Genomic DNA, 100,936 nt, shown 5'->3' with positions numbered 1-100,936 from the left:
GTCAGTCTGAACGTAGGAGGAGATAGCGGCACCCGAAACGCCGCGATGAGATGCAAGGGCAGAGATGAGTGATGATGATCGAACGGGACCGCTGCTGGGATACCCCGAGGTGCCGGAAGCGCGTCACAGCTCGATAGTCTGATTGGGACCTGGCATGCGGACTTCATCAGGGCCAGCGGTCAGACGTACCGCGCAAAAAGGCCGGACACATGACCGCAACCTGCAACGATCAAAATCAGCTCAAATCAACCCTTGCAAAAACGGAGCCGTCCACAAATAGACAGCACCAGAGTATGGGTATTCGAAGCGCAAGGTTGCAACGCGGAACGGGGCAAGTGCGTCATTCAACGCGACCATCAGCGGCACATGTCTGTTCGATCCCGATCCATGTCCCAGCACAAAAAGAGTGTCGGCATCAGCAGGACGATTCAGGATTGCTGGCAAAGATTGCCCAGACGGCGTTTTAAACGAAATTTCTTCAATCACGAGATTACCAGACCTGGGTCGTCGCAGCTTAGCCAGCCTTTCGAGATTTTAACAGGCGGATTCAACATCGCCGCTTTGGGCGCGTAGCCACCGCTCGTCATCAACTTGCACCGCTGCACTGTGGCCTGTCGAACCTGCCGATCGCTACGGTTGCAAAAACTCGGCGGCGTCAGATGGATTCAATGCGCGTGCCCCCGAAAATGTCCGCTGATACGTAGTAGTTTCGGCACATGGCCTCGGGAGAAAACCTGTGGCATTTTGCTTAAATGCAAGAACTGCACCGAACGATTAGATTGCTCTACTCCGGTCAAAGCCAGCGCGCCCGGCGGTTCCGCTATGGGCTGATCATTTTCGATGCTCTGACCATCGTATATTTTGTTGCAACCGCGGCGCTACCCATGACGCCGTTTACGATAGCACTGAACACCGGACTCGGACTGCTTATATTTCTGGACCTCGCGGCACGGCTCTGGATCTCCGAAAACCTGCGACGAGAACTGACGCGCATCTACACCTTGGCGGATCTGCTCGTCGTCCTGTCCCTGCTACTGGCACCGCTTATCGCCGAGAACTTCGGATTCCTCCGTGTGCTGCGGGGCCTGCGGCTGATCCACGCCTATCACCTGCTGCGTGACCTTCGGCGCGAGAGCCTGTTCTTCCGCCGCCACGAAGACGCTATCCTCGCCGCAGTCAACCTGTTCGTCTTCATCTTCGTGACCACGTCGTTCGTCTTCGTTCTGGCCTTCAATGAAGAGGCTAGCATCGCCGGTTATGTCGACGCTTTGTATTTCACCGTGGCGACGCTCACGACGACGGGCTTTGGCGACATAACCATGACGACAACCGGCGGGAAGCTGTTGTCGGTGTTCATAATGGTCGTCGGCGTGGCGCTTTTTGTTCAATTGGCGCGCGCCATTTTCCAGCCCTCCAAGATCAAATATAAATGCCCTGAATGCGGCCTGAACCGGCACGAACCGGATGCGATCCACTGCAAGCATTGTGGCGGGTCGCTGAAGATAGAGACGGAAGGCGACACTGGGACATGAACGCGCGCGCGTTTTCCAGCCTGTTCCTGCCAGCCGACCACGGTTCAAACGCCGCGCTGCGGCTTCCCTGAACCGGACCTTTCAGGATTGATGCCGCGTCGTTACGCGACCGATACAAAATTGCAGGCCCCCTGTCGCATTGCGAAGCGGTTCGTATCAACCGACGCTGATGACAGGGGCATCCGACGTTACCCGCACCCTCAGCGCGTTCGTGTTGCCCGGCCTCGGAGGTCAGCCACGACCTTTACAGTCGCCGCGAGGACCAGCACGCAAAGTGCGGCCTTTGATATCGTTTCCATCGTTCCGTCGATCAGCAGCGCATGCACGACGCTTCCCACCACGATCATTACCGCGAGGGCCGTGTGCACAAGACGCCAAACGGGCAGAGGCAGGCGTATACGTTGGCGAAGCGCGGCCAGCAGAGCGGAGGCAAAGATGGCCCACATTGTAATGGTGCCTCAGACGGAGAACGGTATTGGTGAAGCAAAAAACAACGCATCAATCACGTCTGGAGGACTGGTGATCCAAAGGGCCGCAACATGGATCACCACCGCCACAACCAAAACGCCGCCAACCCGGCGATGCACGCGCCGCCCGCGCTTGGCGAGGAGGCCCGGCAGGTATCCACCCACCAGTAATGGCTGAACGAGCAGAAGCGCCAAAGCGACAACCCCTGCAAGCCCGGCCGCTATGTAAGTTGGGTTGCGCCATGCGAGCAACGGGCTCGCCGTAGCCGCCAACATAGGAACCGCAACGACTGTCGCGAAAGTCGCCCAGACAACAATATTAAAGACCAAAGTCGTTTTTTTAAGACCCATTTCGGTCAGACTGGTTGAAGGACGAAGTCTGCATTGAGGCTGGTGTTACTTGCACTCTGCATGACGGGACGCAGGAAGACGATTTCGAAATCATAATCGTCATAAGCGAGGTGACCATGGGGTTGGCCGAACGCGGGGACGATCTGCGGCATCTCGAGACGAAACGCACCGTCAGCGCCGGTAAGCGTAGCACCGTGGCTCTGCGGGTCGCGCTCGTGCCCTTCGGTCGTATGCGCCCAGATCTGGATGCATTGGCCAGCAAGCGGAACTCCATCGCCCGCACGCCGCACCGTGCCCGTCATCCAGAAACCACCGCTGCCGATCCGATCCACGATCGGCGCATCAGGGCGGTAATTGTTGGACCCGCCCCGCATCGATTGCGTTGCGGCAAAGCCCTGGGCTTGGGCAGGAACGAGGAGGCTAGGGACCCCGGTGGCAAAGACTGCACCGGCGCTGGCAATGAGGGCGCGGCGGGTGGTGACACCGTCGGTCATATTACTTTCTCCGATATTGCGTGTCTCTACTGAGCGGATACAACGATCCGCTCACAACTTTGGTCCACTAAAAATTGTTACACTTTGGTCCACTAAAAATTGTTACACGTTGTAGCGCATTTCCAAGAAATTTCTAAACGGCGAAGGCACAGGGTCAGATTAACCATATCTACGGCTTCGTTAAGGTACAGCCGGAGCCAGCCGGACGGTGGCGACGAGCGCTTGTTGGCCGATGCTGTAAACCGCACAAACGGCAGCTTCAGACCTTTGCCGCATTTGTCATGCAGATGCGCCCCACGATTCGTCGGCATCATCGATCAACGGGCAGGTACGTCACCGGAAGCAAGCCAATGCCTCAATGGATCGCGCAACAATCGAGGCGAAGCGCCATTATCACAATCAAAGTATATAACAATCGTTGGTATCAAGCATAGGTTCAGTCCACGTGATGCCAGAATTCAGTTGAAGAAAAGTCGAGTTTGAGCATTAATGCCGATATTGAGAGTGCTTTTCGCACGAAATAGCGAGTAGGTGTTTTTTCGCAATTTTCTCAAATTCCATTAACCAAGTGGGCAGTTATTTTATTAGTAGTAGTATGTTATGAAGCAAAATTCGGAAGTTGATGAAGCCACTCTACTGCAAAGGGTTGCGGCCCAATGTGGTTCGATCGCGTCTAATCCAAAGGAATCACCGGTAGCGACTAAAAGAACATGGTCCCTCCCCGGTTTTGGTCCTGGTGCACGTGTAACAACCGCATTTGGCGACGTGCCGGTTGAAGCATTGCGCCGCCGCGACCCTATCAAGACAAGGGACGGTCGCTTTCTAGGTGTGCAGCACCTCGACATAGTCCGGCTTGACCGGCGCTATCTTCTAACGCATCCAGACGCTCAACCTATAGAGATCCAAAAGGATGGGTTGGCTCCGAAAATTCCAATCCGAACAATCTTGATGTCCGGGGCTCAGAAAATTTCACCACTTGGACGCTTCGATCAAGTGTCGGCCGAAATAGCAGCAGATTACGTCGAACTCGGCAGGGCAGAGCGCAAACTCCATGGATACTTCACTTACTATGTATTTCACTGCGGGGAGCGGTGTACCGTTAATATCGACGGTATTTGGATTGATCTGGACCATGACAGCATCAAAAAGAACTGAAGATTGACGTTGCGACCAGATTTGTGACGTACAGGAATGAAATAACTAGGCTCAGGACAGATAGCCAGCAGATCACGATTGCGGCGAGCGCGGTGGCCGACACGAATACGATTGGAGCCCTGTCGTAACGGGTTGCAACGCGTCTCCAGTCTTTCAAGCGTCCGAACATGATATGTTTCCGGTGGCGTTACTCGCCGAATTTGACGGGTTTGCCCCGTTATCTTCGCCCCCGGGTGCAGGGCGTTATCTCCTGCCGGTAAGGGCTTCGCTGAACCAGACCGCATCACTTCCCCCGGTCCACTCCCCGGTAGGGCAACATGCAGTGATTTACCCAGGTGGGATCGAGATGGTTCTTTTGCCGAGGGCCTCGACCGCAAACGCCGCCATGATCCGCGCGCCCCCCCACGTCGCTTGACCGGTTGTCGTATGTCTTGTGCGGACCGTACTCATTGGGCGCATCACGCAAGCGCAAGCCGTGGCGGCTGATGAAGATAATTCCGCTCAGAAGCCGCCTGTCATCCTCTTGGGATATTGCCTTTGCAATGCCCTGCCAGGCAATGAGCCCGCGGCACCCCATGGCTTCTAGGTAAATACGGCTGAAGCTGCGCTATCTGAGCTTCGCTCAGCCATTACAAATCGCTCATGGTCCGCCTCCCAGGTCCGGGAGCTTGAGTCAGGCGGCCTCCGTAAAGGCAACCAAATCAATGGATCCTGAGCCTGAATCGCTCGCTTGCGTAAGTAATGTGTTGCACGCATTCAAGTCGAGAAGAATAAATACTAGCTTAGGATAGCAAATAGATTTAGCCTTACTCAAGAATATCCAACCTCTTCAGAACTAACTCACCTCGGATTGGCAAAACTGTCGAGAGAAGAAATACAATTTTCTGCTGCTTATATTATCTATAGCCTGCCGTTCAGAGAACACGCTGAATTCCGTACATCGAGATCGATACTCAAATGTCTCACGAATGGAATGACCTCCCGTTCGCCCTCAAAAACGGATGATAAGTGATCACATTCAAACTAACGACTTCCAGCTCAAAGCGGAGTTTTGAACGCAATGAAACCGGGTATCGTATGAAGGCTCATTCAAGAGCCTATCCGTGCGAGCATAACCAGAACAATTCTCTCCTAACGTCGGATGCGTTGCCGACTGACCCAGAGATCTTGATTTCTCTTAATATATTGTTTTAATGTAATATTATAATTTTTGAGTTACGCACCTCAGAAATTTCTCGACTTGAGGTGCGTACCTCAGATAGCCTCTAAGCATGCCGCGATTCGTCGTCGGATAGGGCGGCAATCAAACGGGAGGATTGAATGTCATATTCGAAACTGGCAACGGCCAGCGCCATTGCAATTGCGGTCGCAGGCGTCGCGTCGACGGCGCAAGCCGAAGACCTTACGCTCTGCTGGGCTGCGTGGGATCCTGCGAACGCCCTGGTAGAGTTATCCAAGGATTTCGAGGCCCAATCCGGCCACACTATGAACTTTGAATTTGTGCCCTGGCCCAACTTTGCGGACCGGATGCTCAACGAGTTAAACTCGGGTGGAAAGCTATGCGATCTTCTAATCGGCGACAGCCAATGGATCGGTGGCGGCGCTGAGAACGGCCATTATGTCAAACTGAACGATTTCTTCGACGCCGAAGGTATTAGCATGGACGACTTTGTTCCTGCGACCGTCTACGCGTATTCCACTTGGCCGAAGGGCACGCCAAACTACTACGCACTGCCCGCTATGGCTGACGCAAACGGCTGGTTCTATCGCAAGGACTGGTTCGAGCGTGACGACATCAAGGACGCATTCAAGGCCGAAACTGGTCGCGATCTGACCGAGCCGGCGACCCAGAAGGAACTTCTGGAAATCGCGCAGTTCTTCCAGGAACGCGAAATCGACGGCCAGACCGTCTACGGTGCCTCGATCTTTACCGAGCGTGGCTCCGAAGGCATTACGATGGGTATCACCAGCGCCTTATATCCTTGGGGCTTCAAATACGAGAACACGCCCGGGACCTACGACATGGAAGGTGCCGTGAATTCGCCCGAGGCTGTTGAGGCTCTGGAGTTCTACAAGGAGTTCTACGAGACCGCGACGCCGCCGGGGTACACCAATTCCTACATGGGTGAATCGCTCGACGCGTTTAAGTCGGGTCAGGTCGCCATGGCCATGAACTGGTTCGCCTTCTTCCCCGGCCTCGCATCCGACCCGGATGTGGGCGATAAAATCGACTTCTTCGTCAATCCGCCGCAGAATCAGGCGGGCTCGACCCTCGGCGGTCAAGGGATTTCAGTTGTTTCGTATTCCGACAAACAGGATGCAGCGCTTGAATACATCAAGTGGTTCTCCGACCCTGCGGTTCAAGCCAAATGGTCCGAGCTTGGCGGTGCCTCTGCGCACAAGTCGGTCTTCGAGGATCCCGCCTATACCGAGCGTTTGATCTTTGGAGCCGACTTTGTGGAAGCCATGGATGCGGTGCAGGACTTCTGGCAGGAGCCAGCCTATGCTGAACTCCTTCTGGCCATGCAAAAGCGGATGCATGACTATGTCGTTGCCGACCAGGGTACGGCAAAGGAAGCTCTCGACAAGCTGATCGAGGATTGGACCGAGGTCTTCGAAGACGAAGGTAAGCTCTAATCTCCCTGACCGGACCGCAGCCCCGTGCTGCGGTCCGGCGAACACCTCGCGCCGGGGTCAACAGGTTCCGGCGCAACTTTCCAAGTCACAGGCCAAACCCATGTCTGACCGGACAATAGATCGCGTTGCATCGGCAACGCCCGCCCCAGTTGCGCGCAAAATCAAGGGGCTTTCCGACAGGGCCATTGCCTGGATCTTCGTCGCCCCCACCATTTTTCTGCTCTTGGCGATCAACATCTTTCCGTTGATCTGGACGATCCGCCTGAGCTTTACGAACTACCGCGCCAACCGGCTGAACCGCGAGCCCGAGTTCATCGGTCTGCGCAACTACGAGCGGATCCTGACCGACAGCGACATCTGGTTGAACATGCAGGCCACTGCACATTTCCTGGTCTGGACGATCTTCTTTCAGGTCCTGATCGGGTTCACTCTGGCTTGGCTGATCAACAAGAAGTTCAAAGGCAACGACCTCTGGACGACGATCATCGTACTTCCGATGATGCTGTCGCCGGCAGTTGTGGGCAACTTCTGGAAGTTCCTCTATCAACCCCAGATCGGCCTCTTTAACTACATCGTCAGCTTCTTCACCGGCAAAGACCCTTCCAGTTTCGAAATGCTCGGCAGCGTCGATCTGGCCCCATGGTCCATCGTGATCGTGGATACCTGGATGTGGACGCCTTTCGTGATGCTCATCTGTCTGGCCGGGCTCCGAAGTATCCCCGACTACATCTATGAAGCCGCCGAAGTGGACCGCGCCTCCAAGCTCCGACAGTTCTTCACAATCACCGTGCCGATGGTCCTGCCCTTCCTGATGCTGGCCGTCCTTTTCCGCGGGATCGAGAACTTCAAGATGTTCGACCTCGTGGTGCAGCTGACCGGCGGCGGACCCGGGTCCGTTACCGAATTGACCTCGATCAACCTCAAGCGAGAAGCGTTCGAGAAATGGCGGACGGGCTATGCATCGGCCTATGCGATCATCCTTTTCGTGACCGTCTTCGGCTTGGCCAGCATCTACGTCAAAGCTCTGAACAAAGTGAAGGAGCGTTGATCATGCAAGCGCCCCGCATCACCGTACCGCCCGATGGGCACCATTGGGCAAGTCCGCACCGCCCCCGTGGGCGAGGCCTCGGCACTTTGCACAAGTTTCGGGAACAAGACCAATGAGCTCCTTCTCCGTCACCGAACCCTCGAACCGCATAAAATGGTTCGCCGGGATGATGGTCATACTCTATGCGCTGATCACGATGCTCCCGCTGGTCTGGATCGGCCTGACCGGCTTCAAAAGCCCGTCCGATGCCATCAGCTATCCGCCGAAATACATCATCGGCAGCGATAGCGCGGCCGGCTTCCAGCCCACGCTTGAAGGCTATGTGAACCTCTTTACGACCCGGACGCGCCAGACCGAGGAGTTCCTCGCCGCCAACCCACCCGAGAACTGGGCGGACGAGATCGTGCGCAAATACGACATGGTCATCGTCGGTCCTTCGAAATTCGGCGAGCGCTTCCTGAACTCAGTCATCATCGGGTTCGGCTCGACCTTCCTAAGCGTATTCCTCGGAACACTTGCGGCATATGCATTCAGCCGGTTCAAGATACCGTTCGCCGATGACCTTCTTTTCTTTATCCTGTCGACCCGGATGATGCCGCCCATCGCCGTCGCGATCCCGATCTTTCTCATGTACCGGAACCTGGGACTGTCGGACACGCATTTGGGTATGATCCTGCTCTACACCGGCGTGAACATCTCGCTTGCGGTCTGGCTTCTCAAAAGTTTCATCGACGGCATCCCGATGGAATACGAAGAAGCGGCGCTGATCGACGGCTACACCCGGTTTCAAGCCTTTTACAAAGTTGTGCTGCCGCAGGCGGCCACGGGCATCGCATCGACCGCGATCTTCTGCCTGATCTTTGCATGGAACGAATATGCCTTTGCAGTCCTTCTGACGACGGCCAACGCCCAGACGGCACCACCGTTCATTCCCACTATCATTGGAATCGGCGGCCTTGACTGGCCCGCCATTGCCGCAGGCGTCACGATCTTTCTCCTGCCGGTCATGATCTTCACCATCCTGCTGCGGAAACATCTGTTGCGTGGCATCACATTCGGAGCGGTTCGCAAATGAGCAACTTCATCGACGGCTTTTTCCGCTTTCGGCGCGGCCCTTGGGAAGCGCTGGCAACCGTCATCATCGCGGTTGGGGTGTTCATGCTGATGCAGCCCTTCGTGATCTGGGCCTTCACCTATTCGTTCATAACAACATTGGTCGGCACGGTGATGTTCATCATCGTCAGCCACTTTCCGGAGTAAGCATGGCGCAGATCGTCATCAAGAACCTCAAGAAGCAGTTCGGGGACTTCACCGCGGTCCGCGAGAGCTCTTTCACCATCGAAGATGGGGAATTCTTCATGCTCCTCGGCCCCTCGGGCTGCGGCAAGACCACGACGCTGCGGATGATCGCGGGGCTGGAGCTTCCGACGTCAGGTGAAATCCTTCTCGACGGAGAAGAGATATCGCAGCGCCCGCCATCCGAGCGCGACATCGCTTTCGTATTCCAGATGTTCGCGCTCTACCCGCATATGAATGTGCGGAAGAATATCAGCTACCCGCTGGTCAGCCAGGGCATGCCTCGTGCAGCGGTCAAGGCCAAGGTGGCCGAGGTGGCCAAGATACTTGGCATCGAAGATATCCTCGATCGCCCTGTCGGCGGCCTTTCCGGCGGCGACCGTCAGCGCGTGGCTCTGGGCCGGGCGATTGTCCGCGAGCCCAAGGCCTTCATGATGGACGAGCCGCTCGGCGCACTCGACGCCGAGTTCCGCGAGCATATGGCAGAAGAGCTACGCGCGCTCCATGACCGCATGGGTGCCACCACAGTCTACGTCACGCACGATCAGCTTGAGGCGATGCAGATGGGCGACAAGATCGTGGTCATGAACAACGCCGTGGTCGAGCAATTCGGCACGCCGCAGGAAATCTATGACAAGCCTGCCACCATGTTCGTCGCCGATTTCATCGGGTCGCCGTCCATGAACTTTATCAAGTTCCACGGCAAGATTGGTGCCGGTTCCAGCGATGTGGCCATGCACGAGAATACCTTTGCCGTGCCGCAAATCCGGGAACCTTTCGAAGGCGACATGGCCTTTGGTGTCCGGCCCGAACATATCGAGCTTTCCGACGATGCACCTTTCCGGGCTGAAGTCCTGGCAACCGAATATCTCGGCACGACTCAGATCATCACGCTGAACACCGCCGGCGGTGAGGTGAAGGCCCGCGTATCGGCTCAGCAGGCAGCGAAAGCCGGAGAGACGGTTGGGCTCACCTTCGACCCGGGCACGATCACGCTCTTCGATCGCCAATCGGGTCGCGCGTTGAAATCAGAACTGAATGAGGGCGTGCTCCATGGCTGAAGTTTCGCTGACCAACATCTCGAAAGCCTTCGGCAAAACGCAGGCCGTTGACGACATCACGATGACCATCGAAGACGGCGCATTCGTCGTCCTCCTCGGCCCCACCGGAGCCGGCAAAACGACCACTTTGCGACTGATCTCTGGATTGGAAAAGCTGGACTCAGGAACTGTGAAAATTGGAGGGCGCGACGTTGGGGGTGATACGCCGGCGCAGCGCGATGTGGCGATGGTGTTCCAGCAGTACTCGCTCTATCCGCACCTGACCGTGCGCGACAATCTCGCCTTCCCCCTTCGCTCGCCGATTCTGAAGACACCTGAAGATGTGATCACTGAAAAGGTGAACAAGATAGCCGAGGTTCTTCAGATTCCGCACAAGCTGGGCAACAAGGCGACCGAGCTTTCGGGCGGCGAGATGCAGCGTGTCTCGATTGGCCGCGCGCTGGTGCGTGATCCATCCATCTACCTCATGGATGAACCGCTCAGCTCGTTGGACGCCAAGCTTCGCGCCGACCTCCGGGTCGAGCTGAAACGCATCCACGCGGACCTCGGATCAACCCTATTATACGTAACGCACGACCAGATCGAGGCCATGACGATGGCCTCGCATATCGGCGTTCTCGAGGAAGGTCGGCTCGTGCAATACGGGACACCCAAGGAAATCTACGAGGACCCGCGCAGCGTCTACGTCGCTGGCCGACTTGGGCTTCCCCGGATCAACATCCTGCCCGTCTCGCTTTTCCCAGGCGATCACAAGGGCACGCAAATCGGCCTCCGACCGGAGAACATCCGCCAGGGCGACGGCATCGAAGCAACCGTTATCCGGGCAGAGCATCTTGGCGATCATACCCGGCTGCATCTCGACTTGCAGGGCCACGCGATCACGACGCTCACCGATCCGCATCAGGCCTACGCGCCTAACACAACAATAAAGATCAACCCGCAAAGCCCACTGTATTTCGACGCTTCAGGCGCGCGGGTCGTCTAAGGGAGAACCACCATGGCTCAATTCATAAATGCCAAAGAGGATCTTGTTACCGAAGCCATCGACGGGCTGCTCGCTGCTTCGGGAGGCGCGCTCTCACGGCTGGACGGGTATCCGCATATCAAGGTTGTGCTCCGCTCGAACTGGGACAAGTCCAAGGTGGCCCTGGTTTCCGGAGGCGGCTCGGGCCACGAGCCCTCCCATGCCGGGTTTGTGGGCTCCGGCATGCTGACCGCTGCCGTTTGCGGAGAGGTCTTTGCATCGCCCTCAGTCGAGGCGGTTCTGGCTGGCATTCTGGCAGTGACCGGGGATGCCGGCTGTCTGCTGATCGTGAAGAATTATACCGGCGACCGGTTGAACTTCGGGCTGGCCGCCGAAAGGGCCCGCGCCCTCGGCCGCAAGGTGGAAATGGTCGTTGTGGACGACGACATCGCGCTTCCCCATCTGCCGCAACCACGGGGCGTGGCGGGAACGCTCTTTATCCACAAGATCGCGGGGGCCATGGCCGAAGACGGGGCGGATCTGACTGCTGTCACAACCGCCGCGCAAGCGGTAATCGGCAAGGTCGCTTCGATAGGCATGAGCCTTGATACCTGCACGATCCCAGGCTCTTCGAAAGAAGACCGCATCGGCGCGGGCAAGGCCGAGCTGGGCCTTGGCATCCATGGCGAACCCGGCGTCGAGCAGGTCGATTTCTCGACCGCGATGAGCGCTATGGGCACTGTCGTCGAAAAGCTTCGCAGTCACGCCGGTGGCGACACGGTGGCCATCGTGAACAACCTCGGCTCGACGACGCCGCTTGAAATGTCGGTTCTCACTCATGCTCTGACCGCGTCCGGCTTGATCAAACAGATCATCGGACCCGCGCCCCTGATGACATCGCTCGATATGCACGGCTTCTCGGTTTCGATCATGGATGCAACAGCGGCCGAGCTTGCCGCCCTTTCGGCCCCCGTCTCGATGCCCGCATGGCCCGGCATGGTGGAGGTGGTTGACCCTCCTGTCATCGCCCTGCCCGATGGCCTGACACCGATCGAGCCGATCCCATCCGAGAACGCCAGGACCCGCGCGATCATCGAAAACGTCGCCAGTCTCCTGATCTCGGCCGAAGGACAGCTGAACGCACTCGACGCCAAATCTGGCGACGGCGATACCGGCAGCACTCTGGCCACCGCGGCGCGCTCTCTCAAATCCAGTCTCGACCGTATGCCGTTGGCTGACCTAACCCAGCTATTCCCGGCGCTTGGCAACGAGCTCAGCCAGACCATGGGCGGCTCTTCCGGCGTGATCCTCGCGATCTATTTCAATGCCGCCGGCGATGCCTGTGCCAATGGTGCTTCAGTGCAGAAGGCGCTTGTCGACGGCCTGAGCCGGGTCAGTCAGGTGGGCGGCGCAAGCGTTGGCGACCGCACGATGATCGATGCGCTGTCACCTGCGCTTGATGCGCTTCCACACGGCATCGGGGCCGCTGCCGCCGCGGCCCGAACCGGTGCCGACAGCACGGCCGCAATTCACCGGGCGAAGGCCGGTAGGGCCGCCTATGTGCCTGCGGAAAACCTCAAGGGGCATAACGATCCGGGCGCCGAAGCCGTAGCGCTTCTCTTTGAAGCGCTCGTCAATGAAATGGTGGACTAAACTGAGCAATCCGCGCCTCACCGACGTCGCCAAGCCAACGGTCAATGACATTGCCCGTGTGGCCGGAGTGAGCCTTGCGACAGTGGACCGTGTGCTGAACGATCGCCCGGGCGTCCGCTCGGTGACGATCAATAAGGTGCACGAGGCGATCGACAAGCTTGGCTATGTCCGTGACACGGCGGCGGCCAATCTGGCGCGGCAGAAAACTTATCGGTTTGTCTTCGTGCTGCCCGACTGGAAGGGGCAGTTTCTGGCCAGCCTCGAACGTGGCATTGCCGAAATCATCGTAAGCGCGCCGCAAAACCGGACCGAGGTGCGAACGATCCGGGTGCCGAACCATGATCACACGCAATTGGCCGCGACGCTGGCCGAGCTTGATCCCGCGCAGGTCGACGGACTGGCGATCATGGCCAAGGAAACGCCGCTGGTGCGCGATGCGATCGCCGATCTCCGCAAGCGTGGCATTCCGGTCGTGTCGCTCGTGTCGGACCAGCCGAATTCCGACCGCGACCATTTCGTCGGAATCGACAACGTTGCTGCGGGCCGCACGGCAGGAACTCTTCTCGGGCGCTTTGCCGGCGGACAAAAGGGAAAGGTCGTCGTCGTCATTACCAACAAGCAATCCCGCGACATGATCGAGCGCCGCCATGGCTTTGATCAGGTTGTCGGTGCCAATTATCCTCATCTCGAACCGCTGCCCAGCGTAGAAGGCCAGGAAGACCCGGCGCATACGGAAAGGGTCACGCTGCGCGCACTTCAGCAGAACCCGGACGCCATCGGTATCTATTCGGTCGGTGCCAGCGTGCAGGGGATCGCGCGCGCCATTGCGGCAGCGCGCCTTCCCAAACGGCCCATTCTGATCGACCATGAGTTGACCGAGAACTCGGCCGCTCTGTTGCGCGCCGGCGTTGTTGACGCCGTTATCACGCAAAACACAGGTCACCTCGCACGGAGCGCTCTGCGTGTGCTGCGCGCCAAATGCGATAAAACGCCTGTGATCAAGAGCCAGGAAAACATCAGGATCGACATCGTCATCCGGGAAAACCTGCCATCCATGAAATGAGCATTTAGGGAGGATGCTATGAAAGCGATCAAAGGGCCCGCGCTATTTCTGGCGCAGTTCGCAGGGGATAATGCCCCTTTCAATTCGTGGGACGCGATCACCAAGTGGGCCGCCGATTGCGGCTATGTTGGTGTTCAGGTGCCCAGCTGGGATGGTCGCCTGATCGACCTCGCCAAAGCGGCGGAAAGCAAGGACTATTGCGACGAGTTCAAAGGCGTCGCCGCGGCCAATGGCGTCGAAGTCACCGAGCTTTCGACGCACCTCCAAGGACAACTTGTTGCTGTCCATCCAGCCTATGACGAGGCGTTCGATGGCTTCGCCGCCGAAGAGGTCCGCGGCAATCCCAAGTCGCGCCAGGCATGGGCCGTCGATCAGGTAAAAAAGGCGCTTTCGGCATCCCGCAATATGGGGATGACGGCGCATGCGACCTTCTCCGGCGCGCTCGCCTGGCCGTATGTGTATCCGTGGCCCCAGCGCCCTGCCGGCCTGATCGAGACTGCCTTTGACGAATTGGCCGCGCGATGGAAGCCGATCCTCGATCACGCCGAAGACTGCGGCGTTGATGTTTGCTACGAAATCCACCCGGGCGAAGACCTGCACGACGGCGCGACCTACGAGATGTTCCTGGAGCGGACAGGCAACCATGCGCGAGCCTGCATGCTCTACGATCCATCGCACTACGTGCTGCAATGTCTCGATTATCTCGACAATATCGACATCTACGCCGACCGAATTCGGATGTTCCACGTCAAGGATGCCGAGTTCAACCCGACCGGGAGACAGGGCGTCTATTCGGGTTATCAGAGTTGGGTCGACCGGGCAGGACGGTTCCGCTCCCTTGGGGACGGGCAAGTCGATTTCGGCGCGATCTTTTCCAAACTGACAGCCGTCGGTTTCGACGGCTGGGCCGTCGTGGAATGGGAATGCGCCATCAAACATCCCGAAGACGGTGCACGGGAAGGCGCGGCCTTCGTGCGCGACCATATCATCCGGCCAACCGAAGTCGCCTTTGACGACTTTGCCGATGGAGGCACGGACGAGGCAGCTAACAAGAAAATGTTAGGGATCGACTAATGGCGGATCGTATCAGACTGGGCATGGTGGGCGGTGGCAACGACGCCTTTATCGGTGGCGTCCATCGGATTGCATCGCGCATCGACGATCATTTCGAGCTGGTGGCCGGTGCGCTGTCCTCAACCCCCGAAAAGTCACGGGCCAGCGGCGAGGCTCTGGGTTTGCCGCGCGTCTATGACGACTTTAAATCGATGGCGATCCGAGAAGCTCGTCTCAAGAACGGAATCGAAGCCGTCTCGATCGTCACGCCCAATCACGTCCACTACGCGGCCGCCCGCGAGTTTCTCAAGCGCGGCATCCATGTGATCTGTGACAAGCCTCTGACGTCGACGCTGGCCGACGCCAAGAAGCTCGTGAAAGCCACCGAGACGTCTGACGCGCTTTTTGTTCTGACCCATAACTACACCGGCTATCCGATGGTCCGCCAAGCACGCGAAATGGTCGCAGCGGGCGAGATCGGCGCAATCCGCGTCGTGCAGGCCGAGTACCCACAGGACTGGCTGACGGTTCAGCAAGACATCAAGCAAGCCGAATGGCGCACGGACCCTGCTCGCTCTGGCGCGGGTGGGTCCACGGGCGATATCGGAACGCATGCGTACAATCTGGCCTGTTTCATAACCGGTCTCGAAGCAAGGGAGCTTGCAGCCGATCTCGAAGCGTTTGTGCCGGGACGACAGGTGGACGACAACGCCCATGTCATGCTCCGCTTCGAGGGTGGCGCAAAGGGGATGCTTTGGTCCAGCCAGGTGGCCCCCGGCAATGAAAACGCGCTTCGCATCCGCATCTACGGAGAGAAAGGCGGACTAGAATGGGCGCAGGAGGAGCCGAACTATCTCTGGCACACGACATTTGGTGAACCAAAGCGGTTGATCACAAGAGCCGGTGCAGGTGCAGGTAGCGCAGCCGCGCGGGTTAGTCGTGTCCCGCCGGGGCATCCTGAAGGTTACTTGGAAGGCTTTGCAAACATTTACACCGAAGCTGCGTTGGCAATCAAAGCGCATCAAGCTGGCCAACCACGCGGACCTGACATCGTCTATCCAACGATTTCGGATGGTCTCAAGGGCGTTCAGTTTGTCGATGCTTGCGTCAGGAGCTCCCAGCGGAATGCAGCATGGGTGAAAGTGTAAATTCCATTCCGTCCACTTGCGGCTCATTGTTTGAAGGTTCGCTTTAGTTCGAAAGCAGGCGTTCGTGCTCAACGTCGGCAGGGTCTCTGAACGGCCCTGAACAGCCAGTCAGTCGCGACGCAGTAAAGGTCGGCTTACGCCCGATGCGGGCGCACATTAGATCATAAAGGCTCCAATTGTTAGTCGTCAGGACGAGGGCGACAGGCAAGTCCGGAATCGCATGTCTAGATCGTTGGTATTCGTACTCTCCGATTTTGTGCGGTGCCTACCATCAGGCTTTCGTGATTAAATTCTAGGCGGTTTGAAACAACATGTGCCATTACCTAAGATCGAAACCACCAAATAGGCGTGACATTTTAAATTCTTGAAAAAAGTCAAGCGACACCTAAAATTTGATCTTTCAGGGGTGTGTAATGAGTCGTCGTTCAGCTTTACTTCTGGTTGTGCTGTGCCTTGCAGGGCTTTCATTCGCCCTGACTCCTGACAGATTGGCTACTGTTGGCATTATGGATACAGCACTCACATCAGATAATCCGCTAATACGCCGCTCCGCTCTAAAGCTATTTCTTTTCTTCCGCATTAGTCTTTTGGTATTGTCAATTTTTCTGATCGCGCTCTCTTTGGCGGTCACGAGGATCGAAGCATCTGATTGGTTTAAACGCCGCATTCACGAAGGTTCGTCTTTCCCCAAGGCTTACGTTCGCCACCAACGCACGCTCTGGAACTGTTCATCGCTGGTAGCCCTGTGTAGCCTGACTTCAGCAATCCTTTATATCTCACTTGGCAATGGCTTTGGCCGTCAAACACTGCCTTTGATCAATGCGGAGGATGGGGTAATCGAGTGGATGTCTGCTCTCATTCTCCTCGCCACATCGTTAATTGCAATACGCGTCAGTAGCGGCATGCCCAACAAGAATTACAGAAGGATGCATATATTTCTTGCCGTCCTTTTCTTTATAATGTTCGGGGAGGAAATTAGTTGGGGGCAGAGGGTGTTTGGCTTTTCGACGCCGGAACAACTTGCGCGGATCAATGTGCAAGGTGAAACTAATCTCCACAACTCTTTTGGCTATATTTTCGATCATCTTTTCATTTTGTGTTTTTTTTTCTGGGGCTGCGTGGTGCCGTTGCTCTATTGGTTTGAGCCGATCTGGCGCTGGTATCAAAGCCGCATTGGGTTGCCCTTTCCGAGCGTCGGTTTGGGGCTCGCAATGTTAGGAGTGACCCTATTTCAAGAACAGATAACCGACACTTTGTTTGGTGTCGTCTCTGGATTGCATGTGCCTGAGATCAGAGAGTTGTTGTCGGCGCTTTGCTTCATGCTGCTCATGCTCGAGTCTAAGCGGCTGTCAGCGCGATAGGTGAAGACAGCGAAGGTTTGCCTAGCATTTCAAAATGACTGCAATGACTGCGTCGTCCGCTTGGCGGACGTCGATGCTCAGGGTAGCAGGGTCTTATACGGCGCATAGCAGACAGTTTTGCCTGACGCAGCGAACGGCTGCACTTAGCCCCATGCAAACGCTTATATCAGAACAGATACGCAGACCGGGAGAGCAAGAAGCGGCGTTCCAGAACTGCGGAGAAGATGTCTTTCTTTCAATCCAGGCGTCGATCGCTTCACCCCTGCACAAGCGCCAAGCACAGGCGTCGGCAGCCGTAGCCTTGCTTGTTCCGGCATGGAGGCAGCCAAAGGCACCTTGCGTTTCAGGAGGTTGGCAATAGTGTGCCGCCCTGAGGATCGTGAGAGCCTTCACCTGCTTGTCGTCGGAAGGAACCAGCACATGTTCGATCTTCTCGTCGTCAATACGAGCCTTCCCGATGGCCGAACGGATCAAGGCATCGGCATCCGGGGGGACCGGATCGTCGAAATCGGAACGGGGCTGCAGGGAGAGGCTGAGCGGGTCATCGACGCGGAAGGCTACCTGCTAAGTCCGCCATTCGTGGATCCGCATTTTCACATGGACGCCACCCTGTCGCTCGGTCTGCCGCGCATGAACCAGTCTGGGACATTGCTGGAAGGCATCGCGCTATGGGGCGAGCTGCGCCCGACACTGACGAAAGAGGCCGTGATCGAAAGGGCCCTGCGCTATTGCGATCTCGCTATATCGAAGGGCGTGATGGCCGTGCGCAGCCATGTAGATGTCTCCGACCCGCGGCTCGTGACCGTCGAGGCGCTCCTGGAGGTGCGGGAGATCGTAGCCCCCTATCTCGAACTGCAACTCGTAGCTTTCCCGCAGGACGGGTATTACCGCTGCCCCGAGGCCGAGGAGGCGCTTAAACGCGCACTCGATATGGGCGTCGACGTGGTGGGCGGCATCCCGCATTTCGAGCGTACGATGGATGCGGGGCGCGCCTCGGTCGAAGCGCTCTGCCGGATCGCCGCAGATCGCGGCCTGCGCGTGGACATGCATTGTGACGAGACCGACGATCCCCTCTCGCGTCACGTCGAGACCCTGGCCGAGCAGACAATCCGCTTCGGGTTGCAGGGCCGGGTTGCGGGATCGCATCTGACATCCATGCATTCGATGGACAGTTACTACGTCTCGAAGCTGTTGCCGCTGATCGCCGAGGCGAAGATGGCCGCAATTCCGAACCCGCTGATCAACATCATGATCCAAGGCCGCCACGATACGTACCCCAAGCGTCGCGGCCTCACCCGGATTCCCGAACTGATCGCGGCGGGCATCATCGTCGGGCTCGGCCAGGATTGCGTGATGGACCCGTGGTACTCGATGGGAACCGGCGACCTTCTGGATGTGGCGCATTTGGCCGTGCATGCCACGCAGATGGGGTCGCAGGTGGACAAGCGCACGCTCTATGACGCGGTGACCGTGAATTCCGCGCAGATCATGGGGCTAAAGGACTATGGGCTGAAGGTCGGCTGCTACGCGGACATGGTCCTGTTGCAGGCACGCGATCCGGCCGAAGCCATCCGCCTACGTCCCAACCGGCTGGCAGTCATCCGGCGCGGCAAGATCATCGCGGAGACCGCGCCCGAGGTAACGCGCCTGTCGATGGACGGTCGACCGAGCAGCCTCGATCCCGCAGATTACATGCCGAAAGGCACCTCTTAAGGGCGATTGAGTCCTGCCTAATTTCTCGGCAGCGCGCCTTTGTTGCCTATGTATTGCGCACTGAAGCCTTGACAGTACGGGCATCCGGGGGACGGTTGGGTCACAATGAAGCGGTCGGTGCCCGGGCCCGACGCGCGATATAACACGAGGGAGACATTCCATGATCCGCACCACGATGAACCGCCGCCGTTTGCTCGGCACCGGTGCCGCGCTGACCGCAACGACGCTTGCCGCACCGGGCCTTCTGCGCGCGCAATCCGCGCCTGTGAAGCTTGCCGGCATCCACGCTTCGCCTGTTGAGAACGCTTGGAACTCGGTCCTGCACGCTGCGATGGTGGCCGCCGACGCGGAAGGCGTAGTTGAATACACCTTCTCCGAAGGCGTCTCGGGCACCGATTACCCGCGCGCGATGCGTGAATTCGCGGAGGCCGGAAACGTGCTTATCGTCGGTGAATCTTACGCCGTAGAGCGCGAGGCGCGCGACGTGGCTGCCGATTATCCCGACACCGCCTTCCTCATGGGGTCCTCCGGTGAAGCCTCGGGCGACAATTTCGGCGTTTTCGGCACCTGGAACTGGGAAGCGGCCTATCTCGCCGGCATGCTCGCAGGCCGGATGACCCAGAGCGGCATCGTCGGCAGCGTGGGCGCGATCCCGATCCCCGAGGTCAACATGCTGATCAACGGCTTTGCCGACGGCGTGAAGCGCACGAACCCCGACGCCACCCATCTCGTCAGCTTTATCGGTACGTTCTTCGACCCGCCCAAGGCCCGCGAAGCCGGCCTGGCGCAGATCGATGCAGGTGCGGACATCCTGTTCGGCGAACGGATCGGAACCGCGGATGCCGCGCAGGAACGCGGCATTCCGGCCATCGGATCGCTCATCGATTACACGCCGCGCTATCCAAGCACGGTCTTCGCTAACGCCCTCTGGTCGTTCCGCCCGCTTGTCGAAGCCGCGCTTGCCGACGCGGTGGCGGGCAACCCGACGGGCCAGAACTACACGCCCCTCAGCCTGATGAAGGATGGCGGCAACGACATCTCCTACCAGTCGGACATGGTGCCAACTGAAGCGGTGGCGGAGATGGAAGAGGTGCGCGCCGCGATCAAGGCCGGGGAATTCGAGGTTCCGCGCAATTTCGACGAGCCCGCTTGATGCCACAGGACGCGGCCCGCCCTCCGAGGGGAGGGCGGGCGTGACGCGGGTTCTTGAGCTCGACGGTATCACCAAGCGCTTCGGCGACACGCTCGCCAATGACGACGTGTCGCTGCATGTCGACCGCGGTGAGATATTGGCACTTCTGGGCGAGAACGGCGCTGGCAAGACCACGCTGATGTCGATACTTTTCGGCCATTACACGGCCGATGCCGGCACCGTGTCCGTGGAAGGCATAGCCCTGGCTCCGGGCCGGTCGCGGGCAGCGATCCGCGCGGGCGTGGGCATGGTGCATCAGCATTTCGCGCTGGCGGCGAACCTGACCGTCCTGGAAAACATCATGACGGGGACCGAGCCACTCTGGCGCTTGCGTTCCGACCGCGCGGGCGCGCGGGCCAAGCTATCGGCGCTGGCCGATCGTTTCGGGCTGCCGGTCGATCCGGATGCCGTCATCGCCGACCTGTCGGTGGGCGAACGGCAACGCGTCGAAATCCTCAAGGCGCTCTTCAACGACGCGCGCATCCTGATCCTGGACGAACCGACCGCAGTGCTGACCGCGCCCGAAGCGGAGCGGCTTTTCGCAACCTTGCGCGACATGGCCGCGCGGGGGCTGTCGCTCATTTTCATCAGTCACAAGCTGCACGAGGTCATGTCGGCCTCGGACCGGGTGGTCGTGCTGCGCGGCGGGCGCGTCGTTGCCGAACGGGCGACCGAGGTCACATCAAAAGCCGAACTGGCCGAACTCATGGTGGGTCGCGCGGTTCAACGACCTGAAAGTCCACCCGCAACACCCGGCGACGTCCTCCTCGAAGCGCGGGACGTGCATCTGAGGCCCCCTTCGGGCATGGCCCTGAAGGGCGTCGATTTCACTCTCCGCGCGGGCGAGACGCTGGGCATCATCGGCGTATCCGGCAATGGCCAGGTGGCGCTTGCGGGGCTCGTCTCGGGCCTCTACGCGCCCGATGGGGGCAACCTTCTCGTGCACGGCAAGACGCTCGCACAGCACAACGTACCGCATGCCATCGCAGCCGGGATCGGTCGCGTGCCCGAAGACCGGCACGCCGAAGGGACCCTGGGGGACATGAGCACATGGGAGAACGCAGTTCTCGAACGGCTATGGTCGGCCGAATATTCACGACGGGGCATCCTGCGCCGGAATGCCGCCCGGGCCGCAACCGCGAAGATCATCAAGAATTACGACGTGCGCGGCGCTACCGTAGACGGGCGGGTACGACTGCTCTCCGGGGGAAACATGCAGAAGCTCATCCTCGGCCGCGTACTTGAAGCACGGCCTGACATCCTCGTCGCCGCGCAGCCGAGCCGCGGGCTCGACGAAGGTGCCATTGCGGGGGTGCATAGCCGCCTGATCGAGGCCCGCGCGCGCGGTGCCGGTGTGCTTCTGATCTCGGAGGATCTGGACGAGGTCATAACACTGGCTGACCGGATCTGCGCCATCGTCGGCGGTCGTCTCTCCCCGCCCATTCCGGCCGAGCAGGCCGACGCGCGCACCCTGGGACTGATGATGTCCGGCGACTGGTCCGTGGCCGAGGAGACCCCCCATGCGGTTTGAACGCCGCGACAGCGTGCCTGCCACGCTGACCGTGCTGGCCCCGCTTGGCGCGGTATTGGCCGCGCTCGTCATTGCGGGCGGGCTGATCGCGCTTGCAGGGCGCAACCCGCTCACCGCCTACGGATTGATCCTGCAGGGCGCGTTCGGCTCTCGCCTCGGCCTGAGCGAGACGCTGACCCGCGCGACGCCATTGATCCTGACCGGGCTTGCAGCTGCGGTCGCCTTCCGCGCGCGGCTCTGGAATATTGGTGGCGAGGGTCAGTTCTATATCGGCGCGCTGGCCGTGCCCGCCTTCGGCCTGTTCCCCTTCGTGGCGGGTGCACCCGCCACACTGGCGATCACGTTCTGCCTGATCGCAGGGGCTTTGGCGGGGATGCTCCTCCTCCTCGGCCCTGTCTTACTCAAGCTGCGGTTCGGCGTGGACGAAGTCGTGACCACGCTGCTTCTGAACTTCGTGGTGGTTCTTTTCGTGTCGATGATGATCGATGGCCCCCTTAAAGACCCCCTCGCCTTCGGCTGGCCGCAATCGGTGCCGGTTCCCTCCTCGGCGGAGTTGCCACAACTCCTCGACCGCACGCGCCTTCATGCGGGTCTTCTGATTGCGCTCACGCTGCCACTGGCTGTCTGGTGGCTGCAGTCGCGCACGGTCTTTGGGCTACAATCCCGCGCGGCAGGCCTGAACGCGCGGGCGGCCGCTTTTGCCGGCGTGCCGCTCGGACGGACGCTGACGCTGGTGGCCTGCTTGTCGGGCGGGCTTGCAGGGCTCGCGGGTGCCATCGAGGTTATGGGCGTGAAGGGCTACGTCACCACGGACCTGTCGCCGAACTACGGCTATGCGGGCATTGTTATCGCCATGCTCGCGCATCTACACCCGGTCGGTGTGATCGCCGCAGCACTGTTCTCCGCCGTCATGTTCGTGGGGGCTGACTCGATGAGCCGCGCCCTCGGCGTACCCTCCTACATCGCCGATGTGATCGTGGCGATGTCACTCCTGACGATGCTTGTGGCGATCTTCCTGACGCAATACCGGGTGCGAAGATGAGCGTGATCCTCGACATCCTGCTATCGGTCGGCATGTGGGAGGCGGTGCTGCGTATCGCGACGCCGCTGGTCTTCGGCACATTGGGCGCTCTGCTCTGCGAGCGGGTTGGCGTTCTGAACCTCGGGATCGAAGGCATCATGGCGTTCGGCGCGATGGTCGGCTGGCTGACCGTATATTCCGGAGGAGATCTTTGGGCAGGGATGGCGGCGGCCGCATTGGGCGGGGCGGTCTTCGGCCTGTTGCACGCCCTGCTGACCGTTTCGCTGGGCCTCAGCCAGCATGTGACCGGGCTTGGTATCACGCTGTTCGCGTCGAGCTTCGCCTATTACATCTTCCGGATCGCGGTTCCGACCGCCAGCTCACCGCCGACGATCGAGCCGTTTCGCCCACTACCGGTGCCCTTTCTGTCCGACCTTCCGGTCCTGGGGCCCGTCCTTTTCAATCAGACGGCACCAACCTATCTGGCACTTTTTCTGGTGGCTGCCCTAGCCTGGATTCTCTACCGCACGCCGCTAGGGCTCGCGATCCGCATGACCGGCGAGAACCCCCATGCCGTGGACGCGCAAGGCGTCGACCCCATTCTGCTGCGCATCGCAACGATCGCCGTCGGGTCCGCATTGATGGGTTTGGCAGGCGCGTTTTTGACGCTCGCAGCCTTCAACTCCTTCTTTCCCACCATGGTGCAGGGGCGCGGCTGGGTCTGCATCGCGTTGGTGGTCTTCGCACTCTGGCGGCCTGGGCGCGCGCTGCTGGGTGCCTTGCTCTTTGCGTTCTTCGATGCATTCCAGCTGCGCTTGCAGACCGCGGTCGATGGCATCCCCTACCAGCTGTTCCTAATGATGCCGTACCTGCTATCGATCCTCGCCCTCATCGTGATGGCACGACGTGCGAAGGTTCCGCAGGCACTCATGCAGCCATACCGCCGCGGTGAACGGTGAGGGGTCCGGGCCAAGGAAAAGATCATCAGCGCAATTGCAGGCCCGTCCGGCGCAATACTTGTGCCGCGTCCACCAAGGTCTGCGGAGCTTACCCGGGAGGGACTTGTTTCGGGGATCTGACTAGCGATGCGACGCCGGATCTAGGCAGTGATCGACACGCCTGACCCGCTCGACGACACGGCTCCAGATGTTGGTTGGCTCAAAGAACGTGTTGCTTTGGCTTGCCAAAGCGCAATCCAGAACGCCCGGCACCGATAAGAAAGACGTGGAGTCTCCGAAGGTCGGTCCGCGCTGCAACACGGACGTTTTACGTTGTGTTTGGGACAAATGGATTGGGGTACCGCGATGCGGGCCGGCTTGGTGCCAAGTCGTCGAAGCCAGTCCTGCATTGCCTCGGCGACAAACTCGGGTCCATTTTCTGATCGGAAGTACTCCGGTGAACCGCACCTCGGGAGGAGCGGATAGAGCGCTTCGAGGACGTCGTCGGCTCCTATCGTCGGGTTTCTGCCCGGCTGCGGGACGAAGGCTAGGCACTCTCGAAAGTGGCACTCCCCCGGCATCGGTGTCGGGTAGATGACAAACGGGTCGTAAGACTTCGTGCATCGTCGAACCGACGATAGTCAGGCTTCGGGACATTAAAATTTTCTGACCGAGTGCATCCGGAAATGACTGGCAATCCGGATAAGGGGGAAACTGAACGGCGAGGCCTGCCATCCTCTGCGAGCAGCCCGGATCGACATCGCTAGCTGCTGGAAATTCTACAATTTCAAACAATCATACAGTGCCTTTGGTTACCGCCCGCCGGCCACGGAAGTGATCGCCCCGATAAACCATGGTTCAATCAAGACCCAACGTTCAACTTGGTCCACTCAAGTAAGGCTGCTCAAGGCGCACGACTTTACCTTTGGTGGGTGGTGATCACGAAGGCGAAGCCCGAGAAGGCTGGCAAAAAATAATTTCAAACAAACTCTTCATTTCAAATCTGAATTAAGACCGGGTTGAATTTGTCTGGAAGCACCATGGCGGAGGTATCGGTTTCCGCGCCTTGATGGCGACCTTCGATACCCTGACCTAGACCCAGACGCGGCCTGCTGAAAATTCGACACGATCCATCATATGACTGGCAATTTCGTCACCGGGCGCAATTGCAAAAGGTAGAGTACTCCGCGCTCAAAAGCCCATTCGATGTCATGGGGGCCCATCCCGAACACGGCATCACATCGTGCTGCGAGGTCGTGGAGCGCCATCAGCTTTTCCGCGTCCAAGCAGGTTTGCTCGACAAGGTGAGCCGCGACCGTTTCCTTACGGGTGCCGCCCGCCTGCACGCGCTGGATCATGATATCTTTGTAGCCGGGACGGCTTTCAAGCAAGCTACCAGCGCGATCCATCCGATAGGAGTCCGGGATCACCAGGCCCTGAACAACCGCTTCGCCCAGACCCCATGCCGCTTCGATGACAAGCTCGGCCTGTCCAGTCACCGGGTTGCAGGTGAACAGCACACCGGCCGCGTCTGCGGCGACAAGCCTCTGGATGACAACACCCATGCGGATGTCCATGTCCGCCCCCATGCGCGCGCGATATCCTCTCGCAGAATCCGTATGCGCCGACTCCCAAACCGCAAGAACCGCATCCGGCACAGCCTCCGGGCAGATCACATTGAGAACGGTCGCATGTTGCCCGGCAAAGCTTGCCCCAGCCGAATCCTCGCCGATGGCCGAAGACCTGACGGCCACATGCCCTCGTATGGCAGCGCAGGCCCTTTGGAGGTCAGACCGCGCAGCGGACTCTCCTGATGCGACGGCATTCACAAATTCCGTGCCGAGCGCGAAGCCTTCCGGTACAGGCAGCCCGGCGCGGATCGCTGCGCCGAGCTGTATCGCTTTTCCCCCGAATACCTGCTCATCGCAGGCCGAAGATAACGGAACGGGTTTCATTCGGAGTTGATCTTCACTTCGCCGGTTGTGCCGTTCACGGTGACCTGCATTCCATCCTCGATAAGGGCCGTTGCTTTCCGGGTCCCCACGACGGAAGGAATGCCGTACTCGCGGCCCACGATGGCCGCGTGGGACAAGAGACCGCCCGCATTGGTAACGATGGCCCCAAGCAAGGGCAGGACGATGTTGAAGGAATCCGAAGTCGCGGCGGCGACCAGAACATCGCCGCGTTTCAAACATCTCAGGTCCTCCGTCCCATCGATCACGCGTGCGGTCCCGCTGTAGGTTCCGGGACTAGCACCCAGCCCCTTGATGATCGTGGTGTCATCTTCTACAGCCTCTGGCCCGGCGGCGAGCGATTGAATGGCAGTGCCAAGCCCCGTCATGACCCGTAGGATATCGGGTGGCAGACCATCCATCGGCGGCGGCGGGGATGGCGGATCCCCCAGAATGGCAGGAGCGGACTCGGCGCGGTGCGTCTTTCGATATGTTGCGCGCTCCTGAAGTTCGGCAGAACTTGGCCCCCCTGCCCCGCCAAGCAACGCCTGAATTTCTTCGTAAGTCGCTTCCACTAGATGCGCGGGATCGGCAATCCGGCCTTCCGCCGCCAGCCGCCCGCCGGCAGCAAGCAATGCTCGACGCATCACACCACCCGCCCAGACGTCACTATAGAAGCCCCGCTCGTCCCGCAGGCGCGACATCAAACGGACCTCGGCAAGCAGGTCATCGAACGTATCGCGGTGTTCGGATGGGATCGCTTCGCGCAGCCGCGATACTTCCTCGGCTGGTACTGTGCTGGCGGACTTCCCGGACTGATCGACTGCCAGCCTGATCCGCGCGACAAGGGCGTCCGGCACTTCGATCGCTGCCGGTTCGCCCGTATCGAGACTGTTAAGCAGCCGATTGCCAACCACCCCCAGATACGCTTTGGCCGCATCGCCCACCGTGCCAGCTTCGGCGCACAGGCGGTTGAGGATGGCCTTTCCGCCCTCATCCGACTTCAGAGTCTCGCGCGCAGACGGGCTGTTGCGGATGGCCTCGGCGAGATCATCCATCTCGGGGAATGTTCCGGCGGATTCGGGGGCAGAGCCACGCGTCAGCGCAAGAAAATCGCCCATCGGTAATGTCGTCCATCTTCCGACATGGGCCATGAAATCGCCCACGGGAAGAATGGCCGCCAGGTTGAATGTATGATGCTGCTGAACCATGCGTTTCAGGTTTTCACGGCAGCGATCAATATAGGTCACCAGTTCATCATCGGACAATTCCAGAGGATCTACGGCAAGAAGTGCCTGATGCGTCTTGATTGAGGCCGGCTTTACCTCGCGATCCCAACGTTCAAGATCATCTCTCCAAATTCTGTCACGAAAGACGCTTCCGGCCGCGGCGAAACGGTCTGGAATCTCTGTCTCGGGGGCCGGAATGACTGTGGAATAGGCAAACCCATTCACAAAGCGGTAGTCCAGTGTGTTGATAAGCAACCCATACCGGCGCGCGCAATCCAGAAACCCGTCTGTTATCCCTTGCGGATGAATTTCTGCCTGGAAGCGCGAAACAGGGCGCGGAAAATGCGCCCCATCGATCGACCACGACCCCGGTCCGGGCGGGTGAAATTCTTCTAAGGCGGACTGGACAGACTTGTTCATGTTTTCTCTACCCTGCAAAGAATTGTGTCAGACACAGCATCGGTGAATGACCTAACCTTAGCAGAGGTCACAAAACTGTCATAGTTGCTTTGATCCGCTCGAACGCCCGATGAGCCAATACTGCATTTCGGCCCTATCGGCGTGAGAGGCACGGTGAATAGGCATCGAGGCGCTGATGACCGCGTCAGTGCGAGCTCGCTCCTGCGATGCCTGCACCCGGCAATCTGCGGCTCATCAGGGCAGACAGCACAATGGCACTTGTGAATAGTTTGATCATGACAACATGCCGCGCCACACTGACGGCATCATCGCTTCCAAGGACCATGCCAAGCGCGAGTATGCTCAGGATGCCGCCAAGATAGCGCATTGTGGAGCTGACCCCGGCCGCCATGCCCGCCTGACGCGGCTCCACTGCGCCCATGGAGGCGGCCTGCGCGGGCGCATTGCACAGGCCAATTCCCAAGCCGAACATCAGGAGAGCAACGACTGCATCCGTTGGGATATCGAACGAAGCAAGGTGCCAGAGCTGAACCACGCCAGAAAGGAGTAGAAGACTCCCAAGAAAGGCTGTGCGACGCGCCCCTATCCGGTCGGTCAGCTGTCCGCCCACCGGCGCAGCAACAACCATGCCCACCATCATGACGAAAAGCATGTAGCCAATTTCGCGCGGCTCAGTCCCCCGGAAAACCGAAAAGTACTGTGGCAGCTGAAAAAGTAATCCGTACATCGCGAAGTTCTGCAACGCGATCATCATCGTCCCCGCGGTGAAGGCCGGTAGGGAAAACAGGCGCGGGTCAAAGACCGGTGCCGTCACCTTTGACTCCCAGACCACAAAGCTCACGCCAGCAATGGCAGAGGCAAGAAGAACGACGGCGAGCGCCCCGCCATTCAGCTTGCTCGCCAGGATCAGGAATGCCAGCGACAGAGCCAGCAGCCCCATCCCGGCAAAGTCCAGAGTTTTGATAAGGCCCCTGATGGAACGTTGTGCCGGGATCCGGCTCGCTGGCAGAGGGAACAAGTAGAGAAGGCAAGAAGACAACGCGAGAAACGGCAGATTAGCCAAGAACACAGCGCGCCAGCCGAACAGGCTGACGATCTCACCCCCGAGCGCGGGACCGCCCGCTGCGGCAATTCCCATGGTTGCACCGTACAGGCCAAATATGCGGCCACGCCCCTCTTGCGGGACATGCAACCGCAAGAGCGCAAGCGTTGCGGGAACCACCAGCGCACCGGCAGCCGCCATCGCGCAGCGTGACACGAACAATAGGCTAACATCCTGTGCCAACAGACCGCATACCGCGCCGATCACGTACAGCCCGATCCCCGTCCAGAGAACGCGCGAATGTCCGACAAGATCGCTGATCTTCCCCGCCGGACCTTGGCAAACAACGTTGACAACCAGATAGCCGGTTACAAGCAAGCCCGTGATCAGAACGATATCCGCGCCGATCCCAAGGCCGATGGATGGAAGCGCGACAGCAATGAGCGTGGACCCCAGCGGTGCCTGGGCCGACGCAATCAGCAAGGCTGCGGTACTGGCAGCGGACAGTCGAAGGGTGGCGTCTGTGGAATTCAAAACGCTGTCTCGTCCTTGTATTGGCGCTGTTGGACAGCAGGAGAGTGGTTTGGCGTACTCGGCACAAGACCCAATCTGGTGTTGTCAGAGCAACTTGGCTTGTGAGGAATTGGAGAGCCCCCAGCATTAAAGTTCCGCGCGGAGTTCCGCCCGTTCACAACGGCCTGACGGCAGGCACGGTGGCAATGCGAAGCTGAGCGCTCTGCCGGGCTCAATGCTCGTGCCATCCCTCGACCTCAGCCTCCAGACCCTGCTCCGGTGGATGAAGCCGCCCCAGGCAGCGGTAGCTGTCGGTTACCTTCGACGTCCAGGACGAGTCCTTTCACGCTCCAACTCGATACTCCCCCATTTATGGCAAGGTGTGCCAGGGCGATGAGCGAGACGAATGCACGCCTTTGCCCGTCGCGGGCAACACGAAACGCAAGATCAGCACGCGCCAGATCCCGATCAGGCGAAACCCTGCAACAGCTTCATCATGCCCAGGTTCGAGCCGATCGTGAATCGGGCCGAATGCCTGACCATCATCCGCGCGGTCCAAGAAGGTAGCATTGAGAATGCGCAGAAGGCCGCCGAGGATTACGGCCCCGCGACCGTGTCAAAGCAAGACCGCGACGCGCCTGCACATGCAGCTCTGTTCGGAGCGGTCTTTGTTCGGCTTTTCGCATGACAATACGATGTCGGCCTGCCCCTGTCGGCGATCATGTTGCTGTCCGCATTCGGTGAGTCTTCGGTTGTGTGGGGACGGGTCCCCACATGCCGAGAAGAGCCAAATTTGCTCGCCCCCCCTTCGCCGCGACCTCGGCGCTGTTCTTTGTGACCCATTCCGTTCTGACATGGCCACGGGTGCGGGGCCTTGGCCAATAGAGTTCTGGTGGCCTGCTTGATTGCGGTACCGGTCATCTGCAGCCCTACCCCTTGGTCTTCGATGGCCCCGCACCGGGTTCAACCCCAGCCAGCCCGCTACCGTGCGCGTATTTGGATAGGCTATTTTGGTGCTTCCCGCGCATTGGCCGGGGTTGCACCCACTTGTGAACCTCGACCTCGCCTACGTGGTCGTGTTGGGGTTTTTCTGGCCTGTTCAGTCGACTGGGCATGCGGCTACGGGACCATCGCCGGCGGCGCAAACTAGGCCAGAGCTGGCACATTCTAAACGCTGCGAACACCTGTCCAGCATTGGTTGGACGCGTCCTTGCCCGCCAGAATTCAGGCCTTGCGATCAAGATTGCGAACGAAACGCCGTCGCCCGCGATTGCACTCTTTGCACCCGCATGGGAGCAGCCTTTGGCCCGAAGGAGGAACTTACCGGGCTGCTCCCGCGCCTCCTGATCTCGGACGTCGAGATGTTGTTCGGATCAAATTTTCAGCTTTTCCGCCATCGGGGTCACAAGCAAGGCGACGGCACTGGCCCCTGACTGCGCACTTGGCCGGTCAAGGCCAATCGCGTCAGTGAAGGATCGGGGCGAACGGTCACCCCCTGCCAACAGGAAGACGCAGGCGCTGAAGGACAGTCCCGTCGCGTGCGCAAATCAACCGCACCTTCCACCGCTCATCCTGAAAAGTAACGCGAAGCCTTCCCGCATCCTCCCCCTCACCCGATTCCGAGAGCGTCGCGATTCTGCCGTCCCGCATCCGCTCCCGGAATTCTGCGTTGGTCAGATCCAGTAGCGGTGCCAGATCGTCTGCATTGATCGTGATACGGCCATCGAGCACTTTCAGTTTCATTATCGTTTTCGATCCTTCGGCGATGCCTGATCCAGCGAAATAATGATCTATACGGGGCTGAATATACAAAAAGCCTCGTTGCGAGTCAGGCGTTGGGATCAGATCCGCCCGACGCGCGGCCCTTCACCGCCGACGAGTCGTGCAGGTTCTCTCGCGGTCCGGCCCTGCTGAGGCGCGGCACGCCGGAATCACCGTCTTCCTGCGGCAGCCCCATGCTCAGGCCGCGCCCGATCCGATGGGCCAGCGCAGACCAGGCTTGTGCCAGTTCATCCGGCAACTCCCTTTCCAGAACCGCATCGAAGAGCTTCAGCCAGATCTGGAAATGCCAGGTTCTCACATTGCCGGCGGCTTTGTGAATCTGCATCGGATTCCCATCGTAGCAGCTTTGCAACAGCAGTGCATTGCGCCAGAATCGTCCGATCTTGGCTTCATGCGCGGGCCAGTCGGCGACGTGCACGGCAAAGACCGGGCCGAGGTCCGGATGGGCACGGGTATGCCTATAGAATTGTTCGACAACCCGGTCGATCTGGGCCTCGGTCACCGGGATGCGCGGCGCTCTGGTCACGCAACCGCAATCCACACGAGTATCAGGCCAATCAGCAGATAGAAGACCGTATTGAACATCCAGCGGATCAGCCCCGCGTCCGCGTCAGGGTTAAGCCCCAGGCGTTGGCACAAGCGGTGTCCAGGCCAGAGAAATACGTCAGCTAGTTTCATCGCCACCTCCGTAATACGTATTTTATATACGCATTATCTCTAGGCTTTTATTTCGGCATTCACAATGCTACTTTTATGTGATGCAACTCGACAAGTTTACCGACTATGCCTTGCGCATTCTAATGACACTTGCTGTCCGCTCGCCTGAACGTATAGCCACGTCGGAGATCGCAACGATGTTTGCGGTGTCGGAAAACCACCTCTCAAAGGTCGCGACCAAGCTCGTCCGAGAAGACTTCGCCATCTCGGAGCGTGGACGCAGCGGCGGTCTCATCCTGGCCCGCTCCGCAGATTCGATCATCATCGGAGATGTGGTACGGACCATGAGGCGTGCTGAAATCGTGGTGGAGTGTTTGGGGCCGAACAAGACCTGTCGCGTTCTTCCTGCCTGCGGCCTTCGTCCGGCCCTGGTGGAAGCCGAGGAAGCTTTCTTCGCGATACTGGATGGATACACCCTGGCTGATATCACCCGCTCACGTCAGGCCCTCGCCCAACTGATGAGCGTATGATGTCCGAGAGGATCAATCTGTAATCAACATCGGCGACGAGCTTGTGTGCCAGACGCGGCCAGAAAACAAAGGGAACCGCGGAGAGGATGGCAAATCGGGGAGCCGTAAGCCCGGTTACGCCTGCATCCGCCTCTAAGGGGGCGATCATGGTCGGCGCTCTCGATATCCGAAGCCCTATTCCAACTCCGGCTTCGTGCGGTGCCCGCCGGTGCATCACCGTTGGCCTGAATATCGGCGATGTATCGCTTCATTTCGGCTATCTCGCCGCGCTGCGCTTCGATGGTCGCATCAGCAAGTTCGCGGACGCGCGCATCGGAAATATCGACCCGTTCACTGGTCAGGATCGCGATGGAATGGCGTGGGATCACCGCCTTCATCCAAGCGATATCAGCGACCGTATCTTGCGACCGGACGAGGTAGAGACTCATCACAAAGGCAATTGTCGCACCCACCAAGATCGCAACGTTGGCTTTCCGGTTGGAGTACATCCCGAGCATGAAGGCGAGCCTTACAATCGCCATTGTCGCGCCCATGTAGAGTGCCATCTACATCCGGATCTGGGAGACTCTGACACCCGCGCGGGGGCGTCCGGCGCGACGACGTGATAGTCTTGCGCAAAGTGCACGATTAGGTTGCGAGAATTATGTGACGAACTGGAGAACCCGTACAGCAAAAGTACGGTGGGTTGCGATGAGTCGTCCCCTTTGCGGTAAGTGATGTCAATTCCGTCAATGCTGGCGGTCTTGAACGCAACATGGTCGGGCAATGACATATCACGAACCTCGCCGCTGGTTGGCAGGCCAGCCGCGAAGACCACCGATACCACGAAAGCCTTGGTCTAAATACCGATGTTAGGGGAGGGCATCATTGCAAAATAGTCCGCTCCTAATGGTTTGGGTCTTGGTTCGAAGGAACGGTTCATGACGCGTTTGCGACTAATGCGGCCAGCCGTGCGTTTTCGATTGTGAGGTCTGAGATCTGTTCTTGCATCTGCGACAGATGCGGCTCCAGTTCCGCTTGGGTCAGGCGCTGCGGTATGTGCGACGGACAATTCCAGTCGATCGCTTCGATCGTGATAACGATGACGCGTTCGGGCCGACCAGCATAGCCGGGATCATGTAACAGGGTAAGGATGTCGCCCACCGCCTCCCCCTCGACCACCTGAACACGCCCCCAAATTTTGAGGCGTCTGCGGTTGGGATAGTCCATCAGAATTATGGATATCCGGCCGTCACCCGCAAGGTTTCCCAGGCTGATATACTGGCGGTTCCCGCGGTAATCAGCATAGGCGATGGTCCGGGGATCAAGGACCCGCAGGAACCCGATCGGACCACCCCGGAATTGCAAGTAGGGCCAGCCTGTCTCGGAAACCGTCGCCTGATAGAACCCGTCGCGCGCCTCGATGAAGGCGGCCTCGTCAGGACCGAGCGCATTGCCGCCAACAGCATCGGCCGCAAGGAATTTCGCATATCCCTGTGCCGACCCCAATCGGGTCTGCTGGGCGCGGACATGTTCGGTGAAGGCGATTTCGGCAAAGGCCCTTGGCATGTCAGTCTCCTTGTCAGAGGTTCAGGTCAGTAAGCCCCGGATGGTCGTCCGGGCGGCGACCCAAGGGCCAATGAAACAGTCGTGACGCGGTCGGAATTGCCTGATCGTTGATGCTGGCGATCCTGCACCGCATGAGGCCATCGGCGGCGAATTCCCAGTTTTCGTTGCCGTAGGCGCGAAACCACTGGTGCCCCTCGTCGCGCCATTCATAGGCAAAGCGCACCGCAATCCGAAAGTCCGCCCACGCCCAAAGCTCCTTGATCAGACGGTATTCCTTTTCGCGCTCCCATTTGCGCGTCAGGAATGCCTCGATCTCGGCACGCCCTGACAGGAACTCGGACCTGTTACGCCACTGGCTGTCCTCGGTGTAAGCCTGCGCCACGGCTTGGGGCGCACGAGCATTCCACGCGTCTTCGGCGGCCCGAACTTTTTGCGCTGCTGTGATTTCGGAGAATGGCGGTACCGGTGGGCGGATCATGGCGTTTCCTTTTGATGTGGATTTGGATGCCCCGACGGCAGCGAGAATTCTTCAAGTAGCCGGGGAAAAGAGCCACGAAAAACCGGGGGGATCAGGGGGTGGCTCTTGGGGGTCAGTTGTCGGCGAGGGCGCGGATCGCGGACGCCGTGGTGTCAGTTTCCGCGACATGGCTGGCAATCATGCGAAAGTTCGTCAGCGCGGCGGCGTAGCCGTCCAGCCCCGGAAGTTGCGCCGCAGCGGTCGCATCTGTGACGACCATGACTTCAAAGCCCTGCTCCATCAATTCGCGCATATGGGATTCCGTGCACAGGTTGGCCGACATGCCCGCGATGATAATCTTCGAGATGTCGCGCTTGCGCAGCTGCAGAACCAGGTCGTTACTCTCGGGTCCAAAAGCCTTGTGCGGGCTGGTCACGATGGTCGCGCCGTCTTCGATATAAGGCTTGTACTGCTCAAGCCAGTCGGCACCCGATCCTTCAAACCCATCCACTGAAAGCGCATCACTGCGGTCGAACATACCGATTTCATGCATCAGCATCTCCAGCGCACCTTCGATTTTCCAGCCGTGGTCATGGGGGTAATAGTAGTGTGGCGACACGAACACCGGCATGTCGAACGCCTTCGCGGCGGCAAATAGATCGTCGATATGGCCGACGGTGCCGACGGCCTCGACATTGGGCCCGACGACACCCCAGGCAACGCCATCCGGGCTGAGAAAGTCGTTCTGCGGATCGGTCATCAGAAGGGCGGTTTCGCCGGCAACGATTTGAAATCCCGGATCGGGAAGTCCGCCGTCTTCGGCCAGCGCTATCGTCGCGGTCAGGGTGAACAACGACAGGGCACCGACGGCTGTGGCGATGATGCTTCGGAGAGGGTTCATGATCAACTTCCCTTCGAGATGAGGGCGTTACTAAAGATCAAGTGAGTCACCGATCTGTACACCTTTGATAAAAGGTGAACCGATCGGTAACTCATGTCAAGCTCGTCGTGCTAAAAAGATTCCCAGCCAGAACCTGAGAATTACCTTATAAAACTGTTTTTATGAGATTATTTCTCATAGAGGTCCGGACATCACGCAGTTATAAGTTGACAAATCAGTAAACAAATGGAGCCCGAATGCGACCGAACAAGCGAGATGAATTGGTTAGAAACGCGCTGGACGTGTTCTACCGAGATGGATTTCACGCCACCGGAATGGACAAGCTTGTGGCCGAGACCGGCATTTCGAAGACCTCCATGTACAAACACTTCCGCACGAAGGAGGATCTGATCCTCGCCGTGCTCAGGTTGCGGGACGAGCGGTTTCGTAACTGGTTCTGCCGCCGGGTCGAGGAGATTGCGGAGGCACCCAAAGACCGGTTGCTGGCGGTCTTCGATGCCTTGGAGGAATGGTTCAAGTCACCGGAGTTCAAAGGCTGTATGTTCATCAAGGCCGTTTCGGAATTCCAGAACCCGGAAGACCCGATTCACATTCAGTCAGCCACGCACAAGCGCATGCTGCTGGAGTTCGTCCAGGGCATTGCCGCGCAGGCCCGCGTCACGGATCCCGGCACCCTCGCGCGGCAACTGATGCTTTTGAAAGAAGGGGCAATCGTCACTGCGGTCATGCAGGGCGAAGCGAAGGTGGCCGCGGACGCCAAGGCGGCTGCTCGCATCCTGATTGCCGCTGCCGCGCGATGCTGAACGCGCTGTATTTTTGACCCCGTCATGACCAAGTGAACGACATAGCTCACGTTATTGGATATCACCAGGCACGGACGTCGGAACCCGCCGCAGCATGTCGTCCCCCTCGACCAAACTGATCGCGCAGATGCCCCGAACCAATCTCGACAGGTGGTGCTCAATGCCCTCGCGACCGAGGTCCGCTGTGCGGGAATTCATTCAGTTTGAAAGCATTCCGCGGAAGAAGGCCAGTTCAAACATAAGACACGTCCCATGATCGGAGGAGCATATATGGCAAAGTTTCACTGAAGCTGCATTTTCCAAGAGTCCCGTCAACAAACCATTTGCGAATTTGAAGATAATAATATTCGAATTCAATTACTTCCATATAAGTGATGGAAATACGCTTATGGCCGACTTGATAAAAGATTCAAGATTATCTTAAAATGAAGAATGTCCCGGAATTCTTTCTCAGCAAAAGAAGTTGGCATCTGGCGGAATTTTTACCCCATACTGCTTCACCAGAACTTCCGGTATCAGCGGTCAAATGGTTGCAGACCAAACCGGCTATTCCTGAACCTCAAAAATTAAGGTGATTTTCCGATCGCTCGTAGGTGGGAAGAGTTACTCATCTACATCAAAAAATGATTCAACCAAACATTCCAAGCGAAAAGGCAGGCCATTGATGCGCCGACTACCTTCGGCGCAATCAAAGCGCGAATAAGCATGGTCAACATAAACTGACCGGCAAACATGTACGCGAACCGACCGCACACAATACCCCGAGCTGTCACCCGACTCAGGCAATCGACACCCTATTACAGGAAAATAGCAAAGATTCAGGGAGACGGCATCCCGGCTGAAAATTCAATTGATAACCGCCTTCATTCACTCAACCTTGCGTCGCTCAATTTCAGCAAAACGCACTGCACGGGCATGTGAATCAGTGCTGCGCGGTCGCTTCTGAAGTATCTTCAATTGCGCACCTGGCTTATCAGCAAGATCAATCCGAACATATTGCTGGAACTTGGCCGCACCGCTGCGTGCGCGCGTGCGATCCACGATGTGTTTAGTCATGATTTCCTCCACTGCTGCGCGGTTCTTACCATACTTTCGGATGCAATGCAGCAACTACTCCCAAGCATGGCCAATCACGGGTGGCAGGCGCTCGACCAGGGGGGCCACAATTGCAAGCCAAATCCCACGCCACAAATGATATTTTCGGCGCAGTCGCATCTTAGCGACCTCATATCATCGCGTTCATTTCTGAATTACTGCAGTCCCACGACGCAAGGATGACGGGCGAACCTCGGCCAGCGCGTAAGACTGTGAGGATCACCGCACTTGCGGGATCTAGGGCGGGCAAACATGGAGCCGGACTGCCGTTGATGCAGCGCCGACGGGATCACCAGCCTAATGATTCAGATCCGAAGTGGAAAACTAGACTTAAGTAGTCATCGAACTCTTAGCGTTCCACCAAGCGGCGGCAGGCGAGTGCGGACGTTATCTGCACCGCGTATGCCCAAAGCGCTCCGCGACGTACCTACCAAAAGGTCAGAAGACGGCAAAAAGATACGCCGATGCTCGCACCCCCAAATAGGGCAGAAATGTGACTCTCCGGGCCTAAATTTGACCACCTATCGGCGCTAATTCCTACGTAGGCCGAGCAATGACCCCAAACGGGCGACCATATGACAACACTGAGCTTTTTTGCCCGAGGCGATGCCTCGTCTGCGAACAACGCGGCCCTGAATATTCAGAACACGTCACAGCAACCGACTGTTCTGATCACGTTCGACAGCGGACCGACCGGAGACATCATCCTGGAAGCCAATGGCGGTGCCCCCGATCCGGATACCACCGTGACGATAGACGGCCAGAACTACAGCTTCATCGTGGAGCAAACCGGCGATCTGCCCGCAGGAAACAATAAGGTCCCTGACGTTCTGGAAGGCAGCCAGATCACGGTAATCTCGGTGATTATTGACGGGACATATGAGCGGTTCTTCTTTGTAACTGACGGCAGCGGCTCGATGGCCCTGATGAACCAGTTCGGCAATGGTGCTGTCGCGCTGCAGAACACCGATACAACCCCGCCGGATGTTCTCATCTGCTTTTGCGGAGATACGGATATTCTGACACCGCAAGGTGCAAGGAAGGTTGATGCCCTAAAGACCGGCGATCTGGTCCTGACGGGCGACGGTGACGCTGTACCTATCCTCTGGATCGGGCGGACCCATGCATCTGTCGAGGACATGCGATGCGATCCGTCACTCAGACCGATTTGCATCTCGGCAAACTCCGTGCAGCCGGGTGCCCCATATGCGGACCTATACGTCTCTGCCCAACATCGGGTCGTCCTGGAGAGCGCTTGGGCCGAGTTCTACTTCGGCGAGCCAGGCGTCATGATGGCCGCCAAGCATATGGTCGGGACAGCCGCCGAAAGGATCATGCCGGAAAGGGCCGTGGCATATTTCCACATATTGTTGGATCGGCATGCCGTGCTTATTTCAAACGGCCTTCTGACTGAAAGCTTCCAGCCGTCACGTCGATCCATTGGCGGTATGTCGGCGCGGATACGCCGCTCGCTCGTCAACAACGTATCGCCGAAACAAATGCAGGCGCTTCTCATGCGTCCGGACGCGATGCGGACCTTGCGGGCGTACGAGGCCAGAACTCTGTCCGAACGGATGTTTGCCGGGACGGCGCAGCCGAAACCCACGACCGAGGGCAATTTTCTGGCGGCGTGAGGAAATTTCGACCGAACGTCCCTACACTTGTCTTGGTTCCGGTCTGCTGGCGAACCAGCGAGGGAACTGGCTACCCCCTTGAACTATAACGCTAACCAATCTCGCAAACGTGGCCTGCATGTCCAAGATCAAGGCCGTCACCTTGCCCTCCCGACACATCCAACCCCGCCCTGATTGGCGGCCGTGCGCGTTCGCTGATGTGTTTAGGGTGGCAAGATTTGGCCGGTCGGCTCACCTAAAACCTTGCATCACAAAGCCGTGACCTAGATGGATAGACATGGTATTTTCTGGTCCATCCCTCCGTGAACGATTGCGCACAGGCACACGCGCTTCGCACGACGCCCTCGAGCGCGCGCAAAATCAGTTTGATTTGACACAGTCCGGCGATCTGGCCGCGTTTCTGGCCGCCCAGCGGGACGCGCTGTCGGTGCTGCGTGATAGCGCGGTCGAGTTGGTCGATGCCTTGGACAAAGCTTGCGCGGATATTGAGGCCGATCTTTCCGAACTGGGCCGCGACAAGCAGGTCAGAACCTCACCCACGCCGCGCGTCGATGATGCGGAAGGGCGCGGTTATGTCTGGCATTCTCAGCAGCTGGGCATGCGGATGTTGGCGCGTCGGTTGTCCGACACGTCGGGGCCAGCGATGCGTTTCCTGACAACGTCACGCGATACCGAGGCTTGGCGGGCGCTTTGCGACACGTTGGAGCAGATTCCCGGCTACGGCCCAAAGGGGGAAGCCGCACTGAGCTCCGCGAATGACTGGTTGGCCCTGTTTGAGACGATTCATCTGGAACACGCCCGCGACCGGAGTTGAAGGCGGCGCACCGCGCAGCGGACTTTCCCGTTTGAAAACCTACCCTTGGCCCCACGTCACCCCGCGCGGCATGCGCCCTTCTTTCACTTCGGCGCTCGCTCTATCATGCGCGAGTTGTCGCCCCTGCAATCCCGACGGCCGCCCCCCTTATGAGCGTCGCGATCGTGGCCCGTCCCTGACCTTCATCTCAATCCGAGCCAGCCGAAAAGACGGTCAGGTCGCGCCCTTTCCTTGCCCGGCTGACGTGTCTAAGACCGATGGTAACGGTAACACGCAGGGGAATGCGGCATGTCAGAAGACGCACGGATCGGCCTGATCGGCCTTGGCACGATGGGGGCCGCGCTGGCATCCAATATCGCGGAAAAGGGCTTTGACATCGCGGTGTTCAACCGCACCACCCAGGTCACGCGTGACTTTGCAGCCCAGGCAGGCGACTTGGCCGCTAGGATCACCCCCACCGAGTCTCTGGAAGACTTGGTCGCCGCGATCGCGAAACCACGCGCAATTATCCTGATGGTACCCGCCGGTGACGCAGTGGACGCGCAGATCGATGCATTGCGCCCCCTGCTGGATGATGATGACCTGATCATCGATTGCGGCAATGCCAACTTTCAGGACACCGACCGAAGGGTGGAGGCCGCGACTGGCCCGTTCCTGGGCGTCGGGGTCTCCGGCGGTGAGGAAGGCGCGCGGCACGGCCCGTCGATCATGGGTGGTGGCAAGGCCGACCTTTGGGCACGGGTCGAGGACATCATGACCGCCATTGCCGCCAAACACGAGGGCGACCCCTGCGCGGCGCTGATGGGGCCGGGCGGGGCCGGACATTTCGTCAAGATGGTCCACAACGGCATCGAGTATGCCGACATGCAGATGATCGCCGAAGTCTACGGCATCCTGCGCGACGGACATGGGATGGACTACGATTCCATCGGCGACGTGTTCGCCGAATGGAACAAGGGACCTTTGGAATCCTACCTGATCGAGATTTCGGGGAAGGTCGCCCATGCCAAGGATTTAGCAACGGGTGCGCCGCTGCTGTCGGTGATCGTGGACGCCGCAGGCCAGAAGGGCACCGGTCGCTGGACCGTGATCGAGGCCCAACACCGCCTGGCCCCCGTTCCGGCCATCGAAGCGGCCGTCGTTGCGCGCAATCTCTCGGCCCGGCTGGAGGAACGCGCAAAGGGCCAGGAGGTGTTCGGTGCCGCGCCGCAGGCGTTTGACGGACTGGACCTTACGACACTTGAGAAAGGGCTGATGGCTGGCAAGATCCTCTGCTACGCGCAGGGGTTCGAAATGCTTTCAGCCGCGACACGCGATTTCGGCTGGGACCTACCAATGTCTAGGATCGCCCAGATCTGGCGGCAAGGATGCATCATCCGCTCAAGCATGCTGGATGACATGGCCAGCACGCTGAACGCAGAGCCGGGCGTAAACCTGATGTTCACCGACCACTTTGCCGCGATCCTGCGAGACACGCACGGGGCATTGCGGCAGGTCGTCGCGCAGGCGGCACTGAACGGTCACCCCCTGCCCGCGCTGTCATCGGGTCTGGCGTATTTCGACATGATGCGCACCACCCGTGGTACCGCCGACATGGTGCAGGGTCAGCGTGACTTCTTCGGGCTGCATGGCTTCGTGCACACCAACGGCAAGACGGGCCAACACGGGCCCTGGGCCAAAGGCTGAGGGTACGCCGGGGCTCTGAGTATTTTTAAAGCAGAGACGGGGTGCGTCCGAATGGTGGCACCCCAATTTCGTCAGATGCGCCAGTCGAAGAAGCCGTCGGGGGCGCGATCCAGCAGATCCTGCGCCAGACGCTCGCCCAGCGCTGCGCCGTCTTTGATCGGACACTCGCCGGCGACAGTCAGCACGTCCGACCCGTCGGGTCGAAGGATTTCACCCCGGAAGCGCAACATGGTGCCGTCCAGTTCTGCCAAGCCCGCGATGGGCGTCTCGCAACTGCCGTCCAGCGTCTTGAGAAACTGACGCTCACAATTCAGGCGCATCCCCGTCTCGGCGTGATGAATCGCGGCCAGCATCTGCGCCGCATTCTGGTCTGCGACGCGCCGTTCGATCCCGATGCACCCCTGTGCAACGGCGGGCAACATTTCGGCGACGTCGGTCGCATGCCGGGGCACGTCCTCCATCTTGAGCCGATTAAGCCCGGCCATGGCAAGGAAGGTCGCATCGGCGACACCGTCACCAAGTTTCTTCATGCGGGTCTGCACGTTGCCGCGAAATTCGACCACCTTAAGGTCAGGCCGGCGAAGGATAATCTGCGCCCGACGGCGCAGCGAAGAGGAGCCCACGACGGACCCGGACGGCAGATCGGCAAAGGCCGCGCCCGACAGCGTGACGAAGGCATCACGCACGTCTTCGCGCGGCAGGTAACAGTCGATGATCAACCCGTCGGGTTGCAGCGTCGGCATATCCTTCATGGAGTGCACGGCGATGTCGATGACACCCGCGGCCAGCGCCTCCTCGATCTCTCGGGTAAACAGGCCCTTGCCGCCGATCTCCTTCAATGGGCGGTCGATGATACGGTCGCCGGTGGTCTTGATGACCTCGATTTGAAAGGCCGCCTCGGGCAGATCGAAGGCGGCCATCAGCCGGGCGCGCGTCTCGTGGGCCTGCGCCAAGGCAAGCGGCGACCCCCGGGTGCCGATGCGAAGGGGGGCGTCCGGGGTCGGCAGGTCGGGCATATCGATCTTCTTTCGGCAGGATTGGTCGTGGTCGAGTTGACAGCACCGCCGTCGGCGGGACAAGTCAGGCTGCCACTACCTGCCCGTCTCGCACGGGTGCTGTCCAGCCCTCGGCAGCGAAGCCCGTAAAGGAAAGACCGTGACGAAGACCATCCTGCGCGCCCTGGCGGGCGAGACCCTGCCCACACCTCCGATCTGGATGATGCGGCAAGCCGGACGCTACCTGCCCGAGTACAAGGCCACGCGGGCCGAGGCTGGGGACTTCCTGTCGCTGTGCTACAACCCCGATCTCGCGACAGAGGTCACGTTGCAGCCGATCCGTCGCTTTGGCTTCGACGCAGCAATCCTGTTTGCCGACATCCTGCTGCTGCCGCAGGCACTGGGGGCGGATCTGTGGTTTGTGACCGGCGAAGGCCCGCGCCTGTCGACGATCACCGGCCCGGAAGGTCTGACCAAGTTGAAGGGCATCGACGATATCCACGAGACGCTGAGCCCGATCTACCAGACGGTGCGCAACCTGTCGGGGGCCTTGCCGGCCGAGACGACGCTCATCGGCTTCGCGGGCGCGCCCTGGACGGTGGCGACCTATATGATCGCGGGTCAGGGCACTCCGGACCAAGGTCCGGCACACGCGCTCAAGGCCGAGGATCGCGCAACGTTCGAGGCACTGATCGATCTGCTGACGGCTTCGACCATCGAGTACCTTTCGAAGCAGATCGAGGCTGGGGCCGAAGTCGTGAAGATTTTCGATAGCTGGGCCGGATCGCTTAAGGGCGAGGATTTCAGCAAGTATGCGCTGGAGCCCGCGCGCGAGATAACTGCGGCGCTGAAGGCCCGTCACCCCGGCATCCCCGTCATCGCCTTTCCGCGCGAAGCGGGTGAGGGGTATATCGGTTTTCACGCAGCTACCGGGGCCGATTGCGTTGCCGTGGACAACTCAGTCGACGCGGAATGGGTTGCCGAACACGTGCAGCCGGATGGCTGCGTGCAGGGGAACCTGGCGTCGCGGCACATGGTGACCGGCGGGGACGCGCTGGTGTCCGAGGTGCGGCGCATCCGGCAAGCGCTGTCCAAGGGGCCGCATATCTTCAACCTGGGCCATGGCATCACGCCGGACGCCGACCCCGACAACGTGACCTTGATGATCGAGACCCTGCGCGAGACCCAGAAATAGGAATCGCTTGGTACCAGCGCGGGTTGTAGCGTGGGAAACGTGGAGAGATTCGATCACATCGTCATAGGCGGGGGCATGATGGGTGCCCCCTGTGCGCGATACCTCGCGGAAGCGGGAGCGCGCGTCGCGCTGATCGCGCCGCCCGAGCCCGAGTTAAAATCCGCCTCCCAAGGTCCATTCGGCAGCCACTATGATGCCGCAAGGATCACCCGGCGCGTGGCCGCAGACCCGGATTGGTCGCTGCTCAGCCGTCGGTCGATCGACCGGTACCGCGACCTGGAGAATCGGTCCGGCCTTTCAATCTTTCACGAAGCGGGGGCCCTGATGTCCGGCCCCGAAGATGGCCAGATGGCCGACAGTTTCACGAACCGGTTCCTTGCGGTCGCCGAAGCCCTCCCCCGATCTCCTTTGCAGATGGGAACCGGTGACGTTTGGGAGCGTCTGGGCCTTGCCCTGCCCTCGGGGTCGATAGCCACATATGAGGAAACGCAGGGCGGCTGGATTGATCCGCGCGCGATGCGGGACGCGCAGATCAAGCTGACGCGCGCGGCAGGTGCCGTCGTGATCGCGCACGCGGCCACCGCGCTGGACCATGGCCGCGTTACCCTGGCCGATGGCACGCGGATCGAAGCGGATCAGGTCACGGTCGCCACAGGGCCGCACGCCGGATCAGACGGGTTTCTGCCTCGGTCACCCCGGATGAAGGTCTGGTCACGGACGATCGCCTTTGCCCGCCTGTCCGAGGATACGGGCGCGGCGCTGGCGCAGATGCCTTCGGTCATCTTCGTGCCGCAGGGATGGGACCACGACCTGTATGTGCTGCCGCCGGTCCGGTATCCCGACGGGCATCTCTACCTCAAGATCGGCGGGCAGCTGGACAGCCCGCGCATCCGCTCCGCTGACGACATGCGGGACTGGTATCACGGGCAGGGCGACATCACTGTGGGCGAACGCCTGTTGCAGGAATTGTCGGGATTGCTGCCCGGCATCCCATTCAAGACGACAAACACCGCGCCCTGCGCCGTGGTTTGGACCTCCACCGGCTTTCCGTACATCGAGCGGCTCGACGATACGGTGACCGCCTTGATCGGCGGCAACGGGGCCGCCGCCAAATGCGGGGATGAGCTGGGCCGTCTGGGCGCGATGGTCAGCATGGGCCAGGAGATCAGCGACGAAGGTTACGTTAACGATTTCAGGGGCGCCTGGGCGTCGGAAAAGGCGACCGCGGCCGATTAACAATGCCGCTTCAGTGCCATTTCGCTTCGGGCGGAAGGGACATCAGCACGGCGTTCGCGTCATGCCCGGATTCCAAGCCGAACTTCGTACCCCGGTCATATACAAGGTTGTATTCCGCATAGAGACCGCGATGCACCAGCTGCGCGTCCTTGTCGGTATCTGACCATTCCTGCGCGCGCCGCTTCTCGACCAGCGGCACGAAGGCGGGGAGGAAATGCTTTCCAACATCCTGTGTGAAGGCGAAATCGGTGGCCCAATCGCCCGTATTCAGATCGTCGTAGAAGATACCGCCCACACCCCGCGCACGTCCCCGGTGGGGAACATAAAAGTACTCGTCCGCCCAGGCCTTGAGCTTGGCGTAGCGATCTTCCCCGTCTAGGGGACCATGTGGATCGCAGGCCGCCTTCATCTGGTCGTGGAAATGCTGCGTATCCTCGGCGTATTCCAGGCACGGATTAAGGTCGCTGCCGCCACCGAACCACCAGGCATGCGGCGTCCAGAACATGCGCGTGTTCATGTGGACGGCCGGAACATGCGGATTGCGCATGTGCGCGACAAGGCTGATCCCGCTGGCCCAGAAGCGCGGATCCTCGGCCATTCCGGGCACGCCGCGCGCGGCCATCGCCTTTTGCGCGCGCTCACCCAACTGACCATGGACCTCGGACCAGTTGACTCCAACCTTCTCGAAAACGCGACCGCCACGCAGAACGGACATCAACCCACCCCCGGCATCCGAGCCGTCTTCGGCGGTCCGCGACGTCGGCGTCACTTCGAACCGGCCCGCCGGCAAGTCGGCGAAGGGACCAGTGGCGTTTGCATCTTCCAGCGCCTCGAAGGCGGCAACGATCTGATCGCGAAGGTCCCGAAACCATCCGGAGGCCGCGGTCTTCCGCGCGTCAGCAGTCTCTGTCATCGTTTCCCCCGATCGGTGCAAGGACGGTCTTGCGGCGGAACCACCGCATAATGCGCCACATTCGTGCCATGTTAAGTCCCCGCCATAGTAGGCGAGACCCCAAAAAACTACCAGATATCGCGTGACGCTCCGGCAAATTGGGTATTTTCGGGGCACCGCTTTGAACAGTGGATTCCTGCCGTCTTTTCAGGTTAGACTGATCCTACATTCACACAGGTCACCGGCGACAAGATCGGGGCCCAGGCAGACAGAGCAGTCTTGTGAAAATGAACATGATCCGAACAGTCCTTTTGGGGCTCGCTACCTTCTGTGCAATCTGGCTGGCCGCCATCCCGATGGCCAAAGCAGCCCCCTATGCGGAGATGGTAATCGACGCCCGCACGGGTGAGGTGATCCGCTCACGGAATGCCGACACGCGCCTGCATCCCGCATCGCTGACAAAGATGATGACGCTGTACATCGCGTTCGAAGCGGTTCGTCAGGGAGAGATCACGCTGGACACCGAAGTCCGCGTCAGCCGGAACGCCGCCAACGAGGTTCCGTCCAAGCTTGGTCTGCGGTCCGGACAGCGCATCGCGTTCCGCTATCTCATCCGCGCGGCTGCAGTGAAATCCGCGAACGATGCCGCCACAGCCATCGGCGAGGCCATCGCCGGTTCCGAGAGCGCATTTGCCGAACGGATGACCCGCACCGCGCGCGCGCTCGGCATGACGAACACGACATTTCGAAACGCCCATGGCCTGACCGCTTCGGGCCACCTGAGCACCGCGCGCGACATGACGACGTTGGGCCGGCGGCTGTTCTATGATTATCCTCAATATTACAACCTGTTCTCACGGCGCACGACAGATGCCGGCGTGACCCGCGTGCGCAACACGAACCGCCGTCTGCTGGATGCCTACCGGGGGGCAGATGGGATCAAGACCGGCTATACCAGTGCCGCCGGCTTCAACCTCGTTTCATCGGCCGAGCGGGGCGGTGTGCGCATCATCGCCACAGTCTTCGGGGGGCGTTCGACCGCGACGCGGAATGAACGCATCGCGGAGCTGCTGGACCTCGGCTTTGCAAACGCCCCGCAGCACGTGACCGAACGCCGGCCCAGCCTGCCGGTCTATGGCGGCCCAACGACCACGGGCCCAACGGCCCCTGCCGTATCGATGCGCCCGCAGATGCGCGGAACGCCATCCGGCGGAACGGTCTATGCCTCGGCCTCGGCCCCGACCGTATCCGTCGTGCAGCCCGAGCCGCGGCCGGAAGGCGAACCAGCGCGCGTCGTCGTGACCCGCGCGTCGACGGCGGGAAATGAATACGGGATCGCCTTGAGTTCTCAGGGGTCGAGATCCGCCGCAGACAAGTTGTTGCTGCGGACCGCCTTGCAAGAGCTCGACACTCTGGATCAGGCGTTGCGCCGGGTCGATCGGGTGCGCAACGGATTTGCGCCCAGTTTCGTGGGCCTTTCGCAACGCAGCGCCGAGCGCGCGTGCACTCGGCTCCGCGCACGCGACGTCGATTGCGACGTGGTCATCGGCGGCTGACGGATCTGCTGGAGGCCGAACGTCCGCCCCGGATAATCTAGAAACACCAAAGGCGGTCCGTCGGGACCGCCTTTTTGCATCAACTGGCAACCGTATCCTCGGCCTTGAGGTGGAATGCCGCGGCCATCAGCTTGCGGGTGTACGGGGCGGCGGGTGCGTCGAAAACCTGCGCCGCGTCACCCGCCTCGACCACATCGCCGCGTTTCATCACGATAACCTTGTGCGCCAGCGCGCGCACGACCCGCAGGTCATGGGAAATGAAAAGGTAGGCCAAGCCATAGCGTCTTTGCAGATCGCGCAAAAGATCGACGATCTGCACCTGTACCGTCTGGTCCAGCGCGGAGGTCGGCTCATCCAGCACGACAAGCTTGGGCCGCAGGATCATGGCGCGGGCGATCGCGATACGTTGCCGCTGCCCGCCCGAAAACTCGTGCGGGTAGCGATCCATCGACGCCGGATCAATGCCTACTTCATTCAGAATTTCGGACACCTGTTCCCGGTGGGGGCGGCTATCGCCGGTGTCATGCAGTATCAGGCCTTCGGCCACGATCTCGGCGACGGTCATTCGGGGGGAAAGACTGCCGTAAGGATCCTGGAAAACAATCTGCATCGACTGGCGCAGGGGCCGCAGTGCCTTGGATTGCAACCCGTCGATGCGGCGACCTTCCAGCGTGATCGGCCCCTCGGAGGAGATCAGCCGCATGATCGCCAGCGCCAGCGTGGTCTTGCCCGACCCGGATTCACCAACGATTCCCATTGTCTCGCCCGCACGGACCGAGAGTGTCGCCGCGTTGACCGCCTTTACGTAGCCCGCGGTTCGCTTGAGAAGGCCCTTGGTGATCGGAAACCAGATCTTCAGATGCTCGGTCGAGGCGATCTCCGATGCGTCCGCGGGAACCGGCTCCGGCACCCCCCTCGGTTCGGCGGCCAGCAGCATCTGCGTGTAGGGATGTTTCGGAGCGTCAAAGATCTCCGCCACCGGACCCGTCTCGACGATCTCGCCCCTTTGCATGACACAAACCCGGTCAGCGAAGCGGCGCACGATTCCCAAATCGTGCGTAATGAAGAGCATCGACATGCCTTCGTCCCGTTTGAGCTTGGCCAAAAGTTCGAGGATCTGAGCCTGAATGGTCACATCTAGCGCCGTTGTCGGCTCGTCGGCGATAAGCAGGTCAGGACCATTGGCGAGCGCCATGGCGATCATCACGCGTTGACGTTGTCCGCCGGATAATTCGTGGGGATAGGCCGGCAGGCGGCGCTCCGCATCGTCGATTCCGACCTTTTCAAGCAAGTCTAGAATACGCGCGCGCACGGCGCTGCCACGCAGACCCTGATGCAATTCGATGCTCTCGCGCAGCTGCTTCTCGATCGTGTGCAGCGGGTTGAGCGAGGTCATCGGCTCCTGAAAGATGAAGCTGATATCATTGCCGCGCACGCGGCGCAGCTCGGCCTCGGGCGCGCCGATCATCTGGGCACCGTCATAGGTGACGGAGCCGGAGACTTCCGCCGCATCCGGCAGAAGGGCAACGGTAGAGAGGGCAGTGATGGACTTGCCAGACCCTGACTCCCCCACGAGGGCGACCGTTTCGCCCTTCTCGACGGAAAAGCTCACGCCTTTGACCGCCAGGTTTTCAACCCCGTCCTGACGGAATGCGATCTTCAGGTCGCGGACGTCGAGCAGGCTCATGAAAAGGTCTTTCGCGGGTCGAAGGCATCACGAACACCCTCGAAGATGAACACCAGCAGCGACAGCATGATCGCAAAGGTGGTGAAGGCGGTGAAACCCAGCCACGGGGCCTGAAGGTTCTGCTTGGCCTGAAGCGTCAGTTCCCCGAGCGATGGCGACGACGACGGCAGGCCGAAGCCGAGGAAGTCGAGCGAGGCGAGACCGCCGATCGCACCGGTTACCAGGAAGGGCAGGAAGGTCAGCGTGGCAACCATGGCGTTGGGCAGGACGTGGCGGAACATTATGACGCGGTCCGACACGCCCAGCGCCTTGGCCGCTCGGACATACTCGAAATTCCGCGCCCTCAGGAACTCCGCGCGCACCACGCCGACGAGGCCGATCCAGCCGAATAGGACGGTGAGCCCGACCAAGAGCCAGAACGACACTGGAATGATCGCGACCACGATGATGATGACGTAAAGTGAAGGGGTGGAGCCCCAAATCTCGACGATGCGCTGCAATATGAGGTCAGTCCAGCCGCCGAAATACCCCTGCACGGCACCCGCCGCGATGCCGAGGAGGGACGACAGGACCGTCACGATCAGCGCGAAAGCCACCGACAGGCGGAAGCCGTAGATCACGCGGGCCAGCACGTCGCGCGCCGTGTCGTCGGTACCAAGCCAATGGTTGGCATCTGGTGCGGACGGGGCCGCGCCGTCGATGTTGTTGACTGTGTTGTAGCTGTAGGGGATGGGCGGCCAGAGGAGCCAGCCGGCCTCAACCGGCTCGCCCAAGGCCGTGCCCGACGCCTGCACCTCGGCGATGATGCCCTCGGGGTCGTCAAGGCAGGGGTCTTCGATGCCCCCCGCGATGATCAGGCATTGGACTTCGACCTCTCGGTAGGTGGCTTCCGTCTGAAAATAGCCGCCGAAATCCTGCTCGGAATAGAACGAAATGATCGGGGATCGCAGCTCGCCCTGATAACTGACCAAAAGGGGCTTGTCGTTGGCCAGCAGTTCGGCAAAAAGCGACAGCCCGAACAGGACGGCGAACAACCAAAGCGACCAGACGGCGCGGCGGTTCTTCTTGAAATTGCGCCAGCGGCGGGCGTTCAGAGGGGACAGCGTCATGTCTCTCGGCTCTCGAAATCGATACGCGGGTCGACAAAGATATAGGTCAGGTCCGTCACCAGGTTCATCAACAGGCCCAGCAGGGAAAACGCGAACAAAGTTCCGAACACGACCGGGTAGTCGCGGCTTACGACCGCCTCCAGGCCCAGACGGCCCAGACCGTCGAGCGAGAAGATCGTCTCGATGATGAGCGATGCGCCGAAGAACACGCCGACAAAGGCCGCCGGGAACCCCGCGATCACGATCAGCATCGCGTTGCGGAACACATGACCATAAAGGACGCGGCTCTCCGGCAGGCCCTTGGCCTTGGCGGTAACGACGTATTGCTTGCGGATTTCATCTAGGAAGGAGTTCTTGGTCAGCAGAGTCAGACCCGCGAAGGACGATATCGTAATTGCCAGCGTCGGCAGGGTCAGGTGCCAGAAGTAGTCGAGCACTTTTCCAACGGTCGACAATTGGTCGAAGTCCGATGACGTCAGGCCGCGCAGAGGGAATATCTTGTAATAGGAACCGCCCGCGAAAAGCACGAGTAGCAGGATCGCGAACAGGAACGCCGGGATGGCATAGGCGACGATCACGATGCCCGAGGTCCAGCTATCGAAGGCGGAGCCGTCGCGCACCGCCTTGCGAATACCCAGCGGGATGGAGATGCAATAGGCCAGAAGGGTCGACCAAAGCCCAAGAGACAGGGACACCGGCAGCTTTTCCAAAACCAGGTCAACGACGGAGATGGAACGGAAATAGCTCTCCCCGAAGTCGAAGCGCATGTAGTCCCACATCATGTTGAGAAAGCGTTCCAGCGGCGGCCTGTCGAACCCGAACTGCCGCTCCAACTCGGCGATGAACTCGGGTGGCAGACCCCGCGCGCCCTGATAGCCGCTGTCGTTGTCGAATTGCTCGGCCCCTGCCCCGTCCCCGCCACCGGCGATGTTGGCGAAGGCGTCGCCTTCACCCTGCAATTGGGCCAGAACCTGCTCCACCGGCCCGCCGGGGACGAACTGGATCAGTGAGAAATTGATGACCATGATGCCGATCAGTGTGGGAATGATCAGCAGAAGTCGTCTGAGGATGTAGGCACCCAAGGCTCAGAACGCTCCGTCGGCTTTGAGTTTGTCAAAAGCTTCTTGGTCGGCCCACCAGAAGCTGAGATTGCCCAGCGCATAGGGCGGCAGCGGGTCCGGATAGCGCAGGTAGTTGTAGTAGGCGACCGTGTGCACAGGCTTGAACCATTGGGGAATCCAGAATCGCTCGGCCCGCAGTGCCCGGTCGAGGGCAGAGATGGCGACGTGCAGCGCCTCCTCGGTTGCTGCTCCCTCGACTGCCTTGATCAGCGCGTCGATGCCCGGATCGGCCAGACCCATCAGGTTGAATGCGGAATCGTTCGCCGTCTGCGATCCGAAATACTGGCGCAAACCGGAGCCGGGCACGAAGGACATGGGCATCTGATGGGTGATGATGTCGAAGTCGTAGCTGCGCTCGCGCTCCTGCATCTGGGCGTTGTCGATACGTGTCATGCGAGCCTCGACGCCCAAGCGGGTCAGATTCTCGACAAAGGGATTGATGACGCGGTCGAATGTCTGGCTATCGTTGAGAAATTCGACCGATAGCGTGCGACCGTCCTTGCGGCGAATGCCGTCGTCGCCAACGGCCCATCCTGCCTCATCCAGCAAGCGCGACGCGTCTCTCAGGTTGCCCCGGTCCAATTGGCGGTCGCCCGATCTGGGGGGCACGACGGCCTCCTCGGTCAGGATGGACGCGTCCAACAAGCCCTGGTCGACCAGCGGACCCAGGACTTCCAATTCCGCTTCCGAGGGCAGGCCCACGGCCTTGAGTTCGGTATTTTCCCAGAAACTCTCGATCCGATCATAGATGCCGTAGAACAGTGTCGCGTCCGACCACTCGAAATTGAACATAAGGCCGATTGCTTCGCGGACACGCGGGTCGGAGAACTTGTCGCGACGCAGGTTGAAGACAAAGCTTTGAGAGGTGGCGATGGAGCCGTCGGGCAATTCCGCAGTGATCACGCTGCCATCCTGCACTGCCGGAAAGTCATAGCCGGTGGCCCATGATTTCGACGAAGCCTCGTTGCGGAAGGTATAGTTGCCCCCCTTGAAGCCCTGAAAAGCCGCGTCATAATCCGCGTAATACTCAATGCGGATGCTGTCGAAATTGTTGGATCCGATGTTGAGTGGATGATCGGCACCCCAATAGTCGTCGCGGCGACGGTATGTGACCGACCGACCGATATCCATACTTTCGAGAACATAGGGTCCGCTGCCGATGTGTGGCTCGAGCGTACTTTCTTCGAAGTCGATGCCCCTCTCCTCGAAGTCGGCCTTGGAGAAGATCGGAAGGCCGCCCACGGTGGCCGGCAGCTCGCGCGTCGGGATCCCTTCCTTGAAGATAAACCGCACGGTCAGCGGATCGATAGCTTCTGCGGTCTCGACCTGCGTCTGCAAGACGGCGCGGAAGCTGGGCAGGCCCTTGTCGCGGAACGTCTCGTAGCTGAAGACGACGTCATCGGCCGTCAGTTTTTCGCCGGACGAGAAGAACACGTCATCGCGCAGGGTGAAGGTCACTTCGCTGCGGTCCTCTGGGTAGTCCATCGAGTTGCAAATGAGGCAGTAGGATGTACCAATCTCGTCCGCCGTGCCCACCAGCAGGCTTTCATAGGGAGCGGAGGACAGCCCCGCCGCGCGACCCTTTGGCGTGTAGGGGTTCATCGAGTCGAAAGACCCAAAAGCCCAGACGCTGATCTCCCCACCTTTGGGCGCAACGGGGTTCACGTAGTCGAGGTGGGTGAAACCGGGCTGATACTTCAACTCGCCTCCGGGGAAGGTCGATATCCCGTAATCCGGCGTCGTGTCCTGCGCCAAGGCCGGCGCGGCGGCGATGACGGCAAGAAGTGCGAGACGTCGGAACATGGCGAACTCTCCCAAAAGGATATTTGATGCAGGTAACGAGGCGTGAGCAAGATATTCAAGGCCCCGCCCAACACTTGCCGGTGAGCAGGAGCGGCATGTTGCCGCAATGGTCCGTTCAATCGTGCCGACCTACGCTCCGAACATGCGAAAGGCCCGCCGAAGCGGGCCCTTGTCTGGACGTCTGCGCGCGACGCTTACTGCTCGGCGAGATAGGCAATAAGGTTGGCGCGATCGTTCACGTCATCCATCCCGCGATAGGCCATCTTGGTACCCGGCGCATACTCCTTGGGGTTCAGCAGGAAGCCCGACAGGTTCTCGGGGGTCCAGTCGCCGTCCATCGTGGCCAGTATCTCCGAATAAGCGTAACCCTCGGCGGCCCCTTTGTCGCGACCTACAATGCCGGCGAGATACGGACCCGTAGCGTTCGCACCGGATTCCAACTTGTGACAGGAGGCGCACTGCCGCCAAAGTTTCTCACCTTCTTCGGCGGAGGCGTTCACAAAGACCTCCTCGAACGGCACTTCAGGCTCGGCATCGGCCGTCTCGGTTCCGTCGCCGGAGTCGGGAACTTCGATTGCGTAACCTTGGGCGTGCTCTTCACCTTCGTGGGCGACCCCGCCAACGTGGTACAGGCTTTCTCCGGCCCAGGCACCCAGCAGAAGCACCAGAAGGGCACCGCAGAAGGCACCGCCGGCTTTGGTAATCGTCATCGTGTCCATTCGGGCACCCCTTGCTCGTTCTTCACGTCATCATATCTTTGCGCGCCATGTATGTGGTTTCCTAGGGGGCGCGCAAGGGATACAGGCTGCGACCATACGCATCAGCGCCGGATTTTGCACCGGATCAAGAGGATTGAACATGGGAAAGATCGCGTTTCAGGGGGAGCTTGGGGCCTATTCCCATGAAGCCTGCGTTCAGGCCCACCCCGATCACACGCCTCTGCCCTGCGCCACTTTCGAGGACTGTATCGCGGCCGTGCGCGACCACCGTGCGGATCTTGCAATGTTGCCGGTCGAGAACTCGACGTATGGCCGCGTGGCCGACATCCACCGCCTGCTACCGGAGTCCGGCCTGCATATCGTAGGCGAGGCGTTCATCCGAGTACGAATCGCGCTGATGGCCCTGCCGGGTGTGCCGCTGGAAGATATCCGTCACGTTCGCGCGCACCTCGTCCTGATCCCGCAGGCGCGCGGCTGGCTGGACGCCCGCGGCATCACCTCCGAGGCCGCCGCCGACAGCGCCGGGGCCGCCGCTGAGCTGGCGGAGCACGGGGAGCGATCCGAGGGCGTGCTCGCGTCGGTTCTGGCGGCGCAGACATACGGATTGCATGTGCTTGCCCGTGACATCGAAGACCATGGGCACAACACGACCCGCTTTGTCATCATGTCGCGCACGCCCGATTGGCCCCGCCCTGACAATGGCCCGGTGAAAACGACATTCGTCTTCCGCGTTCGCAACATGCCCGCTGCGCTTTACAAGGCAATGGGCGGGTTCGCCACGAATGGCGTGAACATGGTCAAACTGGAATCCTACATGATCGACGGGCAATTCACCGCGACCCAGTTCTATTCTGATATCGAAGGCCATCCCGAAGATCCGCCCGTCGCGCGAGCGCTTGAGGAACTCGCATACTTCTGCTCCGAACTGAATATCCTGGGCGTCTACCCGGCCGATCCCGACCATTTCGACGGTGGGGCCGCATAGGCGCGCGAAACCTAATTCGGGGCTCAGCCCGCCGTCTTCTCCACCCGCGACGCGAAGTCCGCGATCCGCGCCTTGTAGCGCTTGGCCATAGTCTTCCGGGCCAACTTGGCCGATTGCAACATCAGGCGCGCCGTCAGGCTGCGGGCCTTGCCCTCGCTGGTCACGGTGAGGCGGGTCAACCGCGGCCCTAACCCGACAAGCTCGACCTGGATTGTGATGTTCATCCCGTCCGTCACGGCCTCGGCCACCAACTGCGTCGGGGCCGCCAGCGTGGCCGCGGTCACCGTGATTGCGCGGGTCTTGCCCATGATCTCGGCCGTACCGGTCCATTCAGTGCCCTGTCCCGGAGGCCCCGACGGATTGCGCCGGATGCCGCCGACCCGCTGCGCCGCGCGTCTTTCGAAAGCCTCAAGATCACAAACCCTCGCCCAGACGGCGTCGATCGGGGCGGCTACATCCTCGGTGGCGACGAATTTCATTGGGGTCTCTCCTTGACTGATCTCCTCCTTATCCTCCGCACGGCTGCCGGCAAAGAGGAGGCCTTATGTCAGCGTGTCGGCCAACCAGTTCTTCAGAAGAAAATGTGCGATCGCCCCCTCGCGGGCGGGCAGGATGCGCGGATGAGTTCCGGCAAAAACCTCCGCAAGTTCTTCGCGACTGAGCCAGAGGGCTTCGGCGATTTCCTCCGGGTCGATCTCGATGGTTTCACTGATCGCCTCGCCGTGAGCACCGAACATCAGGCTGCCGGGGAATGGCCAAGGCTGACTGGCAAGGTAGTTGACCGGCCCAACGCGCACACCCGTCTCCTCCCAGACTTCGCGGCGCACGGCGGCTTCCATCGTCTCGCCCGGTTCCATGAACCCGGCAAGGCAGCTGAAAAATCCGTCGGGCCAGCCCGGCGACCGGCCCAGCAGGACGGAATTGCCCCGCGTCACAAGCATGATCACCACCGGGTCGGTGCGTGGGAAATGCGCGCGTCCGCACCCCGCACAGGCTCGCATCCAGCCGGCTTTGCCGACCTGCGTTTCGACCCCGCAATTGGCGCAGAAACCATGTGTGCGGTGCCATTCCAGTACCCCGCGCGCCGTCGCCGCAAGCTCCGCATCGAACGCCGCAAGCCGGGTCATCATCTGGCGCAACTCACAGAACGCCGTCCCCTCGGGCAGATCCGAATGCGTCTGCTCGCTGTCGTCGATGAAAGCGCCCAGCGTGTCGGCGACCCCCGTGACCTCCAGCCGCGAGATGTCGCGCGCGAAAACTGCGGCCTCTTCGACCCGTCCCAGCAGAACAGGCGTGCCAAGATTGGCGAAGGCATGGCCGTCCATCAACGCCAACCCATCGCGCGCCGCATTCATCAGCGGCTTGCCGCGCCACATCGGCAAGGTTTTCACCGGCAATGTTTCAAGGATCTCGGGATGGCGGCGCAGATCCTCTGCACGGTCCAGTCCTCCGCCCCCGAAGGTGACGGTCTCGGCGTGTTTCATCGCTCGGCTCCCAAAATTTTCCCTTTCCAAGAGTATCCGAGGGTCGGGGGCAAGGCCCCACGCGCCCCAAAACTGGGCATCTGAGCTAAGAATCGCTTGAAACGGTCGCACTCTCGCGTGCAGCCTCCCCTCGTTTGCCGCCACCTCTGGCCCTCACCGGTCGGTAAATCGAAACTCTGGCGGCCGAACTCAGGGGAGATTGCAGATGTTCATCAAATTCAGCAGCTTTGTGGCTGCTCTCACGCTCGCCGCGCCTGTCGCCGCCCAGACCGAGATGCCTTTCGCACTCGACTGGAAATTCGAGGGCCCTTCCGCAGCTTACTTCGCCGCCGTCGACAACGGCCATTTCGCCGCCGAAGACCTTTCGGTCGAGATCAGCGCCGGCCAAGGCTCGCTCGACGCGATACCGAAGGTCGCGACCGGGGCCTTCCCGGTCGGATTCGCCGACATCAATTCGCTGATGCGGTTCCTCGACCAGAATCCAGGGGCACCCGTCACGGCCGTGATGATGATCTACGACAAGCCGCCCTTCGCCATCGTGGGTCGCAAGTCGCAAGGCGTGTCGGAACCAAAGGACCTTGAAAACCACGTTCTGGGCGCGCCGCCCCCCGACGGGGCCTGGGCGCAGTTCCCGATCTTCGCCGAAACCGCCGGCATCGATGTCAGCAAGGTCACGGTGGAGCCGGTCGGGTTCCCGACCCGTGAACCCATGCTGGCCGAGGGTGAAGTCGACGCCGTGACCGGCTTCAGCTTCTCGTCCTACCTCAACCTCGTGCGCCTGGGCGTGCCGGAGGACGACATCTCGACAATCCTGATGGCCGATCACGGACTCGAGCTTTACGGCAACGCGATCATCGTCAACACCGACTTCGCCGAGGCCAACCCCGAAGCCGTCACCGGCTTCCTGCGCGCGGTCGCCAAGGGCTGGAAAGACGTCATCGCGGACCCGGCCATGGGTGCTCAGGCCGTGATCGACCGCAATCCGGCCGGCGATACCGATCTGGAGGAACGCCGATTGCAACTGTCGATCGACGCCAACGTCCTGACGCCTTACGTCATGGAAAACGGCCTTGGCGGCATCGACGCGGACAGAATGGCAAGCGCGATCGAGCAGACAAAGATGGTCTATGAGTTCCAGACCGAGCCGGACGCCGCCCTTTACTTCACCGACGCTTACCTGCCCGCTGCGTCGGACCGTATGCTGAAGTAATCGCAACCGGGGTGGCCCCCGTTTCAATGGATGGCCACCCCGACTTTGAAAGACCGCCATGTCCCTTCCGATCGCCCTCGAACACGTCACGCATGCCTATCAAACGGCGGCGGGGCCGCTTCCGGTTCTTGACGACCTCTCAATGGACATGCCCGAGGGCAGTTTTACCGCCGTCGTCGGCCCATCGGGGTGCGGGAAATCCACGCTGACGCGGTTGATTGCCGGGTTGATGAAACCCGATCAGGGCATCGTGCGCCTGGGCGGGCAGCCGGTCACCGGACCGCGCAAGACCGTGGGCATGGCTTTTCAGAACCCCGTCCTTCTGGAATGGCGCACGATCCTTCAGAACGTGATGCTGCCGCTGGAGATCGTCGGCACGTCTATGTCGAAGGTGCAGCAACAGGACCGCGCCCGCGAATTGCTGGCGCTGGTAGGGCTCGAAGGGTTCGAGGACAAGAAACCTTCGGAGCTGTCGGGGGGTATGCGCCAACGCGCCTCACTCTGCCGCTCCATCGTGCACCGCCCCGAGGTTCTGATCCTGGACGAGCCGTTCGGCGCATTGGACGCCTTCACCCGCGAGGACCTGTGGCAAACGATGCACGAGTTGCGGGCCAAGGAGAAATTCACCTGCGTGCTTATAACCCACGACCTGCGGGAATCGGTGTTCCTCTCGGACCGGACAGTGGTGTTCTCGGCCCGGCCGGCGCGGGCACAGACCGTGGTGGAAATCGACTTGCCGGGGCCGCGGGGCCTCGATGATCTCTATGCCCCTCGGGCGGTGGAGTTGCTGGCCCAATTGCGCCGGGAAATTCAGATCGCCCAAGGGCGGGAAACCGAGGCCGCCCATAAACCCCGGGCCGTGCCGGGCGTCGCCGGCACCCCGACGGAACATGTGGCCGCCACCGCGCAGGACCCGTCGACGGAGGCCCCGCGATGAACACCTTGCGCAAGATCGCCGTGCCGCTCGCCGCCATCGTCGCATTCCTGCTGGCGTGGGAGTTGCTGGTCTGGGCGAATGGCTGGCCGAATTACAAGATGGCTTCACCCAGCGACCTTGGTCCCGCTTTCGTGAAATACAAATGGCTCTTCCTCGAATACGGCTGGCAGACGCTCTGGCGGACCATCGCGGGCCTTCTTCTGGCTGTTGTCTTCGGTACCCTTCTGGGCATGGTCATGGGCTTCAGCCGCACGGCGCGCGAGGCGCTCTACCCCCTGTTGGTCGGCTTCAACGCCATCCCCAAGGCCACCGTGGTACCGGTGATCGCGCTACTGTTCATCGGGCAGCATGACCTGAACACGATCCTGATCGCCTTCATGATCTCATTCTTCCCGATCGCCGTATCAGTCAGCATCGGGTTGAGCACGCTTGAGCCGGAATATCGCGATATCCTGCGCAGCCTCGGGGCCTCCAAGTTCACCATCTTCCGCAAGATCGCCCTGCCCAAGACCCTGCCCGAGTTCTTTGGCGCGCTGAAGGTCGCGGTCACGCTGGCGTTCATCGGCACAAACCTGATGGAGATCGTCGAACCGCATGGGCGCGGGCTGGGCCACCTGTTCGATTCAGGCAAAATCAACGCGGATTACCCGCTGATGTTCGCCGTGCTGATCGCGCTGGCGGTGCTGGGCATAGCGCTGTTCTATGTCGTGGTCTTCTTGGAGCGCGTTTTCGCGGGCTGGGCCGAGAGATCTCCCGGCTGACGCCCGATTGTAGTCACGGTCGAATGCGAACTCCGTGGCAGACCTGACCCGGAGTTTCCCACGCGCGCCCTTCGCCTGACCCTCCTGATCATCCTGTTGGGGGTGCTTGCCCTTGCTGTGCCAGTGGCACTTGAGGCACGGGGCATACTCATGGCCCTGCCCTTATTGGGCAAAGCCGACCTTTAGGAGGTCTCGGAGCCGATGACGATGCGTGTCGCCACTGTTGCGCCGCGGCCCGGCCCGTTTTCGGGAGATCAGCCGAACAGACCTGACCTCTCATGCGCGCAGCACCCGCTATTCGCCGGACCCGACGCAGGGCACCCAGTACCGGATCGACAGCGGCGTCGTCTGGTGGGGTGCCGGTCCGGTTGACGGGCCGCCGCGTCCGACTTTGATCCTTCTGCACGGATCGGGCCGAAATGGGCAAAGCATGATCAACATGTGGCACGAAGTGGCTGCGGCGCAGGGCGTGGTACTGATCGCACCCGATTTCGACAGCATTCAGGGTTGGGACAAGGGCTTGCCCGATCCGCGCAGCGCGCTGGCCGTACTTGCGCCGGCTTCGGGGCTCTATCCGGTGGACACCGCGCGGATCGTCCACTTCGACCACTTACGGGGCGGAATCGCGGCGCAGGTCTGGGCTAACCGCTTCGACGGCCCCTGGCGCGCAGTCGCCGTTCACGCCGGAACTTTGTCGGAGGAACACGTCATCGCGGTCGAGACCGGCGTACCCGTCCGCCACTACCTCGGATCGGTCGATCGGGTTTTCCCCTTCGGCCCCGCCCGTGACGCGGGCCGGACAATAGCGGCGGCCGGTCATCCCTTCGAACTCGTGCGGCTGGAGGGACAGAATCACTGGTTATACGAACGCGGTGAAGATATTGCCGCCGACGCCTGGGTCCGGCTCGAAGAGTAGATCGACTGAGGTTGCATCCCCGCCTCGGGCGTCCTATTTGACCTGTGAGAGGTTGGCGCGGGCAAGCGTCTTGCCAACCTGGTCAGGTCCGGAAGGAAGCAGCCACAGCGAGTCCCGTTTGGGTCGTCGTCCAGCCTCTCACCATCCCGCTTTTTCATCTCGCGAATTTGTCGGGTTCCTTCCTCAACGACATGATGTGTGACCGGGGCTTTCGCCAAGCGTAAGCTCCCGAAGACGAAGTGCAACGATTTCGCCCAGCTCGCCTAATCGCCCAACAGTCCTAACTTCCCACCATGTCTGACCAATCCGCCAAGAACGAACTCGCCCAAGACCATACCGACTGGGCCGAGGACCGCACGGCAATGGCCAACGAGCGCACGTTCGCGGGCTGGATGCGCACCGGCATGGCCGCCATCGCGATTGCGGTGGGTCTGCGCGCCGTGTTTGGGGGCCGCCGAGCCAACCTGGGTGCCCAAATCCATATCGACCCTGTTCATCGTCGCAGCACTCCTGATTTTCTGGGCGGCGCGCAAGAATGCCTGCCCTGCGCAGAACCGGCTCGAGTCGCACGAGGCCGAAGTGCAGTCCGACACGAACTTTACCATGATGGCAGCCGTATTTTCGATCGGGGCCGCCACGGTCGGGATCGTGCTCTGGACACTCTAGCAACCGCCCGACGTTGGGCCTAGGTTGGTCCTTCGACCGGAGGGTGGCAAATGACGACGGAATACCAGGTTCTCGCGCGGAAATACCGGCCTGCGACGTTCGCCGACTTGATTGGTCAAGATGCGATGGTGCGCACCCTCAAGAACGCCTTTGCCGCCGACCGCATCGCGCAGGCCTTCGTGCTGACGGGTATCCGGGGTACGGGCAAGACGACCACGGCACGCATCGTGGCCAAGGGTCTGAACTGCGTCGGCCCCGACGGGTCCGGGAACCCCACGACCGAACCATGCGGCGTGTGTGAACCCTGCCGCGCGATCGCCGAGGGGCGGCACGTCGACGTACTGGAGATGGACGCAGCGTCGAACACCGGCGTGGGTGACATGCGCGAAGTCATCGACTCGGTGCACTACCGGGCGGCATCGGCGCGCTACAAGATCTATATCATCGACGAGGTTCACATGCTGTCGAACGCGGCGTTCAATGCGCTGCTCAAGACGCTGGAGGAGCCGCCCGCCCATGTGAAGTTTATCTTCGCTACGACCGAAATCCGGAAGGTGCCGGTGACGGTCCTGTCGCGTTGCCAGCGCTTCGACCTGCGGCGGATCGAGCCGGAGGTGATGATCGAACATCTGCGCGGCGTCGCCGCAAAGGAAGACGCCCAGATCGCCGATGACGCCCTGGCCCTGATCGCGCGGGCGGCCGAAGGGTCGGTGCGCGATGCCATGTCGTTGCTGGACCAGGCGATTTCCCACGGCGCGGGCGAGACGACCGCCGACCAGGTCCGCGCGATGCTCGGCCTTGCTGACCGGGGCCGCGTGATGGACCTGTTCGACATGATCATGAAGGGCGAGGCCGCGGCCGCGCTGGAGGAGCTCGGCGCGCAATATTCGGACGGGGCCGACCCGATGGCCGTGCTGCGCGACCTTGCGGAACTGACCCATTGGGTCAGCGTCATCCAGATCACCCCTGATGCCGCCGAGGACCCGACCGTGTCCCCGGACGAGCGCGCGCGCGGCCAGGCTTTTGCCCAAGGGTTGCAGATGCGCAGCCTGACGCGGATGTGGCAGATGTTGTTAAAGGCATTGGAAGAAGTCGGAAACGCACCCAATTCCATGATGGCCGCCGAGATGGCCGTGATCCGCCTGACTCATGTCGCCGACCTGCCCAGCCCGGACGATCTGGTGCGCAAGCTGCGCGATAACCCGTTGCCGCAAGGCAGCGCACCGGCACCGCGTCCTGCGCCCTCGGGCGGCGGCGGTCCGGTCGCCCGAGGCTCCGCCGCGCCTGCTCTAGCGCAGGTTACCGAACAGGCCCTCTCCCGGTTTCAGACTTTTCCGCAAGTGGTCGAGTTGATCCGCGCCAACCGCGACGTGAAGCTGCTGGTAGAGGTGGAGACGGGCATCCGGCTGGTCAGCTATGCCCCCGGACGAATCGAATTCGAGCCCGCCCCCGGCGCGGCTGACGATCTGGCGGGGCGGCTGGCCGGGCGATTGCAGGGCTGGACGGGCGTGCGTTGGGTCGTCTCGATCGCCTCCGACGGTCAGCCCACGGTCGCGGAAGTGCGCGACCACGCCCTGCGGCAGGCCGAGACAGACGCGATGGCGCACCCCATGACGCAGGCGATCCTGCAGGCGTTTCCGGGGGCCGAACTGGTCGAGATCCGCACCCGCGAAGTGCTGGAGCAGGAGGCCGCCGAGGAAAGCCTGGCCGAGGTCGAGGATGAATGGGATCCGTTCGACGAAGACTGACCTGCGTCGCGTGCGGAGGGTACCGTGACCGAAGATTCTCTGGCGCAAGATGAAACCGAAACCCGGTCCGAGTTGTTGTTGAGTCAAAGCATCACACAACCGGAGAGCCTATATGCCCGAGAGTTTTGTCACAGGAATCGATCAACAGACCCAGGAACAGATGTGCGAGGTTCTCAACGAACGCCTTGCCGTCGGCATTGATCTGCGCCTCGCCGTCAAACAGGCGCATTGGAACCTGCGCGGCCAAGGCTTCATTGGCGTGCACGAAATGCTGGACGAGGTTTCGGCCCGTCTTGGAGAGAGCACCGACATGATGGCCGAGCGTGTTGCCCTGATGGGCGGCTTTGCCAAAGGCACGACGCAGGTCGTGGCCGATAAGACGACGCTCGACGCCTATCCGGTCGAATTGACGGCGCTGGATGATCACGTGTCCGAGTTGGTCTCGCGTTTCAAGACGTTCGGCAAGATGATCCGCGAAGGCATGGAAGCCGCCGACGCGGCAGGTGACGAAGATACCGCCGACCTGCTGACCGAAGTCAGCCGCACGGTCGAGAAGGACACATGGTTCATCGGATCCAACGCCGCCGCCTGACACGTATTGTTCGAGAAAGAGGGGTGCCCCGATTAGTAAGTCAACGCTTACGATGCGTGTTGCTTCGACGCGAGAGCGACCCTTGCGGACCGCTTGCAACAGGCCGGCCGTCCTTGCTGGTAACCGCAAAACGTCGCCACGTATGCACGCACCAGGTCAACGGGGCAGCGACGGCGCTGACTACGTAGGGCACACGGGCAACCTCATCCCGTGACGCTTTCGGCAGCAGCGCGTAGATGACGCAAGTCGGTCCCGCAACAGCCTCCCAAGATACGCAGACCGGGGCGGGCGCGCCTCATGTCTGCCAACTGTCGCCCCAGTTCGTCCGGATCTCCGTCGTCCAGAACCTCGCAGTCGTCCAGTTCGGCGTGACTTTGACGGGACGCATTCGCAATGACGCCGGTCAGCATGGCCTCCCATTCCCCGCCATCGAAAGCGTGGGCGATGTGATCGGGGTGCGCGCAATTGACCATGATCGCTGCAGGCTCGGCGGCTTCTGCCAAATTGGCGACCGCTGATGCCAGCGATGTGCCGTCGGCAAGCTTTCCATCGGTTTCCACCGTAAACGAGATGAGCGCGGGAATCCCTGCTCGCTTCGCGGCAGTCGAGATGCCGATTGCTTCGCCGGTCGCACCCAGTGTGTAGGCGCTGACCATATCCGCGCCCGCCTCCCTCGCTGCGTCAATCTGTGGTGCGTGGTAATTTGCCGATGCTTCCGCCGCCGAGAGACCGGGTTCGTAACCGTCGCCCCGTGGACCAATCTGTACGCTTACCCTTGTCGCGACATCAGGGTTTGAATCGGACACACTGCGCGCCAAGGCGACCCCGGCATGCGTGACCCGCGGCAAATCCGCAGCCTCATAGCCGACCCCTTTTGCACGGTCGGGGTTGGCCATCCATGTGGGTGTATCAAGAATGATCCCGGTTCCGGTTTCGCGGCCAATCGCAATGAGATCTTCGTAGTAGCGCGCGAGCATGTCCCGCCCTTCTGCGCTGTCGATCATCGGGAACGCAGCGAAATTCGGCAGATCGTAACCCTTGTTGAAAATAAGATCGGTCTCCATCCCGGTCCAAGAAATCCAGACGCGATCATTCGAAAGCAGATTGCTGTTAGTCATCCCCTGCTCCTTCCACCGAATCTTTCAGACCCTACCACAACACGGTCTGTCCCGCAGCGGGGCATTCCACCGAGCGCGAAATATGCGCAATTTGAGACCTTTCAGTCTGATGACCGGCAGTGGTTCGGGCGAAAACCGACCCATGTAAGGAGATCGCAATGGCCACCCTGCGAAGAGAGACGCCGCCGGACGACGGCTCTTGCAGTGGGGGCGACCTGTCCAACCTCTGCGACACGCGGTTGCGGCGCGGGGCGTTGAGCACTACCTCGGAGTGAGCGGATCAAAGAAAGGGATGACAGATGTTCAAGGGACTCGGTGGCCTGGGCGACATGGCCGGAATGATGAAGAAAGCGCAGGAAATGCAGTCCAAGATGGGCGAGATGCAGGACAACCTGTCCGCGATCACTGTCACGGGCGAGTCCGGCGCGGGTCTGGTCAAGGCGACCTGCACTGCCAAGGGCGAGTTGGTCGGCCTGGACATCGACCCGTCTATCTTCGTCCCTTCCGAGAAGGAAATGGCTGAAGACCTGATCCTTGCCGCCATCAAGGACGCACAGGCCCGCGCAAGTGAAAAATCCCAGGAAGAGATGGGCAAGATCGCCGAAAGCATGGGTCTTCCGCCGGGCATGAAATTGCCGTTCTGATTTGAGCTCCACCCGCGACATTGAGACCCTGATCGAGCTGATGTCCCGCCTGCCGGGCCTTGGCCCCAGGTCTGCGCGACGTGCCGTTCTGCATCTGATCAAGAAACGCGATACGCAGCTTCTGCCGCTGGCGCAAATGCTGGATCAGGTCGGGCGATCTGTTCGGGCGTGCCTGAACTGCGGGAACCTGTCGACCGACGATATCTGTGCCATTTGCGAGAGCGAGAAGCGTGCAACCGGCCTGATCTGCGTCGTCGAGGACGTCGCCGATCTCTGGGCTATGGAGCGCGCACAGGTTTTTGACGGCCGCTATCACGTGCTGGGCGGAACACTGTCGCCGCTGGACGACATCGGCCCCGAGGACCTGCATATCCCCAAGCTGCGCGACCGCATTGCAGCAGAGGCCATCACGGAAGTTATCCTCGCCCTGAACGCCACGGTCGAGGGTCAGACGACGGCCCATTACGTCGCGCAGGAACTGGCCACTACCGGCGTCTCAATCTCTGGACTTGCCCAGGGTGTCCCGATCGGGGGCGAACTCGACTATCTGGACGATGGGACACTGCGCGCCGCGTTGTCCGCACGTAAGGCATTCTAGAAAGTCGTGGCACCTAACCCATGTTAGCGTTAACCAGATTGTGAACCGGGCCCGTTTACGGCCCAAAATCCGCTGGCTCGGTAGTTTATGGAAACCATAGCCTTGATATCTTTTCCCTTCGCTTTGATCCTCGGAATGGGGATCGGTTGGGTATGGCGTGGCTCACGGGGGCCTGCGGCCCCGACATCGACACCCAGCCGATCCCTCGCGACGAAGCCGGTGCCAGACTCGACGGGGTCCACGCTTGCCCTGTTCGATCTTGACGACTTGGCCGGCGTGAACCGGCAGCACGATTTCGACACCGGCGACCGGTTGCTGAATGCGGTCGCGGATGTGCTGCAACGCTCTCTTCAACCATCGGCCACATTGGAGCGATTGGAAAGTGGTCGGTTTCTGGTCCGCTCGCGCGGTACCTGTCTCGAAGACGCCGCCGTCGAAGCGGAACGGCTTCGCCAGATCGCGGCCTGCGTCCAGGTGCAAGGCACGACCGGATCCGTGACGCGCATGTTGACCGTCGGCGTGGTGGCCGTGTCGGCCAATGAAAGCCGGGCGCGCGCCATCCTGCGTGCGGATGTAGCATTGACGAACGCCAAGCGCGCCGGCGGCAACCAGACGCAGACCGTTCTCAAGCAGCCGACACCGTCGGTCGTCCCGTCACGCGCAGTGCTCGCCGAAGCTGTCAGGACGCGGGCCCTTGAATACCATGTGCAGCCGATCGTACGGCTCGCAGATCGCCAAACCGTCGGGGTTGAAAGCCTGCTGCGCTGGAACCGTCCGGATGGAACAATCGAGGGGCCTGCCGGTTTTCTGGACACGTTGAACCGCTTGCCGGAGGCGGGCGTCGATGTGCTTCCCGAGCTGGCGATCGCCGCCGCCCGGCCGTTCGTGGAAGGTCCGTCGCCAATCTACGCGACGTTCAACATCACCGGTGCGGTCCTGGACGGCCAAGGCAGCCCCGCATGTTGTTGGCTGAATAAGGTTTTGGACGCTCTGCCCCCCGAGAACCTGATCGTGGAAATCGTGGAAACCGCGATCATCGTCGCGCCGGAGCGAGCGGCCGACATGATCGAACGGATGCGCGCGCGCGGCGTGCGGATCGCTCTGGACGACTTCGGGTCGGGCCTGTCGAATCTCGAAAGGCTGCGGCGGTATCCGGTCGACATCCTCAAGATCGATCGCGCTTTCGTCAGCGGCATTGGCACCACCGGACGGGAAGAGGCGATCCTTCACGCTTTGGTTTCGCTCTCCAGGGAAATGGACATCAACCTTATCACCGAAGGGATCGAGACCGAGGAGCAGGTTCAGACGCTGATGGATATCGGGGTCCAATATGGGCAGGGATATCACCTCGGCCGCCCCGGCCCGGCGATGGATTGGGCGAATCGACTGACGCGCTAGCGGATCGGGGAAAGCAATGCCCGGCCCAGCGTGCAGTCCCGGATCACGTCCTGACCGCAATCGCGCGGTTGCAGGTCGCGGCTCAGGCAGATCCGGACCTCCTGAACCCGGTCGGCCCGGCAGGTGACCGTCACGCCATCCCCGGAGAGGTCGGGATTGGCCTCCAGGAACGCCTCTTCTATCACGGCGGCGGGCAGGGTCACCTCCCGTCCCAGGTCGCGGATGACTTGCGGGCGGGAAACACCCTCGTAGGCCAACCGCGACAGGGCGAAGTATTCCTCTGCATCCAGACCGGTACACACGCCATGCTTGCGCCATTGATGAAACGCGAGGCCGGATGACCCCATGATATCCACCATTTCGCCGGTTTGCCCGCGGGTGGCGGGGCGCTCCGACGTACGGCAGAAACTTGGCCAGCCATCGTCGTATTGCGGCCAAAGACCATGCAGGGTGAAACCATAGCCCGTGTTCCGATCGCATTGCGGTGATCCACGCCGGTCACCTTCCAGCGCGCACCACGTCGGCGTCCATGACAGCGCAAGGACGTAGTAGTCGAAGTCCCCCGCAGCCTCACCATCCGCGAATCCCGGCGTGGCGAACATCATCAGCGCGGCAATCAAGCGTTTCATCAAAGGTCTTTCGTATTACCTCGGCCCAGCCTATATAACGCCCCAAGTTCCCCGATAGCGAGAACAAGCGGCCCGCGCCGCAGCCCTGATCCGGGCGACGAGGAAGTCATGTCTTGAAGGAGGCAAACGATGAACAAACCCATCATGGCCAAGGCCACAGCCGTCTGGCTGGTCGACAATACAACACTGACCTTCAAGCAGGTCGGCGACTTCTGTGACCTCCACGAGCTTGAGGTTCAGGGCATCGCCGACGGCGACGTGGCCGTGGGCGTGAAGGGCTTTGACCCGGTCGCCAACAATCAGCTGACCGCCGAGGAAATCGAGGCTGCTGAAAAGAACCCGATGCATAAGCTGAAGCTGAAGTTCAATGCCGCCGCCCAAGGCGAGGAAAAGCGCCGAGGCCCGCGCTATACCCCCCTGTCCAAGCGCCAGGATCGTCCCGCGTCGATCCTGTGGCTGGTCAAGTTTCACCCCGAGCTGACGGACGCGCAGGTGTCCAAGCTGATCGGCACGACGAAGCCGACGATCCAGGCCATCCGCGAGCGGACGCACTGGAACATCCAGAACATTCAGCCGATCGATCCGGTCGCCCTGGGCCTGTGCAAACAGACCGAGCTGGACGCCGCCGTGCAGAAGGCCGCCGCCAAGCAGGCCAGCTCCGGTGCCGCCGCGATGACCGATGATGAGCGCCGCAAGCTGGTATCGACCGAACAGTCGCTGGGCATGGACCCCGACGATCAGCGGATTCCGTCGAACATCTCGGGCCTTGAGACGTTCAGCCTGTCGGGTAACGATCAGGACGAGGAGGTCGAGGACAAGCGCGATGTGCGCGACGCCGACAGCTTCTTCAACATCCCCGACGATGCGGATGACGACGAAGACGCCAACCGCTGAGATTACGGTATTTCAAGAAGAACGGGCCGCCTCGAAAGGGCGGCCCTTTGTATGTGCGGTCGGCAGACCGTCTGCGCGTCAGGCGTTCATCTTCTCTATGTACTTGCGCAATTCGCCGGCCTCCTGCCGTGCCTCGCGCAGGCCGTCCATCGCGGCGGTCAGTTCTGCCTGGCTCTGGGTCAGCTGCGTTGACAGTTCATTCTCGCGATACTGGTAATACGTGATTGCCTCGTCGCGCTGTTCTTCCGCGTCGTGCAGGGACTTGGCCATCTCTTCCAGTTCGGCGACGTCCGAAACGGTCACGCGGCTGAACCGGTAGACCAGCCAGGATGCGAACCAGCCCAGCACGAAGGCGGCAAACAGGATCACCGCGATTGCGATGACAAATTCGGTGCGATTCATTCGTCGGTCCCCTCGGTGGCCGGGCCAGTGACTTGCTGCGCGTCACTTTCGCCGGTTTCCGACGCGGCCGCAATTGCGGGCTCTGCCGACGCCTCTTCCCGATCGCTGCGACCCAGCAGTGTGAACGTGATGCGACGGTTGTCTTCCCGCCCCTCCTCGGTTTCGTTGTCCGAGATGGGTTCCGCCTCGCCATAGCCTTTGGACACCAACTGGCTGGGTGGGACACCTCGACTGATGAGCGCGGCGCGCACCGCCTCGGCGCGCCCCACGGACAAGGCCAGGTTCGACTCCTCGCGCCCCTGGCTATCGGTATGACCGCCAATCTCGAAGACCGCGCGGCGGCACTCCTTGAGCATGTCGGTCAGACGCGCCAACTGGCCATCGCCCGCCTCCTCGATCACGGATTCACCGGGGGCAAATGTCAGCTTCTGCTCTACCAGGATGCCATTCAGCCGGGTCTCGCACTCTTCGGGCGTGGGAATATTCAGGACCGGGTCCAACTCCTCGTCGTATATAACCTCGATCCGAAAATCGGCTTCCGCGCCCAGCTTTGCCGACAGCAGACCCGAGATCGTCGCCTCCGCCTGCCGGTCACCGGTCACGCCGCGCAGCACGACAAGGTCCGGCTGCACGACCACGACGCCCTCCTCCAACCGCGACAAAGCCTCCAGACCGGCCAGCACGCGCACCGGCCAACCCTGTGGCAATGTCTCGTCGGAACGGGTCGCGGCATAAGTGTTGTTCACCCCGAACAGGGCGCGCCCGACGCTGAAGACAGCGGCCTTCTGTGCATCGTCGTACAAGCGTCCGCGCAATTGCACCTGCCCCTCGGGCGACAGGGTGGCGACGAATTCGGGCGGGCCGCTGTCCGATGTGCCGGTGCCGTCGACCTGTGTCGGTTCAGGCAAGACAGCGGAGAGAAGGAAAAGCTCCGGCAGGGCCGCATCCAACTCTGACACGACCGTGTCGAACAGCGACGCGTCCGTTCCTTCCAACGCGATCAAGGAGACATCGGCGTCTGACAGGGTCAGCGCCCCGCCGCCCAGCTGCGCCAGCGCGCCGATCCCTTCGGAGGCCGCGGTCGACCAACTGGCCGAGGGAACGCCCAAACCGATCACGCAGTTTGCGTTTCCGCTGAACCCGGCTTCGGCCGCGGCGGCAAGAACGCGGGTGCGCGCCACCTCACTGTCGACAGCGCAAGCTTCGAACCGGGAACGCCCCCCCTCGACTATGACGAAGCGAAGGGTGAAGGGCGTGATAACCGGGCGGGGCGACGCGATGTCGAGGACGAGCGTCACCGTTCGGGGCTTGGAGCGGTTAAGCTCCCGTTCGAGCGCGATGCGTTCATCATCGCTGTCGGCAACGGCCGTCACGACGATACGCCCCGCCTCGACCGAGACCTTGGAGCGCGGCAGCTCGTCCAGGATCGAGATAGCAAAGCGCACCGTGGCTTCCCAGGTGTCTGGAACGGCGTGGTCCGCAGCTTCGACCATGTTTGTCACGTCCATCGGCGCGTCGCCGGTCGAAAGCCTGTCGAGCAGATCGTTCAACACATCGCGGCCCTCGCCACTCGGCACCAGTCCGATGACGGACACATCGGCGTCGTTGCGCAGGATCTCGAGCGAGAAGCGCGGCACCGTTGCCGGGCGGCTCGGCTGCACTTCCATCGCGTCGATGATGCGGCGCGGATCAACGATGGCACCCGCACGCGTGATGGCGCGGAAGCGGGCGGGCTCGTCCGGGGCGATGCCCGTCAGAACCAGCTGCAACCCGTCAGTGACCACCGACGCCCATCCGAGGCCGCCAGCATCAAGTTCCTGTGTCACCGCAACCTTCGAGGTCGCCTCGACATAGTTTGCCGCGACCCAGGCCCCCCCGATGGATGCCGCCCCGGCCACCGCAAAGGCAGCGGCCGTCGTGAGAATGCGTTTGCGTGACATGCGTGTCCTGTAGCTCCCCACATCTGACTACCCGCCTGTTTCGGCAGGGGCAATCAGACGAGCGCGGCGACGGCGAAAAACGGCAGGGGGATCAGCCCGGCCGTCCGGTTGGATTGAAAAAGTCGAAGGCAAAGATCGGCATCCCGTACGTCCAGCTGCGTGAGTTGCCACGCCAAATGCCAGCCCATTGCCCAGATGCCGACCAATGCCACTGTTGCGGGCAGGACCGGCAGGGCCATTAGGACGGCCATCGACATCAGGATAACGACCGCCGCGCCGAAGCCACGCATCCACGGCATGGGACGGTCGCCGAAGCGCCGCGCGGTGGATTTCACGCCGATCAGTGCGTCGTCCTCGATATCCTGATAGGCATAGATCGTATCGTAGAAAAGCGTCCAGGCGATGCCCCCCATGTATAGAAGCACCGCTGGCCAGCCCAACGCCCCGGTGTGCGCCGTCCAGATCAGAAGCGCCCCCCAGTTGAACGCGACCCCTAGAAAGACCTGCGGCCACCACGTGAACCGCTTGGCGAAGGGATAGATCGCCACCGGGATCAGCGCCAAAAGGCCCAGGCCGATGGTCGTCCAGTTGAAGGTGAACAGGATCAGCGCGGCGATGCCCGTCTGCACCGCCATCCAGATCAGCGCGCCCCTGACCGTGACCTGCCCGGACGGAATGGGCCGCGACCGGGTGCGCGCGACGGCACCGTCGAACTCCCGGTCCGTAATGTCATTCCAGGTGCATCCGGCACCGCGCATCAGGAATGCACCCAGCGCGACGGAAACCGCGATCCAGATGTCGAACGCCCGGAACCCGGTCGCCGCAACGGCCAGTGCCAGCCCCCACCAGCACGGCAGAAGCAGCAGCCAGGTACCATTCGGCCGGTCCGCCCGCGACAGTCGCAGATAGGGTCGTGCGATCGCCGGGGCCAGTGTGTCGACCCAATTGCCCTTGACGGCGTCGGCCACCTGTCCTTGATCGGGAGTTTCAGTCATCGGAAAGGCTCTCCATGGGCAGCAAGGTCAGATTGCACATAACCGGACCCCTCGGGGCGGGGCAATGCGTCGAGCTGTCAAAGGATCAGGGCCATTATCTGTCCGGCGTAATGCGGCTTGCGCCCGGCGATACGCTGACGGTGTTCGATGGCGCGAGCGGCGCGTTTCGCGCGACCATCGCTTCGGCCTCCAAGCGGGGAGGCACGCTGGAGATCGGCAAACAGACCGCGCCCCAACGCAACCCACCCGACATCTGGCTGTGCTTTGCCCCGATCAAGAAGGCACGCACCGATTTCATCGTGGAAAAGGCGACCGAGCTTGGCGCGGCCCGCATCTGCCCTGTCACGACACAATACACCAATTCCGAACGCATCCGTCAGGACCGATTGCAGGCCCATGCGCTGGAGGCCGCCGAGCAATGCGGCGGCACCTTCGTCCCCCCGGTCGACGATATCCTGCCCCTTCGCAAGATGCTGGCGGACTGGCCTGCGGACCGCGCACTAATTTTCTGTGACGAGACATTGTCCGAAGACCCCGACTGGGCCCAAGGCGGCCATACCAGCCCCTTCCCGCCGGCCCCCGCCGCGATCTTGATTGGACCGGAAGGCGGGTTTTCCCCCGAGGAGCGGGGGGTGCTTCGGGCACACCCGAACGCCCACCCCGTCAGCCTCGGCCCCCGGATTCTGCGCGCCGATACCGCGGCTGCGGCGGCCCTGACACTTTGGCAACAGGCGCAAGGGGACTGGTCGTGATCCGATTGAACGAAACACACCTGCCGGTCGTAACGGCCCTGCTGAACACCTGCGCCGAACGTGCGATGTTCCCGTTGGCGAACCTCGATGAACACGGACTGGGGGGCGATCATCCCCACGCGCTGCGCCTTTGGGCCGATGCCCCGGATCCCTCCAATGTGCTGGCCGTTACCAATGGCGGCATGGCCCTCCCGGTCCTGCCCGACCCCGCAGCAATCCCTCATGCGGCTACGATCCTGGGCGACAAACCCCTGATCGGCTTCGCGGGTCCCACCGACATGGTTCGCCCACTGATCGACGCGCTTGACCTGAACGATGCGCCGACAACCCTGAACACGGATGAGCCGCACTTCCTGATGGACCTGGCCGACCTGACCTGCCCGGATGGTCCTGGCCACTTGGTCCCCGTCTCCGCCGACCGGGACCGCGCCCAAGCCTGGCGGCAGGCCTACCTGGAAGAAGTCGGTCACGGCACGGCATCACTTGACGCGGTCACCGCCGAGGTCGACGGCTGGATCGCCGCCGACAGCCATCGCCTGCTGCTGATCGACGACGCGCCTGTCGCTCTGACCGGGTTCAACGCCGCCTTGCCCGACATCGTGCAGGTGGGGGGCGTCTATACGCCGCCCGACGCCCGTGGCCGGGGGGTGGCGCGGCGGGCCGTCGGATTGCACCTGGCGCAGGCACACGCCGATGGCGTTAAATCCGCGACGATGTTCGCCGCCTCAAAGGCAGCGGTCGCCGCCTACCTTGCCCTTGGCTTTCAACAGATCGGACACTTCACCTGGGTCTTCTTCGACGGAAAGGTCAGGCCATGATCCGCCCAGAGGTTGCCACGCTCCTTACCCGCTGGCGAGAGGCGCTGATTGGCGGGGCCGCCGTCCTGATCGGCCTCTGGCTCTGGCTGGCCTTCACCGGGCTGCTGGCCCTGTTCGGGGCCGTCGCCCTGGCGGTCGGCAGCGTTCTGATCCTGTCGGGTCTTCGCGCCGCGCGCTTTCGCAGCGATGGTCACTCGCCCGGCGTGGTGCAGGTTGTAGAGGGGCGGATCACCTACATGGGGCCCGTCGTGGGTGGGGTTGTCGCGCTGGATGAACTGACGGAGATCACGTTTCACCGCCCCGCGCAGGGCGATGCCTTCTGGCGACTGGCGCACACGCAGGACCAGCCCCTGATGATTCCCGAAGGGGCCGCCGGGGCCGACAAGCTGTTGGATGCGCTGGCCCCGCTGCCCGGTCTGGACACGGGCGCAATGGTTCGCGCCGTGCAGAAACGCACACCGCATACGATCACCATATGGCGACGGCACCCGCTGCGTGCCTTGACTTGACTGCGCGCCACGCTCAGTCGTGACCCTTCAACATCCAAGGCCCCGAAGGAGCGCGCATGTCCATTCCCCAGTCCGGCGGCGGTACCATCACCGATCACGCGCAACTTGCTGAATTCATGTCATCAGGCTGCAAGCCCAGGGACAAATGGCGCATCGGGACCGAGCACGAGAAGTTCGGCTTCTGCAAAGACAGCCTCTTGCCCCTGCCCTACGATGGTGAGCGATCGATCAACGCCGTTCTGTCGGGTCTGCGCGACCGCTTTGCCTGGACCCCGGTGGTCGAGGGCGGACACCTGATCGGACTTGAGAAGGACGGGGCCAACATCAGCCTGGAACCGGGCGGCCAGCTGGAGCTTTCGGGCGCGCCGCTGGAGACCATCCACCAGACCTGCGACGAAGTGAACGACCACCTGCGCGAGGTGAAATCCGTCGCCGACGATATAGGCGTGGGGTTCATCGGCCTTGGGGCTGCGCCGATCTGGACACACGATCAGATGCCGCTGATGCCCAAGGGCCGCTACAAGCTGATGGATGCATACATGGACAAGGTCGGCACCATGGGAAAAGTCATGATGCGCCGGACATGCACCGTGCAGGTCAATATCGACTTCGCCTCCGAGGCGGACATGGTGCAGAAGCTTCGCGTCGCCATGGCGCTGCAATCGGTGGGCACCGCGCTGTTCGCCAACTCACCCTTCTTCGAGGGCAAGCCCAACGGCCACAAATCCTGGCGCAGCCGCGTCTGGCGCGATCTGGATGCGTCTCGTACGGGGATTCCCGAATTCGTCTTCGAAGATGGCTTCGGGTTCGAGCGTTGGGTCGAGTATGCACTCGATACACCGATGTATTTCGTCTACCGCGACGGCAAATACATCGATGCCCTGGGCCAGTCTTTCCGCGACTTCTTGCGCGGCGAGCTGCCTGCTCTGCCGGGTGAAAAGCCCCTGTTGTCCGACTGGGCCGACCATCTGACCACGCTCTTCCCCGAGGCCCGCATCAAGAACTACATGGAAATGCGTGGCGCGGACGGTGGCCCCTGGCGGCGCCTGTGCGCCTTGCCCGCGTTCTGGGTCGGGTTGATGTATGACCAGTCGTCGCTGGACGCCGCCTGGGACATCGCCAAGGGGTGGAATCAGGAAACGCGGCTTGCCTTGCGTGTCGCCGCCTCCGAACAAGGCCTGCAAGCCGAAGTGAGCGGCATCAAGATGCAGGATCTGGCGCGCGAACTGGTGGATATAAGCCATGCCGGCCTCAAGGCCCGCGCACGCCCCGGCGGCGGTGGTCTGATCCCGGACGAAACGCATTTCCTCAACGCTCTCCGTGAAACGGTGGAAACGGGCAAGACGCCTGCAGACGAGATGCTGGACGACTACCATGGGGCCTGGAACGGTGACCTGACCCGCATCTACGCCGAGCGCAGCTACTGACGGGTTTCACCAAGATCCAGAATGGGGTCGTCACCACGGCTCCGCTTCTGTGCCCGCCGCCGCGACCACCGCAGGTGCGTTCCTGGCTGGCCCACGACAGTGAGTGCGGACTTACCCGGTGCCCCGCGCAGGCGACCATGGTCGCGGACGGTACCCGCTTGGCGCGCCGGATCCTTGACCGGCTACTATCCACCGAGCGAGGTAAAGGTGGACGCGATTTTCCACAATCGCTCCAGCCGCCACGCAGACAGTCGGTTCCACAAAGTGGAAACGGTACGGGGTTTTACTGCGCCTCAAGACGTCCCCACACAACCGCCTCATGTCCTCAACCGTGGCTTGGTGATATACGAACTCGCGTCTTGATCCTGGAGGTCGCCTCATGTCGATTGAACTCCCTGATTTCATGGAATCCGGCCAAGGGGAAACGGTTGTTCTCATCCACTCCAGTGTCGCCGGGGCCAAGCAATGGCGAAGTTTGATGGAGAGTCTGTCAAGCGACTTTCATGTCGTCGCGGTCAATCTTTTCGGCTACGGAAAAACTCGGGCTTGGGTCGAAGACCGATCGCAAACTCTCGAAGACCAGGCGAAGCTGATGAAAGCCTTTCTGCCTTCCGATGGCAGCAAGATATCAATCGTCGGACATTCTTTCGGTGGCAGCGTCGCTATGAAAGCGGCCTTGATCTTCAAGGATCAGGTGCGCCGCTTGGTTCTTGTGGAACCGAACCCATTCTACCTTCTGGAAAAGCATGGACGCACCGAAGCCTTCCAAGAAGCCGCCAGACTACAGGATGCAATCAAGACAAATGGAAGGGCGGGAACGTGGGAAACTGCCGCCGAGACGTTCGCGAATTACTGGAGAGGGTCCGGAAGCTGGGATTCAATGCCTCAAGACCGCAGGAGCAAGTTCGCGCTGGCGCTGAAACCCAACTTCCATGAGTGGGATGCCGTGATGAACGAGAGAACGAGTTTGCAGGATTGGGAAGCCGGTTTGCCCAAGGACACGACAGTCGTGTCATCCACAGATACCGTTCGATCAATTCATCAGATCGTTCAGTTGATGAGAGAGCATTTCTCAAGCTGGAACTTTGAACAGGTCGGCAATGGTGGACATATGGCCATGATAACGAAGCCTGAAAAACTCAATCCAATCGTGGCCAACGGGCTAGTCTGACGCATCCGTCCGGGGCTTCAGGCTGCCTTTCGGGGCACGGCTCGCCGCAGGTGCCAACCCGGTCCGAAGGGGCCCCGTGCGATCAACCACTGGCACATTGGCACCGAACCCGGCCCCTTCCCGACCGGCATGTCGCAGGGTTTCAACCGTGGCCGGCTCCACGCGGCGCAACTGCGGACGGTGCCACGGTTCTGCTTGGGGCAGGTGCTATTGGCTTCACCGAAAGTGCCAAGCATCATCCGCTTCGAAAACCCCGATGCGGTGCTGATCGCAAGCTACGAACGCCGGGCGCAAACGGACAGCCGCGATCAGGTCAGGGCAAACATCACCTTGGTCACTTCTGGCCGATCTTCGGCTCTGTCCCTTCACGGATACGCCGGATGTTCGCCTTGTGCCGATAAAAGATCAACGCGGCGAGACCAATGCAGAAAACGGTGCCCGATGGTTGCAGCCAAAGCGCCCAGACCGGCGCACTGATAGCCGCGACCAGTGCTGCAAGCGACGAAATGCGCGCCACCGCCGCCGTCGCGGCCCACATCAGGCAAGCGGCAAGGCCCAAGGGGAACGACAGGGCCAGCAGCGTGCCCAAGAAGGTCGCGACGCCCTTGCCCCCGTGAAAACGCAGAAAGACCGGAAAACAGTGCCCGAGGAAGGCCATCAGGCCCGCCAGCTGCGCCGCGTCCTCGCCCACCAAGGCGCGCGCCAGCAGGACCGCGGCCCCGCCTTTGCCCGCGTCGCCCAGTAAAGTCAGAAACGCCGCGGGCTTGTTGCCGGTACGCAAGACATTCGTCGCGCCGATGTTGCCCGATCCGACTTTGCGCAGGTCGCCCAGGCCGAACAATCGCGCCATCACGATGCCGAACGGGATCGAGCCCAGCAAATAGGCCAGCGCCGCCACCAGAAGCAGGGTCAGGGGGGCCGTTGCCAGATCAGGCATGTGCCGCCTCCCGGTCGTAAACCACGGTGCCACCAACCCATGTAGTCAGAACGCGCCCCTCCATCCGGGACCCGTCAAAGGGAGTGTTCTTGGATTTCGACGCCAGCGTCCAGCGGTCGAGCACGAAGGGGGCCTCCGGGTCGAAAAGAACCAGATCGGCCGGCGCGCCGGGGGCCAGCGTCCCCCCTTCCAGCCCCAGCCTGCGCGCAGGGTTCAGCGACATCGCGCGCCACAGGTGCGGCAGATCGATATGCCCCGCCGTCACAAGCCGCATCGCGGCGGGCAGCAGCGTCTCCAGCCCTACGGCACCGGGGGCCGCCTGCTCGAACGGCAGGCGCTTGGATTCCTCGTCCTGCGGCGTGTGCATGGAGCTGAGGATGTCGATTGTCCCGTCGGCCAGCGCCTCGGCAATCGCCAGGCGGTCGTCCTCCTCCCGCAATGGAGGGATCACCTTGAAGAAGGTCCGATAGTCGGCCACGTCGAGCACATTAAGCGTCAGATGATGGATCGACGTGCCTGCCGTCACGTCCACCCCCGCCGCCTTGGCACGGACCAACGCCGGCAGGGCGGCGGCAGTCGTGATCTGATCCAGATGGTACGCCACGCCCGTCGCCTCGACCAGCGCGAGGTCCCGCTCCACACCCATCCGCTCGGCCAATGGCGAAACGCCGGGCAGACCGCGCAGGGACGCGAACTTGCCGCTCGTGATGCAGGCCCCCGCCGACAGGCCCGGATCCTGCGGATGCCCGACGACCAGCGCGCCGAGCGACCGCGCGTAGGTCAGGCAGCGTGACAGCACCCTGGTGTCGGAAATGACATGCGTCCCGTCCGTGAACGCCACGGCCCCGGCATCGCGCAGGAAACCGATCTCCACCATCTCGCGCCCGCCACGTTCTCGCGTAAGCGCCGCCATGTGGTGCACCCGAACGGGCGAACGGAACGCGCGGGACCGCGCATGTTCCAGCATTTCAGGGCTGTCGATCACCGGGATCGTGTCGGGGCGGCAGACCATCGTGGTAATGCCGCCGCGCGCCGCCGCTTCGCCTGCCGTCAGGAAGCTTTCCTTGTGGCGCTCGCCCGGTTCGCCAACCTTGACGCCGACATCGACGATCCCCGGGGCCAGGCATTTGCCTTTACAGTCAATGATCCGCTCCGCCGGGCCGGTATCCGTGATCCGGCCTGCCTCGATACGCAAATCGCCAAGGGTTTCATGGCCCGAGACGGGATCGATCAGGCGGGCGTTGGTCAGAAGGGTGGCTGTCATATCTCCGGAGTTACCCAAGGTGCGGCAGCCTGTCCATCAGCGATGCGTGTAGGGCCGACAGACCAACATGGCGACACCCGTGCTGACGCGCACCCGCGACAGGGGCAGCACCTGCTCAGAGCAGGGCAAAGAGAACTGCCGCAAGCAAAAGCGCGACGACGACGATCACCGTTATCATGCGTTTGGACGGGCCGGGGGCTTCGCTGACCTCCGGGGCGACCACGCTGGGCTCCTTGACGGCGCGCGGCAGATCGCGCGGGGCATTGTCCGCCTCGGCGGGTGCATAGCTGCCGATATGGGTCAATTCGGGTCGGGGAGACAGCGCCTCTACCCCGTCCAGCGCCCGAGGGGCCAGCACCAGGACATCGCCCGACAGCCCGTCAAGCCGGGTCGCATCGGCTGCCAAGGCGTCTTCCGGAATGTCGTGCGCCTGCGCCAGGTAGGCGCGCAGGCCCATCGGCTCCACGTCGCGCACCGCGAAGACCTCGGCGTAGGTCGCGTCGATGTCCGCGCCCAATGCCTCGGCGAGCGGCGTTCCCTCTGTCTCGCTGCTCAGGCGCGACAGGTAGGTCTGATGCGCCAGCTTCACAGGTCCGTCGCTGACCGAAAATACATGAATGCGCGGATCTTTGGGCGTCAGGGCAAATGTCATCTCAACTCCTCCGAAGGCCTTCCTCCTAGATATTTAGGTCGAGACAGCGCGGATTACAGACCTCAGCCCGCCTTGGCCAGGTTCTGCGCCAGCAGGTCCATCGCGGCCATGCGCACGGCGACACCCATCTCTACCTGCTCTTGGATGACGGAACGATTGATGTCATCGGCGAGCGTTCCGTCAATTTCCACGCCTCGGTTCATCGGTCCCGGATGCATGACGATGGCGTCCGGCTTGGCATTTGCCAGCTTGGCGGCATCCAGGCCGAACCGATGGTAGTATTCGCGCTCCGACGGGATGAAACCGCCGTCCATGCGCTCTTTCTGAAGGCGCAGCATCATCACCACGTCCGCGCCCTTCAACCCCTCTTCCATGTCGTCGGTGACCTCGACCCCGAACTCGCCGATACCCGATGGCATCAGCGTCGGCGGGCCGATCAGGCGCACGCGGTTTTCCATCTTTCCCAGCAGGATCAGGTTGGATCGCGCGACGCGGCTGTGGGCGATGTCACCGCAGATCGCCACGGTCAGGCGATGCAGCCGCCCCTTGGCACGCCGGATCGTCAGCGCATCCAGCAAGGCCTGCGTCGGGTGTTCATGCCTGCCGTCGCCCGCGTTCAACACGGCGCAATTCACTTTTTCCGCCAGCAGATTCACCGCACCCGAATGCGGATGGCGCACCACGAGAAGATCGGGCCGCATCGCGTTCAGCGTCAGAGCCGTGTCGATCAGCGTCTCGCCCTTTTTCAGGCTCGACGCCTGCATCGCCATGTTCATCACGTCCGCGCCCAGCCGCTTGCCCGCAATCTCGAAGCTGGCCTGCGTGCGCGTGGAATTCTCGAAGAACATGTTGATCTGCGTCAGGCCCTCCAGCGCATCACCATGCTTCTCGCCCCGGCGCGTGGCCTCGGCATAGTGATCGGCTCGGTCCAAAAGAGCCGCAATCTCGACCGGGTGCAGGGGCTCGATGCCCAGAAGGTGGCGCTGTGTGAACATGGGGGTCTTGTGCCGGAGCGGGCGAGCACGATCAATGGGGCGCGTGGACCGCGATGCGCGGCCGGAAGCGAACCACTCGACCAGGTAAACAACCCGGCGACTATCTCCTTTCTCGGCCAACGCGAGTGCGAGCGCCTCCGGAAGCGATTCCACCTGCCACGGGCGGGCCCCTGTTTCCTAGGCCTGTTTCAGCAGGATTTGCCCCTGCACGTGGTCGCCGCCCTCGACATGACGCCCGCCCAGTTCCAGCAATCCGTTCAGAAGCCGGTGCAGATCAATTCATCCGGCCTCACCGGCCGCTTGCACGGCGTTTGACAGATATCATCTGTGCCTCTCCGAGGATCGATCCGCTATAGTCTCGCACCATCCGTTCCATCATAGCCGCCACGACCGCGTATTCGCCGTTCGCACCGCTTAAGTGCACTAGTGTCCAATTGACCAACGGGCCATTATCTTCCGAGCCTTCCGATGGCTCCAAACGCGCCAATGTCTCGCTCCAGTCGCCCGCGGCAACGGGCACGCGCGCCACAAGGAAACGCATCCCAGGGGTCAGGGCCACGTCCGGTCCATCCGACAGCGCCTCGACCACCATGACCAACTGTGCCTTATGCGCAGTTTCATCCATCCGGGTCATCACAAAACGAAGCAGCCAAAGTCGAACCGCTTCATCCCGCACCGCCTGGATCGCCACGAAGACGGTGCCGATCTCTCCCGCTTCGGCCAGCGCCTCGATCGTGAAATCAGGTTCGGGGAGACGATTGAACCAAAACGAGCTTTCCGCCTGTCCATCGCCATGGGCCGCAATCAGGTCGCGCGCCAGAGCCCCCTCGTTCTGGCGGAGGAAGGTATGCGTCGCACGGGCCGCGATCCGGGCAGTGGTGCCCGGATTTGCTGCGATCAAATCGCGGACACCCGCCATGTCGCCCATCAGAGCGAGGCATTGCGCAACGGTCCCCTCAATCGAAAGATCGTTCCCGATGATCCGCCGGTCCTCTTCCGTCACGCCGCGCGACAGGTCTTCGACCTGCCGGATCATCTCGGCTGCAAAAATGGGACCCGGCGAATAGGACCGGAAGGGGTTGCACGCCTGCGCCCGCAGGACGTCCAGCCGGATTGCGCCATAGGGCAGGCGTTCCTCCAACCGCCCCCGTAACAACGGCAGGAAGTCGGCCATCGAGACCCGTCCGGAATACCCCGCGATCCCGGCAATCAGGTTCATCACGCCCGCGATATCGATTGGGTTGCTTCGGGACCCGGCTCGCACCATCGCGCGGTCCAGCAGGCACATCTGCGTCGACATAGCCGTGGCACAGGGCGGGGCCGCGCCGCCCATCGCGACCTGCGGACCGGAGAACAGAAAAATAGTGCCGATGACATAGCGATAAATACGAACCACCTCGGACACTAGCCGTACGATTGCGACAAAATCGGGATCGATACCGTGCGAGTCTGCGACATGCCCCTTTCCGTTGCGCCCTGCCCGCGCTACCCCTCGCTCCATGCACGAAGCCGCCGACATCGACCCCTTCACCGCCGCCGCCACGCTTGAATGGCTGGTAGAGATGGGCTGTGACGAAGCCATCGCCGAACATCCTCTGAACCGCTACGCCCTGCCCGACCGGATGCCGGCAGCCGCCAAGCCGGCGCGGGCGACCGCCCATCCCGATGCCGCGCCGACGCTGACGACCGTGCAAGGCGACCCCGTGGACGAAGCGGAACGCGCCGCCGCCGCCGCGCAGACGCTGGAAGACTTGCGCACCGCACTCGACGCCTATCCGCATTGTGACATCCGGCTTGGGGCCAGGACCCTGGTCTTCGCCGACGGCAACCCCAAGGCGCGTGTGATGATCATAGGCGAGGCACCGGGCCGGGAGGAAGATCGCGCGGGCAAGCCCTTCGTCGGTCAAGCGGGGCAATTGCTGGACCGGATGCTGGCCGCTATCGGGCTTGCGCGCGACGCACCCGACCCGTCGCGCGCGGTCTACATCACCAATGTCTTGCCTTGGCGGCCGCCCTCCAACCGCGACCCGGAACCGGCGGAGGTCGCCATGATGCTGCCATTCCTGCGCCGTCACGTCGAACTAGCCGACCCGGACCTGCTGGTCCTGATGGGCAACCAGGCGTGCAATGCCGTCTTGGGCAAGCGCGGGATCACCAGGCTGCGCGGACAATGGACGACGGGGTTAGATCGGCCCGTTTTACCAATGCTGCATCCTGCCTACCTGCTCCGGCAGTCGGCTGCGAAACGCCACGCCTGGGCCGACCTGCTGGACCTTGCCGCCCGGCTTGATGGTTGAAGACGAGGCGTCGTGCGGTCCCGCACAGGCCACTCGGCACCACGCCCCCTTGGACACGGGCGTCGGTTGCCCCATCTTGAGCTGTCAATTCAAGAAACAGGAAACCCCGATGACATACAATCCTCCGAAAGTCTGGCAGAACACGGAGTCCGGCGGCCAATTCGCCAGCACCAACCGGCCTGTCGCCGGGCCGACGCATGACAAGGAACTGCCGGTCGGGGAGCATCCCTATCAACTCTATTCCCTCGGCACGCCAAACGGTGTCAAGGTTACCGTTCTCTTCGAGGAGCTGATCGAGGCAGGGCATGATTTCGACTACGACGCTTGGCTCATCAAGATCGGTGACGGCGATCAGTTCGGCTCCGGCTTCGTCGAAATAAACCCGAATTCCAAGATTCCAGCCTTGATGGACCGCAGCGGCGACAAACCCGTCCGGATCTTCGAGAGTGGCGCGATGATGCTGCACGTGGCCGAGAAATACGACGCCTTCTTGGGCGACAGCCGCACCGAAATGCTGTCTTGGCTGTTCTGGCAAATGGGCAGCGCGCCCTTCCTCGGCGGAGGATTTGGTCATTTCTATGCTTATGCGCCCGAGAAGTACGAATACCCGATCAATCGCTACGCCATGGAAACCAAGCGGCAGCTGGACGTTCTTGACCGGCATCTGGCCGACAACGACTGGATGGCCGGCAGCTACTCCATTGCCGATATGGCGATCTGGGCGTGGTACGGCCAACTGGTCCTTGGCCGCCAGTACGACGCGGCGGAATTCCTGGACGTGACCAGCTACAAGAACGTCCTCGCCTGGGCCGAAAAGATCGACGCCCGGCCCGCTGTCCGTCGCGGTCGCATGGTGAACCGCATCGCTGGCGACGACGAGAGCCTGAAGCTGCCCGAGCGTCACTCCCGCGCCGATTTCGACAAGTGAGACTTTGACCATGAGCAACGACCGCGCCTTCCTGCCATGCCGCATCGCGGTGCTGACCGTATCCGACACCCGCACGGTCGCCGACGACCGTTCGGGCGATACCTTGGTCGAAAGGTTGGAGGGCGCGGGTCACATTTTGGCGGCGCGCGATATCGCTCGCGATGACCGTGCCGCCATCGCGGCGCAGCTGCGCGACTGGTGCACCGCGCAAGACGTGGACGTCATCGTCTCGACCGGCGGCACCGGCCTGACCGGGCGGGACGTCACGGTCGAGGCGCATCGCGACGTCTACGAAAAGGAAATCGACGCCTTCGGCACGATGTTTACCATCGTCAGCATGAAAAAGATCGGGACCTCCGCCGTGCAGTCGCGCGCCTGCGCGGGCGTGGCGATGGGAACCTATCTTTTCGCCTTGCCCGGTTCCCCCTCGGCCTGCCGTGATGCCTGGGACGAGATCTTGCTGCATCAGCTTGATTACACGCACAAACCCTGCAATTTCGTTGAAATCATGCCCCGACTGGACGAACACCTGCGGCGGAAATGATCTCCTATTCAAGCAACGGAACCTTTCGCGACAAACGTGTAAGTTGGCAGCGGCCTAGAAAGGCTTATCTTTACGGCTGCACAACACGTTCGGAGTTCCAATGCGCTTTCTCGGACGAAGCCTTGTCGGCCTGTTCCTGCTCGCCCTGACGGCGGGACTGCTGGGGTGGGCGGCGCAGATCACGTATTCCGCGCTTGAAGATCGTCGCACACGCGAGACGGGTGGCCCGCCCGCGCGCGAACGCGTACTTGCCGCGAACGTCATCGCCGCGACGCCCGGCTCAATCACTCCGGTCATGACTGCCTTCGGCGAAGTTCGGGCGCGCCGCGTTCTTGAATTGCGCGCGCCATCCGCCGGTCGCATCGTGGAACTGGCCGACGGGTTCGAAGACGGTGGAACCGTCACCACGGGCCAGATTCTGCTGCGCATAGATCCGTCGGAGGCTGAGGCCGACCTCTCGGTCGCCCGCGCCGAACTGGCCGGAGCCGAGGCCGAGCTGCGCGACGCCGAACGGGCGCTGACGCTAGCCCGATCCGAACTGGTCGGCGCGCAAGCGCAGCGCGACCTGCAAGCCGCCGCCCTTCGCCGCCAGAAAGACCTGTTGCAACGCGGCGTCGGATCGACGGCGGCGGTAGAGACGGCGGAACTGTCGCTCTCGGCGGCGGAGCAGACCATCCTGTCACGCCGCGGATCCATCGCCCAGGCCGAAACCCGGATCGACACCGCCCGTCTCGCCATCGAACGGGCAAGAATCGCCCTCGACAATGCCAGCCGCGACCTGACTGATCGCACGGTCGTCGCCGACTTCGGTGGCCAGCTGAGCGAGGTTTCCGTTTTGCGCGGCAGCCTTGTGTCATCCAACGAAAAGGTCGCGACGCTGATCGATCCTGACGACCTGGAGGTCATCTTCAGCCTTTCAGCGGCGCAGCACGCGCGCCTTCTGGACGAGCGGGGCGAACTCATCGGCGCGCAGATCCGCGCGGTGCTGGATGTGCAAGGCCTGTCGCTGGCCGCAGCGGGCACCATCACCCGCGAGAGCGCGACAGTCGGCGCAAGCCAGACCGGTCGCCGGGTCTTCGCCACACTGGATCAGGCCAAGGGGTTTCGCCCCGGCGACTTCCTGCGCGTCGAAGTTCAGGAGCCCGCCATCGAACATGCGATCCGCCTGCCCGCGACGGCCCTGTCGCCGCAATCAACAGTGTTGGCCCTGACCGAAGACGACCGCCTGGAAGAAATCGCGGTCGAGTTGTTGCGCCGACAAGGCGACGACGTTCTGGTCTCCGGGCCTCTGGAGGGGCGCGACGTGGTGGCCGAACGTACACCCGCCCTTGGATCAGGCATCAAAGTCCGCCCGCTGCGCCCCGGTGCCGCACTCGCGCCTCCGGCGTTGGTCACACTTGACCCGGAACGGCGCGCGCGCCTCAAGGCGTATGTCCAGGCCAACACACGGATTCCCGAGGGACGCAAGGCCCGCCTTCTGCCACAGTTGGAGGATAAGGAAGTACCAGCGGAAATAGTCGAAAGGCTAGAATCCCGGATGGGCGGCTGACATGGGCATAATTGGCTATTTCACCCGCCATCGGACAGCAGCGAACCTGCTGCTGGTTTTGATGATCGCGGCGGGGATCATGGCGATCCCGAACATGCGGGCGCAGTTCTTTCCCGACGTAATCGTGGACGACATAGCCGTATCCGTCCGTTGGGACGGTGCAGGGGCCGAGGACGTCGACCGGGGCGTGGTACAACTGCTCGAACCCGCCCTGCTGGCGGTGGAAGGTGTGACCGAAAGTTCCGCCACATCCCGCGAGGGGTCGGCACAGATCACCTTGGAATTCGAACCGGGCCTGGACGTTGCGGCCTCTGCCGACGATGTGCAGGCCGCAATCGACGGCGTCTCTGCCCTGCCCGAGGGGATCGACGACCCCGTGGTCCGGCAGGGCCGATGGCGCGACCGTGTGACCGATGTGATCGTGACTGGCCCGGTCGGCGTGGACCAACTTGCACGCATCACCGACGAGTTCGTCCTGCAACTCTTCGCCGCGGGCGTGACGCGCACTTCGGTCCGGGGCATCGCCGCCCCCGAAGTCCTGGTCGAGGTGCCGACCGCGAACCTGATCCGCCACGATCTGACCATGGCCGATATCGCCGCCGCCATCGGATCCGAGGCGCAGGCCGATCCTGCCGGCGACGTGACGGGGGCCAACGCCCGCGTCCGCACCGGCACCGCCCGGCGCGAGACCGCAGACATCGCCGGCATCGTACTGCGCCGCAAAACCGACGGCACCGCACTCACCATCGGCGACGTGGCCCGCGTCACGTCCGGCGGCGTCGACCGGGAGCGGGCCTATTTCGTGGGCGACAACCCCGCGATCAGCGTGCGCGTCGACCGCTCGGCCGAAGGGGACGCCATCGGCCTGCAAAAGCAGGTCGAAGCCGTGGCGAGCGACGTTCTCCAAGGAGCCCCCCAGGGCACCCGGATCGAACTGATCCGCACCCGGACCGAAGCAATCACAGGGCGCATCGGCTTGCTGATCGACAATGCGTTGATGGGTTTGGGGCTGGTTGTGGCTCTGCTGTTTCTGTTCCTGAACGCACGGACGGCTTTTTGGGTCGCGGCCGGTATCCCTGTCGCGATGCTGTCGGCAATCGCACTGATGTGGGTCGCGGGAATCACGATCAACGTGGTGTCGCTTTTCGCGCTGATCATCACGCTGGGCATTGTCGTGGACGACGCGATCGTCGTGGGCGAGCACGCCGATTTTCGCCATTCGCGGTTGGGCGAAGACCCGAAGACGGCGGCCGAAAAAGCAGCCCGGCGCATGTTCACGCCTGTCTTCTCGGCCACGCTGACGACCGTCATCGCTTTTTTCGGACTTGTGGCCATCGGTGGTAGGTTCGGGGACCTAATCATCGACATCCCTTTCACCGTAATCGTTGTTCTGATCGCTTCGTTGATCGAGTGCTTCCTGATCCTGCCGCATCATATGGCCGGGGCACTGGTCTCGCGCGCGCCCCGCGGGTTCAGCGCATGGCGCGCGGCAACCGGCGCGCTGGCGGCCGCGATCCTGCTGCCGGTCCTGGCGCTGGTCCTTGCCTTCGGCTTGACCCTTGCCGCAGAACTTCTGGGCCTGATCGACGACAGTCTTGCGGTGGCGTTCTCGGTCCCGTTCGTCGTCGTCGTTCTCGGGGGTGTCTATGCTGTGCTGATATGGAGCGGATTCCTGTCCGGCCCCGACGCGACACAGCGCACGCTCGCACGGCTTTCGACCCACGGCGTCGATATCGTCTCCCACACGGTTACCCGGGGCTTCAACTGGACCCGTGATCGCGTGTTCCGCCATCTGGTCCGCTTTGCCCTCTGGGCGCGCTACCCTGTGGCGGCGGTCGCGGTCGTCCTGCTTTCGACGCAGGCTGCGCTGTTCATCCGGGGCGACGTCCAGTGGCGTTTCTTCAACGCACCGGAGCGGGGTTCGGTGACTGGAAACTTTGCCATGGTCGACGGAGCCACGCGGGCCGACACGCTGGCACAGATGCGCGAATTGCAGCGCGCAACCATGGCTCTGGGCGAAGACTATGCCGAGCGCCACGGCACCAACCCGCTGGCGTACGTTTTGGCCGAAATCGGCGGTAATTCCGGCCGCCCCCTGCCATCTGCCGATGATAAGGATCCGGAACAGCTGGGCGCGATTTCGATCGAATTGATCGACGCCGACCTGCGCCCCTATTCCAGTTTTCAGCTCGTTGAGGAATTGCAGGAAGCCGCCGTCCAACTCCCCTTGACCGAAGAGATCAGCTTTCGCGGCTGGCGGTCCGGACCCGGCGGCGATGCCCTCTCGGTAGACTTTTACGGCGCGGACTCGGCCACGTTGAAGGCTGCGGCGGATGCACTGAAGTTGGCGGTCCTGCAATTCCCCGAGGTATCGGGCGTGGAAGACAGCCTGCCCTTCGACAAGGACGAACTGATCCTGAACCTGACACCGCAGGGAGAGGCCCTGGGCTTCGATATCGACACGCTGGGCCGGACCCTGCGCAATCGGTTGAACGGCATCGAGGCGGCGACCTTCCCGGCCGGCCCCCGCACCGGTGAAATCCGCGTGGAACTGGCCGAAGGCGAAGTCCGCGCCGATTTCCTCGACACGCTGCGCCTGACCACGCCGTCCGGTGGCGACGTGGCCCTCTCAGACATCGTGACCGTCAAGGTGCAATCCGGTTTCGCAACCGTGCGGCGCGACAACGGCGTGCAGATCGTGACCGTGTCGGGCGACATCACGCAGGACGACGCCGCCCGTGCCAACGCCATCCGCGCGGCCCTGACAAATGAAATCCTGCCCGAAATCGCCTCCGTCCATCAGGTCGCCTATGAACAGGGCGGCCTTGCCGAACAGGAACGCGATTTCCTGACCGACGCGACCCTGGGCCTCGTGGCGTGCCTGTTGGGCATCTACCTTGTCCTCGCCTGGATCTTTTCCAGCTGGACGCGCCCCGGGGTAATCATGGCCGTCATTCCCTTCGGCCTGATCGGGGCGGTCTGGGGCCATTGGTGGTGGGACGTTCCGCTCTCGATGTTCTCGGTCGTGGGCCTGATCGGGATGACCGGCATCATCATCAACGACTCGATCGTTCTGGTGACGACGGTGGACGACTACGCCCGCGACCGTGCGTTGCGACCGGCCATCGTGGATGCCGTCTGCGACCGTCTGCGACCGATCCTGCTGACGACTCTCACGACTGTTCTGGGCCTTGCACCGTTGCTCTACGAATCTTCCAGCCAGGCACAGTTCCTGCGGCCCACCGTCATTACGCTGGCCTATGGGTTGGGCTTCGGGATGGTGCTGGTGGTGCTTCTGGTGCCCGCGATCCTACTGATGGGGAACGATGTCGCGCGCCTGACCACGGCGCTGCGCCGACTGCTGCGTCTGCCCTTGCGGCGGCGCGGTCGTGGGGCGGGTCTGGTCGGTCTGTCGCTGGGCACGGTGATCGCGATCTGGGGCTTTGCCACGCTGGGCTATCGGCTGATCACCAGCGAGGTCTTGCCCCCCCTGCAACCAATCCTTGCGGACCCAGGCATCCCCACGGTCTTCGCGGTCTTCATGGCGGGCACAACGGGCCTGCTGCTGTTGACCTGGCTGATCGTGGGCCTGTCCCTGCCGCGCCGTCGGTCGGCCTAGATCGTCATCCGCGGGCGCGCATCGCCAGCGCATCCTGCGTTGTCAGGGCCTTCCCGGCGTAGCCATAGCAGCCACTGCGAACCTCGTGAACCCGGACCGATGTTCCATCGCGGATCGCCTCACCGCCAACCGCGCCTAAGACATCTGTCACGCGGCGAATGATCTCTGCTTTCTCAGCGTCTGAAAACACACCCTCCAGAAGCTGAATATCGATTGAAGGCATGAGGCTCTCCGAATTTCTGACGGTACGCAATACCCGCGACCGGAGCCGCCGGTGTCCAAACTTCGAACCTGTAGTCGAAGGACCGCGCGGCGTCGGCTTTCAGCCTGGGGTGCTGGCACACTACGGAATGCGGTCGATTCGGTCCACCTGAACGGAATTGGGCTACGCTCCCCGTACCTGGCCCAGCAATGCCAGCCTCATCGCCTCAAAACGCGTCCGGCTTGGCCTCTCGCGCCATGTGGTCCAGCACGGCGTTCACGAAACCGGCTTCCTTGCCGTCGGGAAAGAAGGCACGCGCGACTTCGACGAATTCGTTAATCACGACCTTGGGCGGTGTGTCACTGTCAAGCATTTCACCGCCGGCGGCGCGGAACAGCGCGCGAAGCGTGGGGTCGATCCGGCCCAAAGGCCATTTCGCCACCAGTGCCCGATCGGTCATCTGGTCGATCTTCGCCTGAAGCTTGACCGCCGACTCCAACAGGCTGCGGAACAGGGTCGGGTTGCCCTCCTCGAAGGCTCCCTCCTCGGTCACCATGCCAAAGCGATGCGTCTCGAACTCCACCTGCACCTTGTCCAAGGTCTGCCCGATGGCTTCCATCTGGAACAGCGCCTGTACGGCATAAAGCCGGGACGCGGATTTCATCCGGCGCTTGAGCGCGCGCTTCTCGTCTGGGGTCATCTGATCCATGCGCGCGACCTAGGCCCGCCCGGCGGGGGCGTCAAGCAACGGTGGGCCCTGTCTTGCCTACGGCGTCATGTTGAAAGCTGCCGGGCTTGAATCCGATGCCGGTGTTCGACTTTTTCATCGATCGCTGAAGCGCGATCAGATGCAGCGCGGCCTGTGCCGCGGCTCCGGCCGTATTCAGCCTGTCCGCGTCCGCCCGCTCCTCGGCCTGCTCCATGTTCTCGACGGTGATGATGCCGTTCCCGATGCAAGCCCCGGCAAGGCCCAGCGTCGCAATGGCCCGCGCGCTTTCGTTTACGACCACGTCGTAATGCGAGGTCCGCCCCCGGATCACGCAGCCCAGCGCGACATAGCCGTCGAAATCCGACTGCCGGTGCGCGATTCCAATGGCGGTGGGGAGTTCAAGCGAACCGGGCATCTCGACCGTTTCATGCGCGACGCCCGCCCGCTCCAGCACGCCACGGGCCGAATCCAACTGCGCCTTGGAGATGTCGCCGTAATAAGGCGCGATCACGATCAGCACCTTGCAGGGTTCATCGAAGGCCGGCAGCGGCAGTTCGTTGTCGGAATGTCCCGCCATATCAGTTCTCCTGTTGAACCGTCTTGGGAATCGGGCGCGTACCGATGATGGTCAGGCCATAGGCTTCCAACCCGACGATGCGCGGCGCGCCCGAGTTCGTCACCAGCTCCATCTCGTGCACGTTCAGCGCGGCAAGGATCTGCGCGCCCAGTCCGTATTGACGCAACTTGCGCGGGCTCACACCGTCCGCGTCCAGCTTCATCTCCGTATCGCGCAGCAAGACCACGATGCCCCGCCCTTCGTCGGCGATGACCTGCATTGCGCCGGCCAGGTCGCTGTCACCGATGCCAAGCGCATCCTCCAACGGGTTCATCGCATGCATCCGCACCAGCAACGGCGCACCCGAGCCGATATCACCCCTGCTCAGAACGATATGTTCGGCACCTTGGGTCTCGTCCGTGAAGACGCGCATCTGCCACTCTCCGCCCACTTTGGAGGTAACGGAACGCGCCTCCCCCTCGTGCACGAGATTGTCGTTGCGGCGACGATAGGAGATCAGATCGCTGATGGTCCCGATCTTCAGCGCGTGCCGCTGCGCGAAGGCAATCAGGTCCGGCAGGCGCGCCATGGAGCCGTCGTCGTTCATGATCTCGCAAATCACGCCCGCCGGGTTCAACCCGGCAAGCCGCGCGATATCCGTTGCCGCCTCGGTGTGTCCGGCCCGGACCAGAACGCCACCATCGCGCGCCCGCAGCGGAAAGACGTGGCCCGGCGTGGCTATGTGCTGCGCGCCCATGCTGGCGTCGATCGCCACCGATACGGTCCGCGCCCGGTCGCCCGCGCTGATGCCCGTCGACACGCCTTCGCGCGCTTCGATGGAAACGGTGAACGCCGTCTCGTGGCGGCTGGAATTTTGTGACGCCATCAGCGGCAGGCCCAGCGCGTCGATCCGATCCCCGGTGAGCGTCAAGCAAATCAGGCCCCGCCCGTAGGTCGCCATGAAATTGATGGCATCGGGCGTAGCCATCTGCGCCGGGATGACCAGATCGCCCTCATTCTCGCGATCCTCGTGATCGACAAGGATGAACATCCGGCCATTGCGGGCATCATCGATGATGTCCTCGATCGGGGAAATCACGTCACGGAACTCGTTCTCGACGGGTCCGGGGGCTTCGAATGGAATGGGCTCGGCCATGGGCGCACCTCCTGTTTGGAGACGATCTAGGCCCCGAAGCCCCAAAGGGCCAGAGGAAGTGCCCGAAACGCGGCGTTCCGTCCGCTCAACTGGCCCGCAGTTTGCGCACCATTGCGGGCGTCCCACGCGGCGGAAGGTCGGACATCGCCCGGCTCATCGGGCACAACGGCAATGGCACATCATGCGGTCGTCCCGAAATACCGCTGTGCCGAAAGATAGCCGCCCGCGCGCAGGGCCGCGCACCAGCTTTCCTCGAACGCCGTGTCCCCGACCAGAAGAACCGCATCCGCCGGCAGCCCACGGTCGCGCAGCACTGCCCGCAGGCGCGCCCGCATCTGCGACCAGCTTTCAGTGAAAAGCGGAGCCTCGACGGTGAACTCCAGGTTCGGATGCGACGAAATCACGATAGGCCGGTGCAGCAACGCGCCCCGCTCCGCCGCGACCTGCGCCAGTTTCGCGGCCCGAGCGGCCTCCATCTCGGCCCGCCGGATCATGCCCAGTGCGTTGGACGAAAACAGCAGGGCCGTGATGTCCCGCCCCGTCCCCGCACGGATCGACGCATAGGTGTGGTAGTCCAGACCGATCGCCGCCGCACGACGCACGCGCATCCGCACGACCTCCACCGGGATAGTGTTCGGGATCAGCGCACGACGTGCTTTGCGCCACTGGTGCAGGCGACCGGTGTAGCCGTTGAAATCCTGGCCCGAATTGTGGCCAATGCCTGGAATATCGTCTGTCATGCCGTATTGGCGCACGAAGCGTTGCGCTGCGCAAGATGGACATGGGCAAGGAAATGAAGTCCGGTTGAAACTGCCTGATATTTCAGCCTTGGGAAGACCGCGCATGGATGTGAACCTGACACTGATCCTGCTGGCGGCGCTGGTCGCCGGGGCCAGCCCCGGCCCCGCCACGCTGGCCATCGCGGGCACGTCGATGTCGCCTGTCGGCGGACGTCGTGCGGGTCTGGCGCTGGCGGCCGGGATCACCTGCGGTTCGCTTGCGTGGTCCGTCGCCGCGGCCTTTGGTCTTGGCGCGGTGATGCTTGCGAATGGGTGGATGTTCGAGGTGATCCGCTACATCGGGTCGGGCTATCTGCTCTGGCTTGCTCTGAAATCGGCACGCGGTGCCCTCTCACCGAAGGCGTTGGAGGCACGGGCCATGGCGGGGACGATACGCGGCCTGTTCCTCAAGGGTCTCGCCCTGCATCTGACCAACCCCAAGGCGATCCTGTTCTTCGGCTCGCTCTATGCCATCGGCATCCCGCCGGGCGCGTCTCCCGCGCAACTGATGATCGTCATCGCCGCCGTTGGCCTGCAAAGCGCCCTGACGTTCCACGGTTACGCGCTGCTCTTTTCGGTCCCGGCGATGACGCGGGCCTACATCCGCCTGCGCCGCCCGTTCGAGGCGGCCTTCGCGGCGTGCTTCGGCCTCGCCGGGGTCAAGATCCTGACGGCACGCCTCGCGTAGGCCCGGATCTCTGCTTCACAAATACTCACCGGCGCGCCGGCCGCCTCAGGCGTCCGCTTCGGCCAACCGTGCGACGTAACGGGCCAGCGTGTCGATCTCCAGGTTCACAAGATCCCCGGCCTTCATTCCGCCCCAAGTTGTCACTTCCTGCGTATGCGGGATCAGGTTCACGCCAAAGGTGGCACCCTCGACCTCGTTCACAGTCAGCGACGTGCCCTGCAACGCGACCGACCCCTTGCGCGCGATAAACCGGGCCAGCAACTTGGGGGCCTCGAAGAGGTAGCGCATGGAATCGCCCTCGGGCGTGATTGAAAGGATCGTCGCGGTGCCGTCGACATGGCCCGATACAATGTGCCCGCCCAGTTCGTCACCCACCTTCAGGGATCGCTCCAAATTTACGCGCGCGCCCACCTCCCAGGCCCCCAGTGCCGTTTTCGACAGGCTTTCCGCCGACACGTCCACGTCGAACCAGCCTCCATGGCCGTCTCGGCCCCGGTCCACCACCGTCAGGCAGCATCCGTCGCAGGCGATCGAGGCCCCCAGGTCGATGCCCGCCGGATCGTAGGCTGTGCCGATCCGGGCGCGCAGGTCGCCCCGCTTCTCCAGCACGCGGATCGTTCCGATATCGGTGACAATGCCTGTGAACATGGGACCTCCGTTGGTTTTCCATCAGCTAGACCCGTGGCGCAGATGCCGCAAGTGCCCCATTCGCGACACATTCGCGCCTTTCCCGTGCCAACGGAGCGGCCGATAGATGTCGCAACAATTCTGAGGGGCGAAATGCGTCCAACGCGTCGATTTCTGTTTCTTCAGGGGCCCCACGGGCCCTTCTTCCACCGCCTGGGGGTTCTGCTCCGGGCGGCGGGTTGCGAGACATGGCGCGTCGGCTTCAACCGCGGGGACGATGCGTTCTGGTTCCACCGCAGCAGCTATATTCCGTACCACGGCGCACCCGACGACTGGGCCGCGGCCTGCGATACCCTGATGTCCGACAAGGGCATAACCGACCTTGTTGTATATGGCGACGTGCGCACACTTCACGCGCAGGCAATCGAGGTGGCCCGCGCCCGTGGGATCGAGGTGCACGTCTTCGAGGAAGGCTACCTCCGACCCTGGTGGGTCAGCTATGAACGGGGCGGGTCCAACGCTCATTCCCGCCTGATGGACAAGTCCGTCCCGGACATGCAGGCCGCGCTGGCCGAGCTGGATCTCGACCTGCCCGACGCGCCCGCCCACTGGGGCGACATGCGCCACCACGTGTTCTACGGCATGCTCTATCATTGGTTCGTGGTGTCGCGGCCGGGCAAGTACCGGGCATACCGCCCGCATCGGGACATCACGGTCTTCAAGGAATTCCGCCTGTACCTGCGCCGCCTTCTGACGATGCCCCTCACCGCGCTGCAACGGAAGATCTCGACCCGGCGCATCACCCACGGCGGCTTCCCCTATCACCTGTGCCTGATGCAACTGGAGCATGACTCCAGCTTCCGCGCGCACTCGCCCTACGCGTCGATGATCGAATTCCTGGAGGAGGTCGTCGAAGCCTTCGCCAAGGGAGCTCCGACGCATCATCACCTTGTTCTCAAGGCCCACCCCTTGGAGGACGGACGCGCGCCGGTCATGGCGACGATCCGGCAACTGGTGCGGGAATACGGGCTGGACGGTCGCGTCCATTACCTGCGCGGCGGCAAGCTGGCCGGGCTGATGAACGAAGCGCGCAGCGCCGTCACGGTCAATTCCACCGCCGCCCAGCAGGCACTTTGGCGCGGCTTGCCGGTCAAGGCGTTGGGCCGGTCGGTCTATGACAAGCCGCAGTTCGTCAGCGACCAACCCGTGGCCGAGTTCTTCGCCGACCCGCAGCGCCCCGACAGCCGGGCGTATCGCGACTACCGCCACTACCTGCTGGAGACCAGCCAGGTCGCCGGCGGTTTCTATTCTGCGCGCGGGAGACGACAACTCCTGCGCCAGGTGGTCGACATGATGTTGTCCGACCTAGACCCTTACGACCGGCTGGCGATGGGCAAACCCGCGCCCCGGCAGAATTTGAAACTCGTGTCCGGATAGGGCACACTACCCGAAGCCCAAGGACCCGGATGGGGGACAACCCCCACAAGAGGACCGAAAGGCACAGCGAAAGGCAGAGCACGTGAGCAAACAGGCAACCCGGATGGCGAGATCTCTCGCCTTGTTTCTGGCCGTGACCCTGGTGGCATCCTGCGGGACGCTGCCCCGGTCCGGTCCTAACAAACGCGAAATATTCCAGGGCAGCGTGATGAACGGCGGCGATGCCTTCATCGTCAGCGTGAACCCGCGCGTCACCGCGGCCACCGCCATCACCCCCGCCCTGGGCTTCAGCAGCGAATTTCGCCATGCGGGCGTACTGGGGGCGGACACGATTCGACCCGGCGACACGCTTGGCCTGATCATTTACGAAAACGTCGAGGACGGTCTTCTGACCAACGCGGGGGCCTCCGCCTCGCTGATCGACGAAGTGCAGGTCGACGCGTCCGGCATGATCTTCATCCCCTACGCGGGCCGTCTGCGCGCCGCCGGCCAGACGCCCGAGGCCCTGCGCCAGCTGATCACGCGCCGCCTGGACGAGCAGACGCCGGACCCACAAGTCGTCGTGCGGCGGTTGGCCGGCGACGGTGCAACCGTCAATGTCGTAGGCGGCACCAGTAGCCAAGGCGTCTTCCCGATCGAACGCCCCACCCGCACCCTGACCGGCATGATCGCCGCCGCCGGGGGCGTGGCCATCCCGCCCGACATCGCGCTGGTCAACGTCAAGCGCGGCAACCGAACCGAAACCGCCTATCTGTCTGACCTGTTCAAGAACCCAGGCATGGATATCGCCCTGCGCAATGGCGACACCATTTTCGTGGAAGAGGATACGCGCGCATTTTCCGTACTCGGGGCGACCGGTGCCCAGACCCGACTGGAGTTTCAGACCGAAATCATCACCGCGATCGAGGCACTGGCCCAGGTCGGCGGCCTGAACCCGATGCTGGCGAACCCCACGGGCGTCTTCGTCTTCCGCAACGAACCCGAGGAAATCGCGCGGACCCTGATGGGCCGTGATGACCTGATCGGAACACAGCGGGTCGTCTATGTCCTCGACCTGACCGAACCCAACGGGATGTTCGACGCCCGCGACTTCGTGATCCGGGACGGCGATACGATCTACGTCACCGAAGCGCCGATCGTGGCCTGGAACCGGTCGGTCGCCGCCGTCTTCGGCTCGCTGGGTCAGATCACATCGGCAGCCGGCACCGTCGGCGTAAACTGACATGACCCCGCCCGAGACGCCGCTGACGGCGCGCTTCGTCTCGGGCGGGTTCTTCAACCGGCGCATTCGCCGTATCGCGTGGCTGGCCGGTATCAATTTACGTCCGGGTCTGCCCCGCGCCGGCGAGTGGGTCGCCGCCTGGGGCCATGCCGGAACCAGCGCGCGGGCCGAGGCCGTCGCAACCCGCTATAATGCGCCGATCCTTCGCTTCGAAGACGGCTTCCTGCGCTCGCTCCATCCCGGTCGTGACCGGGAACCGACCATGTCTCTGACCATCGACAGACGCGCCGCATACTTCGACAGCAGGACGCCGTCCGATCTGGAAACCATACTGGCGACGCATGATTTCGACGACGGCGACCTGATCGGGCGTACGCGGCTATTGATGGAGGAATGGGCCCGGTCCGGCGTCACGAAATACGCGGCCACCCAATGCGACCTTGATGCGCCCGCACCCGGTTATGTCCTTGTCGTGGATCAGACGCGGGGCGACGCCTCGATCCGCCTGGGCGGGGCGAGCGAGAGCACCTTCCGCGAAATGCTCCTGATCGCCCGCGAGGAAAACCCCGGCGCACGCATCGTCATCAAGACCCATCCCGAAACCACCCAGGGTCATCGCGAGGGGCATTACTCCGATGCCGACGCGATCTTCGGGGCGGCACTGGAGACCCGGCCCCTGCCGCCAGCAAAACTTCTGCAAGGGGCCGTGAAGGTCTACACCGTCAGCAGCCAGATGGGGTTCGAAGCAATCCTGCACGGACACCGGCCCATAACCTTCGGACAGCCATTCTACTCCGGCTGGGGCCTGGATGACGACCGCAACCCGCTGGACCGCCGCCACCGCAAGCTGACGCGGGTTCAGCTGTTTGCGGGAACGATGGTCCTCTATCCGAAATGGTACGACCCCCATCGCGACTGCCTTTGCGACCCCGTTGATGTGGTGCGCATCCTTGAGGCGCGGGCGCGGGCCTGGCGCGAAGATCGTGACGGCTGGTCCGCACCCGACATGCGCCTGTGGAAGCGCGCGCCGCTGCGCCGGTTCCTATCGCACCGGGTGAGCTACAGCCCCGACCCGGCGCGGCACCCGCTGGTCTGGGGCGCGGCGGATGTCATCGACGACGTCGGACGTGGATCACCCGTGGATCACCCGCCCGTCACCCGTTTGGAAGACGGCTTTCTACGCTCCCGCGGGCTGGGTGCCGACCTGATCCCGCCACTGTCGCTCGTGCTGGACAGCAAGGGCATGTACTTCGACCCCACCCGCCCGTCAGACTTGGAAGACGCGATTGTCGCCGCCAGCAGATTGCCCCCCGACGCCCTGATCCGCGCGGCAAGATTGCGGGCCGCCGTGGTCGCCGAACGCCTGTCGAAATATAACTTGGACCGGGCGATGCCCGAGCTGCCTGCCGGAGATATCGTTCTTGTTCCGGGACAGGTTGCAGATGATGCGTCGATCCGACTGGGGGCCACTGAAGTAGCTGATAACAATTCACTGCTGTCCGCTGTGCGAAAGGCAAACCCCGACGCCTTCATCGTCTATAAGCCGCATCCCGACGTGGAGGCGGGCCTGCGCAACGGGCACATTTCTGCTGCGGATGCCGACCTTGTGGCATCACACGCCGACCCCATCGCCCTGATCGAAAGGGCCAGCACCATCTGGACGATGACCTCGCTGCTGGGGTTCGAAGGCCTGTTGCGAGAAACGCCCGTCATCACGCTGGGTGCACCGTTCTATGCCGGTTGGGGCCTGACCAAGGATCTTGGCCGCACACCGGCCCGGCGGCGTGCCGCGCGCCCGTCTCTGGACGCGCTGATCCACGCCGTTCTCATTGAATATCCGAGATATTTCGACCCGGTCATCGGCACCGCCGCCCCGCCAGAAGCCATTGTGCACCGTCTAGCGCACGGCCCGATGCCATCGCTAGGTCCTGGCAATCGCCTTTTGGCCAAGGCACAGGGCGTCTTCGCCTCCTATGCGCATCTTTGGCGATGATGTGATTCAGGTATCCAGCAGGGCCAGAAGTTCGTCTGTAAGCCGGCCAACTTCCTCCGCTGCGGCCTTGCCCCCCGGAAACTCGCAGACTCCCTGCCCCTGACCCAGTGACTCGGCATAAGCGACGCGCTGAGCGAGGACAGTTTTTGCCGCGCCCGCCTCCAGCCCTGACAGGGCCTCCAAAATTTTTGTGGAAAGCTTTGTCCCTGTCCGCGCCCGGTTCAGGACGACCAGTGGGCGTTTATTCTCGCGCGCGGCCAGCTCCAGCACGCCCTCCGTCGCCCACAGGTCAACCTCGGAGGCAGAGACCGGAACCAGCACCAGGTCCGCGATCCGCAGCGCGGGCTTCAGGTCGCTGTCGATCTTGGGGGGTGTGTCGATAAGGATGAAATCGTAGTCGTCCTTGTACTTGGAGCATTCAAACGTGACGCCCCAAGCCGACGATGTTGAAAACGTGATATCGCCCTTCAATCCATCCGCGCGTTCATAGCGGGTCATGAACCAACGCCCGAGAGACCCCTGCGGATCGACATCCAACAGCGCAACCCGGTGCCCCCGCGCCGCAAGTTCACAGGCGACGTGCGCGGTGAACGTCGTTTTGCCCGACCCGCCCTTCTGCTGTGCGATGGTAATAATTGTCGCCATGGAATCCTCCGGGCAATGCTGCAGCGCGGCATGAAGATGCGTCAGAAGCCATCGAACGTCAACGCGGGGTGAATCGCGCGCAGTTGCTGGGCCGTATCGCGCACCGGGATAGTTCACCCGATGTCACCCCACGCGGTCAAATGTTCGTTTTAATTCGCTTTTGCTCCGATTGTGCGAGGGGATATCTAAAAACGAAACCAACGGCTCACAGATCAGCGACCCAAAGCGCTTAAATGTCAGCCAACCGCACTTCATTTGTTCAGCTTCCACGCTCGCCTTGTCAGACTTGCGAACACCGCGATTACGAACACAAACGAAAGTTCGTAATTGACAGGTTTCAGAATATGGTATTGTCTCCGCGACGAGGGTGCTGGGAGGCGACGTTGTCATACGCTTAGCGTGATGCACTTTGTGTGCAAGTCCAGAAACGTCGGAGTTTATGGGACGTGGCGTCCGGAACGACTCATCGGGGAGAGAAGCTCAAATGTCATTGGTGTTCGAGGGCGTGTCAAAAGCGGTCGATGGTCAGGTTCATATCCATCCGACCGACCTGACGTTGCAGCCAGGGACGATGAACGTTCTGCTGGGCCCTACGCTTTCGGGCAAGACGTCCCTGATGCGCCTGATGGCGGGGCTTGATGTCCCGAACACCGGTCGCGTTATATGGAACGGTGACGACGTGACCGGTATGCGCGTGCAGGACCGTGGCGTCGCGATGGTCTATCAGCAGTTTATTAACTACCCTTCGATGACCGTCTACGACAACATTGCCAGCCCCATGCGCCTGCTGGGCCAGTCTAGGGACGAGATCGACGCGTCGGTCCGCAAGGCCGCGGAGCTGATGCAGCTTGGCGGAATGCTGGACCGCAAACCGTTGGAGTTGTCCGGTGGCCAACAGCAGCGGTGCGCCCTTGCGCGCGCGCTGGTCAAGGACGCCGGACTTGTCCTGCTGGACGAGCCGCTGGCGAACCTGGACTACAAACTGCGCGAGGAACTTCGCGCCGAGATTCCCAAGATCTTCGAGGAAGCAGGCTCCATCTTCGTCTACGCGACGACCGAACCCGAGGAGGCACTGCTGCTTGGCGGGAATGTCGCCACACTTTGGGAAGGCCGGGTGACGCAGTTCGGGCCAACGCCTTCGGTCTATCGCAAGCCGGTGGACGCCACGACTGCGCGCGTGTTTTCAGACCCACCCATGAACTTCATGAATATCCGCAAATCAGACGGCATGCTCCTCTTCAGCAACAACCAGACCGCACCGGCGACGGATGCCTTGGCGCAGGTTCCCGACGGGTCCTACATGGCCGGCTTCCGCCCCAATCACCTGGAGCTGTCGCGTCACGTTGAGACCGCGCTGGAATTCAAGACGAAACTCGCAGTCACCGAAATCACCGGGTCCGAGACCTTTGTGCACCTCGACCACGAAGGTGAACGTTGGGTCGGGCTGATTCATGGGGTACGCAACCTGACGCTGGGCAGCCAGGTGGAGGCCTACCTTGACCCGGCCCACGTCTATATCTTCGCAGAGAGCGGGGCGCTGGTCGCGCCTGCCGCTTACGCCGCAGCAGCCTGAGGGGAACGACATGGCCAAGATCACCCTCGACAACCTTGCACACTCCTACCTGCCTAATCCAAGCAGAGAGGACGATTTCGCCCTCAAGGAGTTGAACCATGACTGGCGCGATGGGGAGGCCTATGCACTTCTCGGAGCCTCCGGCTGTGGCAAGTCCACGTTGCTCAACATCATCTCCGGCCTTTTGCACCCCAGCCAGGGGCGCATCCTGTTCGACGGCAAGGACGTGACCGACGCTCCGACGGCGCAGCGCAATATCGCCCAAGTTTTCCAGTTTCCCGTCGTCTACGACACGATGACCGTGCGCGATAACCTTGCCTTCCCGCTTCGCAACCGGGGTGCGGATGCAGCATATGTGAAGGATCGCGTGAACCAGATCGCGGCGATGATCGGCATGGAGGACATGCTGAACCGCAAGGCGCGCGGCCTGACAGCGGATGCCAAGCAGAAGATCTCGCTGGGACGCGGCATGGTGCGCGAGGACGTGAACGCGCTGCTGTTCGACGAGCCGCTGACCGTGATCGACCCGCATATGAAATGGGAGTTGCGCACGCAGTTGAAATCGCTGCACCACGAGTTCGGCCACACGATGATCTACGTCACCCATGACCAGACCGAGGCACTGACCTTCGCGGACAAGGTGGTCGTGATGTACGACGGTCGCGTCGTGCAGATGGGCACGCCGCAGGAGCTGTTCGAGCGACCCGAGCATACCTTCGTTGGCTATTTTATCGGCTCGCCTGGCATGAATGTGCTCGACGCGACGCTTTCGGGGACCAGCGCCGTGATCAGCGGTACACAGGTTGATCTCGGACGGGGATTCGGAACGCCCGGCGGCAAGATCGAAGTCGGCGTTCGCCCTGAATTCACACGCCTGACCACGGGCGATGCCGGGTTGCCGGCGCGCGTGAAACGT

The 100,936-nt window shown here is 61.7% G+C and carries 97 protein-coding genes, 1 other RNA gene and 2 pseudogenes (1 of these 100 running past the window's edge); 58 read left to right on the top strand and 42 right to left on the bottom strand.

Annotated elements, in window-relative coordinates; genetic code table 11:
- Positions 1-240: 240 nt before the first annotated feature.
- Positions 241-486: a hypothetical protein gene (locus tag BLV27_RS19060; protein ID WP_139176593.1), complete on the bottom strand. Its 246-nt coding sequence runs from the start codon at positions 484-486 to the stop codon at positions 241-243.
- A 266-nt stretch (positions 487-752) separates the two neighbouring features.
- Between BLV27_RS19060 and BLV27_RS10235 the strand changes: the two genes are divergently transcribed.
- On the top strand, positions 753-1,532 hold the full coding sequence (locus BLV27_RS10235) for a potassium channel family protein (RefSeq protein WP_092645586.1): 780 nt from the start codon (positions 753-755) through the stop codon (positions 1,530-1,532).
- A 200-nt stretch (positions 1,533-1,732) separates the two neighbouring features.
- On the opposite strand, the gene BLV27_RS20115 is transcribed toward BLV27_RS10235, so the two are convergent.
- From BLV27_RS20115 to BLV27_RS10225, 3 genes are read right to left on the bottom strand one after another with little or no spacing between them, the layout of a single operon-like run.
- Entirely contained in the window at positions 1,733-1,978 is a 246-nt protein-coding gene (locus BLV27_RS20115) for a hypothetical protein (RefSeq protein ID WP_342024546.1), read from the bottom strand.
- 12 nt (positions 1,979-1,990) lie between these two features.
- Positions 1,991-2,350 (bottom strand): hypothetical protein, encoded by a 360-nt coding sequence (locus BLV27_RS20110; protein ID WP_342024544.1) that lies wholly within the window; start codon positions 2,348-2,350, stop codon positions 1,991-1,993.
- Between the two features lie 5 nt (positions 2,351-2,355).
- Positions 2,356-2,844 (bottom strand): peptidase associated/transthyretin-like domain-containing protein, encoded by a 489-nt coding sequence (locus tag BLV27_RS10225; RefSeq protein WP_092645584.1) that lies wholly within the window; start codon positions 2,842-2,844, stop codon positions 2,356-2,358.
- A 600-nt stretch (positions 2,845-3,444) separates the two neighbouring features.
- Between BLV27_RS10225 and BLV27_RS10220 the strand changes: the two genes are divergently transcribed.
- The gene (locus BLV27_RS10220) at positions 3,445-3,999 is read left to right on the top strand and encodes a Hint domain-containing protein (RefSeq protein WP_092645581.1); all 555 of its coding nucleotides are present in this window, start codon (positions 3,445-3,447) and stop codon (positions 3,997-3,999) included.
- A gap of 61 nt (positions 4,000-4,060) precedes the next feature.
- Here BLV27_RS10220 and BLV27_RS20205 read toward each other — a convergent pair.
- Positions 4,061-4,625, bottom strand: a pseudogene (locus BLV27_RS20205) (transposase family protein); the annotation flags it as partial.
- A 694-nt stretch (positions 4,626-5,319) separates the two neighbouring features.
- On the opposite strand from BLV27_RS20205, the gene BLV27_RS10210 reads away from it, so the two are divergent.
- From BLV27_RS10210 to BLV27_RS10135, 16 genes are all read left to right on the top strand, one after another.
- Complete coding sequence (locus BLV27_RS10210) at positions 5,320-6,636, top strand: ABC transporter substrate-binding protein (protein WP_092645579.1); 1,317 nt, start codon at positions 5,320-5,322, stop codon at positions 6,634-6,636.
- 100 nt (positions 6,637-6,736) lie between these two features.
- Positions 6,737-7,684: a carbohydrate ABC transporter permease gene (locus tag BLV27_RS10205; RefSeq protein ID WP_092645577.1), complete on the top strand. Its 948-nt coding sequence runs from the start codon at positions 6,737-6,739 to the stop codon at positions 7,682-7,684.
- 112 nt (positions 7,685-7,796) lie between these two features.
- On the top strand, positions 7,797-8,759 hold the full coding sequence (locus BLV27_RS10200) for a carbohydrate ABC transporter permease (protein WP_092645575.1): 963 nt from the start codon (positions 7,797-7,799) through the stop codon (positions 8,757-8,759).
- Positions 8,756-8,944, top strand: a complete 189-nt coding sequence (locus BLV27_RS10195) for a hypothetical protein (protein ID WP_092645573.1) — start codon at positions 8,756-8,758, stop codon at positions 8,942-8,944. Before BLV27_RS10200 ends, BLV27_RS10195 begins: the two co-directional genes overlap by 4 nt.
- Positions 8,945-8,946: 2 nt before the next feature.
- Positions 8,947-10,041, top strand: coding sequence for an ABC transporter ATP-binding protein (locus tag BLV27_RS10190; protein ID WP_092645571.1), 1,095 nt, complete (start codon positions 8,947-8,949; stop codon positions 10,039-10,041).
- The gene (locus tag BLV27_RS10185) at positions 10,034-11,026 is read left to right on the top strand and encodes an ABC transporter ATP-binding protein (RefSeq protein WP_092645569.1); all 993 of its coding nucleotides are present in this window, start codon (positions 10,034-10,036) and stop codon (positions 11,024-11,026) included. Before BLV27_RS10190 ends, BLV27_RS10185 begins: the two co-directional genes overlap by 8 nt.
- A gap of 12 nt (positions 11,027-11,038) precedes the next feature.
- A complete protein-coding gene (locus BLV27_RS10180; RefSeq protein WP_092645567.1) occupies positions 11,039-12,658 on the top strand; it encodes a dihydroxyacetone kinase subunit DhaK in 1,620 nt (539 codons plus the stop codon).
- The gene (locus tag BLV27_RS10175; protein WP_092645565.1) at positions 12,642-13,721 is read left to right on the top strand and encodes a LacI family DNA-binding transcriptional regulator; all 1,080 of its coding nucleotides are present in this window, start codon (positions 12,642-12,644) and stop codon (positions 13,719-13,721) included. Before BLV27_RS10180 ends, BLV27_RS10175 begins: the two co-directional genes overlap by 17 nt.
- 18 nt (positions 13,722-13,739) lie before the next feature.
- The gene (locus BLV27_RS10170; RefSeq protein WP_092645563.1) at positions 13,740-14,795 is read left to right on the top strand and encodes a sugar phosphate isomerase/epimerase family protein; all 1,056 of its coding nucleotides are present in this window, start codon (positions 13,740-13,742) and stop codon (positions 14,793-14,795) included.
- Complete coding sequence (locus tag BLV27_RS10165) at positions 14,795-15,922, top strand: Gfo/Idh/MocA family protein (protein WP_092645561.1); 1,128 nt, start codon at positions 14,795-14,797, stop codon at positions 15,920-15,922. Before BLV27_RS10170 ends, BLV27_RS10165 begins: the two co-directional genes overlap by 1 nt.
- Positions 15,923-16,335: 413 nt before the next feature.
- Positions 16,336-17,283 (top strand): hypothetical protein, encoded by a 948-nt coding sequence (locus BLV27_RS10160; RefSeq protein ID WP_092645559.1) that lies wholly within the window; start codon positions 16,336-16,338, stop codon positions 17,281-17,283.
- Positions 17,284-17,703: 420 nt separating this feature from the next.
- Complete coding sequence (locus BLV27_RS10155; protein WP_092645557.1) at positions 17,704-18,996, top strand: amidohydrolase family protein; 1,293 nt, start codon at positions 17,704-17,706, stop codon at positions 18,994-18,996.
- 160 nt (positions 18,997-19,156) lie between these two features.
- Positions 19,157-20,149, top strand: coding sequence for a BMP family protein (locus tag BLV27_RS10150; protein ID WP_170831417.1), 993 nt, complete (start codon positions 19,157-19,159; stop codon positions 20,147-20,149).
- A gap of 40 nt (positions 20,150-20,189) precedes the next feature.
- Positions 20,190-21,719, top strand: coding sequence for an ABC transporter ATP-binding protein (locus BLV27_RS10145; RefSeq protein ID WP_092645555.1), 1,530 nt, complete (start codon positions 20,190-20,192; stop codon positions 21,717-21,719).
- The gene (locus BLV27_RS10140) at positions 21,709-22,761 is read left to right on the top strand and encodes an ABC transporter permease (protein ID WP_092645552.1); all 1,053 of its coding nucleotides are present in this window, start codon (positions 21,709-21,711) and stop codon (positions 22,759-22,761) included. Before BLV27_RS10145 ends, BLV27_RS10140 begins: the two co-directional genes overlap by 11 nt.
- The gene (locus BLV27_RS10135) at positions 22,758-23,699 is read left to right on the top strand and encodes an ABC transporter permease (protein ID WP_092645550.1); all 942 of its coding nucleotides are present in this window, start codon (positions 22,758-22,760) and stop codon (positions 23,697-23,699) included. Before BLV27_RS10140 ends, BLV27_RS10135 begins: the two co-directional genes overlap by 4 nt.
- A gap of 1,112 nt (positions 23,700-24,811) precedes the next feature.
- On the opposite strand, the gene BLV27_RS10130 is transcribed toward BLV27_RS10135, so the two are convergent.
- The 3 genes from BLV27_RS10130 to BLV27_RS10120 all read right to left on the bottom strand — a co-directional run bounded on the left by BLV27_RS10130 (position 24,812) and on the right by BLV27_RS10120 (position 28,855).
- Positions 24,812-25,432: a PEP/pyruvate-binding domain-containing protein gene (locus tag BLV27_RS10130; RefSeq protein WP_170831416.1), complete on the bottom strand. Its 621-nt coding sequence runs from the start codon at positions 25,430-25,432 to the stop codon at positions 24,812-24,814.
- Between the two features lie 197 nt (positions 25,433-25,629).
- Positions 25,630-27,279, bottom strand: coding sequence for a PEP-utilizing enzyme (locus BLV27_RS10125; RefSeq protein ID WP_092645546.1), 1,650 nt, complete (start codon positions 27,277-27,279; stop codon positions 25,630-25,632).
- Between the two features lie 184 nt (positions 27,280-27,463).
- Complete coding sequence (locus tag BLV27_RS10120) at positions 27,464-28,855, bottom strand: MFS transporter (RefSeq protein WP_170831415.1); 1,392 nt, start codon at positions 28,853-28,855, stop codon at positions 27,464-27,466.
- 385 nt (positions 28,856-29,240) lie between these two features.
- On the opposite strand from BLV27_RS10120, the gene BLV27_RS10115 reads away from it, so the two are divergent.
- The gene (locus tag BLV27_RS10115) at positions 29,241-29,522 is read left to right on the top strand and encodes a hypothetical protein (protein ID WP_092645542.1); all 282 of its coding nucleotides are present in this window, start codon (positions 29,241-29,243) and stop codon (positions 29,520-29,522) included.
- An 800-nt stretch (positions 29,523-30,322) separates the two neighbouring features.
- On the opposite strand, the gene BLV27_RS10110 is transcribed toward BLV27_RS10115, so the two are convergent.
- From BLV27_RS10110 to BLV27_RS19335, 3 genes are all read right to left on the bottom strand, one after another.
- Positions 30,323-30,577 (bottom strand): DUF6522 family protein, encoded by a 255-nt coding sequence (locus BLV27_RS10110; RefSeq protein ID WP_092645540.1) that lies wholly within the window; start codon positions 30,575-30,577, stop codon positions 30,323-30,325.
- 85 nt (positions 30,578-30,662) lie between these two features.
- Positions 30,663-31,142 carry a group III truncated hemoglobin gene (locus BLV27_RS10105; protein WP_342024527.1) on the bottom strand — a complete coding sequence of 160 codons (480 nt, stop codon included), beginning with the start codon at positions 31,140-31,142 and terminating at the stop codon, positions 30,663-30,665.
- Positions 31,139-31,294: a hypothetical protein gene (locus tag BLV27_RS19335; protein WP_170831414.1), complete on the bottom strand. Its 156-nt coding sequence runs from the start codon at positions 31,292-31,294 to the stop codon at positions 31,139-31,141. The genes BLV27_RS10105 and BLV27_RS19335 overlap by 4 nt, the downstream gene beginning before the upstream one ends.
- Before the next feature lie 80 nt (positions 31,295-31,374).
- Here BLV27_RS19335 and BLV27_RS10100 point away from each other — a divergent pair, with 80 nt between their 5' ends.
- Complete coding sequence (locus BLV27_RS10100) at positions 31,375-31,803, top strand: RrF2 family transcriptional regulator (protein ID WP_092645538.1); 429 nt, start codon at positions 31,375-31,377, stop codon at positions 31,801-31,803.
- A gap of 23 nt (positions 31,804-31,826) precedes the next feature.
- On the opposite strand, the gene BLV27_RS19055 is transcribed toward BLV27_RS10100, so the two are convergent.
- The 4 genes from BLV27_RS19055 to BLV27_RS10080 form a co-directional block, all read right to left on the bottom strand.
- Positions 31,827-32,348, bottom strand: coding sequence for a DUF305 domain-containing protein (locus tag BLV27_RS19055; protein ID WP_139176592.1), 522 nt, complete (start codon positions 32,346-32,348; stop codon positions 31,827-31,829).
- 373 nt (positions 32,349-32,721) lie between these two features.
- On the bottom strand, positions 32,722-33,351 hold the full coding sequence (locus BLV27_RS10090) for a pyridoxamine 5'-phosphate oxidase family protein (RefSeq protein WP_092645536.1): 630 nt from the start codon (positions 33,349-33,351) through the stop codon (positions 32,722-32,724).
- A 13-nt stretch (positions 33,352-33,364) separates the two neighbouring features.
- The gene (locus tag BLV27_RS10085) at positions 33,365-33,829 is read right to left on the bottom strand and encodes a nuclear transport factor 2 family protein (RefSeq protein WP_092645534.1); all 465 of its coding nucleotides are present in this window, start codon (positions 33,827-33,829) and stop codon (positions 33,365-33,367) included.
- A gap of 112 nt (positions 33,830-33,941) precedes the next feature.
- A complete protein-coding gene (locus BLV27_RS10080) occupies positions 33,942-34,709 on the bottom strand; it encodes a cysteine hydrolase family protein (RefSeq protein WP_092645532.1) in 768 nt (255 codons plus the stop codon).
- Positions 34,710-34,945: 236 nt separating this feature from the next.
- On the opposite strand from BLV27_RS10080, the gene BLV27_RS10075 reads away from it, so the two are divergent.
- Both BLV27_RS10075 and BLV27_RS19330 read left to right on the top strand, forming a co-directional pair.
- On the top strand, positions 34,946-35,512 hold the full coding sequence (locus BLV27_RS10075; protein ID WP_092645530.1) for a TetR/AcrR family transcriptional regulator: 567 nt from the start codon (positions 34,946-34,948) through the stop codon (positions 35,510-35,512).
- Positions 35,513-35,937: 425 nt separating this feature from the next.
- Positions 35,938-36,087, top strand: a complete 150-nt coding sequence (locus BLV27_RS19330) for a hypothetical protein (RefSeq protein WP_170831413.1) — start codon at positions 35,938-35,940, stop codon at positions 36,085-36,087.
- A gap of 292 nt (positions 36,088-36,379) precedes the next feature.
- On the opposite strand, the gene BLV27_RS19050 is transcribed toward BLV27_RS19330, so the two are convergent.
- Positions 36,380-36,568, bottom strand: a complete 189-nt coding sequence (locus BLV27_RS19050) for a hypothetical protein (protein ID WP_139176591.1) — start codon at positions 36,566-36,568, stop codon at positions 36,380-36,382.
- A 614-nt stretch (positions 36,569-37,182) separates the two neighbouring features.
- Between BLV27_RS19050 and BLV27_RS10070 the strand changes: the two genes are divergently transcribed.
- The 3 genes from BLV27_RS10070 to gndA all read left to right on the top strand — a co-directional run bounded on the left by BLV27_RS10070 (position 37,183) and on the right by gndA (position 40,741).
- The gene (locus BLV27_RS10070) at positions 37,183-38,241 is read left to right on the top strand and encodes a Hint domain-containing protein (RefSeq protein ID WP_092645528.1); all 1,059 of its coding nucleotides are present in this window, start codon (positions 37,183-37,185) and stop codon (positions 38,239-38,241) included.
- A gap of 370 nt (positions 38,242-38,611) precedes the next feature.
- Positions 38,612-39,055 carry a heme oxygenase-like domain-containing protein gene (locus tag BLV27_RS10065; protein WP_139176590.1) on the top strand — a complete coding sequence of 148 codons (444 nt, stop codon included), beginning with the start codon at positions 38,612-38,614 and terminating at the stop codon, positions 39,053-39,055.
- Between the two features lie 288 nt (positions 39,056-39,343).
- A complete protein-coding gene (gene gndA / locus BLV27_RS10060; RefSeq protein ID WP_092645524.1) occupies positions 39,344-40,741 on the top strand; it encodes an NADP-dependent phosphogluconate dehydrogenase in 1,398 nt (465 codons plus the stop codon).
- A 71-nt stretch (positions 40,742-40,812) separates the two neighbouring features.
- Here the strand turns inward: gndA and hemC are convergent, their stop codons facing one another.
- The gene (gene hemC / locus BLV27_RS10055) at positions 40,813-41,757 is read right to left on the bottom strand and encodes a hydroxymethylbilane synthase (RefSeq protein ID WP_092645522.1); all 945 of its coding nucleotides are present in this window, start codon (positions 41,755-41,757) and stop codon (positions 40,813-40,815) included.
- Positions 41,758-41,896: 139 nt separating this feature from the next.
- Between hemC and hemE the strand changes: the two genes are divergently transcribed.
- Positions 41,897-42,931, top strand: a complete 1,035-nt coding sequence (hemE, locus tag BLV27_RS10050; RefSeq protein WP_092645520.1) for a uroporphyrinogen decarboxylase — start codon at positions 41,897-41,899, stop codon at positions 42,929-42,931.
- 39 nt (positions 42,932-42,970) lie between these two features.
- Positions 42,971-44,167 (top strand): FAD-dependent oxidoreductase, encoded by a 1,197-nt coding sequence (locus BLV27_RS10045; RefSeq protein WP_139176589.1) that lies wholly within the window; start codon positions 42,971-42,973, stop codon positions 44,165-44,167.
- Between the two features lie 10 nt (positions 44,168-44,177).
- Here the strand turns inward: BLV27_RS10045 and hemF are convergent, their stop codons facing one another.
- On the bottom strand, positions 44,178-45,080 hold the full coding sequence (gene hemF, locus BLV27_RS10040) for an oxygen-dependent coproporphyrinogen oxidase (protein WP_092645516.1): 903 nt from the start codon (positions 45,078-45,080) through the stop codon (positions 44,178-44,180).
- A gap of 266 nt (positions 45,081-45,346) precedes the next feature.
- On the opposite strand from hemF, the gene BLV27_RS10035 reads away from it, so the two are divergent.
- Positions 45,347-46,615, top strand: a complete 1,269-nt coding sequence (locus BLV27_RS10035; protein ID WP_092645514.1) for a D-alanyl-D-alanine carboxypeptidase family protein — start codon at positions 45,347-45,349, stop codon at positions 46,613-46,615.
- 79 nt (positions 46,616-46,694) lie between these two features.
- On the opposite strand, the gene BLV27_RS10030 is transcribed toward BLV27_RS10035, so the two are convergent.
- The 5 genes from BLV27_RS10030 to BLV27_RS10010 form a co-directional block, all read right to left on the bottom strand.
- Positions 46,695-48,302, bottom strand: a complete 1,608-nt coding sequence (locus BLV27_RS10030; protein WP_092645512.1) for an ABC transporter ATP-binding protein — start codon at positions 48,300-48,302, stop codon at positions 46,695-46,697.
- Complete coding sequence (locus BLV27_RS10025; protein ID WP_092645510.1) at positions 48,299-49,411, bottom strand: ABC transporter permease; 1,113 nt, start codon at positions 49,409-49,411, stop codon at positions 48,299-48,301. Before BLV27_RS10025 ends, BLV27_RS10030 begins: the two co-directional genes overlap by 4 nt.
- The gene (locus BLV27_RS10020; protein WP_092645507.1) at positions 49,408-50,493 is read right to left on the bottom strand and encodes a microcin C ABC transporter permease YejB; all 1,086 of its coding nucleotides are present in this window, start codon (positions 50,491-50,493) and stop codon (positions 49,408-49,410) included. The genes BLV27_RS10025 and BLV27_RS10020 overlap by 4 nt, the downstream gene beginning before the upstream one ends.
- A gap of 3 nt (positions 50,494-50,496) precedes the next feature.
- Complete coding sequence (locus BLV27_RS10015; protein ID WP_092645504.1) at positions 50,497-52,335, bottom strand: extracellular solute-binding protein; 1,839 nt, start codon at positions 52,333-52,335, stop codon at positions 50,497-50,499.
- A 194-nt stretch (positions 52,336-52,529) separates the two neighbouring features.
- Positions 52,530-53,054 (bottom strand): c-type cytochrome, encoded by a 525-nt coding sequence (locus BLV27_RS10010; RefSeq protein ID WP_092645502.1) that lies wholly within the window; start codon positions 53,052-53,054, stop codon positions 52,530-52,532.
- 139 nt (positions 53,055-53,193) lie between these two features.
- Between BLV27_RS10010 and BLV27_RS10005 the strand changes: the two genes are divergently transcribed.
- Positions 53,194-54,039 carry a prephenate dehydratase gene (locus BLV27_RS10005; RefSeq protein ID WP_092645500.1) on the top strand — a complete coding sequence of 282 codons (846 nt, stop codon included), beginning with the start codon at positions 53,194-53,196 and terminating at the stop codon, positions 54,037-54,039.
- Positions 54,040-54,062: 23 nt separating this feature from the next.
- Here the strand turns inward: BLV27_RS10005 and BLV27_RS10000 are convergent, their stop codons facing one another.
- Both BLV27_RS10000 and nudC read right to left on the bottom strand, forming a co-directional pair.
- Positions 54,063-54,518: an SRPBCC family protein gene (locus BLV27_RS10000; protein ID WP_092645498.1), complete on the bottom strand. Its 456-nt coding sequence runs from the start codon at positions 54,516-54,518 to the stop codon at positions 54,063-54,065.
- A gap of 63 nt (positions 54,519-54,581) precedes the next feature.
- Entirely contained in the window at positions 54,582-55,523 is a 942-nt protein-coding gene (gene nudC / locus BLV27_RS09995; RefSeq protein WP_092645496.1) for an NAD(+) diphosphatase, read from the bottom strand.
- A gap of 205 nt (positions 55,524-55,728) precedes the next feature.
- Between nudC and BLV27_RS09990 the strand changes: the two genes are divergently transcribed.
- The 9 genes and pseudogenes from BLV27_RS09990 to dps all read left to right on the top strand — a co-directional run bounded on the left by BLV27_RS09990 (position 55,729) and on the right by dps (position 62,353).
- Positions 55,729-56,733 (top strand): ABC transporter substrate-binding protein, encoded by a 1,005-nt coding sequence (locus BLV27_RS09990; protein WP_092645494.1) that lies wholly within the window; start codon positions 55,729-55,731, stop codon positions 56,731-56,733.
- A gap of 58 nt (positions 56,734-56,791) precedes the next feature.
- Positions 56,792-57,670, top strand: a complete 879-nt coding sequence (locus BLV27_RS09985; protein WP_092645491.1) for an ABC transporter ATP-binding protein — start codon at positions 56,792-56,794, stop codon at positions 57,668-57,670.
- Positions 57,667-58,431, top strand: coding sequence for an ABC transporter permease (locus tag BLV27_RS09980; RefSeq protein WP_092645488.1), 765 nt, complete (start codon positions 57,667-57,669; stop codon positions 58,429-58,431). Before BLV27_RS09985 ends, BLV27_RS09980 begins: the two co-directional genes overlap by 4 nt.
- A gap of 211 nt (positions 58,432-58,642) precedes the next feature.
- Positions 58,643-59,347, top strand: coding sequence for an alpha/beta hydrolase family protein (locus tag BLV27_RS09975; RefSeq protein ID WP_092645485.1), 705 nt, complete (start codon positions 58,643-58,645; stop codon positions 59,345-59,347).
- A gap of 45 nt (positions 59,348-59,392) precedes the next feature.
- Positions 59,393-59,491, top strand: an RNA gene (gene ffs, locus BLV27_RS09970) — signal recognition particle sRNA small type.
- Positions 59,492-59,640: 149 nt separating this feature from the next.
- Positions 59,641-59,763 (top strand): annotated as a pseudogene (locus BLV27_RS20105) (DUF202 domain-containing protein); the annotation flags it as partial.
- 52 nt (positions 59,764-59,815) lie between these two features.
- The gene (locus BLV27_RS19710; protein WP_244504617.1) at positions 59,816-60,013 is read left to right on the top strand and encodes a hypothetical protein; all 198 of its coding nucleotides are present in this window, start codon (positions 59,816-59,818) and stop codon (positions 60,011-60,013) included.
- 50 nt (positions 60,014-60,063) lie between these two features.
- Positions 60,064-61,761 carry a DNA polymerase III subunit gamma/tau gene (locus BLV27_RS09960; protein ID WP_092645483.1) on the top strand — a complete coding sequence of 566 codons (1,698 nt, stop codon included), beginning with the start codon at positions 60,064-60,066 and terminating at the stop codon, positions 61,759-61,761.
- 112 nt (positions 61,762-61,873) lie between these two features.
- Positions 61,874-62,353, top strand: a complete 480-nt coding sequence (gene dps / locus BLV27_RS09955; protein WP_092645481.1) for a DNA starvation/stationary phase protection protein Dps — start codon at positions 61,874-61,876, stop codon at positions 62,351-62,353.
- 203 nt (positions 62,354-62,556) lie between these two features.
- Here the strand turns inward: dps and BLV27_RS09950 are convergent, their stop codons facing one another.
- Entirely contained in the window at positions 62,557-63,471 is a 915-nt protein-coding gene (locus BLV27_RS09950) for a homocysteine S-methyltransferase family protein (protein ID WP_092645479.1), read from the bottom strand.
- A 299-nt stretch (positions 63,472-63,770) separates the two neighbouring features.
- Here BLV27_RS09950 and BLV27_RS09945 point away from each other — a divergent pair, with 299 nt between their 5' ends.
- The 3 genes from BLV27_RS09945 (at position 63,771) to BLV27_RS09935 (ending at position 66,111) form a co-directional block, all read left to right on the top strand.
- Positions 63,771-64,115, top strand: coding sequence for a YbaB/EbfC family nucleoid-associated protein (locus tag BLV27_RS09945; RefSeq protein WP_092645477.1), 345 nt, complete (start codon positions 63,771-63,773; stop codon positions 64,113-64,115).
- A gap of 1 nt (position 64,116) precedes the next feature.
- Entirely contained in the window at positions 64,117-64,713 is a 597-nt protein-coding gene (recR, locus tag BLV27_RS09940; RefSeq protein ID WP_092645475.1) for a recombination mediator RecR, read from the top strand.
- A 219-nt stretch (positions 64,714-64,932) separates the two neighbouring features.
- The gene (locus BLV27_RS09935) at positions 64,933-66,111 is read left to right on the top strand and encodes a bifunctional diguanylate cyclase/phosphodiesterase (RefSeq protein ID WP_170831412.1); all 1,179 of its coding nucleotides are present in this window, start codon (positions 64,933-64,935) and stop codon (positions 66,109-66,111) included.
- Here the strand turns inward: BLV27_RS09935 and BLV27_RS09930 are convergent.
- On the bottom strand, positions 66,108-66,740 hold the full coding sequence (locus tag BLV27_RS09930; RefSeq protein ID WP_092645470.1) for a ribonuclease T2 family protein: 633 nt from the start codon (positions 66,738-66,740) through the stop codon (positions 66,108-66,110). The two genes, BLV27_RS09935 and BLV27_RS09930, sit on opposite strands and share 4 nt — an antisense overlap.
- Positions 66,741-66,869: 129 nt before the next feature.
- Here BLV27_RS09930 and BLV27_RS09925 point away from each other — a divergent pair, with 129 nt between their 5' ends.
- Entirely contained in the window at positions 66,870-67,634 is a 765-nt protein-coding gene (locus BLV27_RS09925) for a DUF1013 domain-containing protein (RefSeq protein ID WP_092645468.1), read from the top strand.
- 78 nt (positions 67,635-67,712) lie between these two features.
- On the opposite strand, the gene BLV27_RS09920 is transcribed toward BLV27_RS09925, so the two are convergent.
- Genes BLV27_RS09920 through ubiA form a run of 3 tightly spaced genes read right to left on the bottom strand, consistent with a single transcriptional unit; the run spans position 67,713 to position 70,971 of the window.
- A complete protein-coding gene (locus BLV27_RS09920; RefSeq protein WP_092645466.1) occupies positions 67,713-68,036 on the bottom strand; it encodes a hypothetical protein in 324 nt (107 codons plus the stop codon).
- Positions 68,033-69,976: an OmpA family protein gene (locus BLV27_RS09915; RefSeq protein ID WP_092645464.1), complete on the bottom strand. Its 1,944-nt coding sequence runs from the start codon at positions 69,974-69,976 to the stop codon at positions 68,033-68,035. The genes BLV27_RS09920 and BLV27_RS09915 overlap by 4 nt, the downstream gene beginning before the upstream one ends.
- A gap of 53 nt (positions 69,977-70,029) precedes the next feature.
- Positions 70,030-70,971, bottom strand: a complete 942-nt coding sequence (ubiA, locus tag BLV27_RS09910) for a 4-hydroxybenzoate octaprenyltransferase (protein WP_092645462.1) — start codon at positions 70,969-70,971, stop codon at positions 70,030-70,032.
- A 14-nt stretch (positions 70,972-70,985) separates the two neighbouring features.
- On the opposite strand from ubiA, the gene BLV27_RS09905 reads away from it, so the two are divergent.
- From BLV27_RS09905 to BLV27_RS09885, 5 genes are all read left to right on the top strand, one after another.
- On the top strand, positions 70,986-71,723 hold the full coding sequence (locus tag BLV27_RS09905) for a 16S rRNA (uracil(1498)-N(3))-methyltransferase (RefSeq protein WP_092645460.1): 738 nt from the start codon (positions 70,986-70,988) through the stop codon (positions 71,721-71,723).
- Positions 71,720-72,541, top strand: coding sequence for a GNAT family N-acetyltransferase (locus tag BLV27_RS09900; protein ID WP_092645458.1), 822 nt, complete (start codon positions 71,720-71,722; stop codon positions 72,539-72,541). Before BLV27_RS09905 ends, BLV27_RS09900 begins: the two co-directional genes overlap by 4 nt.
- The gene (locus BLV27_RS09895) at positions 72,538-73,050 is read left to right on the top strand and encodes a hypothetical protein (protein WP_092645456.1); all 513 of its coding nucleotides are present in this window, start codon (positions 72,538-72,540) and stop codon (positions 73,048-73,050) included. The genes BLV27_RS09900 and BLV27_RS09895 overlap by 4 nt, the downstream gene beginning before the upstream one ends.
- Before the next feature lie 56 nt (positions 73,051-73,106).
- Entirely contained in the window at positions 73,107-74,477 is a 1,371-nt protein-coding gene (locus BLV27_RS09890) for a glutamate--cysteine ligase (RefSeq protein ID WP_092645454.1), read from the top strand.
- A gap of 379 nt (positions 74,478-74,856) precedes the next feature.
- Entirely contained in the window at positions 74,857-75,648 is a 792-nt protein-coding gene (locus tag BLV27_RS09885; RefSeq protein ID WP_092645452.1) for an alpha/beta fold hydrolase, read from the top strand.
- A gap of 334 nt (positions 75,649-75,982) precedes the next feature.
- Here the strand turns inward: BLV27_RS09885 and plsY are convergent, their stop codons facing one another.
- From plsY to BLV27_RS09855, 5 genes are all read right to left on the bottom strand, one after another.
- Complete coding sequence (plsY, locus tag BLV27_RS09880) at positions 75,983-76,585, bottom strand: glycerol-3-phosphate 1-O-acyltransferase PlsY (RefSeq protein WP_092645450.1); 603 nt, start codon at positions 76,583-76,585, stop codon at positions 75,983-75,985.
- Positions 76,578-77,849 (bottom strand): dihydroorotase, encoded by a 1,272-nt coding sequence (gene pyrC / locus BLV27_RS09875; RefSeq protein WP_092645448.1) that lies wholly within the window; start codon positions 77,847-77,849, stop codon positions 76,578-76,580. The genes plsY and pyrC overlap by 8 nt, the downstream gene beginning before the upstream one ends.
- 115 nt (positions 77,850-77,964) lie before the next feature.
- Positions 77,965-78,501 carry a hypothetical protein gene (locus tag BLV27_RS09870; RefSeq protein ID WP_092645445.1) on the bottom strand — a complete coding sequence of 179 codons (537 nt, stop codon included), beginning with the start codon at positions 78,499-78,501 and terminating at the stop codon, positions 77,965-77,967.
- Between the two features lie 62 nt (positions 78,502-78,563).
- Complete coding sequence (locus BLV27_RS09865; RefSeq protein ID WP_092645443.1) at positions 78,564-79,496, bottom strand: aspartate carbamoyltransferase catalytic subunit; 933 nt, start codon at positions 79,494-79,496, stop codon at positions 78,564-78,566.
- 289 nt (positions 79,497-79,785) lie between these two features.
- Positions 79,786-80,901: a hypothetical protein gene (locus BLV27_RS09855; protein WP_139176588.1), complete on the bottom strand. Its 1,116-nt coding sequence runs from the start codon at positions 80,899-80,901 to the stop codon at positions 79,786-79,788.
- A gap of 94 nt (positions 80,902-80,995) precedes the next feature.
- Here BLV27_RS09855 and BLV27_RS09850 point away from each other — a divergent pair, with 94 nt between their 5' ends.
- From BLV27_RS09850 to BLV27_RS09830, 5 genes are all read left to right on the top strand, one after another.
- A complete protein-coding gene (locus BLV27_RS09850) occupies positions 80,996-81,793 on the top strand; it encodes a uracil-DNA glycosylase (protein WP_092645437.1) in 798 nt (265 codons plus the stop codon).
- Between the two features lie 109 nt (positions 81,794-81,902).
- The gene (gene yghU / locus BLV27_RS09845) at positions 81,903-82,721 is read left to right on the top strand and encodes a glutathione-dependent disulfide-bond oxidoreductase (RefSeq protein ID WP_092645435.1); all 819 of its coding nucleotides are present in this window, start codon (positions 81,903-81,905) and stop codon (positions 82,719-82,721) included.
- Between the two features lie 10 nt (positions 82,722-82,731).
- Positions 82,732-83,265, top strand: coding sequence for a molybdenum cofactor biosynthesis protein B (moaB, locus tag BLV27_RS09840; RefSeq protein ID WP_092645433.1), 534 nt, complete (start codon positions 82,732-82,734; stop codon positions 83,263-83,265).
- Between the two features lie 100 nt (positions 83,266-83,365).
- On the top strand, positions 83,366-84,814 hold the full coding sequence (locus BLV27_RS09835) for an efflux RND transporter periplasmic adaptor subunit (RefSeq protein ID WP_092645430.1): 1,449 nt from the start codon (positions 83,366-83,368) through the stop codon (positions 84,812-84,814).
- A gap of 1 nt (position 84,815) precedes the next feature.
- Positions 84,816-88,433 carry an efflux RND transporter permease subunit gene (locus tag BLV27_RS09830; RefSeq protein ID WP_092645428.1) on the top strand — a complete coding sequence of 1,206 codons (3,618 nt, stop codon included), beginning with the start codon at positions 84,816-84,818 and terminating at the stop codon, positions 88,431-88,433.
- A 4-nt stretch (positions 88,434-88,437) separates the two neighbouring features.
- Here BLV27_RS09830 and BLV27_RS09825 read toward each other — a convergent pair whose 3' ends face one another.
- The 5 genes from BLV27_RS09825 to BLV27_RS09805 all read right to left on the bottom strand — a co-directional run bounded on the left by BLV27_RS09825 (position 88,438) and on the right by BLV27_RS09805 (position 91,796).
- A complete protein-coding gene (locus BLV27_RS09825) occupies positions 88,438-88,656 on the bottom strand; it encodes a tautomerase family protein (RefSeq protein WP_092645426.1) in 219 nt (72 codons plus the stop codon).
- 205 nt (positions 88,657-88,861) lie between these two features.
- Positions 88,862-89,344, bottom strand: a complete 483-nt coding sequence (gene nusB, locus BLV27_RS09820; RefSeq protein WP_092645424.1) for a transcription antitermination factor NusB — start codon at positions 89,342-89,344, stop codon at positions 88,862-88,864.
- A gap of 31 nt (positions 89,345-89,375) precedes the next feature.
- Positions 89,376-89,921 (bottom strand): 6,7-dimethyl-8-ribityllumazine synthase, encoded by a 546-nt coding sequence (locus BLV27_RS09815; RefSeq protein ID WP_092645422.1) that lies wholly within the window; start codon positions 89,919-89,921, stop codon positions 89,376-89,378.
- 1 nt (position 89,922) lies between these two features.
- Positions 89,923-91,056, bottom strand: coding sequence for a 3,4-dihydroxy-2-butanone-4-phosphate synthase (gene ribB / locus BLV27_RS09810; protein ID WP_092645420.1), 1,134 nt, complete (start codon positions 91,054-91,056; stop codon positions 89,923-89,925).
- A gap of 179 nt (positions 91,057-91,235) precedes the next feature.
- Positions 91,236-91,796, bottom strand: a complete 561-nt coding sequence (locus BLV27_RS09805) for a hypothetical protein (protein ID WP_092645418.1) — start codon at positions 91,794-91,796, stop codon at positions 91,236-91,238.
- 103 nt (positions 91,797-91,899) lie between these two features.
- On the opposite strand from BLV27_RS09805, the gene BLV27_RS09800 reads away from it, so the two are divergent.
- Positions 91,900-92,523, top strand: coding sequence for a LysE family translocator (locus BLV27_RS09800; RefSeq protein WP_092645416.1), 624 nt, complete (start codon positions 91,900-91,902; stop codon positions 92,521-92,523).
- A gap of 45 nt (positions 92,524-92,568) precedes the next feature.
- On the opposite strand, the gene BLV27_RS09795 is transcribed toward BLV27_RS09800, so the two are convergent.
- Positions 92,569-93,171 (bottom strand): riboflavin synthase, encoded by a 603-nt coding sequence (locus tag BLV27_RS09795; RefSeq protein ID WP_092645413.1) that lies wholly within the window; start codon positions 93,169-93,171, stop codon positions 92,569-92,571.
- Between the two features lie 132 nt (positions 93,172-93,303).
- On the opposite strand from BLV27_RS09795, the gene BLV27_RS09790 reads away from it, so the two are divergent.
- From BLV27_RS09790 to BLV27_RS09780, 3 genes are all read left to right on the top strand, one after another.
- Positions 93,304-94,587, top strand: coding sequence for a capsule biosynthesis protein (locus BLV27_RS09790; protein WP_092645411.1), 1,284 nt, complete (start codon positions 93,304-93,306; stop codon positions 94,585-94,587).
- Between the two features lie 103 nt (positions 94,588-94,690).
- The gene (locus tag BLV27_RS09785; RefSeq protein ID WP_092645409.1) at positions 94,691-95,809 is read left to right on the top strand and encodes a polysaccharide biosynthesis/export family protein; all 1,119 of its coding nucleotides are present in this window, start codon (positions 94,691-94,693) and stop codon (positions 95,807-95,809) included.
- A 1-nt stretch (position 95,810) separates the two neighbouring features.
- The gene (locus BLV27_RS09780) at positions 95,811-97,802 is read left to right on the top strand and encodes a capsular polysaccharide biosynthesis protein (protein ID WP_092645407.1); all 1,992 of its coding nucleotides are present in this window, start codon (positions 95,811-95,813) and stop codon (positions 97,800-97,802) included.
- A gap of 6 nt (positions 97,803-97,808) precedes the next feature.
- Here the strand turns inward: BLV27_RS09780 and parA are convergent, their stop codons facing one another.
- Positions 97,809-98,447 (bottom strand): ParA family partition ATPase, encoded by a 639-nt coding sequence (gene parA / locus BLV27_RS09775; protein WP_092645405.1) that lies wholly within the window; start codon positions 98,445-98,447, stop codon positions 97,809-97,811.
- 484 nt (positions 98,448-98,931) lie between these two features.
- On the opposite strand from parA, the gene BLV27_RS09770 reads away from it, so the two are divergent.
- Positions 98,932-100,020 (top strand): ABC transporter ATP-binding protein, encoded by a 1,089-nt coding sequence (locus BLV27_RS09770; protein ID WP_092645403.1) that lies wholly within the window; start codon positions 98,932-98,934, stop codon positions 100,018-100,020.
- A gap of 10 nt (positions 100,021-100,030) precedes the next feature.
- A protein-coding gene (locus BLV27_RS09765; protein ID WP_092645400.1) for an ABC transporter ATP-binding protein crosses the window boundary here: on the top strand, positions 100,031-100,936 show its 5' portion. It continues 180 nt past the right edge of the window; the window shows 906 of its 1,086 coding nt (coding positions 1-906); its start codon is at positions 100,031-100,033; its stop codon lies beyond the right edge, outside the window.

The sequence above is a fragment of the Jannaschia faecimaris genome (genome assembly GCF_900107415.1).
In the GTDB taxonomy this organism is placed as follows: Bacteria; Pseudomonadota; Alphaproteobacteria; order Rhodobacterales; family Rhodobacteraceae; genus Jannaschia; species Jannaschia faecimaris.
The sequence above is the reverse complement of the archived record's forward strand: the minus strand, read 5'-3'. Positions and strand labels throughout refer to the sequence as shown.

Excerpts from the sequence above, each read along its gene's own strand:
- BLV27_RS09815 (WP_092645422.1), bottom strand. The coding sequence starts at position 89,921 with ATGGCGGGACATTCCGACAACGAACTGCCGCTGCCGGCCTTCGATGAA.
- BLV27_RS10080 (WP_092645532.1), bottom strand. The coding sequence starts at position 34,709 with ATGAACCCTCTCCGAAGCATCATCGCCACAGCCGTCGGTGCCCTGTCG.
- BLV27_RS10205 (WP_092645577.1), top strand. The coding sequence starts at position 6,737 with ATGTCTGACCGGACAATAGATCGCGTTGCATCGGCAACGCCCGCCCCA.
- BLV27_RS10030 (WP_092645512.1), bottom strand. The coding sequence starts at position 48,302 with ATGAGCCTGCTCGACGTCCGCGACCTGAAGATCGCATTCCGTCAGGAC.
- BLV27_RS10165 (WP_092645561.1), top strand. The coding sequence starts at position 14,795 with ATGGCGGATCGTATCAGACTGGGCATGGTGGGCGGTGGCAACGACGCC.
- BLV27_RS09850 (WP_092645437.1), top strand. The coding sequence starts at position 80,996 with ATGCACGAAGCCGCCGACATCGACCCCTTCACCGCCGCCGCCACGCTT.
- plsY (WP_092645450.1), bottom strand. The coding sequence starts at position 76,585 with ATGCCTGATCTGGCAACGGCCCCCCTGACCCTGCTTCTGGTGGCGGCG.
- BLV27_RS09790 (WP_092645411.1), top strand. The coding sequence starts at position 93,304 with ATGCGTCCAACGCGTCGATTTCTGTTTCTTCAGGGGCCCCACGGGCCC.
- BLV27_RS10025 (WP_092645510.1), bottom strand. The coding sequence starts at position 49,411 with ATGACGCTGTCCCCTCTGAACGCCCGCCGCTGGCGCAATTTCAAGAAG.
- BLV27_RS09805 (WP_092645418.1), bottom strand. The coding sequence starts at position 91,796 with ATGACAGACGATATTCCAGGCATTGGCCACAATTCGGGCCAGGATTTC.
- BLV27_RS10125 (WP_092645546.1), bottom strand. The coding sequence starts at position 27,279 with ATGAACAAGTCTGTCCAGTCCGCCTTAGAAGAATTTCACCCGCCCGGA.
- nusB (WP_092645424.1), bottom strand. The coding sequence starts at position 89,344 with ATGGATCAGATGACCCCAGACGAGAAGCGCGCGCTCAAGCGCCGGATG.
- BLV27_RS09780 (WP_092645407.1), top strand. The coding sequence starts at position 95,811 with ATGACCCCGCCCGAGACGCCGCTGACGGCGCGCTTCGTCTCGGGCGGG.
- hemC (WP_092645522.1), bottom strand. The coding sequence starts at position 41,757 with ATGCCCGACCTGCCGACCCCGGACGCCCCCCTTCGCATCGGCACCCGG.
- dps (WP_092645481.1), top strand. The coding sequence starts at position 61,874 with ATGCCCGAGAGTTTTGTCACAGGAATCGATCAACAGACCCAGGAACAG.
- BLV27_RS09945 (WP_092645477.1), top strand. The coding sequence starts at position 63,771 with ATGTTCAAGGGACTCGGTGGCCTGGGCGACATGGCCGGAATGATGAAG.
- BLV27_RS09915 (WP_092645464.1), bottom strand. The coding sequence starts at position 69,976 with ATGTCACGCAAACGCATTCTCACGACGGCCGCTGCCTTTGCGGTGGCC.
- BLV27_RS10100 (WP_092645538.1), top strand. The coding sequence starts at position 31,375 with ATGCAACTCGACAAGTTTACCGACTATGCCTTGCGCATTCTAATGACA.
- BLV27_RS09985 (WP_092645491.1), top strand. The coding sequence starts at position 56,792 with ATGTCCCTTCCGATCGCCCTCGAACACGTCACGCATGCCTATCAAACG.
- BLV27_RS10110 (WP_092645540.1), bottom strand. The coding sequence starts at position 30,577 with ATGAAACTGAAAGTGCTCGATGGCCGTATCACGATCAATGCAGACGAT.
- BLV27_RS10155 (WP_092645557.1), top strand. The coding sequence starts at position 17,704 with ATGTTCGATCTTCTCGTCGTCAATACGAGCCTTCCCGATGGCCGAACG.
- BLV27_RS09825 (WP_092645426.1), bottom strand. The coding sequence starts at position 88,656 with ATGCCTTCAATCGATATTCAGCTTCTGGAGGGTGTGTTTTCAGACGCT.
- BLV27_RS10190 (WP_092645571.1), top strand. The coding sequence starts at position 8,947 with ATGGCGCAGATCGTCATCAAGAACCTCAAGAAGCAGTTCGGGGACTTC.
- BLV27_RS10225 (WP_092645584.1), bottom strand. The coding sequence starts at position 2,844 with ATGACCGACGGTGTCACCACCCGCCGCGCCCTCATTGCCAGCGCCGGT.
- BLV27_RS10150 (WP_170831417.1), top strand. The coding sequence starts at position 19,157 with ATGATCCGCACCACGATGAACCGCCGCCGTTTGCTCGGCACCGGTGCC.
- BLV27_RS09830 (WP_092645428.1), top strand. The coding sequence starts at position 84,816 with ATGGGCATAATTGGCTATTTCACCCGCCATCGGACAGCAGCGAACCTG.
- parA (WP_092645405.1), bottom strand. The coding sequence starts at position 98,447 with ATGGCGACAATTATTACCATCGCACAGCAGAAGGGCGGGTCGGGCAAA.
- BLV27_RS09990 (WP_092645494.1), top strand. The coding sequence starts at position 55,729 with ATGTTCATCAAATTCAGCAGCTTTGTGGCTGCTCTCACGCTCGCCGCG.
- BLV27_RS10220 (WP_092645581.1), top strand. The coding sequence starts at position 3,445 with ATGAAGCAAAATTCGGAAGTTGATGAAGCCACTCTACTGCAAAGGGTT.
- nudC (WP_092645496.1), bottom strand. The coding sequence starts at position 55,523 with ATGAAACACGCCGAGACCGTCACCTTCGGGGGCGGAGGACTGGACCGT.
- BLV27_RS19050 (WP_139176591.1), bottom strand. The coding sequence starts at position 36,568 with ATGACTAAACACATCGTGGATCGCACGCGCGCACGCAGCGGTGCGGCC.
- BLV27_RS09920 (WP_092645466.1), bottom strand. The coding sequence starts at position 68,036 with ATGAATCGCACCGAATTTGTCATCGCAATCGCGGTGATCCTGTTTGCC.
- BLV27_RS09870 (WP_092645445.1), bottom strand. The coding sequence starts at position 78,501 with ATGACATTTGCCCTGACGCCCAAAGATCCGCGCATTCATGTATTTTCG.
- BLV27_RS10200 (WP_092645575.1), top strand. The coding sequence starts at position 7,797 with ATGAGCTCCTTCTCCGTCACCGAACCCTCGAACCGCATAAAATGGTTC.
- BLV27_RS10175 (WP_092645565.1), top strand. The coding sequence starts at position 12,642 with ATGAAATGGTGGACTAAACTGAGCAATCCGCGCCTCACCGACGTCGCC.
- BLV27_RS10140 (WP_092645552.1), top strand. The coding sequence starts at position 21,709 with ATGCGGTTTGAACGCCGCGACAGCGTGCCTGCCACGCTGACCGTGCTG.
- BLV27_RS09925 (WP_092645468.1), top strand. The coding sequence starts at position 66,870 with ATGAACAAACCCATCATGGCCAAGGCCACAGCCGTCTGGCTGGTCGAC.
- BLV27_RS09795 (WP_092645413.1), bottom strand. The coding sequence starts at position 93,171 with ATGTTCACAGGCATTGTCACCGATATCGGAACGATCCGCGTGCTGGAG.
- BLV27_RS10185 (WP_092645569.1), top strand. The coding sequence starts at position 10,034 with ATGGCTGAAGTTTCGCTGACCAACATCTCGAAAGCCTTCGGCAAAACG.
- BLV27_RS09885 (WP_092645452.1), top strand. The coding sequence starts at position 74,857 with ATGTCGATTGAACTCCCTGATTTCATGGAATCCGGCCAAGGGGAAACG.
- BLV27_RS09960 (WP_092645483.1), top strand. The coding sequence starts at position 60,064 with ATGACGACGGAATACCAGGTTCTCGCGCGGAAATACCGGCCTGCGACG.
- yghU (WP_092645435.1), top strand. The coding sequence starts at position 81,903 with ATGACATACAATCCTCCGAAAGTCTGGCAGAACACGGAGTCCGGCGGC.
- BLV27_RS10000 (WP_092645498.1), bottom strand. The coding sequence starts at position 54,518 with ATGAAATTCGTCGCCACCGAGGATGTAGCCGCCCCGATCGACGCCGTC.
- BLV27_RS10005 (WP_092645500.1), top strand. The coding sequence starts at position 53,194 with ATGGGAAAGATCGCGTTTCAGGGGGAGCTTGGGGCCTATTCCCATGAA.
- BLV27_RS19055 (WP_139176592.1), bottom strand. The coding sequence starts at position 32,348 with ATGGCACTCTACATGGGCGCGACAATGGCGATTGTAAGGCTCGCCTTC.
- ribB (WP_092645420.1), bottom strand. The coding sequence starts at position 91,056 with ATGGCCGAGCCCATTCCATTCGAAGCCCCCGGACCCGTCGAGAACGAG.
- BLV27_RS10115 (WP_092645542.1), top strand. The coding sequence starts at position 29,241 with ATGCACGCCTTTGCCCGTCGCGGGCAACACGAAACGCAAGATCAGCAC.
- BLV27_RS09770 (WP_092645403.1), top strand. The coding sequence starts at position 98,932 with ATGTCATTGGTGTTCGAGGGCGTGTCAAAAGCGGTCGATGGTCAGGTT.
- BLV27_RS20110 (WP_342024544.1), bottom strand. The coding sequence starts at position 2,350 with ATGGGTCTTAAAAAAACGACTTTGGTCTTTAATATTGTTGTCTGGGCG.
- BLV27_RS10180 (WP_092645567.1), top strand. The coding sequence starts at position 11,039 with ATGGCTCAATTCATAAATGCCAAAGAGGATCTTGTTACCGAAGCCATC.
- BLV27_RS10070 (WP_092645528.1), top strand. The coding sequence starts at position 37,183 with ATGACAACACTGAGCTTTTTTGCCCGAGGCGATGCCTCGTCTGCGAAC.
- BLV27_RS10160 (WP_092645559.1), top strand. The coding sequence starts at position 16,336 with ATGAGTCGTCGTTCAGCTTTACTTCTGGTTGTGCTGTGCCTTGCAGGG.
- BLV27_RS10210 (WP_092645579.1), top strand. The coding sequence starts at position 5,320 with ATGTCATATTCGAAACTGGCAACGGCCAGCGCCATTGCAATTGCGGTC.
- BLV27_RS09980 (WP_092645488.1), top strand. The coding sequence starts at position 57,667 with ATGAACACCTTGCGCAAGATCGCCGTGCCGCTCGCCGCCATCGTCGCA.
- BLV27_RS10075 (WP_092645530.1), top strand. The coding sequence starts at position 34,946 with ATGCGACCGAACAAGCGAGATGAATTGGTTAGAAACGCGCTGGACGTG.
- hemF (WP_092645516.1), bottom strand. The coding sequence starts at position 45,080 with ATGACAGAGACTGCTGACGCGCGGAAGACCGCGGCCTCCGGATGGTTT.
- BLV27_RS09785 (WP_092645409.1), top strand. The coding sequence starts at position 94,691 with ATGGCGAGATCTCTCGCCTTGTTTCTGGCCGTGACCCTGGTGGCATCC.
- pyrC (WP_092645448.1), bottom strand. The coding sequence starts at position 77,849 with ATGACAGCCACCCTTCTGACCAACGCCCGCCTGATCGATCCCGTCTCG.
- BLV27_RS10195 (WP_092645573.1), top strand. The coding sequence starts at position 8,756 with ATGAGCAACTTCATCGACGGCTTTTTCCGCTTTCGGCGCGGCCCTTGG.
- BLV27_RS10135 (WP_092645550.1), top strand. The coding sequence starts at position 22,758 with ATGAGCGTGATCCTCGACATCCTGCTATCGGTCGGCATGTGGGAGGCG.
- BLV27_RS09905 (WP_092645460.1), top strand. The coding sequence starts at position 70,986 with ATGGGCAGCAAGGTCAGATTGCACATAACCGGACCCCTCGGGGCGGGG.
- BLV27_RS09800 (WP_092645416.1), top strand. The coding sequence starts at position 91,900 with ATGGATGTGAACCTGACACTGATCCTGCTGGCGGCGCTGGTCGCCGGG.
- BLV27_RS10010 (WP_092645502.1), bottom strand. The coding sequence starts at position 53,054 with ATGGACACGATGACGATTACCAAAGCCGGCGGTGCCTTCTGCGGTGCC.
- BLV27_RS09835 (WP_092645430.1), top strand. The coding sequence starts at position 83,366 with ATGCGCTTTCTCGGACGAAGCCTTGTCGGCCTGTTCCTGCTCGCCCTG.
- BLV27_RS10015 (WP_092645504.1), bottom strand. The coding sequence starts at position 52,335 with ATGTTCCGACGTCTCGCACTTCTTGCCGTCATCGCCGCCGCGCCGGCC.
- BLV27_RS10090 (WP_092645536.1), bottom strand. The coding sequence starts at position 33,351 with ATGCCAAGGGCCTTTGCCGAAATCGCCTTCACCGAACATGTCCGCGCC.
- BLV27_RS10085 (WP_092645534.1), bottom strand. The coding sequence starts at position 33,829 with ATGATCCGCCCACCGGTACCGCCATTCTCCGAAATCACAGCAGCGCAA.
- BLV27_RS19330 (WP_170831413.1), top strand. The coding sequence starts at position 35,938 with ATGAAGAATGTCCCGGAATTCTTTCTCAGCAAAAGAAGTTGGCATCTG.
- BLV27_RS10235 (WP_092645586.1), top strand. The coding sequence starts at position 753 with ATGCAAGAACTGCACCGAACGATTAGATTGCTCTACTCCGGTCAAAGC.
- BLV27_RS09895 (WP_092645456.1), top strand. The coding sequence starts at position 72,538 with ATGATCCGCCCAGAGGTTGCCACGCTCCTTACCCGCTGGCGAGAGGCG.
- BLV27_RS10170 (WP_092645563.1), top strand. The coding sequence starts at position 13,740 with ATGAAAGCGATCAAAGGGCCCGCGCTATTTCTGGCGCAGTTCGCAGGG.
- BLV27_RS10035 (WP_092645514.1), top strand. The coding sequence starts at position 45,347 with ATGAACATGATCCGAACAGTCCTTTTGGGGCTCGCTACCTTCTGTGCA.
- ubiA (WP_092645462.1), bottom strand. The coding sequence starts at position 70,971 with ATGACTGAAACTCCCGATCAAGGACAGGTGGCCGACGCCGTCAAGGGC.
- BLV27_RS09950 (WP_092645479.1), bottom strand. The coding sequence starts at position 63,471 with ATGACTAACAGCAATCTGCTTTCGAATGATCGCGTCTGGATTTCTTGG.
- moaB (WP_092645433.1), top strand. The coding sequence starts at position 82,732 with ATGAGCAACGACCGCGCCTTCCTGCCATGCCGCATCGCGGTGCTGACC.
- BLV27_RS20115 (WP_342024546.1), bottom strand. The coding sequence starts at position 1,978 with ATGTGGGCCATCTTTGCCTCCGCTCTGCTGGCCGCGCTTCGCCAACGT.
- gndA (WP_092645524.1), top strand. The coding sequence starts at position 39,344 with ATGTCAGAAGACGCACGGATCGGCCTGATCGGCCTTGGCACGATGGGG.
- BLV27_RS09930 (WP_092645470.1), bottom strand. The coding sequence starts at position 66,740 with ATGAAACGCTTGATTGCCGCGCTGATGATGTTCGCCACGCCGGGATTC.
- BLV27_RS19335 (WP_170831414.1), bottom strand. The coding sequence starts at position 31,294 with ATGAAACTAGCTGACGTATTTCTCTGGCCTGGACACCGCTTGTGCCAA.
- BLV27_RS09865 (WP_092645443.1), bottom strand. The coding sequence starts at position 79,496 with ATGTTCACACAGCGCCACCTTCTGGGCATCGAGCCCCTGCACCCGGTC.
- BLV27_RS09890 (WP_092645454.1), top strand. The coding sequence starts at position 73,107 with ATGTCCATTCCCCAGTCCGGCGGCGGTACCATCACCGATCACGCGCAA.